We start from the raw sequence: 114089 nt of genomic DNA, 5'->3' as shown, positions 1-114089 counted from the left end.
TTACAGGTTTTGGTGCTCTGCCCAATACATCCTTCCTTTTTAGTTCCCGCTCATCCATTTTACTTTCTGCATTTTGTTCTTCCTGTAGGAATACGCGCCGGTAGTGCGGAGCCTCGGTCGTTTTTACTCCATAAGGCATTGTTTGTTGTATTTGATACAACCATTTCATCACCTTCTCATGTTCATCAGCACTGATCATATCTTTTTCTTGGCCTCGGCCTGTCGGTACGAGGAAAAATGTACTCCAAAGAACAGCTCCCATATCTTTCACTTTTTCGGCAATTGCTTCGAGATCATGAAGATTGTAATTAGAGATTGTTGTATTCACTTGTATCGGGATATTCAGTTCTTTTAAATACTCGATTCCTTTCATCGTCCGATCAAAGGAACCTTTTGTTCCCCGGAAATGATCATGGATCTCTGCGCAGGAGCCGTCCAAACTGAAAGCCCAGCGCGATAATCCGACCTCCTTCGCTTTACGAATTGCTTCACGTGTCACTTTTGGTGTGGCGCTAGGCGTCATCGATACTGGAAGGTTTTTTTCTTCGATTGCATACTTGGCGAGTTCAAACAAGTCAGGTCTCATTAAAGGATCGCCGCCAGTAAACACAAATAACGGATTATCCATTAATGCGATTTCATCAATCAGCTTTTTCCCCTCTTCAAACGACAATTGCCATGGATTTGGTTTGTATTGTGCTTCAGCACGGCAATGCAAGCATTTTAAGGCGCAAGCACGAGTCACTTCCCAAATGACGATGAAAGGATACTTATTATAGTCCCTTCCATGTTGAATTTTTCGATCCTTGAATAAAAGGTTCATAAATAGCACTCCTATTTTATAGTTGTGACTTTTTGATTCATAAGATGAGAAGGATTTCTTTCCCCACCATCATAAGAGAAGGGAACACGGCTTGCTGTGATATTCGTCACATCTAGTTAGTCAAAACGGGATCTTCAAAAAATAATCGGATTTTGTTATGTACAATGTATAACAGTGGTGTTATACTTAGTGTATAACAAAGGGAGAGGTTGTGACATTCATGTCTGAGCTTGAAAACATACCTTGGAATCTTATTTTGCCGATACTTGTACTTCAATTGATCTTGATGGTTGTCGCTCTAGTTGATGTCATAAGGCATCGGCGGACGAATGGACCGTTCATCATGTGGATTTTCATTATATTGCTAGGGAACATTATCGGATCAATTTTGTACTTCATTTTTGGGAGGCGGCAAGAATGACGCAATTGCTGCAAGTGAATGATCTAACAAAGATATATGGAAGTCATAAAGCTGCAGAATCGATTTCATTCGAATTGGAGGCAGGAACTTCAACAGCATTGATCGGTCCGAATGGGGCGGGAAAGACGACGACGCTTTCCATGCTTGCTGGACTTGTTACGCCAACAAGTGGTTCGATTTTATTCAGGGGGCAGACGAAGTCGGATATACGGTCTTCCATCGGCTACCTACCTCAATATCCAAAGTTCTTTCCTTGGTTGACTGCCCTGGAATTCACGGAGATGGCTGCCGTGTTGAGCGGAGTTGAAAAAAGGCAAGCATTGGCGGAAGCGAAGAAGACGCTCGAGTTTGTCGGCCTTGGAGATGCTATGAAGAAAAGAACTGGAACGTTTTCTGGAGGGATGAAGCAACGGCTTGGATTGGCACAGGCGATTGTCCATGGACCTGAGCTGCTCCTGTTAGATGAGCCAGTATCAGCTCTTGACCCTGTTGGACGAAGGCAAGTGATGAACTTGTTGAAGGAACTCCAACAGAAAACGACAATTTTATACTCAACCCATATTTTGAACGATGCAGAAGAAATGACAGACCAGCTGCTATTCCTTCGGAAAGGTGTCCTTGTCGAAAATGGATCGCTGGATTCCATCCGAGAGAAATACGCCAACCCACGTATTCTTATCGAGTTTGGATCAGTCGAAGAAGCAGAACGGTTTACTGCATTGTCACCATGGAAAGTTAAAGCGGAAAAGAAGCAAGTGTCCATTGATGCTTTGAAGGAAGAGATAGGTACGTCTGAAGTTATCGCATTACTGCATGCAGAAACCCTTCATATTCGGAAGGTGGAATTGCAAACGGCAAGCTTGGAAGAAATCTTCATGAAAGTGGTGATGGGGGAATGAGCAGCTTCAATGTATTGCTACGCAAGGAATGGCGTGAAAATGTCCGTAATTTCAAGCTGTATTGGATTCCAATCGTGTTTGTCATCTTTGGAGTGCTCGAGCCGATCACGAATCATTTCCTTCCTGAAATTATGAAGAGTGTCGGCAACTTGCCGGAAGGGACAAATTTTGCATGGCCGGAATTCCGAGGGGAAGATATTTTCGTCTCATTGATGAGCCAATACCAGACGATCGGCATCCTTGTTATCATCCTCGCTTTCATGGGTTCCATTTCAGGTGAGCGAAAATCCGGTACGGCAACGCTTCTATACGTGCGTCCAATGTCGTTTGGACAATATTTCCTTAGTAAATGGGTAGTCGTCAATGCAATTGTATTAGCTAGCGTTTGGTTAGGTTTTTTCGCGGCGTGGTACTATATTCAAATTTTATTCAATTCAGTGTCGGCAGGGGAAGTCTTTACGTTTTTAGGGACATATAGTTTGTGGTTGGTTTTCGCTGTGACAGTCGTTCTTGCATTCAGTGCTTGGACGTCTACGGGAGGGGTTGCCGGGCTATCTATCTTAGTCCTGCTCGTTTTCCAAATCATCGACGGAGTCGTCGGCGCATATTGGACAGTGACTCCTTGGAAGTTGAGCACATATGCATCATATGCATTCAGCGCATCTGGAGATCAATCAGCCTATTGGATGAGTGTAGGGTTGACGGTTGCCCTTATCATTTTGTTGATCCTTTTTGGGATGTATATGTCGAAAAAGAATGCAGCAAAGACATTAGTATAACAGGAATTAGACAGGGTATAATTGAAGTTTACTGACATTTCCCGGGGAATATCGACAGGTGACGACAAAAGTAGAGGATTGGAATTTCACAGATTCCACCTCTACTTTTTGTGTTTATTTATATTTTTCTTCGCTGGACGAACTGCTTTTTGTTTTATGGTGATGTTCTTCCTCATATTCTTCCAATCTTACATCCTCTAATGGAATTGGATCGACATTTTGCATATCCTCGTGCATATCGTAGATGCTTTCCTTGTCAGTCGGCAAGTTTTCCGGATTGTCCATGAATGAGCCTTTGGCGTCTTTCCGATCCTCTGAAGTAAAAGGTTTTTTCTTATCCAATGAAAGCACTTCCTTTCTGTTCTTATTCTATTCACGCGATTCATTGAGACTAAACATGGCGCATATTTCATAGAAAGGTGTTTCCCGTGGATTCTAAGGGTAGAGTAATGAAAACAAAGGAAAAAAGGAGTGTTTAATTTGGAGAAAAGATACGTTGGTACGTTGAACAAAATTGACGCGGCATTGTATAAGATTACAGAACTGACCTCTCAAGGCTATTCAGAAGACCAAATACACGCCGTCGCAAATACGGATGACGATTTAGCACAATTGCGCAGGCAAACGTTTGTCGCCTTGGACGGGAGGGAAGAAGAGAACTTTCTTGATCGGTTCAAGGGGATGTTTATTGACGATCAGCCGAAGCAGCAAAGATTATTCGAAGAGATGGGCTTCTCTAAACAGGAAGCAGAAACCATTTATAATGAAATGAAAGATGGAGGCATCGCGATTTTTGTCGATAATGTCGAACCAGATGTATCGATTGAGGGACGTGGAAGTGGAGAAGTCAAGGACACAGAAAGAGATATAAGAGCAACAATGATCGATAGGGAAACTATGGTGCCCGCTGATGATATAGTAGAGCCGAAAGATGAGTATGGAGACTCTGTTCCACGAATCAACACCGACAATTTATAATGAAGGAAGGCTGTCTTCCAGATTAGGAAGGCAGCCTCCATGATACCTTTTAACGCTTCTGATTCTTGTAATTGCCAAAACGATCCTTGAATTCGCCGACTTCTTGTTGTGCTTCACCTTTCAATTTGTCCAATTTGCCTTCCGCCTGCAGCATTGCATCATCCGTCGCATTACCATATTGGTCTTTTACTTCACCTTTGACCTTATTGACAGTACCTTTGATCTTGTCTGAATAGTTGTTGTCTTTCATAATAAAAACCTCCTTAAAGAGTAGTAGTTTTTAAATACCCGATAGGGAAAAAGGCAAACGTAAAGAGAGGAATGACACGAAATTTTAACCTGACAAGAGTGTAAAGTCCTTGTGAATTATGTCGAAAATTTGGTTAAACTTACCTGTCCCCATATTTCCTGGCTTTATATAATAGAGGCATACATAGCATTTCTTGGAGGAGATGGAATGATAAGAAAAGGTCGTTTTGCGGTTTGGAACGGTAAAGAATATCCCATCGTATCCCAACGACGCACATATTATTTGCAATCCGATAATCCGAAAGATAAGGAAATAGGGTTTGTCGAAATGGATGCGAACGGACATTTTTTCAAGGAAGTTAGCACTGATGAATTGGCAGACGCTTATGAAGTGTTTCCCTATGCGATCCTATCAGGTTATCGCTTTGCTTTGGAGAGTTATGAGCAGGAGAGCGGCATGGCGATGCTTGTGACGAATAATCCGTTTGCTCAAAAGAAAGTTGCAGTCAGCCCTTATGGCAAAAATGAATTTCGAATTGATCTTCCGATAGAAGAAGTCACCATCTTGGAAGACTGCGTTCCTATTTTAGGATTTGAGAAGTGAAGAACAGGCTGTCTGAAAGTTGAAGTTTCTTATCGGACAGCCTGTTACGAGTGTTTCAGCAGCTGAAGGACGGATTGAGCCTGTTGCATATGCAAGGAGAGGATATACTGGCTAGCTTGCAGAAGAATATTTGCTTTCGTCAGCGCCATCATTTCTTTAGCGATATCAACATCCCTAATTCGTGACTCGGCAGCAGTCAGATTTTCTTCCATTGTAAGTGCATTATTATAGCTGTGTTCCAACCGATTCACATAAGCGCCCATTTTGGAACGTTCGGATGAGACGGTCTGAATGGCTTTATCCACTGAAGCTATTGCTTTGTCGGCATCCTCCCGGGTGGCGATAGAAGCATTCGTCAGTGAAAGAGCGTCAATACCCATATTACCAATAGAAAATTCGATCGATTGTCCAGCATTCGCTCCTGCTTGTGTTTTGAATGAAGAACTCGACCCATCAAGCAACTTTCTCGTATTGAATTCCGTATCTGTCGATGTGCGTTGAATCTCTTTTTTAAGCTCCTGGAATTCCTGATTGAGCAACTCACGATCAGCTTCCGTCAATGTGTCGTTTGCTGCCTGAACACTTAGTTCCCGCATGCGTTGAAGCATAGCGTGAGATTCATTCAACGCGCCTTCCGCCGTCTGAAACAATGAAATACTATCTTGGATATTACGCTGTGCCACTTGCAGTCCGCGAATTTGAGCGCGCATCTTTTCAGAAATAGCCAAACCAGCGGGATCATCTGCGGCTCTGTTGATGCGCATACCGGAAGAGAGCCTTTCCATCGACCGCATAACTTGATTATTATGCATAGTCATATTGCGAAGGATATTCAACCCCATCGCATTCCAATTACCGAGCAATTATATCCTCCTTTCTTCTTATTATTTATATCGGAATATTTCAGAAAAATTTAAGAACTATTTACGCTTATTCTAAAATAACCGTCATCTCGTGCGAGCCGATTTTATAGAAAATGTCATCCGATTCGGTTGGATTCCCACGGCCATCCGTGTTATTTGTAATGAAGAACAGCGATTCACCGTCGGAATAGATGTCTCGAATCCGACCGTATCCATCGATTTTGTCTATAATTTCCATACGATCGGGATCGATCACCAATATTGCTTTCCCCCGTAGCGCAGCGACATAAAGCAAACCGTCGTGAAATGTCATCCCTGATGGGGCCCAAGTTTCGTTCGCCCCCGAAGTAAGCAGAGGGGAATACATGCCTTCCTTACTTTCATTTCCTTCAATTTCCGGCCAACCATAATTCCCGCCTTGCACAATCTTGTTTATCTCATCATTTGCTGATTGTCCATGCTCTGAGGAATAAAGTTCACCTTCCGAATTCCAGGCGAGTCCTTGTGGATTCCGATGCCCCATGCTAACAATGTTGAAACTACCATCTTTTTGTATTTTTACAATTTTTCCGTTGGGTAATTCGGGATTTTGTGCATTTTCAGGAGTTGCTCCGTCACCAATCGTGGCAAATAAAGTTCCTTCCGGTGACATGGCAAGTCTCCCTCCATGATGGACTGGTCCCGACTCGATTCCGTCCAAGAGGATGTCCGTCTCCCTCCACTCCCCTTCCTCATACTGCAACCTGACAATCCGATTGATAGGAGCTCCCGCAGAGTCGTACGTGTAGTACGCATAGGCGAGTCCAGATTCATCAAAATCATCCTGAAGAACAAAACCGAGCAACCCAGCCTCTGCGGCATCCGAAAGCGGTTCGGAGAGATGCACTTCTTCACGTATCATACTGCCATCCGCCTCAACCTTCACAATCGTCCCATTCCGTTCTGTAATGAAAAAACGATCGCCGTCTGAATCAATGGACCAAGGGGATTCTAATTTTGTAGCAAGTTGCTGTGTAAGAGTGGTAGAGGTAGTCGTTTGTTTGTTCATTGAACACCCCGCCAATATGATCAACATGAAAACAAATAATAAACGCTTCATTAGAAAAACCTCCTTCCAAAAGATTTGTTTTAAACAATATATCGTAATTGGATAATTATTGCTCAACTTGTATGAAACACATAAGAAGACGGACATGCTAGATGACATATACAGGGAGGAGGAAACAATATGGCTGAAGAACAAAAAGGTTTGTCGAGACGCGATTTCCTAAAAACGACAGGAATCGCCACTGGAGCATTGGTAGGGGGAGGATTGATTGGAGGTCTTGTTGGTTACAACGTCAATAAAGACGGCGCAAAAACGAAAAGCGGAACGCAGAATGCGGAAAATCACGATGTAACATCGGTCAAAGGCTTAATGTTCTTTACGAATCATGCTGATTTCAATGTGCTTTCCCAGGCTGTTGAGCGAATATTCCCGGAGGATGATCTCGGACCGGGAGCTATCGGACTTGGCGTGCCCTATTTCATAGACAACCAATTGGCAGGAAGTTATGGCAACAATACACGGGAATATATGCAAGGCCCGTTTTTTGCTGGAGAAGCGACACAAGGCTACCAGAGCAGGCTGACGCGTGCCGAGATGTTCAGACAAGGAATTGCCAAGTTTGAGGAAGAGGCACAAAAACGCTATCAAAAGCCGTTTGTTGAGCTGGATGGAGGTCAAATGGATGAGATCCTCACTGCATTCCAAAAAAATGAAGTGGAGATGAAGGGCGTTTCATCTGAATTCTTTTTCCGTGTTCTTCGGCAAGCGACATTGGAAGGGGCATATGCTGACCCGATCTACAACGGAAACAACAATATGGACGGCTGGAGGATGAAAGGATTCCCAGGCCACCAATTTGCGTATATCAATATGATTGAAGATGAAAAGTTTCAAAAGATCGAACCAAAATCAATTAGTACGATGCAACACTGACGGAGGGATAACAAGTGGCAAAAACATTGGATAAAGTGAATGTCGTAACAGTCGGAGTCGGTTGGATGGGAGGCATCATCGCAGCTGAATGTGCGAAGGCGGGAATGAAAGTACGCGGTTTGGAAAGAGGGAAACCGCGGAGCACGGCTGATTATCAAATGATACATGACGAATATCGTTATGCAATCCGCTATGAGTTGATGCAAGATTTGTCGAAGGAGACCATCACATTCCGTAATCACCGCAAAATGCGCGCGCTCCCGATGCGGCAGTTGGGTTCATTCCTCCTTGGTGAAAATCTCGGTGGTGCTGGAACGCACTGGAATGGCCATACGTTTCGCTTCTTGCCGTACGATTTTCAAATTAAGACAATGACCGAGCAAAAATACGGGAAAAACAAACTTTCATCAGATTACTTGCTGCAGGATTGGGGCGTCACATACGACGAATTGGAGCCATATTTCGATAAATTTGAAAAGACGGCAGGCATATCGGGAGAAAATACAAATCCTTTTGCGGGTAAACGTTCGAATGAATTTCCGACCCCTCCGATGAAAAAGACTCCGATTCTGAAAAAGTTTGAAACTGCCGCTTCATCCTTGGGCTATCATCCATACATGCTGCCTTCAGCAAACCTCTCAGAGGCATACGAAAACCCGGACGGCGAGACAATTGCTGCTTGCCAATATTGTGGGTTTTGTGAACGGTTCGGCTGTGAATATGGGGCAAAAACATCACCTGAAATTACTGTAGTACCGACAGCAATGAAAACAGGAAACTTCGATGTGACATTCCACGCCAACGTCGTTGAAGTCCTGAAATCTGGCAATAAAGTGACTGGAGTCAGGTATGTGGATACGCAATCCGGTGAGGAGTTCATCCAACCTGCTGATGTCGTCGTCTTGACAAGCTATGTGATGAATAATGCAAAATTGCTTATGGTATCAAAAATTGGTGAACAATATAATCCCGAGACGGGAAGAGGAACTTTAGGCAAAAACTATGGCTATCAAATTTTGCCGGGCGTGACTGGATTTTTCGATGAACAGATGAATGTGTTCATGGGTGCAGGAGCTTTGGGCATGACGATTGATGACTTCAATGGCGACAGCTTTGACCATTCGGATCTTGATTTTATCCATGGGGCGAGCATTTCACTTACGCAAACAGGTTATAGACCGATTCAGACAAACCCTGTTCCGCCGGACGTACCAGCTTGGGGAGCTGAATTTAAAAAGGCTTCAATTGAGAATTTTACTCGCATGTTATCGATTGGCGGCCAAGGAGCTTCCATGCCACATAAAGAAAACTACATGTCGCTTGACCCTGACTATAAGGATGCATACGGTGTGCCGCTATTGCAGCTGACGTACAATTTCACCGAGCAGGATCGGAATATGCATAAGTACCTTACAGACAGGATTGCGGAAATTATGAAAGAGATGGGTGCGAAAACTGTAGTTCCTGGAAACCCGATTTCTGACTATGACATAGTTCCTTACCAAACGACACATAATACGGGTGGAACAATTATGGGTTCGGATCCCGCAAACAGTGTTGTTAACACATATTTGCAACATTGGGATGCGGAAAATCTGTTTGTCGTCGGAGCGGGGAACTTCCCGCATAATGGCGGTTATAACCCGACAGGCACAATCGGAGCATTAGCATATCGCACAGCAGAAGCCATACAGAAATACAGCAAAACGGGAGGCTCTCTCGTTTAAGAAAGGGAGAATTTCGCTATGAGTTTAGCGAGTATCGGCGTACCGGGGTTAATTATCATCTTAGTCATTGTCCTCATCCTATTCGGACCGCGCAAACTACCGGAAGTCGGGTCAGCAGTAGGCAAGACGTTGGCAGAGTTCAAAAAGTCCGCACGCGACATTTTGGATGATGAGGAAGTCAAAAAGGAACCTTCGAATAAAACGGATCATTCATAAGTAGGTGGAGACATGGATCCTTATGGTGATCACCAGCGGAAAATTCTTAGCCCGCTTGATAAAAAGAATAGGACGGAACAAAATCAGTTAGTTGGTGAAGGAGAAACGGAGAAAGTGGTTGTGGTCGAAGCCGAGACTACAAAAGAGATGGCGGCAATGAAAGCAGAGGAAACGATAAGTGGAGATCCTCCGCTAGTCGAACATCTCACTGATTTGCGCAAACAGCTCATTAAAAGTGCAGTCATATTTGCAACTTTTTTTATCGGTGTATTCGCGACAGTCAATCTATGGTTTCCTATTGTTACAAGAGGGCATGAGTTGATAGTCCTTGGACCGATGGAAGTTGTCGTCTTTTACATGTCCATCTCGACCGCATTAGCATTTGGTCTGTCGCTGCCGTTTCTTTGCCACTTTTTGTGGCAATTCGTTAAGCCGGGTCTTAACCCGAAGGAGACACAGTTTTTAAGTCTCTATTCACCCATCATGTTCTTCTTGTTTCTAGGTGGTTTGGCGTTCGGCTACTTTGTCGTCAATCCGTTGAGCTATAGCTTCCTCATATCACTAGGAGCGATGAACTTCAATGTGATGGTGTCAGCCCAGGAATACGCCAAATTTCTGCTAATGACAACGATGCCGATCGGCCTCTTGTTCGAGCTGCCGATCGTCGCCATGTTTTTAGCCGCAATCGGTGTATTGACAGCTGATACTTTGCGAAAAGTGAGGAAGTGGTCATACTTGACCTTGGCCGTCGTCTCCGCGCTGATTACACCGCCCGACTTCGTCAGCCAACTTATCGTCCTCATTCCGATGATCTTGTTGTATGAGGCTAGCATTTTCATCGTTCTCTACATGGAAAGACGTCATGTCGCAGTTAATGAATAATTATTTTCGGCAAAAAGGAGAGGCCGCACTCGTAAATGCGCCCTCTCCTTTTAGTGTTTTACTCGATTTAGCTGAAAAGACCGCCCAGTAATCCTTTGTTCCGACCATTGGAAGTGGTCGTGGAAGTGCGGGAGCTTTTATCGCCTCTCATCGGTGTAGATCCGAATGACTCAAATTGCTTAGATAGTTTGCTTCTCGCATCCTTGTTTCTCATTAAATACGCTGCACCTAAACCGAGAGCGGCGATTGCCATTTTATTTTTCATAATCGTTACCTCCTAATTTTTTGCTTATAGTCTACTTTCCCGATTTGAAAGAGCCTAAACTACGAGTTTTTTAGCTCCATTATCAGTATTAAAAAAACGACATCCAAAAGGATGCCGATTTTCCCGTGAGAAAGATTTTTATGAACGCATTGATCCATTTTTTGAGGTGAATGGTTCTGCGAGCGATTCGAACTGCTTCATCAGCTTTCCTCGGACATTTTTATTCCTCATGAGAAACGCCGCTCCAATTCCTAATGCCGCTATTGCCATCTTATTCATAAAAACGTCACCTTCCTCACATTGGTTTTTGGATCATAGTTAAGATTCCCTACTTCGTGATTTCTATCCACTTAAAAGGAATTCAGTAGATCTCTTCTTGTTTGAAAAATAAATTACGTTGAAGAGTAATTTATTGTTGCTTTAGGGTGTAAAATAAATTACTATACAAAGTAAGGGGTGAAAAATATGGAAAGAGACAATCTTCGATTAAATGTTTCATTATTGAGGAGAAAAGTGCCGAACTTGACGAGCGCCGCCAAAGCAGTCGGTCTTCGGCCAGCAACCGTTTCGAATTTGTGTACAGGGAAGATTTCTGTGGGGAAGTCGGAAGTAAGAACGCTTGTGGCACTTGCGGATTTGGCGGAGTGCAGTTTGGATGAATTGATAATTCGGGGGGAGAAGATTGAAATGATTGAAACGAAAATTAAAGCATTGGATTTATTTGCACCATTAGCGAAAGGCGGGACAGTCGGACTGGTTGCACGGAAACAAATGGGTCAACTTGTTGTAATGAGTGAATTATTTTATCGGCTAAAGAGCGAGGGCTATACGACATTCCTGTTAATGCCCGAGGGGAATTATCCTGAGTTGGAAGATATATTGGAGAATGTAGACGTGACGACGAAAACTATTGACGAAACGTATGAGAGAATGGCAGCTCTCGGCCTTGAAAAGGAAATTGCGTTTGCAGCAGACAAAAGTCATGTAGTAGCTGGTGGAATTTATGAGTTGCAAGAGCGCTTGCAGCAAATCGGAATGGAAGCTGTCACTACGTTCCTATTGGATTTAACGGGAGAGGCAGTGGACGAGGAGCTTCCATACGGCCCACTTGAAACGCTTTGGCAGTTCGACGCCGATTTGGCGGCAAGGCACCGATATCCGGCAGTGAACCCGATTGCTTCCACTTCATCTGTACTGGAAGGCTCACATATGGATCAAAACCATTTCTTCATTCAACAGAGAGCACAAAAGCTTTTACGGCGTTACCGGGAATTGCGTTCACTTGTTGCTGTAGGCGGGGAAGAGAAGCTGCCGGCTTCCGAAGCGCAAACGTATAAAAGAGGAGAACGTTTGGAATCGTATTTGACTCAGCCGTTCTATGTAGCGGAAGAGTTCACGGGGCAAAAGGGAAAATCCGTTAGTCTTCAGGATACTTTGAAAGATGTGCAGGCTATATTGGATGGGGCATTTGATTCCCAAGATGTTGAAAGTTTAAGCTTTATCGGGAAATTGTAAAAATAGTTTGAAATAATATCGGTGTTCAGATAAAATGAGGTTTACGAGGAGTGACTGTGTCGCTCCTTTTTTCGCGTTAATTTATGAGGGGGATGAAAATGTTGCGCTCATGTCGAAAAGTAGCAGAGTGGATGAGTGGCTATAAACGTCCTTGGGGAATTGCGGGCGGTTGGGCAATTGATCTGTTTGTGGGGGGCCAAACCCGAGACCATTCCGATATCGAAATTGCCATCCTTCGGGAAGATCAACATGAGATGCGTGGGGCATTAGCCGATTGGTCCTTTCAAAAAGCGGTGAAAGGGAAGCTCTTGGAGTGGGGATCGGAGACATTGAAACTGCCGATCCATGAATTGCACGGCGTTAACCGAACAGGGGAGCACTTGGAAGTACTATTGAACGAAGTAGAAAATGACCAATGGATATTTAGACGAAATCCGGCAATTGCTTTCCCCAGCTCAACACTATTGTTAACTTCCAAGGAAGGCATTCCTTATTTGCATCCGGCAGTCGTTCTTCTATATAAATCGAAAAATCCGCAAGAGAAGGATCACGCTGATTTTCATGCTGTGAAGGACTTGCTAAGTGAAGAAGATCAGCAATGGTTACAGCATTCACTGAAGATTCATGTCCCAGACAATGAATGGGTATCCCAATTGCGAGGAATGGTGGAATGAACCGAGTCATGGTCATTGGCGTTTCAGCAGGAGTAGGAAAGTCTACGTTCGCACGCGCGTTAGGGAAGTTGACCAAAATTGGGGTCACTCATCTTGACCGATTGTATTGGAAATCTGGCTGGGTCGAAGCGCCGGCTGAAGAATTTTCATCGGCACAACGGGAAATTGTCAAACGGGATCAATGGATAATCGAAGGCAATTACACATCTACTATTGATATTAGGGAACCGCATGCTGACACGGTCATCTACTTGGAACTTCCATTGCGAGTCTGTCTTTATCGGGTCGTCAAACGACGGATTCAATATCACGGAAAAACTCGAGAAGATCTGACGGAAGGTTGCCCTGAAAAAATAGATTGGGCATTCATCAAATTCATCTTAACTACGTACGGTAGGCGAAAGAGGAAAATGCTTGAACGAATGCAGCGTTACGCAAATGAAGGAAAAACGGTCCATTATTTGAAATCATCTGCACAAATTCAAGGATTCTTATCAACCTTTTCTAAAGGAGAAGTAAGATGAAATTGGCGGGGCGTCCAAAACAAGTCGTTTCGCGACCAAAGTAGTCATCTATGCGTCCAAAGCAGCTATCTATGCGTCCAAAGGGAATCCCCCTGCGACCAAAGTTCGCATGAAGACGTCCAAAGCTGCCCTTCCCACGTCCAATGTAAGCTCTCAAGCGCCCAAAGCATACGGTTTCCCGCAAGTATCTTATAAGAACAAATCTTTTTATTAAGGCGGGAAGCTGATGCGTTGGGTTGATGTTTCTATCAGTAAACACGAATTAAAGCTGTATGAAGGAAAGAAACTACTGAAAAAGTATCCGATCGCCGTAGGGAAGATGTTGACGTCTACACCACAGGGGACATTTAGGATTATTAATAAACAGCTGAATCCAGGAGGACCGTTCGGTGCATTTTGGATGGGGCTATCTAAACCTCATTATGGAATCCATGGGACCAATAATCCTTCATCCATCGGGAAAAATGTGTCGCATGGATGCATCCGAATGCATAACAAAGATGTCTTTGAGCTGTCATCCCTCGTGTTGCTAGGAACTACGGTAAAAATCCATAGATGAATAGCCGGTTGCTCAGTTCAGTTGAGCAACCGCTTTTCGTTGAAAATTATCCTATTCCTCGATTGTAACCCATTCCTTCGACCACTCTTCAATCTCTTTCATGATCGGCGTCAATGATTTCCCTTTCTCCGTCAAAGAGTACTCAATACGGACTGGCGTTTCAGGGAATACTTCACGAACGACGAAGCCACGCTGCTCCAAATCCTTTAACCGTTCTGTCAATGTTTTCCCGCTCACTCCCAATTTTTCAGTCATCGTGCAGAAACGCTGTGGACCGGACATGAGCTGATATAAAATCAAAGCGGTCCACCTTTGGCTCAATATAGACACGGCTTTTTCGAAGCGAGGACAAAGCTCGAATTCATTCATATGCCAAAATCCTTTCGTATAAAAATCAATAGTTGTTGACAAAGTATAGTATAACATATAAAGTTAGTTACATAAAGTAATTTACTTACCAGGAGGTATAAATATGAAATTTCATCAACCACCACATATATATACAGGGGAAGTCGTTTTGAAAGTGACGGACCTAGACAAACTAACAAGTTTTTATACGGAAACTATCGGATTCCGCATACTCGAAAAAGGGGATAACCGAGTTGTATTAACAGCAGATGGTCAAAAACCATTGCTTGTCCTCGAACAACCGGAGCATATTTTTTCGAAAGAGGCAAGACGTACAGGTCTTTACCATTTTGCCCTATTGCTGCCGACGCGTGCAGATCTCGGAAAAGCAATCAAACATTTTTCAAGGAACGAAGTGCGTCTTGGAGCTTCCGATCACCTCGTGAGCGAAGCGCTATACTTATCAGATCCTGATGGAAACGGAATTGAAATTTACCGCGACCGGGAACCGGAAGCATGGACATGGCAGGACGGTTTTGTTGGAATGAGCACAGACCCGCTTGATGCAAGAGCGGTTGTTGAAGCAAGTGGAAATGAAGAATGGGATGGTCTGCCTGTGGGCACAGTCATGGGACACGTCCATTTGCACGTTGCGAATCTCGCTGAATCGCAAGCTTACTACGAAGCGCTTGGATTTGAAGTAGTTACTCCTTATCCACAAGCATTGTTCATGTCTACAGGTAAATACCATCATCATATTGGAATGAATACTTGGAACGGGGCAGGCGCGCCTCGTCCGTCCAAAGAAAGTGCCGGACTCGAAGCGTTCACACTTGTATATCCTGAGCAATCGACATTAGATGCGGCGATCGAGAGGATCAAAGAGCTTGGTGCAACTGTTGAATCAGCAGCAGAACATTTTGTGACAGAAGATCCGGCAGGAAATGGAGTTTTCTTGCGCATTCACCAATAACATTTGAGGATTACTATGAAATAAAACAATAAAAGAAATCGATTCCCACGCTACAGGGAATCGATTTTTTATATATAAACTAGAAAAAAGTAATGTGCATATGAGAGATAAAATTTTTTGGCTCGTTGTATAGGGTGTAAAAGCTTTTACAACAAATAAGGGGAACTGCAAATGAAATCTACTAGTGAAAATTTTATACGTCGGTTGCAGAAACATAAAGAAGATGCATTGGAATTCATCATCGATACATACTTGCCATTGATAAAAGGCATTACGCACAAAGTGCTATCGCCACTTGGAAATGAAGGATTAGTGGATGAATGTGTCAACGATATCTTTCTGTCGATCTGGGACAATGCGGACAAATTCCGCGGGGATTCAACAGATTTTAGGAAATGGATTTGCGCGATTTCAAAATACAAATCAATTGATTATTATCGCAGGGCAACGAAGCGAATGGAAGTTACCTCCGAACATATGGACATGAATGTCGAAATGTCGGTGGAAGACGAATTAATCAGAGTGGAAGACAAAACTGAACTGATTAAGCTAATCAACCGACTGGAACCGCTCGATCGAGACATCTTTTTAATGAAATTTTTCTTAGGTTACAAGACGGCGGATATATCCCGAAAAACCGGCTTAAGCATAACGGCGATTGATAACCGGGTGTTCAGAGGAAAAAAGAAACTGTTTAAAGAGGCACAAAGTTTGAGTGCGGGAGGCTTTGTATTATGAAAGAAAAAGATATTTATCAACTGCTAAATGAACTGGATATTGATGAAAAAGATGTTGAGGAAATAGAAGTTAGCGATTTTGATAAGGCAAAAGTGAAAAAGGAAATAAAAATGGCACTACGTAAAAAGAGGAAGAGGCATAGTTGGAAAATGAAAGTCGCTGCAGCTGTCGCTGTAGGTGGTTTATCAGTATCCGCGCTTGGCATTGCCTTTCCGGCCTATGCGGGGAATGTACCTGTTATCGGCGATATTTTCAGGTTTCTGGACAATGGGAGAACAGGAATCTACGATAATTATCAGGAATATTCAAGTACGGTTAATATGATGAAGGGAAGTAACGGCGTTAAAATCACAATTAATGATGCGATTTATGATGGGAAAACCGTTTTATTGACCTATTCAATCGAAAGCGAGCGGGATTTGGGCGATCAACCGCTTATCGACGGCTATTTGGATATAAAAGAAACGAGTGGGGGTTCGGGAAGCGACCAGATTACAAAAGTTGGAGAACATCAATATGTGGGCTTAATTACGGGCAGCAGATTGGACGAGAAGGACTTGGATACTGTGAGAGTGAAATGGAAAGTGGATAGCATTTCAATTGACGGCACAGGAGAAAAGGTCAAAGGGAACTGGAACTTCTCTCTTTCTTTACAAGCATCCGAAAATGAAGTTCAGCTTGTTGATCAAGGGACAGAAAAAAATGGTGTTACTGTATCCGTTGATAAAATAACAGTTACACCGATGTCTTTCATTGTGTATTACGATCAATTGGTCTCCAAAGAAGTCCTCGATAAATGGCATGGGATCGATGTGGAAATCGAAATTAAAGATAACTTGGGCAACCATTACGCGGGCGATGGAAATGGCGGCTTCGGTCAGGAAAATCATATGCGCTGGAGCAAGACGTTTAAAAAGCTTGATCCCGATGCGACGAAGCTTATTATTACGCCTTCAGCCAGATTATTTGAATATACATCTGAGAATCATGGCGGCGTCGAGATTACGAAGAACGGAGAAACGAAGGTCATCGCCACACCAACGAAAGAAGGAAAAGGTAGTGAAGAGTTTCAAATGGATGATATTGTTGTTGATTTGGTAAAATGAAATTCGGGAATACAACATACGGAAAAAATGGACCGTTGGCTTCACAGCCTTGGTCCATTTTTCTATTCTTCAAATGATAGGTTCACTGGTTCATCCAGTAACTCGGGCATTACTTCCAAATTTGTGGTGGATGAAGATTCCGGGGCTTCTTCGAATTGAAATTGATTCACCCATAGCTTTCCTTTCCCTTGCAAAAGCACTCCAAACGAGATGGTCTTGCTTTCGGATGGAACGTCAAGGACAAGTGAATAATAATTCCAATCGAGCGTCCCTTGGAGAGGGCGATTGCTCATATTATCGAATTGCAGCACATCTCCTAATTGATTGTCGATGCGCATCCATGCGCCAGCGAATTGTTCTACGTCTTCACATTTGAGAAAACAAGATAACTTCACCCGTTTGCCAATATACTTGTCTGCTTTAAATTGCTGCATCATCGTTGCAAATTCTTCATGTCCCGTCACAAATTCTGACTGGATGTATCCAGAAGCTTTTCCTGTATGTACAACCTGCCGATCAATCCCCATCTTGAAATGATTCGGGTGACTTCCGCTTAAAAACCAGCCTTTCATTACTTGCATAAAAAATTCCTCCTCTTGTTTGATTGTAACGCTCCTCATAATCCTTCGATATTCACCTGGTGCTAAATGGTATGTTTTCTTAAACGCTCGGCTGAATGCTTCTTGGGAGCTGAATAAAGCGTTAAGGGCAATATCAAGGATCCGATCATCCGAGTGGATTAATAAAACAGCTGATGCTGCCAGTCTTCGTGTGCGAATGTATTGATCCACACTCATATGCAAAACAGATTGAAACATCCGGTGAAAATGAAACTTTGAATAGCCGGAAAAACTAGCTACATCCGCCAGTTGGATGTCCTTGTGTAGATTTTCTTCAATCCATTCAACAGTTCTTTGGATTATCTGTTCGCCTTCCATGAACTCATCCCCCTTTAGCACAAGTATAGCGCGGGTAAGTATACGCGTTTTGATAAAAATTGCGATTCTCCCAATTCCAAACCGCAATTTCAAATCAAAATAAACATCATGATTGTTGGTATCGTTATGGAAAGACAAATGAGGAGGAATACTTATGTGAAACGTCAACATCGTGATTGGAAGTTTATTAATGGCTTTACTTGTCGTAGGAATGCATAATCTCGTCCAATTTGTGTTCACGAAAGAAATGCCAAGTTTATTGGAGACGAGAAAAATAATTTTATTTGTAATCGTATTTATTAGCTGCATCGGATTATCAAAGAAAGAGGCTAGCAATAAGTAGTATTACTAACAAAATGATTGTAGATAAATGAAACTTCTTTTCGACACCGAACGTAATTAACCGTATACGTGAACTACCCACCACTTAACGCTTTGCGGTTGAAGTGTAGGCTTCTCGACTTATCGCCGCTTTTACTAGCCAACGAAAACTGACCGAGCTAACCCTCTTGTTCCAAAAGTTTGGTTTTTGTTTTGACTTCATGGTAATGCTAACATCAATTCCCCTTCATTTCTGATATTGATAGCGGCATTCCAATCCCGATCGATAACGAATCCGCAATCGCAATTGAACGTTCGTTCGGAAAGGTGTAAGGCAGCATTTACATGACCACAGGCCGAACAGGTCTTGGATGAGGGGAACCATTTGTCGATCTTGATGAGGTGCTTGCCTTGTTCATCTAGTTTATAACGTAGGAATGTTGTGAACATCCCCCATCCATTGTCGGTAACGCTTTTGCCGAAACGGAAGGCCTTCGACATTCCCTTCATATCAAGATCTTCGATGACGATACAATCGTATCTATTCACCAATTTCCTTGATGCTTGGTGAAGAAAATTTTTTCGTTGGTTTGCCACTTTTTCGTGGAGTTTGGCGACTTTGACTCGTTGCTTTTTCCAGCGGGAGGAGCCTTTCATCATGTTGGACAATTTTCTTTGCTCTTTTGCCAGTTTTTCTTCTGCCTGTCGATAGAACCGTGGATAATTGGCTTTCTTACCCTCTTCGCTCTCGACAAAAAGTCCATTCATGGCAAAATCCAATCCGATGACATGGTTGATTTCTTTTTTGCCCGGATTGTGTTCGTACTTTGTGAGTATGGAAATATGGTACTTTCCAGTGGCTGAACGGGAAATGGTGCATGACTTGATGACATGATGAGATGGGATTTCGCGATGCTGTTTCATTCTAAGGGGTGTGAGTTTCGGTAGTTTGATGTGGCCATCCAGAATCTTGATATTTCCGTTGACCATGTTGGTCGTGTAGGATTGTTTCGACTTGCGATGCTTGAATTTTGGATACTTCGACTTGCCTGAGAGGAAATTGGAGAACGCCGTTTGCAGATTCAACTGGGCGTTGGCCAGTGCCAGGCTGTCAACCTCCTTGAGCCACTCAAATTCTATTTTGTATTTGGCGGGCGTCGGAAGCTTCTGCTTCCTCAGTAATGCCTTGTTGTCTTTGAATTTTTCATAGGTTTCCTTGCGTTCTGCCAGCATTTTATTGTAGACAAATCGAACACATCCAAATGTCCTGACCAAAAAATCTTCCTGCTCCTTTGTCGGGTAGATTCGAAATTTGTATGCTTTATTTGCCACTCCAATCACCTCATTTCAGATTGGGAATACCTGTTCCTATTATATCGATCAAAAGAGGTGTTGGCTAGGGCCAACCGAAATTCATCTCGCTCTTACGTTGGGATTCACCCTTCACACGCTCGAAGAGGGAGACTTCTTTCGGAAATCTGTTAAACTATTAGTAACTGAACGGTAAAGGACGTGGGAAATTGACGAAGAAGTTATGGTTCCAAGTTGGCGTAGGGATCTTGTTATCAATATTAATCATTAAATATTTCATGGAAATCAGCTTCATATTCGCGCCGATTGTCATCATTATTAAAGCAATAATCTTACCTTTGCTACTTGGCGGGGTGCTCTATTACATGACCGAACCGATACAACGTTTTTTGGAAAAACGGAAAATTCCTCGTTGGGGAAGCATTTTGATCATCTTGGCGGGTCTCATCGTTGTCATTGCAATCTTCATCTCCATCATAGGTCCACATGTGTCAAAACAGGTAAATACTCTCGTTGAAAATGCACCGACGTTGGGTAAGGAATTTGAGAATATGAAAGATATATTGCCTCAAAAAGAAGACTTGCCTGAAAGTCTGCAAAAATCACTCGACAGTGCTGCGGATTCGCTTCAAACAATTGCAGTGAATTTTGGAAAATGGGTCGTTCAGTTTTTGCAATCCTTCTTCCAAGCTGTATTTCTGCTCGTGTTGGTGCCATTCTTCTTCATTTTCATGCTGAAGGACCATGAGAAATTTGCACCGATCATCTATAACCTGTTCAGCGGCGAGCGCCGTGATTGGGTGAAGAAGACTTTGAGTGACATCAACAATGTTCTTCGTTCTTATATCCAAGGCCAGTTTCTGATCAGTGCTATCCTTGCGTCACTCATATTGATTGGATACATGTTTCTAAAATTAGAATATGCATTGTTACTTGCGATTTTTGCGCTATTCATGAACTTGGTGCCGTTCATCGGACCATGGATTGCTGTGACACCGGCATTGATCATCGCCTATATACAAGACCCTAAGCTTGTCATTGGCGTTGCAATCGTTACACTTATTGCCCAGCAGATTGACAGCAATCTCATCACACCGAACGTCATGGGCAAATCGCTCGACATTCACCCGCTCACCGTCATTACTATCATTCTGGCAGCGGGCAACATCGCAGGCTTCGTCGGCATCATCGTCGGAGTGCCTGTGTACGCGGTCTTGAAGGTGATTGTGCGGAATATTTATGAGCAGCGCAGGAGTATCAAAGACGCTGCTACGAAGAATGTGTAGGGATATGTAAAGCAGATGGAGGAGTTCCTTCATCTGCTTTTTTCATGGTGAATTATTGGGCGGTTGCAACAGGACAACTTATTCCTTTTAAGGGTAAGGAACCTTCAAAACTAGTATTTACACAACTGTAAGCAACAGATTTCGAATGGTATAATGAGAGCAAATAGGCTGACGACTGGATGTGGGAAGATGCAACCTGATGGCTACACAATAAGAGATCTTCAATTTTGGAAAATCGTGCTCGGCTTAGGGTTTGCCTCGGTTTTCATCTTTGCATCGATGTATTCAATGCAACCACTCCTTCCTTTATTTACAACAGAATTCGGCATTTCGGTTTCGTATGCAAGTATGGCCATGTCGATGACGACGATTGGGCTTATTGTTGGGCTCATTGTTCTAGGTTTCTTCTCAGATCGAAATGGCCGTAAGGTATACGTATACCTATCCCTGATTGGATCAGTCATTCCGTTTCTCATTATCGCAAACACGGAATCCTTCCTTCTTATTGTTATCCTGCGTTTCGTGCAAGGTTTTGCGCTCGCCGGCGTACCGGCTGCGGCACTCGCGTATATTAGCGAGGAAGTACATAAGAATTTTACAAACATCGCAACTGCGCTCTACATATCTTTCAACAGTTTGGGAGGCATGGTCGGTCGATTCATGACGGGTTTCATAGCTGAACAGGCTTCGTGGCAAATGTCTTTATACATCCTCTCGATTTTCGGAATGGTGCTATTTATCGTCCTACTGCTAGCTTTGCCGAAATCAAGGAATTTTGTGCCAACTGATACGACCTTCTTAAAAGATATTGAGGGGATTGTATTTCATCTAAAAAATCCAAGCCTGCTCGTCGTCTTCGGCTTAGGCATCATCCTTCAATTATCATTCACAGGAGTATGGACGTATTTACCGTTTCATCTGATCGATCCACCGTATTCACTATCTCTTGAAACAATTTCATACTTATATTTGGCGTATGGATTCGGGGTCGTCGGTGCTCCGCTTGCAGGGTGGCTCTCCGGCAAGTTCGGTCTTCGTAATGTCAGGTTTGTAGGAATCGTTTTACTCGTTTTGGGCATAGGAGTGACAGCATTTTCGTCTCTTATCGTCACTATTATTGGCCTTTGTATCGTCTGTTTAGGGTTCTTCACTGCTCATTCCTTGACGGCTGCATCTGTCAGCAAGGAAGCGACGCATCATAAAGGCAGTGCAGCAAGCCTTTACTTAGTTTCTTATTATATTGGTGTAGCAATGGGCAGTACGTTGCTCAGCCCACTGTATGGGTCGTTCGGATGGGGTGGACTCGTTGCATTTACTGCAATACTGCCGATTGTTTATGTGGGGATGATCCGTTTAAAGCGAATGAAAAAGGCATAGTGAATAAAAACAGGGCAGTCAGTGATTGAGGCATGTCCTGTTTATTCATTTACTTTAGACAAAGACCAACTTATACGGATCGGTTGAGTAGACAGCAATTCTATAACACCGAAAACGAAAGATTTCAGAGGGTATATTCAGCAAAAGTATGGGGCGGGTAGATTCATGGAGTGATATTATGTAAATTATATATAAGAGGATGGAGGCGCTGCTATGCATCCAACAGAATTTTTGAATGTCCGATTGTTAAAGGAAATTGCTGAGTTTATAAATGAAGAAACTGAAATAGAAGCGATGTTATCCGGCGCCCTTCGAAAATTCATAAATGGAACAAACTTCGAAACAGGTTGGATATTTTTCATTTCTGACAACGGTAAGCAACAGCTAATTGTCAATGAAAATCTGCCTGAAGCTCTTGCTCAAAATAGATGCAGCCAATTGAAAAATGGGGGCTGTTGGTGTGTATCCAAATATCGTGAAGGCAAGTTGGAGAAAGCGTCAAATATTATTGAGTGCCAACGTATTGAAAACGTGATTGCTGCAAAGATCGGGGATAATGGAGGGATTACACACCATGCAACGGTCCCGCTCCAATCAGGTCAAGAACGCTTTGGGTTGGTGAATGTCGCTGCATCGAATACGGTTATTTATTCTAAAGGAGAGCTCGCATTGCTCGAATCACTTGCATTCCAATTAGGATCAGCGATTAAACGGATTCTCTTAACGAAACAAGAGCAGGAGATGGCCTTATTACAAGAGCGAAATCGTTTAGCGAAGGACTTGCATGATTCAGTTAACCAGCTTTTATTTTCCGTGACATTGACGGCAAGAGGCGGAGCAGAGATGACTGCCCAAGCTGAAATCAAAGAGACATTCAAGGAAATCCAGAACTTGTCGCAGGAAGCATTAAACGAAATGAGGGCTTTAATATGGCAGCTCCGTCCAAGTGGACTTGAAAGCGGGTTGCTAGAAGCAATCAAAGGATACGGGGAAATGTTAGGTTTATCCGTACAGGCTGCTGTATCCGGTGTCATTAACATACCGTCACATGTTGAAGAGGCGTTATTTCGTATTTCACAGGAAGCGTTGAATAATATCCGAAAGCATGCTGGTGTCCCTGTCGCCGAAATATTTTTGAATGTAACAAAAACCGATGTATTGCTCGTCATCAAAGACGATGGTCATGGATTTTTACTCAATGACGGAATCCGGCTTTCTTCAATGGGTTTACAAAGCATGAAAGATCGTGCGAAGAATGCAGGGGGTTCGATAGAATGGGACAGCGAAATTGGGAGAGGGACAGAAATATTAGTCCGGATACCATACTGAGAGGTGAACGGAATGATAAAGGTATTAATCGCGGATGATCATCACGTTGTTCGAAGAGGGTTGCTATTTTTCTTGAAAACGCAGAAAGACATCCAAGTGGTTGGTGAAGCGAAAAACGGAAAAGAAGCGATTGAATTAACGGCCGAACTTCGACCTGATATTGTACTTATGGATTTAATGATGCCTGTAATGGACGGGATTCAAGCAACAAAGCATATAAAAGATAGTTTTCCGCGAGTTGAAGTACTCATATTAACAAGTTTTTCCGATCGAGATCATGTCATCCCGGCTATCGAAGCAGGAGCAGCGGGCTATCAGTTAAAGGACATTGAGCCAGACGAGCTTGTTATGTGTATTCGACAAATTATGCGAGGAGAAAACACAATTCATCCGCATGCAACAACGCATCTAATGAAGTTAAGGGCACAAAAGGAAGTACCGCCTCATGTGCTTAACCCACTGCCCCCCCGTGAACAGGATGTGCTAGCAGAGCTAACGAAAGGTAAAAGCAATCGGGAAATAGCATCTTCATTATTCGTGTCCGAAAAAACGGTGAAAACGCATATATCCAATATTTTTCCAAAGTTATTCGTTCAGGATCGAACGCAAGCAGTGCTGTATGCAGTAAAATATGGTTTGACTGAATCGAGTGGTGACTAAATAGGAAAGAGCTTTCGTTGAGTGTAAATCGAAAGCTCTTTTTTGTTGGAAGAGAGGTGTTACTTCATTCAAAAGTCGTATACATATCTCCTCTTTTTTTAGTAGGAGTTTTCAGTCGTCCTTCCGATGCCTCTAGTGCCCTTTCTCCCTACAATAAATGCAAGAACAAAAAAGAAAGCGGGAGATTGTATGAATACAAAACCGGTAGTTATGATTACAGGAGCTTCTAAAGGTCTTGGTAGGGCATTGACTATAGCATTTGCAAAACAAGGAGCACGACTTGCCATTTATGCAAGGGGAGAAGAACTGCTGCGCAAGGTGGAACTAGAAGCACGGGTCCTTGGGGCGGAAGTGGTCGCAATAAATGCTGATGTTTCCAATGCGAGGGATGTCGAACGTTTCGTATCAATTGCGCAAGAAGCGTATGGAAGGGTTGATGTATTAATAAATAATGCATCCTTATTTGGGCCAGGTCCTACACTGTTAGCGGATTATCCGGACCATAATTTTGAGGAAGTGCTTCTGGTGAATACGATGAATCCATTCCTTGTCACGAAACGTGTATTACCAGGCATGTTAACTAGGAATAAAGGGAGAATCATTAATATAACTTCAGAAGCGGGAAAAACGGGATTTGCGGAGTGGGGGGCTTACGGTATTTCCAAGTTCGCAGTAGAGGGATTAACACAAACATGGGCTGATGAACTGCATGAGACGGGGGTTAGTGTCTGCATGGTTGACCCTGGAGAAATGGATACGGAGATGCATGAGATAGCCGTTCCGGATTGTGATTATGAATTAGTGGACCCGAATGATGTAGCGAGCGTCTTTGTATCTATTGCGCTGAATGAATCCATAGAAGTAAATGGAATGAGATTCGAGGCACAATCCTTTTTAAATGAAAAGAGGGACATTTGATGATGACAGATACTCGTCCCTTCCAAGTGCCCGCATATTTAAATGCGAATACCCCTGCAGAATATAGAGGAAGTGGGCGGGACGATGTCCGTTTATTGGCTCTCGATAGAATTACAGGGGAAAGTTTTCATCACCATTTTTCCGAACTGAAATCCATTTTGCGTGAGGGAGACTTGCTTGTGTTAAATAATAGTCGCACCCTTCCGGCAGTGTTAAAGGGAAGAAAGGGAGAGCGACCGATTGAAATTCGACTATCCCGTAAAGTTACCGACCAAGAATGGGAAGCACTCATTATAGGAGATGTATGTCTGATAGGGGAAACGATATATCTTCCCGGAGAATTAACAGCGACTATTATAGGGAAAGGAAACGAGTCCCCTTTAGTCATTCTTTCTTTTTCGAAGAGTGGGTTGGATTTATATGACGCAATTTATCAATACGGGGAGCCGCTGCACTATGAATATATTAAAACCCCATGGCCGTTAGAGATGTACCAGACTGTGTATGCTTCGGTGCCGGGTTCCGTGGAGATGGCATCAGCAGGAAGAGCCATTTCCCATAAGTTGCTATATACATTAAAGCAAAAGGGAGTCGAAATCGCTTATCTGCAGCTGCACGCCGGATTAAGTTATTACGGGAATGACCGCTGGCCGAATCCAACGAACCATGTTGAAGCATTTTGCATTCCGGAAAAGACCGCAGAATTAGTAAACAAAACGAAAAGAAATAACGGACGTGTCATCGCCGTCGGAACAACAGTCGTTCGAGCACTTGAAACTGCGGTTACTAGCGATGGCATGGTTGAAGCGCAGGAAGGGGCAACATGTCTTTATATTCAAAAAGGATATACCCTAAGAGCTGTGGATGGGCTGTTAACAGGTTTTCATGAACCGGAGGCAAGCCATCTGGATATGCTTAGTGCTTTTATTGAAGAGGATATTCTTATGAAGGCTTATAAGGAAGTATTGGCAGATGGATATCTTTGGCATGAGTTTGGTGACATGAATTTGATCCTGCCGATGGGAGAAAAATGATGAAGTGGCATCACGGCGGAATTGAAGTTGGAAGTTTACAAGACTCCATTCATTTTTATGAAAGTATGTTTGATTTGAAAATGGAACAACGCTTGATGTTGAACGGCGAAAAAATTGCCTTTCTGAAAAATGAACATATAAGAATCGAATTAATCGAATCAGAGAACATTTCGGTTTTAGCCAATGTCGTCCATTTGGCATGGCAAGTCGATGACATTGAGGAATGGATGAAGAGATTGGACGGGAAAGGGCTATTTCCTTCAGAGGGCCCTTACAAGCTTAAAAATGGCTGGATAGCGGTTTTTTATGAGGGGCCTGATGGTGAGGTGATCGAGCTGGTACAGGTGTGAAGACATTTACTTAAATGTGTGCAGAAATGATTGAGGAATGTATACGCAAATCGTATACATTCCGTAAACCTTGAATTTACACTTCAAAATACAATCTCTTATGTAACCCGCAACCAGGATTAAATTTTGAGTTGCAAGATGGACATTTGTAAAGACATGATAGATACTCATTTATCGTCAATTCATGTCCACAACAACCACATAAAATGGCTTTTTCGTCAAACTTCTTTTTCGGCCAAACTTTTGGGCTTCTACACCCGGACTCTTCATGACATTGGAAGCACGGATAATAAGTTTTACAGCAATAAAACTTGATTGCGATAATATCGAGCTTGGAATGATAATGTGTACACCGCGTCTCGCTATCTATAACATTACCTGACACATGTATCATTGATTCCCCTCCTCAAAAATGAATAAATAAGATGCTCACGGAAATCCTTTATAAAAAAGGACTGATTCCATGTTTACCGAATATCCGACCATCCATACAAACATGTGGGATGCAATTTGGGCAGTACCGGTTGTTATATTGATTGTATTAGTGGCTAAATGGCTGTTTCGTGTAAAGTCGAGCTGGTTGTCTACTGTTGCAACAATAGCTGCTTTGATATTATCCGTGTTCATCAGCCACCGTGGTAATTTGGCAGCAGGCATATTTATGGGGGTTTTCTATTCAGGCGCTGCAATTGGTGTCATTTATTCAGTAAAGCAGAGTTATTTGGCATATCGCGCAGGTTAGTTTTTGAGCGGACAAAATCCGCATTGCATTAACCCCGGAACGTCTTTCGAAAAACAGCAGGTCGTCCGGATTGTCGTATTCAGCAGTTCGGATGGCTCGCTTCCTTTTAAATATTTTGCGAATAAAGAGTGACGTGCAATCTCTTTCCATGTTTCGTCATTTTTTAATATATCCAGATCGTTTCGTGCTTCTTCAGCTGTGCTCGGGTCGCACAGCATGACATGATACTGCCATAGTAAAAAGCCAAAAATGTTCTCCCAAAGAGTCAGTGGAGAGACAGAGGTGACGGTTCGGATTTGGCGTATGACTTTGTCAGCTAACAGTAGAATTTTTCGGATGACATCCCGATGTTCGTTCTCATGCACCTCTTGCCAGTCTCTTTCTTCGACAAATGTACTCACTGTTCGATTTCCATACTCCTCAATTGCTCCGAAGCTCATCTCCGTTGTTTCGCCATTCCATATTTCGTCATAGGTAGCCAAGTTATACAACTGCATGTTGATAAACATTCCAACACGTCGCATGAAGAAAGAAGCCGCGACTGTCAAATTCGGGCTTCCGCTCACAGTTAGTACAGCTCGAATGCAATCTTCTGTTTTCTCATTATCGAGCAGGTCTTGTAAAGTGAATAGAGGGTGTTTCGGGTAATTTATGTAAACACTATAACTATTCAATTGTCTAATTTGATCGTTTGTTAATTTTGTCATGCCTTTATTATAATTATTCTCGCACTTTTCAACAAGTTGAGCAGACTCTTCGTCTATACTATACTGATGTCAATACATCAACAGGGAAGTGTGACATATGACAAAGCGTTTAGATCCGACTGAATTTATTGGATTGATTGAAAAGGATGCAGATATCATTATTCCTCTTTCAAATGGCGAGCCGCATCGTTTGTTGGATTTGCTTGAGGCGTATTATGAGAAATTGCATAATGTCAAAGTGCATCAAATGTTAGCACTACGTGAACGAGATTATATAAACGGAAAAATGAAAGGTCACCTTTCACATATTTCTTACTTCCTAAGCGGGGCGACGAGGAAAGCTTATTGGGAAGGGCATGTCGAGTTAATCCCAAATGTGTTTCAGGAAATGTATAGATTGCTGCAGAAAACGGCGAAGAAGCCAATGGTGATGGCAGCCGCTTCGCCGATGGACGAGCATGGCTATTTTTCGCTTGGCACAAATGCGGATTATGCAGCAGAATTTATCGGGGAAGCTCCTTTTGTCTTAGAAGTGAATAAGCATATGCCGCGCACTTTTGGGGCAAATCAAATTCATATTAGTCAAATTGCCGGTTTTATTGAAAATGATGTGCCATTGACTGAAGGGATTTCGCCGATAATAACGGAGAAGGATCAGAAGATAGCTGAGTATATTACTAAGGATATCCAAGATGGAGATACGCTGCAAATCGGCATTGGGGCGATTCCGAATGCCGTCATGAAAATGCTAAAGGACCGGAAGCATTTAGGCATCCATACGGAAATGCTGACGGACGGCATTGTTGATCTCGTTGAGACAGGCGCAGTGGATGGAATGAAAAAGTTGTCTCATAAAGGGAAAATCATTGCGACATTTGCTTTCGGCTCTCAACGTTTATATGACTTCCTGAACAATAACCCTTCGGTAGAGTTCTTGCCGGTAAGTGTTGTCAATGATGCATACGAAATTGCAAAAGAAGATCATATGGTGTCGATTAATGCGACGACAGAAGTCGATTTATATGGTCAATGTGCTTCCGAAACCGTCGCTGGCCGTTATTATTCATCTAGTGGCGGTCAGGCAGATTTTGCAAGAGGGGTTCGCTTGTCGAAATACGGCAAAGGGTATGTGTGTATGCATTCGACAGCAAAAAACGACATGATTTCGAGAATCAAGCTGAATTTGTCACCAGGCTCTGTAGTAACAACATCGAAAAACTATGTGGACAATGTGGTAACGGAATACGGGATTGCCAGATTGCATGGGAAGTCGTTGTCTGAGCGGGCAGAAGCATTGATTAGCATCGCACATCCGAAGTTTAGGGAAGAATTAATGCAAGAAGCGAAGGAATTTGGATTAATTAAGTAGGGGAGGAGCTGAATATGGCTTCTCTTTTTTGTTTCGTGCCCATAGGGGGGGAATTCTGGTTGAATTGTCGTTAATCGGCGATTATTGGTTAAGTGGTGATAAAATCTTTCTCAATGATGATAAAAGCTGCATGGGTGGTGATAATCTTTATTTAAGTGGTGATAAACCTCTTCTAAGCAGTGATAAACAAAATTGTTGCATTCCGTATACCCCCGGTGGTATATTGGATTCATATCAAAAATACATGGAGGGGTATAAATGTATTTCAAATCATTTACAGATGAAAAGTTAGCGCAAAATGCTTATTTAATTGGATGTCAACGGACGGGTGAATCCATCATTATCGATGCCCCCCGCCATTTCGATCATATATTGGAAGCGGCTGAAAAAGAAGGTCTGCGTGTTACTGCGGCGGCAGATACACATATCCATGCCGACTATGTCTCCGGCGCACGGCAGTTGGCTGTTCAGCATGGAGTGAAGCTATATTTATCGGACGAAGGCGATGAAAATTGGAAATATCGATTTACTGATGGAATCGATGTTGAACTCGTAAAGGAAGGCACAAAGTTCTCAATTGGAAATATCGATTTTGAAGTGTGGCATACACCGGGACATACGCCTGAAAGCATATCCTTCTTATTGACAGACAGGGGTGGCGGTGCGACTGTTCCAATGGGTATCTTTACTGGGGACTTCGTTTTCGTCGGTGATGTCGGTCGACCGGACTTGCTTGAAAAAGCGGCTGGCATCGGAGGAACTGCTGACAGCGGCGCGAGGGATATGTACCGATCCATTCAGCGCTTTATAAATCTGCCCGATCATCTTGTCGTTTGGCCAGGACACGGTGCAGGTTCGGCTTGCGGGAAATCACTTGGAGCGGTTCCGATTTCAACGGTCGGCTACGAAAAGCAATCTAACTGGGCGCTGCAAATAAACGATGAAGAAAAATTTGTCGAAGAACTTTTGAAAGAACAACCGGAGGCACCGGTTTATTTCGCGGAAATGAAGAAGTTAAATAAGGAAGGCCCGGCAATTTTGAATGATGAAAAAGTGAGGATTCTTAAAACGAGCGAGGAACTTGTAAAACTTACAGCAGAAGCACAAGTTTTTGTCTTGGATACGCGGCCTGCCAAAGTTGTTGCGGAAAAAGGCCTCCTCAAAGGGGCTATCAATATTCCGTTCAATAAATCATTTACCAACTGGGCTGGTTGGTTGGTGAAATACGATGAAAAAATTGTCGTCATCGCGGAGAATGGTGAACAGGAAGAAGTGCAAAAAACATTACAATCCATCGGGCTCGATACGATCATCGCATTCGCCGATCCAGCTCTGCTCGAGGGCGAGGACCTCGTGACATATGAAACGTTGCCCGTTTCAACTTTCATTAAAGAAATGGGAGATGAAGATGCGTTTGTCATCGATGTGCGTAATGATAGCGAATGGAATAATGGTCATTTGAACGAAGCGGAGCATTTATTCCTCGGCAAATTGCGTGAAGTCGACATTCTGGCAAACAAGAAATTGCTCGTTCATTGCCAAAGTGGGGCGCGATCAGCAATCGCTTCCAGTATTTTGAAAGCGCGCGGCTTTGAAACAGTAAAACATATGGAGGGTGGGTATAATGCCTACTCTGCTGCACAATCCACAAACTGAAGGGGAGAGCATCCATGGAATGGATCATCATCATAGCAATTGTCGCGTTTTTCACATGGCGCATGATGCCGTCAAAAGGCGTCAAAACAATATCGACTGAACAATTGAAAGATGTTTTGAAAGACAAATCAAAGCAATTTATCGATGTCCGAACACCGGCAGAATATAAAGGACGTCATATTCATGAATTTAAGAATATACCTTTAAACTTGTTGAAGTCCAAGTTGGATAAACTCGATAAGGATAAAGAAGTGGTCGTCATTTGTCAAAGCGGCATGCGCAGTTCACAAGCTGCAAATATGCTGAAAAAATCAGGCTTCACGAATGTTAGTAACGTCAGAGGCGGAATGAGCGCTTGGCGCGGTTAATTGAATAAAGCAAGAAAGCATCTAGCTGTCAGAAATGGCGGTGGGATGCTTTTTTTGTTGTGTTTATATACTCGCGCTAACATGCGCCGATCTTAGTTCATTCGCTAAAATCCTCCTCATCTGCCCAACCAAACCTATAGGCATACACATACTATTGTTATGAAGAGGTGGTGAACGTTGAAAAAAGAGAAGGCGACTATTGGACGCGATCCGTATGAGATTGAGCAGCGGGAATGGAAGCAAAGACAATCGAAGGAACGATATAAGCAGCTATTGACGATCGCTTCGCCAATCTTCCTTTTGCTGTTGTGGGAAGTGATGTCGAGGACAGGGATAATGGATATCCGGTTTTTCCCGCCGCCATCAGCCATCTTAGGCACATTTGTCAAAATGATCGCGAATGGGGTAATGGTGGATCATATTGGGGTTTCCTTATATCGGATCTTTGCAGGATTCCTTGCGGGCGTCATACCGGGCGTAATCATCGGTTTGCTGATGGGGCTGTATTCGCCGATCCGGCATTTCGTTCAGCCGATCGTCATGGCGCTTATGCCAATTCCAACGCTTGCATTGTTGCCGATCATCATCATCCTATTTGGAATTGGTGACTTGTCGAAAGTTGTCACGATTGCGGGAAGCGTGTTTTTCCCTGTTGTCATTAATACGGCGGCTGGTGTCTTGAATATCGATCGAATTTATTTGGACGTTGCAAATAACTATGGTGCCGGTAAGATGCAGTTCTTCTTCAAGATCGCATTGCCTGGCGCGTTGCCGGTCATGCTGGAAGGGATCCAGATGGGGCAGGCGATCGCTTTGCTTACGATCGTTGCCGCAGAAATGATGGGAGCGACTTCAGGAATCGGGTATTTGATCTGGACGTCGTATAAGGCATTTCTGTTGCAGGAAATGTACGTCGGACTCATCCTCATTTCATTTTTTGGCTATCTCTTCTCCTTGATGCTTCGCGGTCTTCAGAAAAAGTTGTTACCTTGGAGGTGATTGGGTGAGGAAGAAGGCGAAAATTGAAATCAGGAATTTGACGAAAGCATTTTATAAAAAACAATCGAGTGTAACAGCTCTCGACGACATTTCCCTCTCGATTGGAGAAGGGGAATTTGTCTGCATTGTCGGACCGAGCGGTTGCGGTAAGACGACCTTATTGCGTATATTGGCGGGGCTTGAACAGCCTAGCGTCGGTGAATTCGAAATCCGGTCGGAGCAGGAAGGACGCCCTCTCCAATCGATGGTATTCCAAGAACGTGGAGTCATCCCTTGGCTAACTGTGAAGGATAATGTTTCCTTTGGGCTGAAAATGCGAAAATTGCCGAAGGACGTCATTGAGGAGAGGACGGAGTATTACTTACAAAAGACGGGGCTTGACCGGTTTGCACATCTCTACCCGAAAGAATTATCAGGGGGGATGAAACAGCGGGTGAGCATTGCCCGTGCATTCGCGAATGACCCTGAAATCCTCCTTATGGATGAACCGTTCGCCGCGTTGGATGAACAAAATAAATTCATCCTCCAGGAAGAATTGCTCTCCATATGGTCGGAAACGAAAAAGACAGTGATTTTCATAACACATAGCATTGACGAAGCATTGTTGCTGAGTGATCGGATTTTGCTTATGAGTGCGCAGCCCGGGAAAATCATTCAGCAAATTAGAATCGACACACCGCGACCGAGGACGATGGAAGATATCCGGAAAGATCCAAAGCTTGCGGAGCAGTTTGTCGATATTTGGAAGCATTTGCAAGATGAAGTGCAACGGTCAAGGAAAGAGAATAGATGAAATGGGGAGAAAAGGTGAAAGGGTTCAAGTATGGTTGGATGATGATTTTGGCTGCCGTGCTCTTACTTGTCGGAGCATGCGCCAAACAAGAGCCCGCTCCAGAAACAAAAGTGGAAACACCACCTGGTGATACAGTCGTTGAGACGCCGTCCGGGGATTTGGCGCCACTTGATAAGCGGGTGAAGGTGTTGATTGCCGAAGACGGTGCAGCTTCTGGGGCAGGATTCTATATCGCAAAGGAAAAAGGATATTTTGAGGATTACAATATTGAAGTGGAATTTGCTGATTTTGCGAATAGCGATGACATGCTGCCTGCACTTGCAGCCGGTGAAGTCGATATTGCGGGCGGCGTCTCGACCGCATCATTTTTTAACGCCATTGCACAAGGCATCGACGTTCGAATCATTGCGGATAAAGGACATAATATGCCGGGCAAATCGTATTTCACCTTCGTCATCGGCAACCATATGGTAGATGAAATTAAAGATTATCCTGATTTCCGCGGGAAGAAGATTGCCGTGTCTTCCAGAAACTCGATTGATGGATATATTTACGAGGAAATGTTGAAACATGCAGGATTAACTGAGGAAGACGTAGAGTATGTCCATATCGCGGATTTCGGTTCGATGCTTGGCGCGATTGACTCCGGGACAATTGATGCTGCGCTGAATATCGAACCGCTTATTGCACAAGGGGTAGCAAAAGGCTTCCATGTCCGCTTCAAAGATGCAACCGACTATGCGCCTGAATCACAGATTGCGATGGTTCTCGCTTCGCCAAAATTCATGGGTGAGGAAGAAATTTCATTGCGCTTCATGGCAGCATATTTGAAGGGTGTCCGGGATTACAACGACGCGTTCTTTAAAGGAGAAGGCAAGGAAGAAATCGTCGACATCATGGTGAAGCATACGGCGTTGAAAGATCCTGAGCTATGGGATAAAGTGAATGTCACCGGCCTCGATCCGGACGGAAAGATGTTCGTGGATGATATTAAGAAGCAATATGAAACGTATAAAGCAAACGGAGCGATATTAGGTGATATTGATTTTGATAAAGCCGTCGATACTTCATTAGCAGAGGAAGCTGTGGAGATTATTGGGGAGTATGAATGAGTCAAAGATAGGTAATTCCGCTATCAAAAGAAAAAAATAATAACTGGCGATGGCGTCGGGTTTCCAAGAGTCTGTAAACTTGGAAACCTTTTTGTGTTGTGAGGCGTATGATTAGTAGTGGAGAATATATAGAATTGGAAAAAACCATTATTGAGTTTTGCAGTCAATAATACTAATTAAGCATTTGGGGGAGTTCATTATATGCCCTTAACGTTCGCTCACCCGGCAGCAGTCTTGCCTTTTTCGAGAAACAGCAAGTATGTTAATTTCTTAGCATTGGTTTTAGGAAGTATGTCGCCTGACTTTGAGTACTTTCTCAGAGGAAAACCATCTGGTGAGATTGGTCACACATTTATAGGATTTGTAACTTTTAATCTTCCAGTTGTCGCGGTTGTTTATATAATTTATCAAGCATACATACATAGAACTTTGTTTAGTCATTTGCCATTTTTCCTACAAGACACCTGTACTGAAAAGCCAAGTTCTTCTAAAGCGTTAAAGGCTGTAGTTTTTCTCTACTCAGCTCTTTTTGGCATGCTGACTCATATAGTCTGGGATTCGTTTACGCACATAAATGGTTTTATGGTGAATAAATTAGCGGTGCTTACATATACCCTTCAAGTTTTCGATAGGAATATCCCTGTTTACAAATTCCTGCAACACGGAAGCACGTTCGTCGGCATATGTGCCATTGTTCTATATATGTGCTATCGAACGGCGAAGTATAATGGTAATAAGGGTAGGGGGATAAAACCTGTGCAAAAAGCTTTATATTGGGGCTGTATTACTTTATTGTCATTATTATTTTTCAGTTTATGGTATTCCATTGATCCAGTCACTATTGAATTGTACGGTATTATCGTTGTCCGAGTTATAGATTCGGTGTTAGTCAACTTGTTAATTGTTTCGTTGTACTTCAAATATTTTTACAGACGAAAAAACGCTCTAATTTGAGCGTTTTTTAATCTCTAAACGACAGGTATTTTACTCTTCGCAACTGACGTCTGATAGCTATGCAATCCCATCCCAATAATAATCACCAATATCCCAATCAAAGAAAGTGTACCGGGCAGCGCAATATGTAAAATGATCATTTCACCGATCATCGCGAAAATGAGCTCGGTCGATTGCGTCGCTTCCACAGCAGCGAGCTTGCCTTGGTCATGTTGGACTAGGTCGGTCGCCATGAAGAACAGCGTCGTTGCGATAACGCCTGAGCTAACCGCAACTATCAACGACTGAATGACTTGGTTCATGGAAGGCGGTCCGACAGTGAACATCGCATAAACAGCAAAACCGATCCAAACCGGAATGGTCATCAACGTCATCGCCAGCACTCTCTGAAAGGTATCAAGCCTTCCTTGCAATAAATCCATCATCTTTCGGTTGCCTAACGGGTAGGCGAACGCCGCCACGACAACGGGAAGGATACCTAGCCATAAAGTGCGTGTATCGACACTGTTGGCGTTCGGAATTTGAATTAAAATGACACCAGCAAAAATGATTAAAGTAATGAGCAACGAAACTAAGGGGATTCTCTGCCGAATCTTCTTTTCCCCTTCTTTAGTCTTCACAATAATGACGAATAACGGCGCCAACAGAACGCCGGCAACAATCGTCAATTGCCATGTCCCCGCAAGGAGCCAACCTGGGCTATATGCCGCGGAAAACGTGAGGGGTGCATAAAAAAGGACGAAAGCAACGACGCTCCAACCAAAAAAGGGAAGTGGCTTCGAGGCCATAGCCTTGCCTGTATCCCGAAGCCCTTTACGATAAGCGACGATGGCAATCAAAAACGGAACCATGAAGAAATAACGGAGGGAGGCGCTCCATAACCAGCTGCCTCCCGAAATTTCCATCGACCGATTCAATACAAACGTCACCGCGAAAAACAAAGATGACAGTATACCTATCCAAATAGCTTTCACAGTGAGGCCCCCTTATGCGCGTTCTTCGAAGAGCTTTACAGCCTCGATGATGACATTCGTCGCCTTTTCCATATTGTCGACGGAGATGTATTCATATTTACCGTGGTAATTCTCGCCGCCCGTAAAAATATTCGGCGTCGGCATGCCCATGTAGGATAGTTGCGCCCCGTCCGTACCGCCGCGCACTGGCACGATATCCGGCTTGATGTCGAGTGTTTTGAATGCATCCGAAATAATATCTACGATTTCCATGACAGGCTCAATCTTGTCACCCATATTGTAATATTGATCATTCAGTTCAAGCTCTACAGCATTCTCGCCGTGCTCTTTTTTCAATTGTGCCGCCGTGTCGACAAACAGCTGTTTACGTGCTTCAAACGTCTCGCGGTCGAAATAGCGGATAATATAATGCAACTCTGTCTTCTCGACTGAACCTGTCATATCCGCCAGATGAACAAATCCTTCATATCCATCCGTCACTTGCGGGATTTCATCCGCAGGCATTGCCGCTTGGAATTGGTTTGCAATCAGGATCGAGTTCACCATTTTGTCCTTCGCAGAGCCTGGATGCACGTTCGTACCGTGGAATGTCACTTTTGCTCCTGCTGCATTGAAGGTTTCATATTGCAGTTCGCCAAGAGGTCCGCCGTCCATTGTATACGCATATTTCGCACCGAATGTCTTCACATCAAATTTATGTGGTCCGGAGCCGATCTCTTCATCAGGCGTGAAGGCGACACGCAGTTTGCCATGTTTAATTTCAGGATGTTGTATTAAAAATTCCATCGCCGTCATGATTTCTGCAATTCCGGCTTTATTGTCAGCGCCTAACAACGTCGTGCCATCCGTTGTGATGAGAGTATGGCCAACATAATTTTTCAACTCGGGGAATGTGGAGACGGACATTATTGTCTTTTCATTCAACTGGATGTCATTGCCGTCATAATTGTCGACTCGCTGAGGATTGACGTTTTTACCCGTATAATCGGGCGCAGTGTCGACGTGCGCCAAAAAGCCGATTGTCGGGATATCCTTATCCGTATTAGCAGGAAGTGTGGCAAATAGATAGCCGTTTTCGTCTAGAGTGATTTCTTCCATGCCGATTTCAGCAAGCTCTTTTTCAAGCACATGCAGCAAATCCCACTGGCCCGCTGTAGATGGAGTGGATGTGCTATTCTCGTCTGATTGTGTATCGATTTTTGCATAACGTGTTAGACGTTCAATCAATTTTTCTTTCATTCCAATGACCTCCAGTTAGTGTAAAGCGTTATTTCCCTTATCTTATCAGATTGTTTCGATTCACGGAATACTTGACGACCCGACTGCCGATGCTTGCTGCAATGAAGACTTGCGCTGCATAGTACGTCACCATGACAAATGCGTCCCTGTAGGGAATATCTACGACAAATCGGTCGATCGCCAGCACCGAATCGGAAAATATAAATAGCAGCGCTCCGGAAATAGCAAGCTTCAACTGGGTACGAATCGCCATCCAGCCCATCGTCAAAATGACTGCGATATAAGCGAGGATAGCCACCCCAAGAATTGATTCGCCATTAGCAAATTGTGAGCCGGCAATCCAGATGGCCATGCCCACACCGTATAGCAACAGCAAACTTGCCGCCCATTTCGGTATATGTTTGCGGCTTGCAGAATTGAAAGCAAAGATGTAAAAAAGATGTCCAATGAAAAATGTAATTAGACCTGCCATGAACCAGTAGATAACCCCATCTGCAATCATGCAAATGAATAACCCCGCAATAATGATTCTTTTATAGGTATGTGAAATAAGTGACGGCGTCATCGCAGCGAATATGATAATGAGTGCCATAGGAATTAGCTTCATGAAAATCTTGAAACCGACCGGATCGGGTGGAATTAAAAATATATAAAGGGCGCCCATTATGATAATAGCTGTCAATACGATATTCCTCACTGCTTATACAGCTCCTCTCCTCCTTTTCACTTCGATAGGGGGACGTGGAAATCCTTCTGTTAAAGCGTCGTTAATAATTTTTTGGTCCGCAAGATATCAATGAAAACTTCAAGCGCCTTTGTTTGGAAAGGGGTGCTTGTCACAATGGAAAATTTGCGGCGGTAGGGGAGCCCTTTGACATCCAGCATTCGTAAATCGCCGTTTTTCAATTCTTTCTTAATCGACCAATGAGAAAGCAGACTTATACCGAGGCCTGCCTCTACAGATTCTTTGATTGGTTGAGTGCTGCTGAAATTCATTAGTTTACTCGGTGAAATCCCTTGCTGCTCAAATAAATTATCCATCGCTTCCCGTGTGCCGGATCCATGCTCACGGACAATCCAAGTTTCTTGCTCCAAGTCCGTCATTTCGAGAGATTTTCCTTTTGTTGAAAGCGGGTGGTCAACTGCACAGACGATTACCATAGCGTCCTCAGCAAAATCCTCTACGATGAGTCTTGCAGTATTGAATTTTCCTTCAACGATGCCGATATCGAGTTGATGGCTTGCGACTAAATCAGCGACAGTTGCTGTATTGCCGATTGTCACTGTCGGTTGGATATCGGGATAAGTCTGCTTCAAATTGGCAATAATGCGTGGCAGCACGTATTCGCCGAACGTATAACTCGCGCCGATCGACAAAGGACCGCTTGCCTTATTCGCTAGATCATCGACAAGATTTTGCATTTTCGAATACAGAGCAAGGATTTCCTTTGCGTGGTGATAGACGATTTCCCCTGCTTTGTTCAGCCGGACGTACTTATTCGTACGCTCTAGCAGTCTTGTCCCGATTTGTTCCTCGAACTGCCGGATATATTGGCTTACTGCCGGCTGGGTCATATGATGCTCTTCGGCGGCGCGTGAAAAGCTTTCTTTTTCCGCTACCGTTACAAATACTTGAAGTTGCTGGTCCATCTTCATCACTCCTTGCAATTAATCATATCATTTTACTTATCATAAACATTATTATAATTTATTTTACTTATGAAGTTCTGCATATTACGCTTACATAGGAGGTGGTATAGATGAATCAAAAGAACAGCAAATGGTTTGCGGGAATCGCTTTCACATTTTTTATTGCATTATTAGGTTTTTTATTAGCGAAAGTACCCGGATTTAACCATATCGGACAATTGGCAAGCGCAATCATAATTGCTGTCGCATACCGGCAATTATTCGGATACCCGGAAATGCTTCGCGCTGGCATTACATTTTCATCGAAAAAGTTGCTAAGGCTAGCGATCATTTTATACGGATTGAAATTAAATATAGATGTCGTTTTCCGCGACGGACTCGGCTTGCTGGCACGTGATGTGCTCGTCATTGCATTTGCCATCGGGCTTATGGTCCTTCTTGCCAAGTGGCTGAAGGCGGATAAAGATATTTCCTTACTGCTTGGAGTAGGGACGGGGGTATGCGGAGCTGCGGCCATCGCAACGGTTGCGCCGATCATCAAGGCGAAGGATGAAGATACCGCAATCGGGGTCGGTATCATCGCCATGCTTGGGACCGTGTTTGCAATTGGCTATACAGTATTGCGACCGATTGTACCATTGCTCCCAACTGAGTATGGCATCTGGTCGGGCATGAGCCTCCATGAATTGGCGCATGTCGCAATCGCCGCGGCTCCTGCGGGAGAAGATGCGCTTGCCATTGCATTGCTAGCGAAACTCGGAAGGGTATTCTTATTAGTCCCGTTATGCTTCATTTTCATTTATTTTATGAAGCGCAAAAGCAAAGGCGAAGAAGAAGGGCAGAACAAAATCGAGTTCCCATGGTTCCTTATTGGGTTCATTCTGTTAAGCGTATTTGGAAGTTATGTTTTAGGTCATTCAATACCTGTGTCTGATGAAGTGATGACAGGAATTAGTACAGTGACAACATGGCTATTAACTGCTGCCATGGTCGGTCTAGGCTTAAATGTCAGCTTGAAGGATCTGCGTGAACGCGCGATGAGGCCATTGATAGCGGTGACTATCACATCAGTCTGCTTGTCTGTTTTGGTGTATTTTATTCTATAAAATTATGGGCGTCTTTTCCGGAATAGGAATAGGCGCCTTATTTGATGTGAATTCCTTACATGCATAAATTAGATGAAATAAGGGAAAGTATTGATAATGCCTACTGTAGAAAGGTGAGATTAGGATGGGTGTACATCAATATTTTAAAAGCTTATCTGATTTAGAACAAATTATTCGTTGTCCAGGCAAGTTCAAATATCAGCATCATTCCGTTGCCAGCCATTCATTTAAGGTGACAAAAATTGCTCAATTTCTTGGAACGGTTGAAGAAAAGGCTGGGCAGAAAGTTGATTGGAGAATCCTATATGAAAAGGCATTGAACCATGACTACGCGGAACTTTTTACTGGAGATATAAAGACACCGGTAAAATATGCTTCAAAGGAGTTAAAGCAACTGTTCAGTGAAGTAGAGGAAGAAATGACAAGAAAGTTTGTAGAAAAGGAACTTCCATCTGAGTTTCAAAATATTTACTTAGAGCGATTTAAGGAAGGTAAAGATGAAACATTGGAGGGTCGCATTTTATCTGTAGCTGATAAAATTGATTTACTTTATGAAGCTTTTGGTGAAATTCAAAAAGGTAATCCAGAACCATTGTTTATAGAGATATACGAAGAAGCATTAAGAACAATATTGTTGTTTCAAAATATGAACTGCGTAAAATACTTCCTCGACCATATACTGACGGATATGCTCAGCGAACGTTTTACTGAACATGGGGAGTTATCGGGCATTGCAATGCGGATAATTAAAGAATGTAATAGTTGAAAGACTTACATAAAAGTCGTCATTTCTAAAGAAATTCCAAAAGAAAAAGGGCACTCCCTGGTAGAGATGCCCGTCTTTTACGTATAGATTAGACTACGGAGTAGTTCTTGTGGGAAACAACGGTGAGATTGGATGCGACACCGATTCGGTCTGCATCTTCCTCCGAAATCTTAACGATGACTGAGTTCTCAAGAATTTTTTGTATCGTTCCATTCACCTCATAATCATTGCGAACGAACGAAATTTCCTCATCGATATGACGAGCTGCGACAAAATCTGAAACAGGTTTTTCACTGCGTGGAAAAGCCAATCTGATCACTCCTACTGTTCATTCTCATCATTATTCTTAATAAAAAAATGCTTGGGCATGCCCAAAGCAATCGAATCGTGATGGAAAACAACTAGTTGAAAACGATCTCTATTAAGTTGTCTATTATTATTGTATCATAAATTGTCGCACTTTGCAGAAAGCATGATTTGCTTGGGTATATCGCTTGCAGCAACTTTACGGTGTGCGAGTCGACGATCCTGATATGAGCATAACTCCGGGAAATCGCGCCATAACCTGTTTGAACTCAAGCATAACCTGCGCCAGAAATCATAAACACTTGACATTATACCTGCAGGGGTATACAATCAGTCTTGTAATCAACGAGAAAGGAGCTGAACGCAGTTGGAATACGATGATAAAGTCATTAATCGATTAAAAAGAATCGAAGGCCAGATTAAAGGGATTTTGCGGATGATCGAAGAAGGAAAAGACTGCAAAGAAGTCGTTACACAATTGTCTGCTTCCCGTTCTGCGATTGACCGTACAATCGGCGTCATTGTCAGCTCAAATATCATTGCATGTATGCAGAATATTGATGAAAGCAATTCGATGTCCCAAGAGGATATTGTGAAAGAGGCGGTTGATCTTCTCGTAAAGAGTCGCTAAACAGTTGACTCTTTTCTTTTAAAGGTTTATTATACCCCTACGGGTAATGGTAATTTAGAAAGAAAGGATGATTGTGTTGTCAGAAACGAAAAAGACGACCATTGTTTTGTTCAGTGGAGACTACGACAAAGCAATGGCTGCTTATATTATTGCAAATGGAGCTGCGGCTTACGATCATGAAGTGACAATCTTCCATACGTTTTGGGGATTGAATGCACTCCGTAAAGAAGAACAGGTTCCTGTGAAGAAAGGGTTCCTTGAAAAGATGTTCGGGAAAATGATGCCTCGTGGTGCTAATAAAATGGGCATCTCGAAAATGAATATGGCTGGAATGGGACCAAAAATGATTAAGCACGTCATTGAAAAACATAATGCGATGACGCTTCCCCAATTGATTGAACTGGCGCAAGAACAGGATATTAAACTTGTCGCTTGTACGATGACAATGGATTTGTTAGGTCTTCATCAAGATGAATTGCTAGATGGGATTAACTATGCAGGGGTAGCTGCTTATTTAGCTGATGCACAAGATGGCAATGTAAATTTATTTATCTAAATAGGAGGAAACAATATGAATGAATTGACAGCAATAGAAATCGAAACAAAATTATCCGCTGGGCAAACGCTGAATATTATTGATGTTCGTGAAGTCGACGAAGTAGCTGAAGGTGAAATTCCTGGTGCGATCAATATCCCTCTAGGATTGTTGGAGTTCCGCATGAATGAACTAGATAAAGCAAAGGAATATATTATGGTTTGTCGCTCCGGCGGACGCAGCGGGCAGGCAACGAAGTTCTTGGAAAGCTACGGATACCGAGTAGTAAATATGACTGGCGGTATGTTGGCTTGGGAAGGTCCTACTGAGTAATTTTTTTATGCAGAAAAATATACCCCCATCGGTATTAGGAGTGACGGAAAATGATAAAAGCGGATCACATAATCGATGCAAAAGGATTGGCATGCCCTATGCCAATCGTCAAGACGAGAAAAGCGATGAAAGAATTGGAACTCGGGAGTGTTCTTGAGGTCCAGGCAACCGATAAAGGTTCTACCGCCGACCTCAAAGCTTGGTCGGAAAGTTCAGGACATCAATTCTTAGGTACAACTGAAAAAGATGGAGTGCTTACCCATTATTTACGAAAAACTGAAGGACAGGAAAAAGAGGAAATGAGTTATCCTCATGTTATTTCTAATGAAGAATTGGAAACTGCACTTTCGAACCGAAAGGAGATTGTTTTATTGGATGTCCGTGAAACTGCGGAATTTGCTTTCGGCCATATTCCAGGCGCCCAATCGCTTCCGCTTGGTGATCTAGAAAAATCTTTTAACGAATTAGATAAAGAAGCTTCTATCTGCATTGTTTGCCGATCAGGCAATCGAAGCGACATGGCTGCACAAAAACTTGCTGCAGCAGGATTCAAGAACGTAAAAAATGTTGTACCCGGCATGAGTGGATGGAAAGGTCCCATTGAAAAATCTGTTCAATAACGCACTTACCTAGATAGGAGGAGATAGTATGTCAGTTACACCGATGACGGCTGCAGAGGTTGCAAAAAAGGTGATCAATAAAGAGAACTTCTTTATTTTGGACGTCCGTAATGAAGATGCATTCGCCGATTGGAAAATTGAAGGGGAAAATATTCAACATTTGAATATCCCGTATTTCAATCTATTGGACGGTGTGGAAGAGAGTCTACATCAAATCCCGAACGATCAAGACGTCATCGTCGTCTGTGCGAAGGAAGGCTCTTCAGTTTTCGTCGCGGAAATGCTTGCTGAAGAGGGACGTGATGTTTCCTACTTACAAGGCGGCATGAAGGCGTGGAGCGAATATTTGGAACCGGTGAAGGTGGGAGACTTGAAGGACGGCGGCGCGATCTATCAATTCGTGCGCATCGGAAAAGGATGCCTTTCTTACATGATTGTGTCGAACGGTGAAGCTGTCATTGTAGATGCGACAAGAATGACGAATGTCTTCCTAGATTTCGCAAAACAATTAGACGTGAAGATTACGCATGTGCTCGACACACATTTACACGCCGATCATATTTCTGGCGGACGTAAGCTTGCCGAAGCCGTGAATGGAACATACTGGCTGCCGCCTAAAGACGCGACAGAAGTTATGTTTGCATACGAACCGTTAGAAGATGGCCAAGTCATAAAAGTCGGGAAATCGAAAATCGATATCCAAGCACTATATTCACCGGGCCATACAATCGGCTCCACTTCGTTTATTGTCGATGAAGCTTATTTATTGTCAGGAGATATATTATTTATCGATTCAATCGGGAGGCCAGACCTTGCAGGGTTGGCGGAAGATTGGGTCGGCGATCTGCGGGAAACTTTGTATAGCCGCTACCGCGAGTTGGCGGAGGATCTTCTTGTTCTTCCAGCGCATTTCATGATTATCGAAGAATTGAATGACGACGGAAGTGTGTCCAAGAAGTTAGGGAAGCTTTTTGCGGATAACCACGGTTTGAATATTGAGGATGAACAGGAATTCCGTCAATTAGTGACAGGAAACTTGCCGCCTCAACCGAACGCATACCAAGAAATTCGACAAACGAACATGGGCAAAATTGCTCCTGATGAAGAAACACAGCGTGAAATGGAAATTGGACCGAACCGTTGCGCGGTACGGTGACAAATTAATTATAAGGAGAAGATGACAAAATGGACGTAAAAAAAGTATTAGACGCAAAAGGGTTGGCATGCCCAATGCCGGTAGTACGTGCAAGGAAGACAATGAAAGAAATGGAAGTAGGAGAAATTATAGAAATTCAAGCGACTGACAAAGGCTCGGTTGCTGATTTGACAGCATGGGCAAAATCAAGCGGCCATAAAATGATTGACCAAAAAGAAGAAGCAGGCGTCTTCATGTTCTGGATTAAGAAAGCTGAATAAAGGGTGGGGGTATCTAAACAGATACCCTTTTCCTAATTAGGGAGAGTGATTTTATGGATATGGCATTTATTGTTACAATTTTTCTCATTGGATTTATAGGGTCCTTCATTTCCGGCATGGTCGGAATTGGTGGATCAATCATCAAATATCCGATGTTATTATACATTCCGCCATTGCTCGGAATTGCCGCATTCTCTGCACACGAAGTGTCAGGAATCAGTGCAATCCAAGTGTTCTTCGCGACGATATCCGGAGTGTGGGCGTACCGGAAAGGCGGATATCTCAACAAGACATTGATCATTTATATGGGAAGCGCGATTTTAGTCGGAAGCTTTATCGGAGGGTATGGTTCCAATTTGATATCGGAAGGAATCATCAATCTTGTGTATGGCATTTTGGCGACGATTGCGGCCATCATGATGTTCATTCCGAAAAAAGGTTTGGATGATATCCCTGCCGATAAAGTCGTTTTCAATAAATGGCTTGCAGCTGTACTTGCTTTCGTTGTTGGGATTGCTGCCGGCATCGTCGGAGCTGCCGGTGCTTTTATTCTAGTTCCGATCATGCTCGTCGTCTTAAAAATCCCGACACGCATGACAATTGCAACGTCACTCGCCATCACATTCATCTCATCGATTGGCTCGACGGTAGGGAAGATCGTGACCGATCAAGTTCTTTACGGACCAGCCGCCGTTATGATTGTAGCGAGCATCCTCGCCGCTCCACTAGGGGCAAAAGCGGGACAGAAGATGAATACGAAAGTATTGCAGGGCATATTAGCGGTATTGATTTTAGGGACGGCTGTGAAGATTTGGTTGGATTTTTGATGGTATGAGGATTTTAGCTTCATGGGCAGTGTTTTACTCACATAACAACCTCACAAAGAGATAGAGGAAATCTCTCCGTGAGGTTGTTGCAATTTAGATGAGTTAGACTTCCAATACGTTTACAACAACTTCTCCGAATAATTTATCGCCAATATAAACTTCTAACTTCCATAGACCCGGTGTTGGAAACTCCATATTTGATGGAACGTGTGTAGTAGCTCCATTGTTAGGGCTTATTCCAACTTCCGGATATTCCCAAACCTTTTCACTATGAGACGTACCTGCATCTCTAATAAGGATTTTGTGTTCTTCTCCTTTTTCGTTAATACCGATAACTTTTAATTTCCCACTGAATTCTTCTTTCTCCCCCCAAAAATGCCACATATATTTATTACCCTTTTCTGCAATAATTGGTTGGGCTTCGGCTTCTCCAACTTTTCCTGAACCAATTAAAAAACCTAATTTCTCTTCCTCTCCGATTAAGATATACGTGCCTTTAGTGTCATCACCGAAAGTAACCGGAATTTCAAAAGTTGGACTAACATCCCATTTCTCTTCAACAGCTTTTGTTTCTTCTGAACATCCTACTAACATTGTTGTCAGTAATAATCCTAAAATAACTTTCTTCATAATGGCCTCCTTTTGTCGCTGGAACATGATTACATATATATTAACATGTTATTCTGATAAGTATAAAAATAAGACGATAGACCAAAAAGACGAATTCCTAATAGGATTCGCCTCTTAAAATACCTTTTATTTCACTATGTTATCCTTCTGAATAGAATTACGTGCTCATTCATTCCAAATTCTATTTTTTCTTGAATGATGCGCGTATTCGCGTCTCTGTACCTTCACGGATCCGTTTGAAGTTTTCAATATGCTTCCAGATCGCCATTAAGAAAAGCAAAACAGCGACGAGGATCGCCCACATGTTACCTACTATAATTGACATTGTTAAAAGAGTGATATAAAGCATGATGACTCCGAAAACAAGTACATCCGTTATGAGTGCCACAAGAATGAACAGGATAAACCCGGCGAGCCCAAACCGCCAATCAATCGCAAATAGTACGCCGATTACAGTTGCAGTGCCTTTCCCGCCGTTGAATTTCATATGGAAAGGGAAGTTATGGCCGAAAATAACTGATGCACCGGTAATAAATAATAGCAATGTGATTTGTTCCGCGGAAAGACCAAAATGATCGGCAAGTAATCGAATTGCGATGACCGCAAAAATCCCTTTTCCGATATCAATCAATGCAACGAGTGCGCCATACCGTTTTCCGAGAACAATCATCGCATTCGAAGCCCCAGCATTTTTCACACCGGTCTCTTTCAAATTAACCCCAGAAATCCAGCGTGCAACTGTCGAGCCATGCAGGCAACCGACCAAATATCCACAAACTAGGGTAGCTAAAATCCATAACGTCATAAGAATCCCCCAAAATTAGTATATTGATATGAACCAACGTCCAAGGTAGGATGAATCGCGTCCAAAGAAGCCTTCTTCGCGCTCAAGAATCCACGCATGCGCTCAAAGAGTCTGCACCTGCGCTCAAGAATCCTCACATGCGCTCAAAGAGTCCGCATCCGCGCTCAAGAATCCACGCATGCGCTCAAAGAGTCCGCATCCGCGCTCAAGAATCCACGCATGCGCTCAAAGAGTCCGCATTTGCGCTCAAGAATCCGAATCCGCGCTCAAAATATCCATCCACACAAACCCATCCGGTGGCCTGACTACTAAAATTATTATAACATCAGAGACAAAGCGCAAGTTTCAGAAAAAAATAAATTCACCCCTTGACTTTTCGAAAAGAGTCTCCTATACTGTTCAACAAGATGAAAAACTGAATACCCAAACTCTTATCAAGAGCGGCGGAGGGACTAGGCCCTGCGATGCCCGGCAACCGGCAAGTGACGAACTTGCAAAGGTGCTACTTCCTACAGATTCGTGCAAACGGTCTGAAAGATAAGAGGAGGAATAAGCGAAAGCGTAACCCTTCTCTTAGCGAAAGGGGTTATTTTTTTTATTCCAAAAACCCCCAACGCCTCCGCATTGCCTTTTCATCTTACAAAAATCCACTGGAGGTAATACAAATGACAAAACTTCAACCTGAAACTCTTCTTTTACACGGTGGCCAAAAGCCGGATCCTATTACAGGTTCTCGTGCTGTGCCGATCCACCGTACTACTGCTTTCGTTTTCCGCGACACTGAACATGCCCAAAACTTATTCGGCTTGCAAGAAGCAGGCAATATTTACACAAGAATCACGAATCCGACCGTTGCTGTCTTTGAAGAAAGAGTTGCACTTTTGGAAGGAGGAACAGCAGCTGTCGCTCTTTCTTCCGGTATGGCGGCTATCGCCTTTTCCATTTTGAACATTGCTGGAGCAGGGGACGAAATCGTAGCTGCGGGCAACCTATACGGTGGTACGTATAATCTATTCGCCGTCACGCTTCCTCGCTACGGCATCAATGTGAAATTCGTCGATGCAGAAGATCCTGAAAACTTCCGTGCTGCGATAACGGACAAAACAAAAGCGGTCTTCGCTGAAACGATCGGGAACCCGAGCCTTCAAGTGCTCGATATCGAAGCGGTCGCAAACATTGCGCATGAGAATGAAATCCCATTCATCATCGATAACACATTTGCATCTCCATACGGATCGAATCCAATCGAGTTCGGGGCGGACGTTGTCATTCATTCCGCGACGAAATGGATCGGCGGTCACGGAACGACAATCGGCGGTGTCGTTGTAGACGCGGGGAAATTCGACTGGACGCGAGGCAAGTTCCCGGGCTTCACTGAGCCGGATCAAACATACAACGGACTCCGCTACGGCATTGACACTGCGGCGGCTGCATTTGCGACGAAGCTACGTGTCCAATTACTGCGCGATTTCGGACCTTGCCTAGATCCAGACAGTGCATTCAACTTCCTGCAAGGACTTGAGACACTTCATTTGCGCGTAACACGCCATAATGAAAATGCAGTTAAAGTGGCTGAGTTCCTGAAATCTCATCCATCCGTCGAGTGGGTGACATACGCCGGTTTGGAAGATCATCCGACGTACGAAAATGCTAAGAAATACTTGAAAAATGGCTTCGGTTCGATCATCGTCTTTGGAATTAAAGGCGGCCGTGAAGCCGGTCGCAGAGTAATCGACAATATTACGTTATGGTCACACGTAGCGAATGTAGGGGATGCAAAATCTCTAATCATCCACCCAGCTTCGACGACACATCAGCAATTGTCTGCTGAAGATTTGAAAAAGACAGGAACGCCGGAGGAACTGATCCGTCTATCTGTCGGACTTGAGTCTACGGAAGATACGATTGCAGACCTCAAGCAAGCAATCGAAAAAGCTGCGCCTGTCGGAGTTCGATAATAGAGCGTCATTGATTGTTACAATAATAAACCAAAGTTAAGGAGGGTGGTATAATGCCGTCAATTAAAGTGGCCATACTCGGTTTTGGTACGGTCGGTGAAGGTGTGTATAGAATCCTGCAGGAGAAGCGGGAGGAGATTAAAGAGAGCACTGGTTTCACAGTTGATGTCGTATCCATCCTTGTGAAAGACAAGGCGAAAAGACGCAAGCCGATTCAAGGAGCAAAATTCACAGACGACATTCAGGAAATATGGAGTAATCCAGAAATCGATGTTGTCTTCGAAGCAATTGTCGGGGAAGAGCCTGCCTATACGTTTTTGTCGGAAGCGATTGAGAAGGGCTGCCACATTATTACTGCGAATAAAAAGATGTTCGCCAAACACGGACCTGCTTTACTGAAACATGCAGGGTTCCGCAATGTGCAAGTCGGATTCGAAGCGACAACAGCTGGAGGCGTCCCGATTATTCGGACAGTGACAAATCTTGTTGCAGGCGACCGCATTAAACGGATTCAAGGTATTTTAAACGGGACGTCAAATTTCATTTTGACGAAAATGCGTAAAGAAGGTTCTTCGTTCCAAGCAGCTCTCTTGCATGCCCAGAAAAACGGGTACGCGGAAGCGGATCCTGCGGATGACGTGGATGGTACGGACGCGTTCCGCAAGCTGATGATTTTAAGCTCGCTCGCTTTCGGCAGACAGCCCGATTGGGAGGACGTACCAGTTATCGGAATTGATCATTTGGAGTCAATCGATATTATCGATGCATCCAAAGGTGATCTTCGCTATCGTCATGTAGCTGATATTTGGAAGGACGAAAAAGGGAAGCTGCAAGCAACGGTAGGGCCAGTTTTAATCGGGGCTGATCATCCGCTATTCAGTATAGACGGTGTCGACAACGCAATCATCGTAGATACCGAATATCTAGGACCATTAACTTTGGTAGGTCCTGGTGCCGGCATGTATCCAACAGGAAGTGCAATGATTGCAGACTTGTTGCATATCATTCGTCAACATGAATCGGTCCTAGTACTAAACTAAAAAGTGGAGGAGGAATCTTAGATTCCACCCTCCACTTTTTGTATTTATTACACAATGTCATTTACTTTCTTTTTCCTTGGCCGCTCACTTTTTGGCCGTTCACTTTGCAATGCTTTGATCAAGGAAACGATCATCAGCAGCATAATAAATGAGAACGGCAAGGCGGCAATGATGATGGTGTTCTGCAATGCTGTCAATCCATTTACAGAGAGCAAAATGACCGCAATGGCAGATTGGATAACACCCCAAATGATCTTCACGTTATTCGGCGGGGTCAAAGAACCATACGTGGACTGCATGCCTAATACAAACGTTGCTGAGTCTGCGGACGTGATGAAGAACGAAGCAATTAGAAGAACCGCGACGACTGATATGAAGAATGACCATGGCATCGAATGGAACATTTCAAAAATCGTTAATTCGGTATCTGCTTTCGCTAAGTCTGCAATCCCTTCACGCTGCATATTGATGGCGGTTGTTCCGAAAGCTGAGAACCAGAAAGCGCTCAAAATGGTTGGCGCCAACATGACTACAACCATGAATTCTCGGATTGTTCTTCCTTTCGATACACGCGCGATGAACATGCTGACGAACGGTGCCCAAGAAATCCACCAAGCCCAATAGAAGATAGTCCAATCTTCTAGCCATTCGCGATGAGCATCGTTCAACGGTGCCGTACGGAAACTCATCGAAACGAGGTTGGCAAGATAGCCTCCAATTGAATCAGTGAACACATTGAAAATAAGTAAAGTCGGTCCAACGATGAGGACGAAGCCTAATATGGCAAGGGCAAGAACCAGATTTGTATTCGACAAGTACTTAATCCCTTTGCCAAGCCCCGACCAAGCCGACATGACAAAGAGTACTGTGACGACTGCAATTATAATCAGTTGTGAAGAGAATCCGATAGTAAAGCCGAAAAGATAATCCAGCCCTGCGTTAATTTGAACAGCACCGAAGCCGAGAGAAGTGGCAACGCCAAAAGCTGTTGCAAATACGGCAAGAACATCGACGAGGACACCCCATGGTCCCTCCATTTTTTTACCGAAAATCGGCTTCAATGTTGCTGAAATTAACCCCGGTTCTCCTTTGCGGAATTGGAAATAGGCAAGTGCAAGACCGACAATTCCGTACATCGCCCATACATGCAATCCCCAATGGAAGAATGTGTAGCGCATCGCTTCTTTGAAGGCTGCGTCTGAATTTGGTTCGGCCGTCGCTGGATTAATGGCGTAATGGGATAATGGTTCAGCTGCCCCGTAAAAGACTAAACCGATACCCATACCTGCGGAGAATAGCATTGCAATCCAGGTGATTGTCGTAAACGATGGACGGTCCGTGTCTTGGCCTAAACGCACTTTTCCAAATGGACTAAAGATGAAGAATAGGCTAAGCACAAGAAGAAATGATAGCAGTAGCATGTAATACCATCCGAATGAAGATGAAACGAAGGATTTTATGGAAGTTGTGACGGCTTCAAAACTTTCCGCCGCAGTCACTCCGTAGCCGACCGCCAAGATGATCAGGCCAATTGTTATATAAAATACATTTGATATTTTTCGCATGTTTCCCCCTATGGATCATGAATTTTTGAAACGACTACATACTATACCAATCATATAGCAGGAAAGCAAAAGGGGTGAAAAAGTAAACACGTACACAAATAGCTTGTTTTATTTTTTTATAAATACGTATAAGGTGCATCCTATAGGTGTCCAGTAGGAGTAAATCGAAAATTGCGGATTGTGAATCCGGTTTGGGCTGAATGAAAAAATTGTGTCTTTCTGACTAGAACACATCCCTGTTTTCATTTTACCCTTGTTACCGACTTTTAATCCTCGTCTTTAATATCAAGATCTGGAGGCAACGGTTCACTCAAATAGTCTTCAATCTGCCTTTTTAACGTTTCGAGCTGATTAAAATAAGTGCCAAACTGACTTTGATTAATAAGGTATTGATCGCCGTCGTGCACGGATCGTATGCGTCCTGCCCAAACGTACTTCCGAACTTGCTCAATTGGCATCCCTAAATATTCTGCAGTTTCTTCAATTGTCATATACATACCAAAACTCTCCTTCTGTTTTCTTTACATTATAAACGAATGATACTTTGCATGTATTTGGGCAGTTTAAAAAGTAATAGACGAATGGAGGTATTGATCATTTTGAACGAAGAATCTAACGTGAACCATGGAAGATCTATTTTAATAAAAGCAATATTGATTTTCCCGATTTTATGGATTGTTTTAACATTGTTTAACGGTGTTTCTTTTTGGCACTCAACCATTTTAGGAATCGCTTTATTAGTCATTTCCTATTTAGGCGATATGATGTTACTCCCGAAAATAGGCAATATGGCTGCGACAATTGGAGATGTGTTGTTAGGGTTTATCGTTTTATGGGGGGATTACATTTGCTTGGATATACGGATTCTATGGGAGAAGCATTTTTTGCAGGGGTACTCGTAAGTATAGGGGAATACTTTTTTCATTCTTGGCTTTTGAAAACGCATTTCGGCAGCACATATTTAGATGAAGCGTAAGAAAAAAACGAGGGTGGCATTATGTAATGCCATCCTCGTTTTTTATATGAGTTTGCTGAAATTGAGCCGTTTATCCAAAGCGACCATAACAGGAATGCCAACTGCCATGACGACGAATTCGCCAACAGCGACAAAGAGCCATGTTAGTAAGAAAGGAAACTCCAATGCGATGTTCAATTCCCAAGCTATGAGGAACATCGTAAACGTGAAGACAATTGTATTGAAAAACATCCGTCGGTATAACCCGTCGATGAACTTGGCGGATAGGATTGTAATCGACAGGGCGAGTACGGATTGCCCGACCCCGAATACAAGATCAATCGGTCCAAGTTCGGAAAAGAACATGTTGGCGATAAATACGCCTAGAACGACACCGACGATATATTTTTTATTGAACACAACGAGATGATTGAACATCTCAGACAAGCGGAACTGGATGTTTGTGAATCCGAACGGGGCAATCAAAAACGTCACAGCAACATACAACGCAGCGATAATACCGCTCGTTGCCATCATTTTTACTTTCATATTCATTTCTCCTTAGTTTTTTTTCGTGGGAGGTTCGCGAACCACGTGGCAAAAAGCCTGCCTTTCAGTCTATCATAGGACTATTGAACGTTCAAGAGCCGTTTTATATGGCAAGCTGATTTCCCTTGAAAACGGGTATGCTATTTTCAAATGAATGATTGTTGAAAGAGGGAGCGATATGCGAAAGAGCTGGTCCATTTTCATGACTGACGTTAAGAATATTAGCCATAACTGGGTCGCGGCTGTGTTGATTGGCGGACTCATTTTTCTTCCATCCTTGTATGCATGGTTCAATATTTATGCGACATGGGATCCTTATGGTAAAACAAGTCAACTGCCGGTCGCCGTCGTCAATGAAGATGTCGGAGCGGACGTACGAGGTGAGCATATCGATGTCGGCGTGCAGCTTGTTGATACGTTAAAAGGAAATCGGGATATGGATTGGCAATTCACCACTCGTTCAAAGGCGATGGAACGGATTGAGTACGGGGATTATTTTGCGGTGTTAATTATCCCGCAGGATTTTTCGGTGAAGCTCAGTTCCGTCATTTCCGATCATCCCGAGAAAGCGGAGATCGATTATTATGTGAATGAAAAAATCAATTCCATTGCCCCAAAAATTACTGAAAAAGGTGCAAGCGTCATTGTCGATAGAGTGAGCAGGCAATTCATTTCGACGGTGAACGGCGTCATTTTTGATCAGTTTAATCGGCTAGGCATTGAGCTTCAACACGATATGCCGGATATCGAAAAATTCGAGAACTATATTTTTAATATGGAAGAGCAACTGCCCCAAATTCATGATTTGCTGAAAAACACAACACGAGATGCAGTGTCAGCACAAGACTTGATTCATAAAGCGCAATTGAAAATGCCGACAGCAAAACAATCGATTGCAGATGGATTGACGACGGTGAACCGTACATTGACCTTTTTGGATAGTGCGGAAGCTAGGCTGAATGAAATTGCACCTAAGGTGAATAGTGATTTGCAACGCGCGTCTGCAATTTCGAAGGAAACGAACGAGTTTTTAGGAAAAGTGAGTAACGTCAAATTGGATTTTACAGAAATTGACCGTGTGAAAGAACAGCTAGATACTAAAATGACGGAGACAATCCAGAATATTGGATCGGTGGAAGCGGATCTCCGGTGGTTGCAAGATGTAGCAAGCAACGAAGAACAGCCAAATGTGGAGCGGCAAGAGAGATTGCAAAATGCGCTCGACAAGACGACGGACTTACAAAATTTGCTGGAAGAAGTGCAAACGAATGCTAACTCGCTTAATGGATTAGTTGAAGGTAGGCAACAGCAATTGAAGCAAACATTGGTAGATTTAGAAAGGTTATCAGAGAATGCAACCGTACGACTTGATCAGTTTCTTGATGAATATAAAAATACAATCGAGCCAACCGTCATCGCAGAAACAGCACGCGCCAAAAAAACGCTCCAACAGGCTAAATCGTTGCTGACGTCAATACAATCGACTGTCCCTGAGGTGGAGCGCATTCTGGCAAGTACCTCTAAGCATATAACTGAGGGAACCGAGTTGTCGGAAAAAGCATTGAACGAGTACCCTTACATCTCGGATAGAGTGGGAAATCTTGCTGACAAAATTCGTACCATCCAAGGTGAAACGGACATTAATGAAATTATCCAGTTGCTTCGGAATGATCCGCAAGCGGAGCGCAGCTTTTTTGAGGAACCGATATTGTTAAATGAAAATAAATTATTCCCTATCGAAAATTACGGAACAGGCATGACGCCATTTTACACTGTGCTTGCTATTTGGGTTGGCTGCCTACTTCTCATCTCCCTTCTTGCTACGGATGCTGAAAATGTGGATGGGATGAGCAGCAGACATATTTACGCAGGGCGTCTATTTACATTCCTCGCTATCGGTCTGCTCCAAACTCTTATCGTTACAGTCGGCGATCTCGTAATCCTTGGTGTTCATGCAAAGGATCCAGTCTGGTTCATCGTTTTCGGACTATTCATCAGTACGGTGTTCATGATATTCGTCTACACGCTCGTCTCTTTATTCGGAGATGTCGGAAAGGCGCTTGCGATCATCATGCTCGTTCTGCAAATTGCCGGTTCCGGCGGCACATATCCAGTTGCGCTCTTGCCGAGCTTTTTCCAATGGATCAATCCCGGCCTCCCGTTCACATATGCGATTGATTTAATGAGAGAAGCAGTCGGCGGCATTGTTTGGCAACGGGTCATAACGGACATCGCATTTCTGTTCATTACAGGAATCGTCTTTTTTTTAGTAGGCATCTTCCTGAAAAAGATCGTGAACCGGAAAACCCATCAATTGTTAAAAAAATCACGGGAATCGGGGCTGTTTCATTGAAGGGGGACATCACATCAGTTGATTTCCAACTATTGAAACAAATTAGTCGTTAAGAACGTACCAATAAAGGAAGTGTCGTATTGATAAATATAGGGGGATTGGGAATGAGGAGGCTATTGCTAGGAAGTGTATGCTTGGTCGGTATACTGAGCGGGTGCACGGACCAGACAAACGCAGATCAGACAACTGAAATTAATGAACTGAAAAAGCAAATCGAGCAAATATCATCAGAAAAAGATTCTCTTATTAATACGTTAGAGAAGGAAAAGAGAGCGCTCGAGCTAGACTTGAATCAACAAGTGAGTAATGATTACTCGATGATTGAAGCAAAAGATATTGAAAAATATCCACAAACGCTTTATAAGTCAGCTACTTTGGACATGGATGGGGATGGCGAGGAGGAAGTAATCGAATTATACGTGAATGCAGGCAAAACGGAAAATGGGGTCTTTGCTTGGGATGATGGACAGACCTGGTTGTTAGTAGTGAAAGACGGCGATAAAACCTACCCGCTTTTTGATGACTTTGTTCAGCTCGGTTCGATTGATTTCAGTACGACAAGACTTGATAGGAAACCGGGAATCGTGATGATTATGAGGTCACATTCTGATAGAATAGTACAGAAATTCTCATACGACAAAAATGAAAATGGATATCAGAAGGAAACCTTTTATAAGAAAGAAAATATAAATGATCAGTATAACCAGCCAGCCTCCTATGCCTTTTTCAACGATGCATATGAATTAATGGACATGGCATTTACAACTAAAATGTTGCCGGTTCTAGAAGCTAGTGAGAATACTCTTCAGGACAATGAGGAGAGAAGGGCGATCATGGAGCCGATTTTAGAAGATGCTTTTAATGCTGAGCGATTGCTGGAGATGGCCTCGGAGTTGAATCGGGAGCTGAATGTTTCTTTAGATGACACGATAAACATGTTGAACCAACTAATCAACAAGCCGCCGACAGCTGAGCAAATGAATCAATTACAATCAATTCACGATGTGTTCAAAGATATCGAAACAGAAGATATAATAATGAAGGAAGAGAATCAGATTCATCCTGAGATTCGAGAGTTGTTTCAAAGGATTGATTTCATTCGTTAAATTAAGGAGAGAACCCAATGTCTACAACAGAAATTAGAAAAAACATCATTATCAATGCACCAATCGAAACGGTTTGGCCGTACGTCTCAACAGCAGAAGGAATCGGCGCTTGGTTCATGCCCAGTGATATGGAACCAGTAGAAGGGAAGGAGTTCACTTTGCAAGCGGGTCCATGGGGAGAATCACTATGTAAAGTAACTGAAGTCCAACCGCCAAATCGTCTCTCATTCGACTGGGGAAAAGACTGGCAAGTTCACTTTGAATTGAAGGACATCAATGACCAAACTGAATTGACCTTCATTCATGCCGGTTGGGAGGATGGCAAGCAAACGGAGTTCGGCGAATCGCATGATGTCGTTCGGCCGCGCATGTCCGGAGGCTGGGATGGGCTATTGGCGAAGCTGAAAAAAACGATAGAGTCAAACAACTAAATAATTGTGAGAATTCATACACCCTCCTTCAATATCATGATATATTCAATATATTGGGGGAGGGGATTTCTTTGTCACAACGCATAGCATTCATAGTTGTCCTACTAGGGGCGGTGCTCTGGGGGACGACCGGCACTGCGCAAACTTTCATGCCGCAAACGGTCCATCCATTGGCGGTAGGAGCCTCGAGGCTTGCGGTCGGCGGCTTCACATTGCTCGTCATTATGCTTATTCTCCGGAAAATCGATTTTCGAGACTGGCCGTGGAAAGCAACGATTCTTTCAGCATTGGCAATGGCGGTTTTCCAATACTGCTTTTTCACGTCAATCCGGCTGACGGGGATTGCTATCGGAACGGTAGTTGCAATCGGAAGTGCACCGATGTTTTCCGGGCTCATTGAATTGTTGTTCCTAAAAAAGCGTCCGACAAAAATATGGCTGACGGCAACATCCCTTGCCATTATCGGTTGCGTCTTATTGTTTTCGAATAAAGAAGGGCTCGTCGTCAATCCAATCGGCGTCTCGCTATCTTTATTCGCAGGACTTTTATTTGCATATTATACTTTATTCAACAAGGAAGTGTTGGAGAAAGCGGATGCAATCCCTTCTGTCGCCGTCATATTCTCGGTGAGCGCAATCATGCTTATGCCATTCCTTTTCATCTTCGAAACGGAAGGATTGCTCACTATTCCCGGCATATCTACAATGATTTACCTCGGAATTGCGACAACAAGTGTAGCATATATCCTGTTTTCCACCGGATTGCGGCATATCCCTTCGTCATCCGCCGTGACACTTTCTTTGGCCGAACCGTTAACCGCCGCTATTTTAAGCGTAATCGTCGTAGGGGAAAGGCTGGATCTTGTTTCATGGAGCGGAATCGCCCTACTATTAGGCGGAATCCTCGTTTTGACGTTTAGTGGGCGAAAAGAGAAGGCTGCCATTCAATAGGCAGCCTTCAGGTTTACTCCGCTTTCATCTTCACATACATCCTCGTCGCGAAATACCCAAGAATAATAAGCAACGTTGCCAAAAGGCCGCCTTCCAATCCGAACGCGCCGCCAGTCAGCCAAGCATTCCCATCTTCCACCGACACATTATAAATCCCATGTGGCGCAGTTCCGCTCACTGCAAATCCAAAAACATTCCCTTGAAAGTAATTCCACGTAATATGATAGCCGATTGGCAGCCACAAGCTCTTTGTCGCGTCAAACATATAGGCGAATAAAAGGCCGACCAATGCGATATTGACCAAGCCCAATACGCTGACATTCGGATTTGTACCGTGCACCAAACTGAAAACGACAGCAGAGACAACATACACCAGCCATTTCGGATTCCCGCGGCTCTCCATCGTCGACATGACGTACCCTCTAAAAAACATTTCCTCAAAAAAGCCGACGAGAATGAATAGAACAAGAAACGATAATGCATACACTGAAAACTCGGGATCCGTGAATGAGTTAAGCATTATCACATTACCGGAAACCAATAGAATAAAGAAAATGATAGCGATGGACACAGCTCCGAGCAAGAGGCCGAAACCTAAATCTTTCAGCGACCCTCTGAAGCCCAACTCTTTCAACGTTCCTTTATTGACAAAACGCCATAGCAACACCGTTGCAAGCATTCCGCCAACTGTCCCGCCGCCTTGGGTTAATAGAAAAATCCAAGGATGTCTGTTAAAGGCGGCCATGATATCCATATCGTAATTACCGTCTTGAAACGGGAAATCGACAATTGCGAGCAAAACTCCTCCAGGCAGCGCGAAAATTTGCTGTGCGATGAACATCGACGCGAACGCCAAAAAGATCAGCCATCCCGCGCGAACTTGGTTTGAATTGTTTTTGAACAAATGATAACCTCCATTCTAATCAAATATATGCTAAATAGAATAATCGATTCGATGATCTTTAGGTGAAACGCGTCGAATAGCACCGATCAATAGTAAAAACAGAATATCCATGATAAGAACACCGATTGTTGAAATTAAGGATAAAGCGATCCACCCATCGCCTGCTATATTCATTGAAAACGATAGGAGTGCCAAGGTGAAAAGATGAATAGTAATGTAAAATTTATAAGTGTTTTTCGTCCGATGCTGCAGCGCATGATTGCCAACCATTTTCGCTGCGTCAATTAATATATTGAATAAATAATAGGTAATCACCAATTTAAGTACTAATAGAAGGGTCCCATAAGCGGTCCATCCGGTAGGCAACGTGGTATCGGATAGATTCACAAATACAGAAGGCAAGGATATGAACATTCCTAACAATCCAATAGTCATCGCCTTTTTCGCTTTCGGAAAAGCATCCACTAGCCTAGAGCAGCCCGCGTAGATTAAATAATATCCGAGAGGATCCATCAGTAGGTCAATCATGACATGAAGCCGGAAGAAAATGAGAAGGTAACCCCAAAACATATAGCGCAATGCTTTATTCACCTAAACCCCTCCCAGTCTTCTCCTCGATGATTCGATTGACGTCGTCCTGTGTTAAATACGGAAACAAATTGTAGTGAGTGTAGTTCGTGAATGGTTTTCCTTCCGTAGTTGTTCCAGATATACGGATGGCGAAAGCAAAAGGGTTCACGAAACTTTTTTCTTTAAAATTGACTCTCAATGTCACAGATTTATCTTTTTCCAAATGAATTGGAAGCTTAAGGGAATCCAGCGATTGCTCTGTTTGTTTTCCGCTGATCGTGAAGTTGAATCGGTCTTCGATCGGTTCATTGAAAGGGAAGTCGATCTTCTCGATTGCCAACGTCTCTGTTGCTCGGAATGTATCCCAACTCGAACCGTCATTGCTGCTTCCGCTAGATGGTTGCTCCAACGCTCTAGTATCGTCATTCTCATAGTACTGCTGTGGATGGACGATCACTTCCCCGATGGACGCGGTTGATGATCTTCCGTCTGAATAAAACACAGCCATTTCATTGAATGACTGTATCTCTGTATTATCGCTGAACGACCGTAATTTGACGTTTATGCTTCTCAGCTCTTGATGTCTATAAGTGTCGATTGCATGAGGAGCGGTGGTGCTCGTAAAGAAATAGTCGCCTTGCGGAAAGCCTTCGACATCACCTAATCTTATGTAATTGATATGCGAGTGATCGTTTTTATTCGCTAAGTAAAAGAAGGTGACATAGTTATGGTCTTGTTCATCTGTTGTCGTTTCCAAATAATGATCCAGAAAAATGGGCTCTTCCAATTGTTTCGAATGTGCATATAATGAATTCACAATCCAGCTGATTGCAATAAGTCCAAGTGCCGCCCAGAAATAACGTTCTTTCACAGCCATCCCCCTTCCAGCCTTTTCCTTTGTCTGTTTATTGTCTCAAATCAAGTGGAGGAATGCACTTGTTTATTGAAAATTGTGGAGGAGGGGAGTTTATCACTACTCAGCTTATCTTTATCAACGTTCAACCATTTAGTAGGCAATCAAAAGCCCTCTCAAAATATGAGAAGGCCATAAATCATACCTGTTTTGAAGATTGCTCCTTCAGCCGCTCCAATTCAACATCGATTTGCCCAACATCAATTCGTTCAAACAGCGGCTTCACATATGCCAATGTCAATTCTCCGAGTTCGATTTCCTTCCATTCGGGTTTTCGCAGTTTAAGCATCGTTTGCACATCCTCACTTGAAAACGGTAGGAAAGGGGAGAGGAGCTGGGCTAAGTTTGCAATAATATATACACATGTTGCCATCGTCCGTGCACATGCCGCTTCATCCTCATTGATCTGAATCCAGGGCTTTTCATCGTCGAAGTATTTATTAGCTCGTCGAATGAAATCGAAAATCGTTTCGATCGCTTCTTTAAAATGCCCCGTCTCGATGCGCTCGCCGACAATGCGGTAAAGCTGCACAACGGTCTTTTTAATTTCTCCATTAATCACTGCAACGGGCACAACCCCGTCAAACGACTTATCGATAAATTTCAACGTCCGGTTCACGAAATTCCCGTATGCACCTAGCAGCTCCGAGTTATGGCTATAAATGAACTCCCGCCACGAGAAGTCGGCATCCCGGTTTTCCGGTGCATTCGCGGTCAAAAAATACCGTAATGAATCGGGATGATAACGTTCCAAAATATCCGGCACCCAAACTGCCCAGTTTTGACTCGTCGACAATTTTCGCTTCTCCAAAGTCAAATATTCATTGGAAATGACATGCGTCGGCAATGCGTCCTCTTTGCCAATCCCCATTAGAATGGCTGGCCAAATAATCGTGTGGAAGGGGATGTTGTCTTTGCCGTGCACATAGTAGGAGACTGTATCTTCATTCCAAAACTCTTCAAAATTGGTGCGGTTCAATGCGGCCCACTCCTGGCTCGCGGAATAATAGCCCGTCACCGCCTCGATCCACACATACACTTTCTTATCCTCATAGCCTCTGACAGGAATGCCGACACCGTTCGCCAAATCCCTTGAAGCGGCACGGTCACGAAGGCCTTCCCGTAAGTAACGCTCAGATTGATGGATCGCGTTTTCCCGCCATCTTCCTTCAGCTTTCGCATCCGTAACATATTGTTCAAGTTCATCTTGAAAAGCGCTTAATTCGAAATAAAAATGCTCTGTCTTCCGAACGGTAGGTTCATTCCCACAAAGCTTGCATGTGCGCTCCGTTAAATCAAGCGGATCTAAAATGGAACCACAATTGTCGCATTGATCGCCACGCGCTCGGCTTCCGCAATATGGGCAAATCCCTTCGACAAATCGGTCGGGAAGAAAACGCTCGTCAAACTCACAATATGTTTGTTCCACTTCCTTTTTGAAAATAAAACCGCGGTCCAATAACGTTAAAAATACATTCCGGACAACTTGATGATGAAACCTTCCGTCTGTCCGCGTGTATATGTCGTACGAGAATCCCAATCTCGAAAAACAAACTATAAATTCCGTATGGTAACGGTCCGCAATTTCCTTAACAGACACTCCTTCGGCATTCGCCCGTATCGAAATAGGAGTCCCATTGCAATCACTTCCCGAAGCGTAAAGAACCTTCTCACCTTTCAACCGGTAATACCTCGCCAAAATATCCCCCGGCAGCAATGCTGCAATATGTCCAAGATGCAGCGACCCATTCGCATACGGCCAAGCCCCTCCAATGAATACACTCATGTAATTTCCTCCTCTGAATAAAATAAAAAACCCCGTCCCTATCGATAAAAACCGATAAGGACGGGGTTTATAACCCGTGGTACCACCTTACTTCACAACTAGCTAACGCTAATTGCCTTCAAAAGTACACGCCAAAAAAGCGTTATACTTTGACGTGGATAACAAGCGCCAACTCTCGTCGCATCCTACTAGTCCAAAGACGTTCAGTGCGCGGCTCAAGGATCATGTTCAAAAGATTTGTCCGCTTCATTTCCACCGTCAGAAGCTCTCTAGGCGACATCCTCTTTTTACTTTTCCCTCTCATTGCCTTTAGTAAGATGTAGTTGAAATGATTATAGTCGTTTGATTCGGAGAAATCAATAAGTATTTACCAATTCGTAGGCGGGCGCTTTTGGTCGGTTCGGTCTTCTTCCGTCTTGTTGTTTTTATTTTTCACGTTGTCGTTCTTCCCGATGACGTCCATATCATCAGGACTAATATCGAATCCATACCCAAATTCCTCACGATCCAGCGTATTGCCTTTTTTGATTTTCTTTTCTTTTGCCAAGTCAGTTCACCTCCCGTATATGCAAAGCTTGTTCAACTGGGAGATGATTATTCATTCGCTTACTCCTCTTTCACCGACAATAAAAACGCATAAACCGCTTCACCTTTCACATCGTCACTCCATATCGCTTTGACGGACATGAAATACCTTCCTTCGACCGTGGGCACTTTTGCTGTGTCGCCGTTCACTTCCACAGTTGTTGTTTCGCCGTCTTTATGGATGAGCACTTCATATGCATTAGGTTGTGGGAAATCCTTTAACTCAGGAGTCACAGAGAGTCGAAATCTAATTTCCTCCCCAGGCTTAACTTGATTGGCGCGTTCATGTTCTAACATTTCCTGTGCAGGCGTCGGCTTCAATGAACACTTTTTATCCGCAGATTCCCAGCAATGCTTGTCATAAGACATCCAAACACTGTCATTGTCGTAGTATGCTTGAAGGTCGGGTTTAAAAGTGATTTCAGCCTCCTCCTCATTCTCCACCTCGGTCGTTTGAGGCGAAGGAGCCACTATTTCTTCTTCATCTTTTTCATCATCGCAAATGGTTGCGTCCCCTTGGGCGCCTTACCAGCCATTCCAATACTTCGCCGTTCCGAAAATAGTGTCCAATGAACTTGCAGTCATTACAAAAAACTTTGCATTCTCCTTTTCGAATGGATTGATAGTGTTGGGGGTGGCAAGTGCGGTCGTTTGGGCAGCGATTGCTGTTGTATCGGTTGTGCAATATCGATTTGCTCGGTAGGGAATATGCGTTGCTGCTCATCAGGGGATACTGATGAGCAGCTTTTTTACGTGGAGGAGAGTTTATCTCGGGTGTGCAAGACGTTATCACCGACTTGACAGAGTTTATCACCGACTCTCAGGCAGTTATCACCGACTTTCATCGGTTTATCACCGCTCAGGGCTAGTTTATCACCACTCATACCGACTTTATCACCACTAAACCATTTACCAGACACAATCTTAAGCCTAACAACAGCCATCTTAAGAATTTCTTCATAATTCCCATCATGAATTGTTAAGATTTAACCATTACAATTGGTATCATAGAGGAAAGCGAGGTGCGGATGATGGCTAAGTTCACAGTGCTCGTGGCGGATGATGATAAAGAGATCCGCGATGGGATTGAGATCTATTTGAAAAATGAAGGTTATAGCGTGTTAAAAGCGGCGGATGGGAAAGAGGCGCTTGATTTGCTCCAAACGAATGAAGTTCATCTGCTTATCCTCGACATTATGATGCCGAACATGGATGGGATTACGGCGACATTTAAAATCCGTGAGATGCAAAATATTCCGATCATCATGCTTAGCGCGAAGGCGGAGGATACGGATAAAATCCATGGATTGTCTGTTGGCGCGGATGATTATGTGACGAAACCGTTCCATCCGCTTGAGTTGATGGCTCGCGTCAAGTCGCAACTGCGGCGGTATGTCCAGTTCGGTACATACGAGGGCCAGAAAAAGATTGAGATTGATGGATTGGCGCTCGATGAAGATGCAAAAGAGTTATCGGTCGATGGGAAACCGGTAAAGCTGACGCCAATCGAATACAAGATTACAGAATTGCTTATGAAAAACGCGGGGCGTGTGTTTTCAATAAATGAAATTTACGAGCGTGTATGGAATGAAGAAGCGTATAATGCGGAAAATATTGTGGCGGTCCATATCCGTAAAATTCGCGAGAAAATCGAAGCGGACCCAAAAAATCCGAGATATGTAAAGGTGGTGTGGGGCATTGGATACAAAATCGAGAAGTGATTGGAGTATAGTTTTTTCAGTTTTCTCCATTTGCATTGCAGTCGTCACTATTGGATATTGTTTCCCTCACATTCTCGACATGATTGAAAGCGGCTGGGAACGTTCTTCGCGGGCAATCGCTTATTTCACGCGCATCATTAGAGGGGGCACAGCCTGATGAAAAATAAAGTACTTCTACTCATATGGGCTACGCTTGTTACGATTGTGCTGCTCGCCAGTCTTTCATTTGCAAGACAAGGAACGGGGTTATTCGGAAAGGGCTTTTCCGATTCTGATGATATGAAGTGGCGGTTAGACGAGTTTTATGATGTGATTGGTCCTTCTGTTCTAAATCCAATCAACATAGAAGAGGCGAAGAAGAAAATTACAGTATCCGATAGCGAAATTGAAGAGCATCAGACTCGTTATGGCACATTGGCAGACCAGCTCGCTAATATCCATGATCAATACGCACAAAGAATTTTCGATGCAAAAGAAGCTAACAATGACTTATTAAGGCAGACGTTGATTGAAGAACGGGATATGAAATTGGAAGATATCCGAAAGAACTTTGAGGAAGATGGCCATGTAGAGGCGAAAATCCGTAAAGAGAAAGAAAAGGTTTTAGAAAATTATTTAAAGGAAATAAAAAACAAATCCTATTCATTACATGTCGCCTATGAATTAAAGAATGTAGATACTGGTGAGACGTTTTCTTATGGTGATATTTCGAAGCCTGCTGTTTATAAAAAGAGCTTCAATGAAAATAGTCACTACTTCAAGGCGAACTCATTACCGGGACGCTATTCAGAATGGACAACGCCTTATATTAATTATTACGAAGATGCTCATGTTTCCGATGAAGAAATAACTGCCATGGCAAATCCCGTGCAGTCTTTTGAAGGAGTTGTCATCGTTCCGAAGGCGGCCTTTGAAAAAGGCGGTGCTTTATATGCCCAATATAAGGATTTCAACAGGGGCAAATATGGCATGTATGCTTTTTGGGTCCTTGGCTTGCTGGCGCTCATCTCCTTATTAACAGGCATGAGATTTCAGAAGGAATGGGTAACCGGAACACCGATTGCAGATTGGTATTCTGACGTAAAGATCGATGTAAAAGTAGCGGCGTTTTTCATGTCAGCGTTGATTTTATTGGAATTCATCAATGGCGAGTCCTACAATCTGCTGAACTTCTTTACGCAACAAAGGCTGGAAAGCTGGGTTATTTGGCTCGGCACCTTCTTTATTGCCGGTGTCCTCATGACAGCGTTGCTTGCATTTCAGCTTGTGAACAGTGTGGAACGATGGAAGCGGGAAGGTGTATTGGCGAAGGACATAAAAAACAGTTTCACGCTCCAATTCTTTAGAGCAATCCGTGAGATGTTCCTGAAAAAGTCGATCGGCGTTCAGTCGTTCATCCTGCTTATCGGATTTTTCTTGGCGGGAATCGGATTTGTTGGTATGTTCATGTATGGGGTTTTCTTCATCATTTATATTTTTTGTGTCCTGTTCCTTGGCTTGCCAGCGCTTTATATTTTTATCCGACGTTCTGCTTACTTGAATCGGATTATCATTGATACAGAAAAAATGGCTTCGGGGCGTCTGAATGAAGACATTAAAATCGAAGGCCGCTCACCACTTGCCGATCACGCCAAAAATTTGAACAATCTTCGAGAAGGCGTGCGGGTGTCCATGACGGAGCAGGCGAAAAGCGAGCGGCTGAAAACGGAATTGATCACGAATGTGAGCCACGATCTGCGTACACCGTTGACATCGATTATCACGTACACCGATCTTTTGAAAGATGAAACAATTACACCGGAAGATCGTGCGAAATATGTCGACATTTTAGATAAGAAATCGCAAAGGCTGAAGACGCTCATCGAGGATTTATTCGAAGTGTCGAAAATGGCGAGCGGCAATCTGGAACTGCATAAGCAGCGTGTCGATTTGACGCAATTGCTCCAACAAGCACTTGCTGAGCATGCGGAAGACATTGCTGAGTCGGGACTCGATTTCCGGACGACGCTTCCGGACGATATGCTCGTTGCTTATGTGGACGGCCAAAGATGGTGGCGTGTTCTCGATAATCTGATTGTGAATGCGATTAAATATGCATTGCCGGGCACCCGCGTTTACTTGACGCTCAGAAAAGTAGGAGAGTCAGCAGAGTTCATCGTAAAAAACATTACGAAATATGAACTCGGTGAAAATGTCGATGAACTGTTCGAACGCTTCAAACGTGCAGATACATCGCGTCATACTGACGGCTCTGGCCTTGGTTTAGCCATCGCGCAATCAATCGTCGACATGCACGGCGGGACAATGAAAATCGACTTGGACGGGGATCTGTTCAAGGTGACTGTAACTGTGCCGGTAAAATAAAGAATCCGCATGCAATGCCAAGAAATTGGTGTGCATGCGGATTTTTCATTAATAATCATGGATAGGTTTACAACCGACCAAGCAAAGGAATAGAAATAGAAAAACTTTTATACGGAGGTGGCCGGTTTGTATAGCCGATGGATGGATTTGGATAGGCGATATAAGCGGGTCATTTTTTTGATCAGCATAACGGCGCTTTTGCTCGTTGTGGCGACAGTCGGATTCATGTTTCTTGAAGATTTATCTCCTTTCAATGCCTTTTGGATGACGATTATTTCCGTAATGACAATCGGTTATGGAGATATTTATCCGACAACGCAGGAAGGCCGTTGGTTTGCGCTCTTTCTTGTGCCGCTAGGAGCAGGAATTGTGACGTACGCATTAGGCGTGGGGGCTTCCTATTTTATTGAACAGCAATTATCGAATAGAGTGTGGGTGAGAAGGATGGAAAAACAAATTGCTAATGTAAATGATCATATAATCGTTTGTGGGTTTGGGCGCGTCGGGAGGCAAGTGTATAAGCAACTGAAGGAGGAAGGTGTTCAGATTTTATTCATCCATGACAATGAAAGTGATCTCATGGAAGTTGTCGAACCGGGCACTTTACGAATCATCGGTGATCCGACTGACAAAGCCATATTGCTGCAAGCGCGCGTCGGTCAAGCGCGTGCCCTTATTACCGCGCTCTCCAATGACGCAGATAATGTGTTCATCACATTGACTGCTAAAAGCATCAATGAGGATATCGTCATTGCAGCACGTGCTGAACGGGATGACTCGCAAGATATATTGGAAAAAGCGGGTGCGACAAGTGTCATCAACCCTTCCATCATCGGGGGAAGGGAGTTGGCGATGTCCATCATCAAACCGAACGGAACCGACTACATTAACGATCTGATCCGCTCGGAGAAAAAAGACTTCATGGTAGGGGAAGTAGTTCTAGAAAATACGGAACCGTGTATCGGAATGACAATCGAGGACGCGAACCTGCAGAAGCATTTTGAAATCACCCTCGTCGCGATTTTACGAAATGAAGAACTGCTAAGCAACCCGGATCTGAGTGAGAAGTTCCAGAAGGGAGATACGCTGATCGTCATCGGCAACCCGAAAAAAATAGAGCATTTCCGTGTCAATAAAAATAAAGGATATACACCCCGATAAGTAATATGCCGACATCTGCAAACATATGTATGATCCAAGACGGCAGGATTGTACGGCATTTTTCATTCACCAACTGAAAGATCAGACCGCCTGCCCAAAGACCTCCGACGGCGAGCATTAAAATAGGAAGCGTAAACCAAGGCAGGAAAATCGCGATATGGTAAATAGCGAAAAAGAACGACGGCAGGATGAACCGCGTTTTGGACTGGCCAAATAAGTTTGGCAACAATCCTCGAAAAAAGAATTCCTCAATGACCGAGTTTCCGATCAAAATATAAAGCGCGATGAACGGGAATACTGTAGGTGTGATTCCGGATTGCAGTAAATCGTCCCGCAAGGAAGCAATGTCGATATGCTTTTGCAATAAAAGGAAAACACCGATGATGAGCACCATGATCGATATTCCTAAAATGAAAGCAAGTCGTAAGCTCTTTCGATCCGCATTTTGAAACCGGAGAAACGGAAACTTAGTCGCACGGAAAAGCAGCAAAGGGATTGCGAGAAATAGTATGACCTTCGCTACAGTTTTAACACCATATGATACACCAACACTTTGCTCAATCCATAATAAAAGCAAAATGCTCAAAATAGGAAAGACTGCCCCGAACCATTTTTGCATACAATCACCCCGCGCAAAATTCTCGATTGTTTTCTATGTAACTTTGACGAAATTAATAGGCTGATGTTCCCTTTGTAAATTTATTTCGAAAAAAGAGGTTTGTGCATAAGCGGTGAAGGGTATAGATAAAAACCACCTCTCGCCACGCGCGGGATTTCCGTGTTTGATGAGAGAAAAAGGAGGAATCCATATGACAATCGTTGATGGTAAATATCCGAATAAAAAGGACTTGGAACCGAAGATCCTGCATCCTGGAAAAGGAGTAGGACCGACACATGAACTGCCTTTAGCGGATCCTGCCGACTCGAATTGGACAATTGAATTTCGCAAAAACGCGCAAGACCGAACGGGCATGGACGACCCATCCGCTTATAATGAAAATAAGCCACTTGTCAATGAATTCCGGTTGATGGATGCACGGGAATTCAATAATGAGACCCGTGAAAAGTGGAACAGCCAAAAGAGGAATGACAAACCAATAGATTTAACGTAATAGCGGACTCCTAACTTAGGATGTCCGTTTTCCTTTTTCTTTAGTAATATGGAGAAAAGGGGGAATGGGATTTGGAAACGATTGAACAATTAAAAATGGCAAGAATGTACACGATAGGGCGATTATCGCAGACGAAGGAAGATGCGTGGGATCAGCAACCTAACGGGTTCAATAATACGGTCCATTGGAATGCCGGTCATATTTATATTACGTTGGAGCAATTCACTGCAAAAGCTTTACCATCCTACGAACCACAACATGGTGAATGGGGCACATTTTTTGGAATCGGTACTAGCCCTGCCAATTGGGAAGGGCAAGTCCCTTCGAAGGAAGAATTGCTTGCCGCTCTACAGGAACAGTTGCCGCGTGTAGTTGAAGCGTTGGAAGGCAAGCTCGGAGAAGTCCTGCCTGAACCGCTTAAAATTGGAAACATGTTGACGATGGGGACAGTCGATGCTGTCATTCAATTCTCATTATGGCATGAAGGTGTGCATGCCGGCGTCATTCATGGCTTGAATCGGGCGATTGGGAAATAAATAAATTGAAACGCTTTGCCAGCTGTAATAGCTGACAAAGCGTTTTTTTTTAATTCATTGCAAAATGCTTTCGCAGTAAATAAGCGGCCCATTTGCAATGCGGATGGTCTTGGATGTTGCCCAATAACCCCTTAATGATTGCCGGGTGCAGCGTTGGTTCTGACAGTTCCTGCCTCAATAGAAGTAACGACTCTTTTTCAATCGAATCTTCCATCTCTTCGATATTCTTATCCACAATCTCAATAATTTGCTCTAAAGAAGGCTCTTCATTTAAAGGTTGATCAATCACCTGTATCAATTCATCGGTAATGAAGAAAACCGTCATGTTTTTTGCAAGTAAATTAGTTTTTTCGACAAGTGATCGGACGAGCGATTCCATGTCGATCGGTAATTTATAAATCATGAACAGCTCTGAATAAGTGCTCATGAAACCTTTGATGCAAAACAGTAAATCATATTTCAGGTCATTGGACCGTTCTCCATATAAACGCTCAATCATTGATAAAATCACTTTTTCAAGAGATTTATTATAATGATGAAGTTTGGAAAAAAGCTCTTCATTGAAAGGTTGTACCGGTTCCTTCATAAGGAGTTTGGCAAAATCAGAGTGTTTATTGAAAGATTGAAACGTTGTGTAATAGAAATTGTATAATAAATTCTCTTCGCCTTCTTCACTGACCACCAAGTCAATATCGGCGGTAAACTGTCTCATAAAATGATCAATCAAACCAACGATCAACTCGTCTTTCGACTTGAATGATAAATAGAAAGCACCTTTAGAAATGCCGCAATGATCAGTTATCTGTTGAACGGATGTCGCTTCGAATCCTTGTTTTGCAAATAGCTCCAAAGCTTTCTCCATAATAAGTTGTTTTTTTGCCATATATACGAATCGCTCCTAGTATTTCATTTGACAATTGACCGACCAGTCATTAGTATAAATAATTGAGTCGAAACTGTCAATTAAGGGGAAGGTGTAAGGGTGAAAGGCTTAGTCAATTTTGTTTTAAAGAATAAATTAGCAGTATGGTTACTCACCATTATTATAACGGTGTCAGGTGTTTATTCGGCAACACAAATGAAAACAGAGACATTGCCGGATATTTCGATACCATACTTAATGGTCATGGGTGTCTATCCAGGTGCAACTCCGGAACAGGTTATGGAAGAAGTCTCGGTCCCTATCGAGAGGGCAGTAGAGAACTTAGATCATGTGAAATCTGTCTACTCCAATTCATTTTCCAATATGTCTAGCATTCAAGTGGAATATGATTACGGCATAGATATGGACGAGGCGAAGCGTGCATTGGCGTCTGCGATGGATTCGTTGACTTTGCCAGAAGGCGCGCAGGAACCAGTCATTACTGCAATTAGCATGAATATGATGCCGGTCGTTGCGTTAAGCGTGAGCAGTACGTCGGAAGATATCGTTGAATTGACTTCAACAGTTGAGGATATATTGCTTCCTAAAATCGAAAAAATTGATGGCGTTGCGTCTGCAACGATTTCTGGTCAGCATATTGAAGAAGTAGAGCTAACGTACAATGAAGAAAAAATGGCTCAATTTGGTTTGCAGGAAGACTCTGTAAAGCAAATGATTCAAGCGAGCAATATGGAAGTGTCGCTCGGCCTTTTTGAATTTGAGGAAGGCGAGGAAGCTGTCGCTGTCGATGGGAAGTTCATGACGATTGATGAGTTGAAGGGCATGCTTATCCCTGTCACACCGTCAGAAGCGAATCCATCGCCATTTGTGAAGCTTGGCGAAATCGCATCAATTGAAAAAGTCGGCAAAGTGAAGTCCGTTTCACGTACAAACGGTAAAAATGCGATCGCGATTCAAATTGTCAAAGGACAACGCGCAAATACGGTCGATGTCGTAAACGACGTGAAGAAGTTAATGGAAGATGAAGAAAAAGCGATAGATGGCTTAGTTATCGACGTATCACTTGACCAAGGAGAACCGATTGAGAAATCCGTTTCGACGATGGTTGAAAAAGCGCTTTTCGGTGGTTTGATAGCAGTATTAATCATCTTACTTTTCTTGCGTGATTTCAAATCGACGATCATTTCCATCATTTCAATCCCGGTTTCCGTCTTCATGGCGCTTATGATTCTCCATTGGATGGATATTACGCTTAATATTATGACGCTCGGCGCGATTACAGTCGCAATCGGCCGTGTTATCGATGACTCCATTGTCGTCGTGGAAAATATTTATCGGCGACTTCATTTGAAAACGGAAAAACTTTCGGGTCGCGCGTTAATTCGCGAAGCGACGATTGAAATGTTTAAGCCGATCATGTCTTCGACGCTCGTCACAGTTGCGGTATTTGCGCCGCTTATCTTTGTGGGTGGTATGGTCGGAGAGTTGTTCATGCCGTTCGCATTGACGATGTCGTTTGCACTCGGTGCTTCATTGCTCGTCGCAATTACAATCGTCCCGGCATTGTCCCATTTCCTGTTTAAGAAAAAATTATATGGCGAAAAAACGGAAAGCCGCCATAAAGAAGCCGGCAAAATGGCGAACTGGTATAAAGGCGTTTTAAGTTGGTCGCTGAATCATAAAATCATTACGTCGATCATTTCTGTCGTTCTATTGGCTGGCAGCTTAGGGTTAATGCCATTAATCGGCTTTAGTTTCTTAGGCAGTGATGAAGAAAAAGTCATGTATATTACGTATACACCTGCCACGGGCGAACTTCAGGATGAAACGTTAGAAAACGTTGAAGTCGTTGAAAAGGAAATGTTGAAACGTAAAGATATAGACATCGTTCAATTATCTATTATGGACAGTGCCGACCCGATGACTGCGATGATGGGCGGCGGCTCGAATGGTGCGCTCATGTATCTTATCTTTGATCCGGATATGGAGGATTTCCAAGGGGCTCGTGCAGAGGTTGAAGATTATGTATTCAACATCGGCCAGTCCGGAGAATGGAAAAGCCAAGATTTCAGTTCTATGGGTATGTCCACAAATGAAATCAGCTACACGTTTTATAGTGAAGATTTAAGCAGCCTGAAGGAAGCAGTTCAGCAAGTTGAGGAAGTCATGGGAGAGAATAAAGGCATTGAGGATGTCTCTTCAAGTGCTGAAGATGCATACGTTCAGTACACATTGAAAGCAACACAAGACGAATTGCTGCAGTATGGATTGACGACTGGGCAGATCATCATGATGCTTAACCCGTCCAGAACACAGGAAGTTGTCACGACGGTCGGAAAAGATCGCGATGAATTGGAAGTTGTCGTGAAACAGAAGGAAGCTGAACAGCCGAAATCGATTGATGAAATGCTGGAACAGGAAATTCCTACGGCAATGGGCACGACAATGAAGCTTTCCGACTTAGTGAAGGTCGAAGAAGGATCTACATTTAATACATTATCCCGAAGCAAAGGACAATATTATGCCACTGTTTCAGGGAAACTCGTAGACGCGGATATTTCGAAAGCTACTTCCGAAGTCGACAAAGCAATTGCCGAATTGGATCTGCCGAAAGGTGTGGCAGTAGATACGGCCGGTGTCGCAGCTGACATGGAAGAAGCATTTACGCAGCTTGGTATTGCGATGCTTGCAGCGATTGCGATTGTTTACTTCATCCTCGTTGTAACGTTCCGTGAAGGTGTCGCACCGTTTGCGATTCTCTTCTCGTTGCCATTTGCAGTTATCGGTTCATTCGTCGGCTTGCTAATCGCAGGCGAAACGATTTCCGTTCCGGTCATGATGGGTCTGTTGATGTTAATCGGTATCGTTGTAACGAATGCCATCGTACTCGTAGACCGTATTATCCGGATGGAACGTAGCGGATTGAAAATGCGTGAAGCAGTACTCGAAGCGGGCGCTACGCGTTTACGCCCGATCCTTATGACAGCAATCGCTACAATCGGTGCTCTCGTTCCATTGGCGATCGGTAATGGGGCAGGGGGCGGATTGATTTCGAAAGGTCTCGGCATCACTGTTATCGGCGGTTTGGTCAGCTCCACATTATTGACGCTGATCGTCGTGCCGATCGTGTACGAAATCCTATCGAAAATGTTCAAGAAAAACCGTTTAGATTTGGAAGAGGATTAATAAGAGCAGAAGAAGGAGCAGAATCTTGTTCCTTCTTCTGTTTTTTTGTATGTAAATCTTACGTTTTCTTCCAAGGGTAATAGACTTATAGGTTTAGACGTCCACGTTTATAGGAATAGTCCTAAATAGACTATCTAATTGAATGGAGGACACGGAATGTTTAGAGATATGTATTTTGCCAATATGCTAAGCTGGCTGCCCGAATTGATTCTTGGGTTGCTCGTCTTGCTGATCGGCTTTTTCATTGCAAAAGCAGTGGAAAATGCGGTGCACAAACGTTTGAAAAAATCTAGAGTCAACGAAAGGCTCGATGTCAAAGAAGGAAAATGGAATGTGGAAAAGATCATCAGCAAAGTCTTCTTCTTCGGAATCCTTCTATTAGCATTCCTTCTCTTCTTTAACATCATGAATGCATCGATGATCGCTACACCGTTCATGACGATGTATTCAGGAATCGGCGGAGCGATCCTGAGCATCTTGAAAGCGGGGCTCATCCTGCTGTTGGCTTGGGTTCTTGCACTGATTGTCAAAAAAGTGATTTTGGCAGTCGGCGGCAAGATGAAGCTCAATAAGTACGTGGCGAAAGTGGGGGGATCCCCAGATGAAATCGACAAGTCGAAATGGGTTGAGACGGCTGCGAATATTGCGTTTTATGTCGTCTTGCTCTTATTCGTCCCGGCCATTCTTCATGCGCTCGGCCTAAGTGGAATTAGCGGCCCATTTGAAGGAATGCTTGCGAGCTTCATGCATTTCATTCCGAAGCTAGTCGGGGCGGCATTGATATTTGCAGTTGGATGGGTTGTCGCGAAAATCGTCCGTACGATTGTGACGAAGCTGCTTGAATCGGTTGGCGTCGACCGATTTTCGCATAAGCTGAAATCAGGCTCGAATGGGACAAGTATTTCGGGCATTATCGGCACGATCGTTTTCGTTCTGATCATGCTGCCGGTGACAATTTCTGCCTTGGAAGTTTTAGATCTCGAAGGGATTTCGCAGCCAGCAATCGCTATGTTGAACGACATTATGACGATGCTGCCGAAAATCGCAGTAGCCGTATTACTCGTACTAGTAGGCATCTACTTGGCGAAATGGGTTAGGAAAATTGTTGTTTCCTTATTGGATAACCTTGGTGTCAATTCGATTTTTGGAAAGATCGGTGTGCGTTCGAACGCGTCCATGCCTACTTTCTCGCAAATTATCGGCGCAATTGTCCAAGTCGTGATCATTTTGCTATTCGTCGTTGAAGCGCTTCAAATTCTGAATTTGAACTTCATGGTGACGCTTGCTACAGGCATCTTTGCATACTTGCCGATGGTCGTCGCAGCTGTCGTTATTTTGGCGATCGGCTTCTGGCTCGCAAACCTTGCCGAAAAATTCGTCGGCAGCATCATGACGACACAATCAGGTGCTCCACACGTATTGCGCTACGTAGCAAAATACGCGATTCTGGCGTTCGCATTCTTCATGGCGTTAAGCCAGCTCGGCATTGCTCCAGCAATCATCAATGCAGCATTTATCCTCATTCTAGGAGGAGTTGCATTGGCGTTTGGACTTGCATTTGGTTTAGGTGGACGTGAGCATGCTTCCCGCTATTTGACGAAGATGGAAAGCAGTTTGCAAAATGCGGATGTTTCCAAAGAGAAGTGGGAGCAGGAGAAGAACGAGATGAAGCGGGAAGCGAAGCAATCCGTGAATAAAGCTCAACAAGCTGTAGACAAAACATCGAAGGAAGATCATATACCATCAGTCGGCAATGGCAGCGACTATCCGACCGGCAAGGATTATGAACCGCGGACAGGCAACACACCATCTGATGAACTGCCATTATCCGATCCGGCAGATTCGAATATGACAGATGCGTTCGACGAAAACGATCCAACGAGAACGAACGAAGCAAACAGAGACGGTTACAATACGACGGATCCGGGCGAAGACTACCCATTCGATCCGAACCGCGGAAATAAATAAACGTAAAACCTGCCCCATCTATCGGAAATCCGGTGGTGGGGCAGGTTTTTCTTGCTTGTATGGAAGTTATGGCGCAATCTCCGCAAGTTATGCTAATCTTGTTACTTAGTACCTATAGTCAGCTTTCTCCTTTCAATCGAAGTTTTCCATTTCGGATAAAAATTAAAGTGTAAATAAAAAACCGCACGCCATTTCCGGGCACGCGGCGCTTCCTTCAATCAACAAGATCGTTTTTAAACGCATAAATGACGGCCTGCGTTCGATCTTGCACTTCGAGCTTCGACAACAGATTGCTTACATGTGTTTTCACCGTTTTCAAGGCGATGAACAAATCATCTGCGATCTCCTGGTTCGTTTTTCCTTTCGCCAATAAAAGAAGGATCTCCAATTCCCGCTCCGTCAGATCATCATGGAGACGGTGACCGTTGCCGGATCGCATCTTTTGCATCATTTTCGACGTCACTTCCGGTTCCAGCACAGTTTGGCCCTTCAGCGTTTCACGTATGGCTTCTGCAATCCGCTTGGCATTCGATGTTTTCAATATGTAGCTGATTGCGCCGGCTTCAAGAGCCGGATATACTTTGTCATCATCAAGGAAGCTAGTAACAATGACAATTTTCGCTTCCGGCCATTGTTTGATGATTTCAGCAGTCGCCTCCGCGCCGTTCATTTCCGGCATGACCATGTCCATCAAAATGATATCTGGCCGCAAGGAGAGCGCCTTTTCGACAGCTTCCTTCCCGTTGACCGCTTCATCGACAACCTCCATATCGGGTTGTGTCTGCAAATATGCCGACACGCCGATCCGCACCATTTCATGATCATCAACCAATAGAATCCGAATCATCGAGTTCATCCCCCTTTTTTGTCGGCAATTTCACTTCCACAATCGTACCTTGCGAAGGGACTGATACGATCTTGCACGTGCCGCCGATCTCGATCGCCCGTTCCTTCACGTTTTGCAATCCATACGAACCGCCTTTGCCGTCCGACTCCTCGAAGCCGACCCCGTTATCTTGTACACGGAAAATGGCGAGACCATCACGTTCGACAAACAAGACATCGACTTCAGTTGCTTGCGCATGGCGGAGTGTATTTGACAACGTTTCTTGCGCAATCCGGAATAGATGGTCCTCCGCACCTTTAGATAGAGATACTTCTTCCAAACGATACCGGATGTTGAACGAAACCTTCTCTTTCAATTCGACCAATAAATCTTCAAGACCTTCTGCCAGTGATTTATCATTCAAAGCAGCTGGCCGCAAATGAAGCAGTAATGCCCGCATTTCGAGCTGAGCCTGCTGCACCATTTTCTCTACTTGTAAAAGCGGCTTTTGCACTTCCTTTTCGTGCTCCCGCTCGTTTATGGCGGACATGAGCATCGAAGCGGCGAACAACTGCTGGGAAACGGAATCATGCAGCTCTCGGGCAAGACGCTGCCGTTCTTGTATGATCTGCTCCTGTATTAATTTATCTTGCGCCTCCGCGCGTTCATCTGTAATTCGCTGTAAACTTTTCCGCTGTGTCGTCAAAATATTGGACACGTCTTCAAGTGTTCTATCAATCTTAGGGGAAAACGATTTAGTGATTTTTACAACCTCATCGTGTTGAATCAACCCTGTCAGCTGCTCTTCGATCGCTTTCTCCTTAGAACGGCCGATACCGCTCATCCAGCCTGCAATGATCGAACCGAGCGCAATGCAAGTGAAAATGATCCAGGCGCCTAACGGAACGCTCGCATATTGGATTGCATAGAAGAATAGCCAACTTTCATTCAACGGAACATCGACAAGGGAATAGAAGTATAATGCCGCAATTCCGATGAAAATGAACGATAAGAAGAGGCTGCGGCCGAAAAAGTTTTTCATTTCCGCACCACCTCAATATCTCCGATCCACGTAGAGAGGGAGATGATCAGCTCCGCTCGGTCTCCGATGTCGGTATCATAGCCATCTTTATAATGAAGCGTTTCATTGATCATCCGCTTTGGACTAATATCGAGAATCCGCGCTTCGCCGAACAGTGTATTGTAATGGATGCGTACAGGGATTTCATAAGGAAGGTCAATTTTAATGCGCCCAAAACCTTGTCGGATGGCGATGAAAGACGTCCCTTTCGGAAGAACCGTGTCGGTCACATCGACATGGATATCCCCGAAAAAACCTTGAATTTGCACATCCTCCCATTCATATGAGGAAAAGGGGGATGCCTGCACGGAAAACCATTTATTTTTCCAAATGCCGTTTGGCGTCTCCTTTTGAAACTCCCTCAGCGGGCGCATCATCTGCTCCGCGGGCATTCCTTTCCACAAGTGGAATAACACATAGACGAACCCGGCAAGCAATAGCGTGCGTAAGCTCCATAATGTCATCAGCGCCATGATAATGAAGAAAACCCCTAAAAAAGTCATCCATTTTGAGCGCCTTTTAAAACCGAAATACGTAAATCCGGCACCGAGAAGGAGGAAGATGATGTTCCCATTCGATAGGAAAGTAGCCTCTATGAAGACAAGCGAAAGAAACGCCACAATCCAGAAAGTCATCTTATTCGTATCCATTTGTTTCATTGTAATGCCCCCTTCTTGATGTCAGATGTAAGAGGGAAGGCGGATGCCTTCCCTGTTTAGCAAGTGATCATAAAACTCTGTGGGTGATCATAAATCCTTGCGAGTGATCATAAATCCTTGCGAGTGATCATAAATCCTTGCGAGTGATCATAAATCCTTGTGAGTGATCATAAATCCCTGTGAGTGATCATAAAACTCTGTGAGTGATCATAAAACTCTGCGAGTGATCATAATCCCCAATGAGTGATCATAAACCCCTGTGAGTGATCATAAAACTCGGCAAGTTTTCATAAATTCCCGCAAATGATATACATGCACTTCTATATTACACAATTTCCGTTTTGTTTGCGGTACTTTTTTCAAGCAATTCCAATCTTCTTTCCATTGATGATACTTCATACTCGCGGTTGATCTTGCCGCCGAGATTTTCGATATACGCATTCATTTCCTCGACGCTTGAAACTTGCTTGTCGCCATTTTCAGGCGAGATGAATTGATCCATGCGGCGATGGGCGCGTGTGACGTTTTCTTTTCCCATCAATTGCAGCTGGCGGACTTTCATATCTTTCACTTTATGTTTCATTTCCTCAAATTTCCGTTCCAACGCGAACATTTCCTCAGAGGATTGCGTAATGCTTGCTGCTAAATCCGTTGCCCGAGTTTCGTATGCATGGATTTCATCTTCGGCGAATGCGACCAAATCCTCTTCACCAGTCGAGCGGGCAAGCTCAGCTTGACGACGTCGTTTCTCTAGCATCGCCTCAGCTTCCGAGAATTCCTTTTCAAGAGCGACTTTCAATTTCCCTTGGCGCTCCAACAGCTTGCCGACCGATTCAGTCTGCTTTTCCGCTTCCTTAATATATTGGTTCAACATCGCAATCGGATTTTTCGCTTCCTTTTTATCAAGCACGGAATGCAAATCCGCTTGCACCGTATATTTCAATCTGTTCCATAAACTCATTGTAGTTTCCTCCTTATTTTGTAATTTCATCCCATTGACGTTCGAAGTTGACGAATGGATCATCGGAATACTTAGCTTCAATTACATTGTCATCTTTACGGTCATTCCATTTACGCCATACATAGTAGACACCGAGCAAAGCAATGATGCCGATGAATGCAGGGACGTTTGAAACGGCTGTCACCAATCCGATGAGCAAAACAACTCCCCAGAACAGTTTCAGGAATGTGGAGTCACTCTTCCTGTAATAATGGAAGCCTGCAAAAGCAATCGCGCCGGAAATAGCTAGTGCCAAAATCGATCCTAAGTTTGCGAGAACAACGATTGCTGCCACTATGCCGAGTGTCGCTAAACCAATTTTTTTCATATTGTTGTTCCTCCTTTCGTTGTATCTACATCTTACAATGGGAATCGTCTCGTCCAAACGGGCGCAATGCGGATATTCATCTACGACTTGAGACTGATTCCGTCCTAGGGACCTTGAAAATGCTATGGATATTGATAGCGCTTTCCTGTAAGCTATAACTATATGAACTATCAATCAATTCAGAGAACGGGGTGTCGATATGAGAGAAGTGGTCATTGTCGAAGGGGTGCGGACAGCTGTCGCAAGGCGGAAAGGCGGCTTTTCGGAATATCGTCCGGATGAGCTCGCGGCAGTCGTACTTGAAGAACTGGTGGCACGCGCGGGAATCGACAAAAGCGAAATAGAAGATGTCATTTTAGGCTGCGTCACGCAGTCGGGTGAACAAGGGGGCAATATTGCGAGGACTGCCGCTTTAATTGCAGGCTTTCCCGTCCACGTGCCGGGTGTCACAATCGATCGGCAATGCGGATCGAGCCAACAAGCCGTCCATTTCGCCTCACAAGCGATTGCTTCAGGGGATATGGACATCGTCATTGCAGGAGGAGTCGAAAGCATGACGAGGACGCCGATGTTTTCGAATATGGGGGACGCCAAACCGAGTCCGAAGCTGACGGAGAAGCATGAAATCATCAACCAAGGATTATCCGCGGAACGCATTGCGAAACAATGGGGACTGTCACGTGAAGAGCTCGACCGTTTCGCATACGAAAGCCATCAGAAAGCGATCCGGTCCATTGAAGAAGGCAAATTTGATGACGAAATCGTGCCGGTTGCTGTGAATCACGTCGATGGTGAAGTGGAAACCGTTGCAAGAGATGAAGGCCCGCGTCCAGATTCAACGCCCGAAGCATTAGCCGGCCTGAAAACGGTATTTGATGAAGATGGCGTCATCACCGCCGGCAATGCGAGTCAAATGAGCGACGGTGCGTCCGCTGTCTTGCTTATGTCCAAGAAGAAGGCGGAGGAGCTCGGGTTGAAGCCGCTTGCGCGGATTGTCGCGCGGACGGTTGTCGGTTCTGATCCGACATTGATGTTGACTGGTCCGATTGAGGCGACAAAGAAGGTATTAGTGAAGGCGGGACTTTCAATTGAGGACATGGATATATATGAAGTGAATGAAGCATTTGCCCCAGTGCCGCTTGCATGGTTGAAGGAAACAGGCGCGGATCCTGAAAGGTTGAATCCGAACGGAGGAGCGATTGCGCTCGGTCATCCGCTTGGCGCTACAGGAACGAAATTGCTCGTGTCGATGGTGAAGGAACTGCAGCGTACGGGTGGGCGATACGGACTGCTCGCCATTTGCGAAGGGATGGGAATGGCGAACGCAACAATTATTGAACGTTTGTAGCTTTCAAAAGCGAAGGTGACTGTTTAGCCCCGACAATTAGGGCGAAGATGTGCTCGTAACGCTTTGCTATTACTCGCAAACGCCGTTCTTCGTAACAGCGTTCGCTGGAAGGCTTGATCACAAGGCGCTCTTGCCCTTGTGCGGAAGGCAGTCTAAAACCGTCGCATCCTGCGACAACGACTGCATGACCCGCGTCGTGCGGGCCTAAGCGACTCGAGGGGCTGGTCACCGTAGTCTGGATGGAATCGATCTAAAGGGGGATGAACGAATGGAAATGCATGAAATCATAGCGATTGTCACAGGGGGAGCTTCCGGTTTAGGGGAGGCGACGACTCGGCGGATTGTATCGGCAGGTGGGAAGGTCGCCATTTTCGATATGAATGAAGAACGTGGAAAGGCGTTAGTCGACGAGTTGGGAGACAATGTTTTATTCCTAAAGACGGATGTGACGAGTCCGGACAATGTTGAAGCGAATGTGGCGGAAGCTGTGTCCGTATTCGGAAAGGTGACTGCCGTCGTCAACTGTGCTGGCATCGCGACACCAGGGAAAGTTGTGTCCAAAGGCGGTCCGATGGTACTTGACCGTTTTGAACAAGTGATTCGTGTCAATTTGACAGGAACCTTTAATGTAATCCGGGTGGCGGCTTCCGCCATGATGGGCAATGAACCAAACTCGGACGGTGAGCGGGGAGTCATCGTAAACACTGCATCCGTGGCGGCATTCGAAGGGCAGATCGGACAGGCGGCTTATAGCGCATCGAAAGGCGGAGTCGTCGGAATGACTTTGCCGATTGCCCGAGAATTCGCTGGATACGGCATCCGTGTCATGACAATTGCACCTGGACTAGTTGAAACGCCACTCTTCGCGGGACTACCGGAGCCTGCACGCAATGCGCTTGAGGAGTTGACGTTATTCCCGAAACGGCTTGGTCGTCCCGAAGAATACGCGCGGCTCGTTGAAAGCATATTCACGAATCCACTATTAAACGGGGAGACGATCAGGCTGGACGGAGCAATCCGGATGCAGCCGAAGTGAGGGGGTAGTTTGATGGCGCGTTATCGATTTGAAACAGATGAACATGTCCTATTCAGGGAGACGCTTCGGAAATTCCTGTCGAAGGAAGCGGTTCCCCATTATGAGGAATGGGAAAAGAACCGGCTCATTCCTGTCAGTTTTTGGCGGGAGCTCGGGGAAATGGGGTTTCTATGTCCGCAAGTGGAGGAGCAGTATGGCGGTCTTGGCCTTGATTTCAGCTTTGGGGTTATCATCGGGGAAGAGATGGAGCGGGTCGGCGCGGGCTTGACGGGGGTAGGCCTGCATAATGACATCGTCGTTCCGTACATCGAATCGTACGGGATGGAAGAACAGAAGAAGCGTTGGCTTCCGGGGTGCATCACCGCTGATTTTATTACAGGCGTAGCAATGACGGAGCCTGGAACCGGTTCGGATCTCGCTAACATTCGGACGACTGCCATCAAAGACGGCGATCATTATGTCGTAAATGGGCAAAAGACGTTCATTACAAACGGTGTGAACGGGAATTTGTTCCTCGTTGTCGTTAAGACGGATCCACAAGCTGAGCCGAAGCACCGAGGCATCAGCCTGCTCATGATTGAGGAAGGGTTGCCCGGGTTTACGAAAGGGCGGAAGCTTGATAAGGTCGGCATGCACTCGCAAGATACCGCGGAGCTTTACTTTGAGGATTGCCGAGTGCCCGTCGGCAATTTGATTGGCGGAGAAGGGAAGGGCTTCGGCTGCTTGATGGAGAAGCTCCAGCAGGAAAGGCTGCTTGTTGCGTTGTCTGCACAGACCGCTTCGGAAGATATGCTAGAAATGACGCTCGACTATGTGAAATCTCGGGAGGCGTTTGGCAAGCCGATTGGTTCATTCCAAAATACGCAGTTCAAACTTGCGGAAATCGCGACGAAAGTGGAGCTCGGAAAAGCGTTTCTTGAATCGCTCATCGAAGATCACCTGGCCGGTAAGGACGTTGTGACGAAAGTGTCTATGGCGAAATATTGGATTACCGAAACAGCGCGCGAGATTTCCGGGGAATGCATGCAGCTGCATGGGGGATACGGCTATATGGAGGAATATAAAATCGCACGAAGGTATCGCGATATTCCGGTCGCTTCGATTTACGCCGGGACGAATGAAATTATGAAGATGATTATCGCGAAGAATATGGGGCTTTAGGAGGGAATAGCAGAAAGCCTGTCCGCATATGATTGGGTGGACACAGCGACTGCAGGGAATGGTTGTACATGTTTCACACTATAAAAGCGCAAAAGGGGAGCGATTCAAATGATGCAAACACCATTATTACTGTCATCGTTCATTAAAAGAGCTGAGCAATTTTTTCCGAACAAATTGATCATCTCTCGTACGGGACCGGATACGATTCATCGTATTCCATACAGTGAATTTGCGAAGCGGACGAGGAAGCTGTCGAACGCCTTGACGAAACTCGGGATGAAGCACGGAACGAAAGTTGGAACCTTCGGTTGGAACCATCATCGCCATTTGGAAGCGTACTTCGGTGTACCGAGTACAGGCGCGATCCTTCATATGGTGAATATTCGCCTGGCGCCGGAGCATTTGGCGTATGTCATCAACCATGCAGAAGATGAGATCATGCTTGTGGATGATAATCTTTTTCCTCACTTCGAAAAGCTCGCACCGCTTCTAAAGACGGTGAAGCATATCGTCATCATGGGCGATAGCACGGATGTGCCGGAAACGACGCTTGAAAATGTTCATTCCTATGAAGCGCTGCTAGCGGAGGCATCGGATCAGTATGACTATCCGGAAGACTTGGATGAAAACACACCTGCCGGAATGTGCTATACGTCAGCAACGACGGGCAATCCGAAAGGGGTCGTGTACACACATCGGGGTATCGTCCTTCATAGTTTTGCACTCGGATTGGCGGATGCGATGGGACTGCGTGAAAGCGATGTCATCATGCCAGTCGTGCCGATGTTCCACGTCAATGCATGGGGGATGCCGTTTGCCGCAGTTTTCTACGGTTCGACGCAAGTGCTTCCTGGGCCAGGCTTTAATCCGCAGCTATTGCTAGATTTGATTGAGCAGGAGAAAGTGACGTTAACGGCAGGGGTGCCGACGATTTGGCTTGCAGTTTTGAAAGAGCAAGAGCAAAATCCGCGTAATCTTTCAACGCTACGTGGAATTGTCAGCGGCGGTTCAGCATCGCCGAAAGGCTTGATTCGTGCATTTGAAGAGAAGCTCGGTGTACCGTTCTACGTCGGATACGGGATGACTGAAACGTCGCCACTCGTCAGTTTGTCGGTCTACACATCCGGCATGGAGGACTTGCCGATGGATGAACGGATTGATATCCGGGCGTTGCAAGGATTGATCATGCCTGGGCTTGAAGTGAAGGTTGTTAATGAAGACGGCGAAGTGCCGTGGGACGGCAAGACGATGGGCGAACTTGCGGTACGCGGTCCTTGGATTGCGAGCGAATATTACAAGGACGACCGGACGGCGGAGGCGTTTAAGGACGGATGGCTCTACACGGGTGATATCGCCGTCATGACAGATATCGGTTATTTGAAGTTGATGGATCGGACGAAGGATTTGATTAAGAGCGGAGGAGAATGGATTTCGTCCGTAGATTTGGAAAATGCTCTAATGACGCACGAAGCCGTGTTCGAGGCGGCTGTAATCGCGGTTCCACACGAAAAATGGGTGGAACGGCCGCTTGCCTGTGTCGTCTTAAAAGAGGGCAAATCGGGGGACGACTCGATGAAAGCTGAGTTGCTTTCCTATTTGGAAGGACAATTCGCGAAGCTGTGGGTTCCAGATGATGTCGTATTTTTGGATGAAATTCCGAAAACATCCGTCGGCAAGTTCTTGAAAGCGTCCTTGCGCGATCAATTGAAAGGCCATGTGTTGGAAGTGTGAAATGAGGCCATCCGCTTTTTCTGAGCGGATGGTTTTTTGATGGCGTGGTGATAAAGTGCCGAGAGTCGGTGATGAATTTCCTCAAGGCGGTGTTAAACTTTATTCCACTCCGCCGCATTAATTCCACGAGAAAAGGGAATAGCGTATAGGGAGCATATGCAATGGAAAGTGGAAACGAATGTTCAAACAAATAGGAGGTTTTACTATGCTGAACCGAATTCCGAAATCCCAGACGACTGCCTGTTCCCTTACCGTTTACAATGATGGCTTTGCGCTAGTGAAAGATACACGTTCCATTCCACAATGTGACGAAAATGATTCCGTCCATTTTGTTGGAGTGTCGAGGAAGTTGAAGCCCGACTCCATCATTGTCGAGGGTTTGGATGTATCGGAGCTTGTTTATGAATATGATTTAATGGATGAATTAAGGATCTTTGAAAGGTACTTAGGCCATGAGCTGACAATTAGAGATCCGTATGCCAAACAGGATCGGAAGTATACATTGCTGCGCGGAAATGGTCCGATCGTCTTGCAGGATGTGGAGACGAAAGAGCTTATTATCAATCCGAAAGGCGAGCTGCGATTCCCGGAACTGGAAGGCGGGAATCATGTGGAGCCGACGCTCGTTTGGAAAGTTGCCGAGCAGCGAAGCGACGAAGTTTGTGTATCGTATTTGACGGGCGGTGTTTCGTGGGAAGCGGATTATGTCATTTCCATGCATGGAGATCGTTTCGACTTGTCGGGTTGGCTGACGATGAAAAATTATTCGGGTGTCTCTTTTAATGATGCGACGCTTCGTCTCATTTCTGGTAAACTAAGCAAGGCTGGCAATGAAAACGAAGAGAAAAGTGCTGAACTGTCGAGACGCGAACAACACAAAACGGAAGCTTTTTCTGATTTCCATACGTACACGTTTCCGCGGGAAATCGATTTGGAAGATCGGCAACAAAAGCAGCTCCGCCTACTGTCATCCGCCAATTCAAAAGCACGTGTCATTTATGAAATTAACGAACAGACATCGAATCCAGACATCTTCATTGAATTTGATAATACGGCAGAGAATGGACTCGGTTTTCCATTGCCGGCAGGCGTTTTTAAGATGTACCGGACAAATCCGGATGATGGCAGTGCGGAGTTCATCGGTGAATATGCGATTAAGCATACAGAAGTTGGTGAAAAAGTCCGTTTGAAATCAGGAGAAGCGTGTGACATCGAAGTGACTGCCAAGAAGTCGGGCAAGTATAAGGAAGGTGGATACGAGTACACCGAATACGAATATAGCATTTGCAATACGAAAGGTACACCGGTCGAAGCGGTCATCCGTCAACAAGTTCCAGGTCACTTATGGACGGTGGCTGAATCGACGCATGAATGGCAGAAGAAGCGAGATAAGATTTTGCTGCCTGTCGAGGTGCCGGTCGGGGTCGAGGAAAAAGTGAAGTTCACAATCCGTCACGATCGAGCTGCAAGGAGGACAATTGGTTTTTAACGAATAATATTTCAAGTCATGCATATATCAAGAAAATGTGGAAAACACCTGTAGTTGGGGATAAAACCGGCGTTCAGGTGTTTTTTTATTCACATGTGGATAATATTCAATCAAAACACTTCATTTTTCAGAAATTATAAACATATAAACAGTTTTACCCACAGTTTTCAGTGCATAAGTCCACTTCGCCATACTTATCCACCACCATTCCATTCATATTCTTCTATTTTCACACGTACAATCCAACAGGAAAGATTGAAACTTCCAAGTCGATATCGACGTCTCATAAAGACGTCTGATAGAATGGACATGTAATTGAATTTTTTCAGCAGGCAAGGAGAGTGCAATGGAAAACTGGATAACGGAATTCATTGGAGAGCACGGATATTTCGCAGTTTTATCTCTGCTTTTAATAGAAAACTTATTTCCTCCAATTCCATCGGAAATCATTTTAACCTTTAGTGGATATGCAACAGGTTTTACAACGATGACGAGGATGGGTGTCATCATCGCTGCCACAATTGGTGCAGTCGTCGGTGCGATGATTCTATATAGTGTCGGCTTGCTCGTTGATGTAGCTAGACTTGAGAAGTTTGTTGACCGATGGGGTCGTTGGCTGCGGCTATCGAGAAAAGATTTACGCAGAGCCGAAAAATGGTTTGAAAAGTATGGTCCTTGGACAGTGTTCTTTTGCCGTCTCGTTCCGCTCTTGCGTAGTCTGATTTCCGTTCCTGCTGGGATGGCACATATGAATTTCCTGCTGTTTATCACATTGACAACGATCGGAAGCTTAATTTGGAATACGATTCTTGTTACAATAGGTTTTGCGGTCGGTGAAAATTGGGAATCGATCGTTCATTATATGGACGTCTATTCTAATATTGTTTACGCACTATTAGTAATTGGCGGAATCGCGGTTTGTATCGGGTATATCCGATTCCGTAGAAAGAGGGCATAGTGGATGGATTTATTTGAATTAGTAAAGGCGTTGATCCTTGGATTTGTTGAGGGGATGACGGAGTTTGCGCCGGTTTCCTCGACAGGACATTTAATTATCGTCGATGATATGTGGTTGAAGTCGGAGGAGTTTCTCGGCAAATATCCGGCAATCACATTTAAGATCGTTATTCAACTAGGATCAATTTTAGCTGTAGTCGTTGTATTTTGGAAGAGGTTGCTAAGCCTCGTCGGACTCTATCAGGTGGACGACAAAAAGATGGGCAATCGATTTAACTTGCTGCATGTTATTGTAGGTATGCTTCCTGCAGTCATTTTTGGATTTGCGTTCAAGGACTTGATTGATGATTATTTATTCGGCGTCGAGACGGTCATTTTCGCACTTGTCGCTGGGGCACTTCTGATGCTTGCGGCAGACAAGTTCGGACCGAAACGACCGAAAGTGCAAACATTGGACCAGATTACATATCGGCAGGCATTCACTGTAGGGCTTGTCCAATGTTTATCGTTATGGCCAGGATTTTCACGGTCAGGTGCGACAATTTCCGGAGGCGTCCTGTTTGGAATGAACCATAAAACCGCAGCGGACTTCACGTTCATCATGGCGGTTCCCATTATGGCGGGTGCAAGTCTCGTATCGGTCTTGAAAAACTGGGAGTATATGTCGATGGATCATCTTTCATTTTACATCGTCGGTTTTCTGAGCGCATTTGTATTCTCGCTCATTTCAATCCGCTTCTTCTTGAAGCTTATTTCGAAAATTAAGCTAGTGCCGTTCGCGTTATACAGAATTTTTCTAGCAATCATCTTAGCGGCAATCGTATTTTTATAATGCTTAGTAAGGCAAGTAGCAATAGCTAGGAATTTCCACAGCCTGATTGAAAACGCTTGCCAGCCTAGGCGCGAAGTGGAGCGAATACGCGAATAGAACTAAAGTTCATGAGCGGACGAGCGAGACGAGCAACAACGGATGCGAGCGTTTGTCAACAGGCTGTACGACTCTTTAATGGGTCGTTTTTTTATTATCAGAACAATTTTCTGCTACACTAAAGGAAAAAGTGGTGGTGATGAACTTGAGTGAGCATATTTTGATTGTTGAAGATGAAGAAGCAATCGCGCGCGTTCTTCAATTGGAGCTTGAGTTTGAAGGTTATTCGGTCGGCGTCGCTCATACGGGCACAGATGGCCTTATTAAATTCAGAGAGCAGGAGTGGGATCTTGTGCTACTGGATCTCATGCTGCCCGGCATGAACGGGTTGGACGTGCTGCGGCGAATTCGAGCGGCGGAAGACGGTACGCCTGTTATTTTATTGACAGCGAAAAGCGATGTGGAAGATAAAGTGACGGGGCTCGACTTAGGAGCGAATGATTATGTCACGAAGCCATTTGAAATCGATGAATTGCTCGCTCGTATACGTTCAGCTCTACGGATATCCCAAAAGAGAACGATTGTGAAAGATGAATTTCTTCATGAGTTTGCAGGATTGTCAATCCATGAGCAGTCCCGTGAAGTGAAGCGGAATGGCGAATTGATCGATTTGACGCCGAGGGAATATGATTTATTACTTCATTTGATAAGACATCCGAAACAGGTACTTTCGCGGGAACAGTTGCTAGATGCGGTTTGGGGCTTTGACTATTACGGCGACACGAACGTAGTTGACGTCTATATCCGGTATGTCCGAAAGAAAATCGATCAACAGAATGAGCCTTCTCTCATTCAAACGGTCCGGGGTGTCGGGTATGCATTAAAGGAACCGGTCCATGAAACTTAAAAAGAAGATATATGTCTTTTCGACTCTTTTAATGTTTATCCTTCTCGTGCTCGCGAACATTCTAATCTATTTTCTTTTCGAAAGGATGTCCCATAACACGGAATATGAGCAGTTGATTGGCAGGGCTAAGGAACTGACCTCGGCATTGAGCAAATTGGAAACTGAGATGGATGCTGACATTCTATTACGTGCATTCATTCCTGCTAATGGTGCCATTTCTATCGTAGACAGCAATAATAAGCCGCTCATTAATGTTCAGTCTTTAGCTGGACTCGGAAAAGTCGGCGGCGATGTGAGTCCAAGCAATTCATATACGATTGACCGATTCGAAGGTACGGAAGCGCTATCCATTTCGATGCCGATCATATGGCCGACAGGTGAAGTTGTCACAATGAGAATGACACAGTTGCTGACAGACGTTGAGAAAAATATGCAGGTTCTGAAATATGTTTTGATTGGTGTTACAACATTTGCAATGATCCCGATCACCCTTTCTAGCATGACACTCGGCAGGATTGTAACACAGCCTATCGAGAATCTAATAAGGGCGATGGATAGAAGCAGGCAATCGGGTACGTATGAAAAATTGACCGGCGTAGTAAATGGGAATGACGAGCTGGCGAAAATGGAAAGAACGTTCAACGAGATGATGGAGCAATTGGAACAAAACTATATGAAGCAGGAGCAATTCGTCTCGAACGCTTCCCATGAATTAAAAACGCCGTTGACCGTAATTGAAAGTTACTCCCGTTTATTGGCAAGGAGGGGTTTCGAGAATCGGGAAGTCGTCGATGAAGCGCTAAATGCAATTATTTCTGAAACAGGCAGGATGAAAGAGATGATTGCACAGATGCTCGAGTTGGCGAAAAGTAGTGGTTCCGAGTTGTTTGAATTTGCTGAGGTTGACTTGACGCAATTGTTGGAGGCTGCAGTTAAGCCGTTAAGACAGGCATATGGAAGAGACATTGTGATTGAGGCGGCAGGACCCGCAATCGTCGAAACGGATGGGAAGTTCGTGAAGCAGCTGCTGTTCATACTCCTTGACAATGCGCGGAAATATAGCGATCGAGAAATTTTCACTTCTATCGTTGACAAGGAGTCTGAAGTGGAAGTTACCGTTAAGGATTTTGGAAAAGGAATTCCCCAAGCGGATTTGCCGCATATTTTTGATCGTTTTTATCGAGTGGAATCGGATCGTAGCCGTAAGACGGGCGGAACAGGGTTGGGACTTTCCATTGCGAAGGAAATTGCTGACGGACTTGGTGCTGCACTAACAATTGAAAGCGTCGTAGACATGGGGACGGTTATTCGGGTTTTGATTCCGAAAAGGTGAGGCTCTCAGTGAATTTTAATGTTAGGACGGTAAGATGAAAGAAAGGAGGGTTTTCTGCATGAACATATGGAAAAAGCCTTGGTTCATCCCGATCGTTTTGACAATCCTCATAGTCGTTGCGGGGCAGTTGTATACGGCGGGTAAGCTGACGAAGGCTGAGACCTTGCCGGAACAGGAAATACGATCCCAATTATCGATGATTTACGGTGGGAAAGTGCAAGAGCTTATGTTGGATGGATCTATATATAAAGCGAAAGTATCAAAAGCAGGGGCTGAATATGATGTGGAAGTCGATGCCGGAACGGGCAAAGTCCTTTCACTTATTCAAACGAAAGAGTCAACGAATACCGATATCGTGATGGAGACAGATGAAGGGGGAAAAGCCCAAACTGTTGAGGTATCGCCTGATGAAAAAGGCAATGCGGATAGCGAGATAACGAATGAAGCGGATAATAAAGCTGCAGACAGCAAAGTGACGGATAAGGCAGAAGGTAAGACGGAAGTGCCGAAGCAAAATACAAATGAGGCACCTAAGCAATCTAAGCCGGCAAATCAGGAAAAGCCGCAGAAAACGGTTTTCATCTCTGAGCATGATGCGGAAAAGATAGGATTGTCCCAATTACCGGCTGGTATGATCGGCGAAGTCGATGACGTGGACTTTGTAAATTCAACTGATGGCGGCTATTACTTAGTACAAATCGAGATTGACACGGAAGATGACATGGATGAAGTAACGTATCAAATCCATGCGATTTCCGGCAAAGTAATAACGGTCACTTGGGATGAGTGATTCTCATCGAATTCTAATAATCCTCTCAATGTCCTCTCATCTTCGCGGGGTACTATGAAGATAGAAGGAAATAGGAGGAGAACAAACATGAAAAAGTGGATGCTGATTCCAGCGATGGCTGGAGTTGTAGCAATCGGTGGCGTTGCGTTGGCAGATGACTCGGTGCCAAGCGTTTCAAAGCAGGCAGATAAGATGATTTCATTGCAGGATGCGAAACAGATCGCCACTGACAGAGTGAAAGGCGGCGTCGTGACAGAAATCGAGTTGGATAAAGACGATGGCTGGTACCATTTTGATGTGGACTTGAAAGATGAAAAATACGAATACGATTTAGAAGTGGACGCATTCACGGGAGAAATCACCAAGTTTGAAAAAGAAGTAGAAAAGAACAGCAAGCAAGCAGGGTCCGGCAAGGTGATGACGAAAGAGGAAGCAATCGCTCTTGTGAAAAAGAAAGTAGTTGGGACAGTCAAGGAGATTGAGCTTGATACAGATGACGGTCGTAAAGAATATGACATTGAAATGAAAGACGATCATTTCAAATACGAAATTGAAATAGATGCAGAAACAGGAGAGTTCTTGAAATTCGAAAAAGAACGGTACCGGAGCGCGAAACTAGCACAGCCACAAAACAAAGTAAAAGCGCAAACTGAAAAGGTAGCGGCTTCTACACTACAAGTTGTTGAACCAACAAAAGAAAAGCAAGCTGTGAAACAAGCTGACAAAAAGACATTGCTGACGAAGGAGCAAGCAATCTCCATCGCCAAGCAACATGCAAGTGGTGTCGTAACTGATTTCGAGTTGGATGACAATGTCTATGAAATCGAGATGGAAGACGGCGACATTGAATACGACCTGGAAATCCATGCCTACACAGGCGCAATCCTTTCATTTGAACGGGATGATGATTAAGTAACTGAAGCAATTCGTCAAAAAACATAAAAACAGAGCCGGTAGCTGCCATACTACCGGCTCTTTTGTTGCATTTCTACTATTCCCGTTAGATTTCTTTATTAAATTCGGAAATCTGTTCCGGTTCTTTGTTTGTCACATCGAGGATGTCCAGCAGGAAAACAAATACCGGTATCCCGATAATTAGTCCCCAAACGCCAAAGAAGTTCTGTGAAAAAATAAGAACGATGAACGTATAAAACACCGGTAAATCCGTTTTGGAAGACATAAGCTTCGGATTTAAAATATATGCCTCGATAGCATGAATGACCATGATTGCAATGAGCAAGTAGACGACAGTTAAATATCCGCCGATTGTAAATCCGATAAGTGAAAGCGGTATTAGTGAAATAATGACGCCCGCAACAGGAATGAGCCCTAGGAAGAAAATCATGATGGCCAATCCGATAATTTGCGGGAAGCCAAGCACCATTAATACGATGACAGTCAAAATAGTATTAATAAACGCGATAATGAACTGCGCTTCGATTACTTTACCGAATGTACGGGAAAATTTCTTGCCGAAAAATTCAATTTCAAAATAGAATGGGGCAATCTTACTGTTCTTAAATTTATTCGTGAATTCTATTAAACGTGGTTTTTCAAGAAGGAAAAACAAGCTCAAAATGATGGCGATAAGTACTTGAACGCTCGTTTTACTAATATCCGTAAACGATTTTAGTAAAAACGAAAATCCGTTTTCCACATAACCTTTAATTTGTTCGCTGGAAATAATAGATTCGAGAAAAACAAGCAATGGATTGTCATGCGATTGTATGGAGAAGCTCGTAATTTGTTTAATAAGCTGGCTAATTTCCATTGTGATAATAGGTAAATATTTGACGAGGCTAATAGACAAAATACCGACTATCAAAGTATAGAGGAGTATCACGGTCAACTTATGATTTAACCGCAGACGTTTACCTGTAAAATCGACAAGACGATTCATTAAAAACGAGAAAATAAAGGTGAGCAAGATTAAATTCATCATACTCCGTACACTGTAGAGAATTAAAATGATCAAAGCGAAAATAATGATCCGCTTCACTTCTTTTTTTCGGAATAAAGCCGATATCGAATCCATATAAGCAAGTACCTCTCATATCCAATTAATATGCAAAATTTGAACCTTTACTAATAGTATCCACTTGTCATAAAAAGATTACAAGTAGGAAACCTCTCATTTTTACTAGTATACGTGACTTTTTGTCATTCTATAAGTCAATTGGAAAAAATCCTTTGCTTTATGGTTAAAATTCCTTTGAATTTATGCAAAACGTTCCTATTAAACTTCGTATTCCTTCCCGACGACTGCCAATTCAGCATGTCCTTCATATACTCCTTTTGCCGCATCTAAAATATCTTCAGGATTTCCGTGCAAAGGTAGATGTGTCAGCACCAATCGTTTCGCACCCGTCATTTTGGCAAGTCGTCCCGCCTCGCTTCCCGCCATATGCCCCGGTGCTTTCCCGAGATGCTCCTCGTACAAGTTCGCCTCGCTAATTAAAAGGTCTGTTCCGCTCGCAAATTTGACGAGTTTGTCACTCCATTCCGTATCAGCTGTCAATGTGACGGAACGGCCGTCTACCTTGAACTTCATTGCTAAACAATAGACGGGGTGGATTGTCTCGCAGAATGAAACTTCAAAAGGCCCGATATGTACAATATCCGTTTCTTGTATAGCAACGCCGATTGTCTGTTCCTTATGCGATAGCTGTGCAAAATGCTCTTCGTCTCGATCATGTGCGTAAATCGGCAATACAGTAGACGGTTTTCCGAGATAGTAGTTAATGAGCCTACTATATTGCAGGCTGCCGATGTCCGCGATATGATCCGCGTGATAATGGCTTATAACAACTGCATTTAACTTTTCCAACGGTACATAATTTTGCAAGGAAGCAAGAACGCCGCTGCCGCAGTCGACGAGGCAATGAAACCTGTCATGTTCAATCAAAAAAGAGGATGTGGCCCCGTTCGCTTTCGGATAGCCGCCCCAAATCCCAACTGGAATTACTTTCATTTTTACCGCACCTCCGTGAAATCCATTTGTTTGCTTTCATACCGGCTAGGGTATATTATGCTAAGTGTAATCAAAAAATAAAGGAGAGATGAAAATGTCGAATTCACCTATAGCTACAGTGTACACTACGAGTACTTGCCCATACTGCACAATGATGAAAAATTATTTGGATGAACAAAATATCCCATATCGTGAAGTGAACGTGCAAGCGGACGAGGAAGCTGGCCGCAAGCTTGTAGAAACGACAGGCCAAATGGGAGTTCCACAAACTGAACTAAACGGTAAATGGATCCTAGGCTTTGACACAGAAGCTGTCCAAGCAGCTTTGAAAGGGTAAGTGATTTGAAAAAGCCCTTTCTTGCTATCAAATCATGCTCAATCAAAACTTCTGAAACATGTTATCCGAAAATATGTGTCGGCCATATTGCGCTCTTCCTCACAGGAGTTTTTCTTGTAATTATGGAGCTAATGAACTGAAAAAACCCTCATCGACCTGAAAACGTCGATGAGGGTTTTTACATGTAAATGGGAATCCTATACATGAGAACTGTAAAATTCCCTTTTTAATCACTCCGCACTAGCAAAGCAACTTGGAATAGGACTGCATCGCGGAATCGGGTAGGGTCCAATGATGTCAGCTCCTTCACTTTCCGCAACCGATAGGCCAGTGTATGACGGTGGATGCCAAGAGCGTAAGCCGTTTCACCGATTGCTTGATCATGCTCGAAAAATGTTTCCAACGTTTCTATGAGCTGCTTGTTCACTCCGGCTAAAATTCGGTCGGCAAAGCTTTCCTTCAATTGGGACGGGCAGCTTTTCAAAAGGGTGATCAGTTCGATGTCATCATAGTAGTAATGGATTAGCTCATTCGAATGCCCGTACTGGATTGCGTATTTTGCTGTTTCATACGAATGGGAGATGCCTTCCAAGTTTTTTACAGGCAACCCGACGCCGATTTCGACGGAGGAATTCTTTTGGAATAAAGCAAGGATTTTCTGCAGCTTCAATTCAAGCAAGGACATTTTCACGTCGGACAGAACGATGAACAACTCATTCAATTGTGAATGTCCGATCAGGGCCGTATTTCTCTCGAACTGCTCTTCCATCGTTTCAATTAATCGTTGAGGAGATTCAGGCAAATTATTTGTTTGCACTAAGAGCGTCAAATAAGGTTCGGTCATATTGAATTCCAATAAGGCAAGCCGGTCGATGACAATCGGTGAAAGGGGGCCGCTGTCGATCAGCTCTTCAAAAACGAGTTCCTTGATCTTCCGCTTCCATTCCGACTCCGATGTAATGAGTGCTTGGTGGACCATCATTTCGGTCGTCAATTGAACGAGCGTCGCAATGTCGTTTAATTCTTTCGGATTGCCGGTAATACCGATGACGCCGATCAATCGGTCCTTATAATAGATGGGCATGTTTACGCCAGGCTTTGCTCCATGCCAATCCAATATATTCTCATCATCTATCCAAAGCGGTCGTCTCGTTTTAGCGACATGTGCGGCCCCTTCATGGATGCGGTCGATGCGCTCTTTTTCGCCGGAAGCCAAAATCATTCCATTCGTATCCATCACATTTAAATTCCTGTCCAACCTGAACATCGTTTGTTCCACTATTTCTTCTGCTAGCTTCTTCGTAATCAAGAAACCACCCCCATGTATAAAAAACAACTTTATTTCCACGTGAAACTTATACACCAAGTATAATGTATTTTTGTTTTCAAAACATATAATTAAATGAAAGCGTTTTATTAATTTGTAGGAGGTGCTTTGCATGAAGGTGATTGTAGCACCTGATTCATTCAAAGGAAGTTTAACGGCTATTGAGGCAGCCGAGGCGATGGCTGCAGGTATACATGATGTCGATCAGGACATAAGAACGGTACTATTGCCGGCAGCTGATGGAGGAGAAGGCACGATGAGGAGTTTGGTCGATGCGACAAAAGGGACATACGTGTCTGTAACTGTGGAAGACCCCCTCGGCAGACCAGTTCCCGCGACATATGGCATTCTTGGTGACGGCGTGACGTGCGCGATTGAAATTGCCGAGGCTTCTGGACTTATGAGACTGCAAGAAAATGAAAAGAATCCGCTAATCGCATCAACTTACGGAACCGGTGAATTGATCGGCCATGCATTGGACAACGGCTATCGAAAATTCATCATCGGCCTAGGAGGCAGCGCGACGAATGATGGAGGGGCAGGAATCCTCCAGGCGCTTGGCATGCGTTTGTTGAATAAAGAAGGAATTGAACTGCCGAAAGGGGGAAGCGGACTCAAGCATATTTGCTCAATAGACAATGAGAACTGGGATGAACGGATTGCGGAAAGTAAATTTTTAATTGCGAGTGATGTGAAAAATCCATTTGTCGGTAGTGAAGGTGCATCTGCTGTTTTTGGACCGCAGAAGGGGGCCTCTCCGACGGACGTGGACGAACTTGACCGGAATTTGCGGAAATTTGCGGACGCGATTGAAAAAGAAACGGGAATTGTCCTTCATACAAAGGAAGGAGCAGGTGCTGCCGGAGGAGCAGGAGGCGCGTTCCAAGCGTTCTTCAATTGTGAAATGCGGCAAGGAATCGATGTTGTACTCGAAGCGATCGATTTTGAGCACCACGTGAAAGATGCGGATATGATTATTACCGGCGAAGGGAAAACCGATTTGCAGACACTTTCCGGAAAAACACCGTTTGGCATTGCAAAAGTGGCGCACCGTGAAGGAAAGCCTGTCATTCTTATTTCAGGGGCTGTGGATGAAGAAAGCCGCGATGTATTGACGCCGTTGTTCACTGAGGTCCATGCGATCATGGATGAGAGTATGACTGTGGAAGACGCCATTGCGAATGCTTACGACCATTTGCGAAGAAAAACAAAAAAGGTAATGGAGTTCATTACTGAAAAAGGGGTGTAGGGAATGTTAATTACAATGATTGTGTTAAGTGTTGTCCTTATTGTAGTACTGACAGCTGTTTTTAAGGTTCATCCGTTTTTATCATTATTAGCTGGTGCATTTTTTGTCGGAATTACAACAGGCATGCCGCTGTTGACGGTCGTTGAAAATGTGAACGAGGGCTTCGGAGGATTGATGAAGGGAATCGGACTTGTCATTGTTGCGGGTACGATCATCGGCGTTATTTTAGAGAAATCGGGCGCCGCGTTCAGGATGGCGGAAGTCGTGCTGCGCTTGATCGGGGAGAAGCGCCCGCAATTGGCGATGTCCGTTATCGGATATATCGTTTCGATTCCGGTTTTCTGTGATTCAGGTTTTATTATTTTATCCAGCTTAAAGAAAGCATTGGCGAAACGGGCGAAAGTTGCAATTGCATCAATGGCTGTTGCGCTCGCGACGGGGCTCTATGCAACGCATACATTGGTACCGCCGACACCTGGGCCGATTGCTGCCGCTGGTAATATCGGCGCGGAAGGCTATTTGGGTACTATAATTTTAATTGGCCTTTTCGTTGCCATCCCGGCGGTCGTTGTCGGTTATTTATGGGCAGTGAAGGTCGGATCGAAAATTTCGGTTCCGGAAGATGTAGAGGATAACGGTTTAGACTATGATGAAATCGTCAAGTCATTCGGCCAAATGCCGTCGACGTTCAAAGCATTCCTGCCGATTGTTTTGCCTATCGTTCTGATCGGAGTTGGGTCTGTCGCGAAGTTGACGATGGAAGAAGGCGGTTTTAACAACTTCCTTCAATTTCTAGGGGCACCTTCAGTAGCACTGTTATTTGGAGTCTTGGCAGCATTCCTACTGTTGCCGAAATGGAATGAAGAGACATTGACGAAGTGGATCGGGGAAGGTTTGAAGGAAGCGGCTCCGATTTTGCTTATCACAGGTGCGGGCGGCGCATTCGGGAAAGTCATTTCGAATTCGGGTGTCGCTGATTTAATCGGTGGGATGAACTTCGATGCATTGGCAGGTGGTGCATTCTTCCTACTCGTTCCATTCATCATCGCGGCGGCGTTAAAAACAGCACAAGGTTCGTCAACTGCTGCCTTGGTCATCACTTCTACTTTAGTTGCTCCGTTGCTTCCGGCGATGGGGATTGAAGGAGCAGTTCCATTTGCTCTTGTCGTTATGGCAGTTGGCGCAGGCGCAATGACAGTAAGTCACGTGAACGACAGCTTCTTTTGGGTCGTCACGGAGTTCAGCGGAATGAAAGTGACGGACGCCTACAAAGCGCAAACGATGGCTACTTTGCTGCAAGGCGTAACTACGATTGTCGTTACGATGATTCTTTGGATGATATTAGTGTAATGAAAGCGCTGATTCCTTTCGGGGAATCGGCGTTTTTGCATGGGTCGGTGATAAAGTGCCGAGAGTCGGTGATAACCTCGCCTGAGTCGGTGATAAAGTGCTAAGAGTCGGTGATAAACTCCCGAGAGTCGGTGATAACCCCGTTCAGCATATGCCGTGCATTCCTATGCATATAGTAAATGCAAGAGTTGTCCATTTGTGAAAATGATTATTATAAAAACAACTGGAAAGGAGATGAACAGATGGGAGAATCGTTGATAGATATACGGGAGCTGCGCAATTGCTTTGGACGGTTTGCGACAGGAGTGACCGTCGTGACATGTACGCATGATCAAGGGAAGCATGGGTTGACAGCGAATTCCTTCACGTCGGTTTCGCTTGATCCGCCGCTTGTGCTTGTGTCGGTGGATCGACGGACGAAAGCGTTGCCGTATTTAAAAAACAATCGTTTCACAATCAATATTCTACGGGAGAACCAGCAAAATACGGCATTGCATTTTGCAGGCAGGCCACAAACTCCCGAACCGTTCGAATGGGATGGCATGCAGATCCAAGGTTCGCTCGCATATTTGGAATGTGAGCCATGGGCGGAGTATGACGGTGGCGATCATGTTTTATTTGTTGGGAAGGTTGTGCGATTTGATTATGAGGATGGAAATCCGCTTGCCTTTTACAGCGGGAAGTTCACGAAAGTGGCACCTCAACAATAAAGTGGAAGGCTTGTTTGTCGGCAAAAGATACTGCCGGGAAGCGAGCCATTTTTTTTTCGCTGAGGCAGGGGAACTATATTCTTTTCATTCACATCGGCATTTTTCCCATGAGATAGGCATACGTATAGGTGTAATGGGACAAGAAGGAGTGAATACATGCCAGTTGAACAGGAAAAGAAGACGGTATTACCATTGACCGGCAAGGAGTATTTGGAAAGCTTGAAAGATGGCCGGGAAATATGGCTGAATGGCGAGAGGGTAAAGGATGTGACGACGCATCCGGCTTTCCGGAACGCTGCGAGGTCGATTGCGAGGCTGTACGATGCGCTGCATGACGAAAAGACGAAAGAAGTACTGACAGTCGAGACGGATACGGGGAATGGCGGCTTCACACAGAAATATTTCCGTGTGGACAAGAGTACGCAGGACTTGTTGGAGTCGCGCGACGCGATTGCGCAATGGGCGCGCCTGACGTACGGGCAGATGGGAAGGTCGCCGGATTACAAGGCGGCATTTCTAGCGACGCTCGGTGCAGATCCGGATTACTACGGGAAGTATGCGGACAATGCACGCCGATGGTACAAAGAAGCACAGGAGCGGAATTGGTATTTCAACCACGCGATCATCAATCCGCCGGTGGACAGGCATAAGCCGCTTGAGGCGGTGTCCGATATTTTTGTCCGGGCGGTAGGGGAGACGGAGCAAGGGGTCATCGTCAGCGGAGCGAAAATGGTCGCGACCGGATCTGCATTGACGAACTACAATTTCGTCGCCCATTACGGCGCTGCCCCGATCACAAAAGAGGAGTTTGCACTCGTCTTCGTGGCGGCGATGGATACGCCTGGCGTAAAGCTTGTGAGCCGTGCATCGTATGAAATGAATGCAGCAGTCATGGGAAGTCCGTTTGACTACCCATTGAGCAGCAGGTTCGATGAAAACGACTCGGTCCTCATTTTCGACAACGCGCTCATCCCTTGGGAAAACATCATCATTTATAAAGATGTAGAGAAAGTGAACAGTTTTTTCGCGGATAGCGGATTCCTGCATAGATTTACATTCCATGGTGTAACGAGGCTCGCTGTTAAACTTGATTTCATGTCAGGTTTATTGCTGAAAGCTGTCAAGATGAACGGTTCCGACCAATTCCGCGGCGTCCAAGTAAACGTCGGCGAAGTGATTGCTTGGAAAAACATGTTCTGGGCATTGAGCGATGCGATGGCGTTGAACCCGGATGAAGGGCGAAACGGGACGAAGCTGCCGAATTTGAATTACGGGCTTGCATACCGGATGTTCATGTCCGAAGGGTGGCCACGGGTGAAGGAAATCATCGAAAATGTTGTCGCAGGCAGCCTGATTGCACAGCCATCAAGTTCAAAAGACTTCCAAAATCCAGAGCTCCGTCCATTGTTGGAAAAACTGTACCGCGGTTCATATGGCGTAGGAGCCGAGGAGAAAATCAAACTCATCAAATTGCTGTGGGATGCGATCGGAACGGAATATGGCGGCAGGCACGAACTATATGAGCGCAATTACTCCGGCAACCACGAAAATATCAGACTGGAAAGCCTTGTCGTCGCCAATATGAGCGGGCAGGCAGACAAGTTCGAGAAGTTCGTTGAGGAATGCATGAGCGACTACGATTTGAACGGCTGGACGAATGATACATGGATTAATCCGGATGATGTGAGCTATTTAAAGAAATGACAAAGAAAATGTACAAAGTAGAACTAGAAGGGCGCCATCTACAAATCGTCGATTATCCAGGCGAAAAGGGGACGATCATCGCGCTTCACGGATTGACCGGAACCCATAAGAACATGCTTCATTACGCACAAAGCCTACGTGGAGACTATCGGTTCATCGCATGCGATCTAAGGGGAAGAGGAGATAGTTCGGGGATGGATGACGTCCCCTCCATCTTCTCCCACGCTGAAGACGTTGAAAAATTGATCGGCGTTTTGGGAATAAAAAACCCGATTTTGCTTGGCCATTCAATGGGAGCATTTGTCTCTGCAATTGTGGCAAGCGAAATGCCGACCGTAAAAGGACTCATCTTGCTGGATGGCGCAGCACGGATGTCAGGACGCCAACATGATATTGTCAGGCCATCGCTTGGAAGGCTCCGCAAGACGTATGAATCGAAGCGGGCATATGTCGAAGAGCTGAAGCAGTTGTATAAACGGCTCGGTATCAAATGGACCGATGCAGTCCAGGAAATTGTGGAATACGAAATCCATGGGACGGGCAACGGATGGATGCACAAGTCTGCTTATGAAAACATCGAAGAGGACTTTGCAAGCTTCGATTTTTTTAACCCGATCGAAGTGATGGGGAAAATCACTTGCGAAACATTGCTTATTCAAGCGGACGGAGACATTGGACCGTTTCTGCCGTTCTTCATGGATGTTGATTATGAAGAGACGAAAAAGTATACATCAAAACTGTCAACATTCCGTTCGGATTCGAATCATTACACAATGGTCTTTGAGAAACGGGATGATATTTTGGCTGCAATCCGGGATTTCTTGGATGGGGTGATGTTGGATGAGTGACGGATTAACTTATTTCAAGGAAGTGTATGGTGCGGTTCCAGGATGGGTCGAAAAAATGCATACCTATCGGCCGGACGCGCTTGATCATTACACAAACTTGCGAAGCTCCATTATGGGGGACGGGCTTTTAACCAGTAAGGAAAAGGACCTCCTTCTTGTTGGGATCAATGCAGCAAGATGCTACGAGCGAAGCATGATCTATCATACGAAAGGTGCCATCGATGGAGGCGCCACCATTTCGGAGCTGGTCGAATACTTGCTTGTCGCGTACAGATATGGCGGACTCGAGTCGATGCAAACAGGCATCCAGTCCGTGAAGTATGCATGCTCTTTGAAAGGTTTGCCAGTGGGCCAGATGCCTTATGGAGTTTGCAATGAGCATATGTTAAGTTATTTCAATTCGATCCTAGATGAAGAGGATGCATGGTTTGTTTCGAACATTTTAAAAGCGCCGGAGGAACTTCGGAATGACTTGCTTCTCGTAAGAGGAGTCGTCAGTTCGAAGATGAAATCCCTCTTAATGGTTGGAATCCATAGTACGAGCCTTCAAGGAACTGAAGCCGGGAAATGGATGGAGCAAGCTCGAAAGAATGGGGCGACTGAAGGAGAATTGGCCGAAGTTGGTCTCATCTGCCTGTTGACCGCCGGAATTCCTGCATGGTTCGAAGCGAGCGATTCCTTGCGTGAAGGGGGCGGCTAATATGGCCATCGTCTATGAACGGGTTGAAAATGCTCTATCTCCAATTAAAAGCGGGATGACGATCATGGTAGGAGGCTTTGGCCTCGTCGGTGCGCCGCTTACTTTGATTGATGGCCTAACGAGGAAAGACGTCGATGGGCTGACAATCATAAGCAATAACCTCGGCGAAGCGGGTGAAGGGCTAGGGGTCTTACTCCGTCAACGAAAAATCCAAAAAGCGATCGGCTCCTACTTTACAAGCAACCGGGAAGTCGGTGAAGCGTATCAGCGTGGGGAAATCGACTTGCAGCTGTTGCCCCAAGGGACGCTTGCGGAAGTGATGCGTGCAGGTGGTGCCGGAATCGGGGGCTTCTATACGAAAACCGGTGTCGGGACAGAGCTCGCGCGAGGGAAAGAGGTTCGGGAAATCAATGGGGAACCGTATGTTTTCGAGCAGGCATTGAAAGCGGATGTGGCGCTGATCCGCGCACATAAGGCGGACACGCTCGGCAATCTCATCTATTATAAGACCGCCCGGAATTTCAATCCGGTCATGGCGACTGCCGCTGACCTCGTCATTGTTGAAGTGGATGAAATTGTCGCGGTCGGTGATCTGTCCCCGGAAGAAATCGTCACACCCCATCTATTTGTCGATCGGCTCCTTGTTGCGCACAAAATCCTGACGAAGGAAGGTGTCGTCCATCGCTAATGTTCAAGAATTGATTGCAAAGCGTGCCGCCCGTGAATTGATCGGTCCTTCCGTCGTGAACTTAGGTATCGGCATTCCAACACTCGTTGCGAAGTACATCGATGATGAACTCATCCATTTTCATACGGAAAACGGTCTGTTAGGTGTAACGGATGTTGAGGAAGAGGATCCGAACTTAGTGAACGCAGGGAAATTGCCGGTCGGCGAACGGGCAGGTGCTTCGTTTTTCAGTAGTGCAGAATCGTTCGGGATGATTCGCGGCGGGCATATCGATGTTGCGATTCTCGGCGCCCTTCAAGTTGATGAAAATGGACGAATCGCCAACTGGGCTATCCCGGGAAAAAACATTATCGGAGTCGGCGGCGCGATGGATTTGCTTGTAGGCGCAAAGAAAGTGATCGTGACGACTTCTCATTTGACGAAGGACGGCAAAAGCAAGCTGATGAAATCATGCACATTCCCGCTCACGTCAACTCGCAGCGTCGATATGATCATTACGGAATTGGCCGTTTTCACAGTCGTGAATGAACAGCTGATCATGACTGAGCTCATGCCGGGCGCTACGCTCGAGCAAGTGCGGGAAAGTACGGACGCGCTTTTTGTGGAAGGGGATTCCGCATATGAACATTCAAACGCTTGATGTCCTCATTGTCGACCTTCCGACGATCCGGCCGCACCAGCTTGCGATGCATACGATTGTCATGCAGACGATCATTCTCGTCCGTGTGACAGGAGAGGGTGGGCAGGAAGGCTGGGGGGAAGTCGCGACGATCGGCGGCGCTTCGTATTGTGCGGAAACACCGGAAGCGATCAAGATGAATATCGAAAAGTATATAAAGCCTCTCGTCATCGGGCGGAATGCAGTCCATTTCGATGCGATTTCATATGGTGTCAACAAGCATGTCGTCGGCAATATGTTTGCGAAGGCGGCGGTGGAAGCGGCGGTCGTTGAGCTTGCGGCGAAAGCCAGGGGGATTCCTGTCCACGAATTGTTCGGCGGGCAGATCCATGCGTCTTTGCCGGTCGCATGGACGCTCGCGAGCGGGGATACGCGAAGGGATATTGAAGAAGCGAAGGAAAGTTTGCATGCAAAACGGCATAATATCTTTAAGCTGAAAATCGGCATGGGTGATCCGAAACGGAATGTAGCCCATGTTCTGAAGATCAAGGAAGCTGTCGGTGACGAAGCGAGCGTTCGGGTCGATGTCAATCAAGCATGGGACGAGACGACAGCGATGTATTGCATCGAAGCGTTGGAGGATGGCGGCATTGATTTAATCGAACAGCCGTTGCCCGCCTGGAATAAGGAAGGGATGGCACGCCTAACGTCGAGGTTCCGTGTGCCGATCATGGCGGACGAGTCGCTTAGTTCGTTGGAAGAGGCTTATCAAGTAGCGAAGCATCGGGCGGGGAATGTGTTTTCCATCAAGCCCGCTAACGTGGGAGGTCTTACTGCGACGAAAAAGGTGGCAGCCATTGCGGAAGCGGGGGGCATTTCGCTATACGGTGGAACGATGATCGAATCGTCACTCGGCACTGCCGTATGTGCTCATCTTTATTCGACAATCCCTGAAATGAAGTACGGCACGGAGTTGTTTGGTCCGCTTTTATTCACAGACACGATTACAACAAATGCGATTACCTATGAAGATTTTCAATTGATAGTCCCGAGTTCTCCAGGCTATGGGATGGAGATGGATGTGGAGAAAATCTTCCATTACGCAAGGGATCTATAATAAAACAACGAATGAAAGGATGAAGAGATGAATCAAAAAGTGGTAGATGTTTACAATGGATTGGTCGTTAAATTCAAGGAATTAATACGGGAGCATGAGCTCGATCATAATGATTATCAAGCGCTCGTCAACTGGGCGGACGAACTTGGACGTGCTGGTGAAATACCGCTTTTCATGGACGTGTTCTTTGAAACACACGCCCTTCAGGAAATGTATAAAAATGTAGAGGGGACAGAGCCAACGATCCTCGGACCTTTCTATCTTGAAAATGCGAAGGAAATCGAAAATCCGGGCGTCATGCCGATGCGCGATGAAGAAAAGGGCGACGTGTTTTTCTTTAGTGGCACCGTCACCGACGTAGACGGCAACCCGCTGGCGAATACGAAAGTGGACGTTTGGCAGGCGGATGCGAATGGAGAGTACTCAGGTTTTGCTGAAGGGATTCCAGCCGAAAACTTGCGTGCGGTGCTCTTCACAGACGAGAACGGAAGATTCGAAGTGCAGACGGTCGTGCCAGGCGACTATTCGATTCCAACGAATGGCCCGACAGGCAAGTTCCTGACGTGGATCGACTCCCATCCATTCCGGCCAGCCCATCTCCACTTCTTGTTTAAGCCGCAAAATGGAGATCCGTTGATTTCCCAAGTATTCTTCGAAGGGAATCAATACTTGGACAACGATGTCGCAAATGGCGTGCGCGGAACGCTCATCACAAAATTGGAGAAGCATGGCGGAGCGGAAAAAGGGTTGGCGGTGGATTACTATACCGCTCATTTGGATTTCAAGCTGCGCTTACAGGATAAGCCTGTTTATAGTTGATAGATTAGTTGGCGATGCACACGGCGGGGGCTGTGTGCATTGTTTTTTTGTTGATTGACTGGTCCTTTAGTCAGGAGACAGGCAAACAGGTTCGATTTTGCGCAAAACAATCGCAGGTAGTCTCGCTGACAAACGATTTTTGGTCGAGTCGGTGATAAAGTGTATAGAGTCGGTGATAATGCCTCGAAAGTCGGTGATAAACCAGTTCAAGTCGGTGATAACACGCCGAGAGTCGGTGATAAACTCGATCGAAGCGGTAATAATCCATTCCTGCACTCATACTTTTCATTCCCCCTCAACAGCCACATCCCCAACATCAACTTTTTCCCCTGAAACTTTCTGAACATCCCGTAGATCCGGGTCGAACAAGAAAAAGAGTGAGAGGAGTAACACCCATATGCCTGCACCGATGAATAAATGGTTGACTGAGATTCCCCATTCGGCAATAAGGCCACCGGCAATGGCGAACCCAGGCATGAGGAACGTTGCAATAGCGCTATTCAACGTATAGACCCGCCCCCTCGTAAATGTATCCGAATTGGTGGAGGAGGTCCCGAGGGAAGAGTTGCAGCGGTTGATGAAGAGAGTGCTTGAATTGTGGGGGCAAGAAGGATGGCGGCCGATCGCGGAAGCAGAACAGCTGCTCAGACCTATTCTGAAAAAGAACATAACGGGCTATGAAGCAGCGAGAATGCATGAAATCTATGCCCGGATTTTGTACTATCTCTATCTTTTTGCAATCGACCTCTATAAAGAGATCGAGGATAATGATTGGAATGCATTCATAGAGAATGCGATGGAGCGCTATCGGGCATTGCAGATGGAATGGCGGATTGTCCGGTGCTATATCTTCTTGGCGGAAATTAAATTCGATCGGGCGGACTACCACGCGTCCATTGATCTTTTCGACAGGGGAATGGAAGAGTTGAACGTGATGGACAGCATCGAAACGAAATCGATGTATATTCAGCTTTTATCCGCTAAAGCATTTACTTTTGAGGCTTTGGGACAACATCATCAGGCGCATGAAATGCTCGATCAGGCAATTGATTTTGCACGTGCTCATATGGTGTTGGATAACTATTATCAGCTACTTAATGCCAAAGTATGGTTGCATTACGACCGGATGGAGATGGATAAAGCACGTGATTATGCGGAAGAAAGCTATCTATTTGCCAAACTGCTCAAAGAGGAAACGCTCCTATTCGAGTTTCGGCTGACACAAGTGTCCAGGGAAGAGTTTTTTGAGAAGAATTACGAAAAGGCTTTGCATGATGCTGAGCAGCTCATTCAGGACATCGAGGCATCGGGAAAATATCCAAAAGATTATAAGGGCGAATTCATCGTCTTGGCAAACAATATGTTAGCGAGGGTGCTGACGAAAGTGGGACGGTACGAAGAAGCGTTGTCTTTATTCAAAAAATACCCAATCAGCCTGCCGGAACGTGTGCAGCTAAGTCCTATAGACACTGCATTGCGTGTACTCTCTTCAAGCTACGAAGCGATCTGCCACTACCATCTTGGCGATTCGGACAAAGCGGAAAAGCTGGCGAGATCAACCGTCGACCGTCTGCACGCCATGCCTCATACGTCTCTTTACCACTTTGCGCGGGAGGTATTGGAGGAAGTCACGTCGAAGTAAACAGGAAGGGGAGGGGTTCGTATGAAGTTTGTCATTCATTTCACTACAGGTAAAGCATGGAAAGAAGGGAAACCACATTGGGAGCAGGGGCTTGTTCCTCATAGAGAATATGTGAGGAAAGCATTGGCGCAAGGTATTTTGATTGCAGGCGGACCGTTTATGGATCACACGGGCGGATTGATCATACTTGAAGTGGATAACTTGGAAGAGGCTAAGCACTTTGCTGACAATGATCCCGCGGTGATTGAGGAGAAATTTGAAGCGGCAATTTATCCATGGGAGCCTTTGGAAGGGATTTTTAATCAATAGTCTGATTTTTATTGACAATTGGATGTGTGGTTTACTATATTCTATATATAACCAAATGGCTATATGACATGGAGGCATAGACATGACGGATATTTATCGGGCAATTGCAGATCCGACACGAAGAAAAATACTAACTTTATTGTCGTTGCATGAATATACGCAGTCTGAATTGGTTGAGCGTTTTACCATTTCGCAGCCTGCCTTGAAAAAGCATCTTGCGATTTTAGTAGAAGAAGATTTAGTAGCGGAAAGGAAAGAGGGGAGGTATCGAGTTTACAGTTTAAAAAGGGAGAATTTCAAGAACCAGTATGAAAAGCTTCAACAGGAAATCGGAAGTATATTGGACAGCAAGTTGATGAAATTGAAAACGTATTTGGAGGGAGAAAGCGATGGAGAAAGTCATTGAATCAGTGAAAAGGGAGATTTTTGTAAAGGCCTCTCCTGAAAAGGTATGGAAGGCATTAACGGTTCCTGAAGAACGGAATCGTTGGGAAACGCGAAATTGTAAGCTGGATATCCGTATTGGCGGAACGGTTAGTCTCGATTACGGATGGGGTGTCAGCTATGTCGGTGCGATCGTTGAGCTTGAGGAAAACAGGAAGCTCACACTTGAAGGGGAAGATAAGGACCTTACCATTTGGACGATTACGCCGCAAGATGATGGATCTGTCGTGGAGATTGAATATACGGGCATCTGGTCGGGCGATTTCGAAATGATGCAAGCGGATAATATGGCATTCGGCACGTATCAGTTCATGAGAAATTTAAAAAGCATCTATGAAGGAAATGAAGATTTACGCTCGCACTTTTGGAGAAGTTGGATTGGCATTTTGCATCGGACGAATCCAAGCGGCAGTCCTGGGGCTAAAGTGGTGGAAATCCAACCGACTGCTCCTGCAGACGGATTAGTTGAGGTTGGTGATGTTATAACTCATGTTAACAGCCTCGAAACTGCTTCTTATGACGATGTGGAAATCATCGTTTCGGAAACAGAGCCTAACAAAAAGATTATGCTTACCGTAATGAGGGATGGCCGACAACTTGAAGTGGAGCTGATGACTGTTCCTTATGGGCAGACGGTGCAGTGATGGAAGTTATATGAAAGGGCGTGCCAAGTGGATAAGTTGCAGGCAGTTTTTATCGATCGAGATGGAACAATAGGCGGAACCGGACACTTCATTCACCCTAATGATTTCACACCCTATCCTTTTAGCAAAGAAGCTCTTGAACTTTTGAGGGATAACGGAATTAAGACAATCGCTTGTACAAACCAGCACCGAATTAGTAAAGGACAGGCGCACATCGAAGATTTTTACGATGAATTCATGGCATTTGGTTTTGATGATGCATTCATCTGTCCGCACGGCTCCTCGGAAGGATGCGAATGCCGCAAACCAAGTCCCGGTCTACTTCGGGAAGCTGCGAAAAAACATAGTGTAGATCTTTCGAAAACGGCTTTCATCGGCGATGTCGGGTCGACAGACATGTTGGCCGCTCACACAGTCGGCGCATTAAAAATTCTAGTTTTGACTGGGTGGGGCGAAGGTTCTTTAACGCAATACAGATATTCATGGTCTGACATTGAGCCGGATTATATCGCTGAAAACTTGTTGGATGCGGTGAAGTGGCTTACAAATATAGGAAATATTAAAAACGCCTAGGCATAGGCGTTTTTGTGTGGGTTAATGGTATTGAAACCAGACAAACCATCCTTTTTCCTTACTTTTAGCTAAAAAGATTTGCCCTTGAGCTAAGTCAGCTCCAGGAGCTTTTGGGAAATCAAGACGTACAAGCCATGACTTTTCAGCAATTTCATTACCACAAAAGTTTTTTGCCATTGCAAAGTAATCTTCTTCACTTTCAATGCCGACAGTACTAGGAAAGGGTTTGGCCGTCACAACATTCCATTTCGTATACATGTCGGGAAAATCATCTAATCCAGTTCCATAAGTTTTTGGTATCAACGTATGTAAAGCTACAATTACTTCTTTTCTATCCTTGATTGATGTTTGCATTAATTCGCTTAACACAGGACATTCTTTTGGTTGCGCGTATCCCTGAGTAGATAGAAAAAACAAAAAAGAAATAGCGATAACTAATGTAATTGTCATTTTCATTTGACTAAACCACCTCATCATTATCCTTCCCAACTATAATAAGAAAATCAGTTATTGGTCGAAAATTTCAGTGGAGAGGTTCATTGTATACTTTTGCTCCTTTTAGCAAACCTAATCTGAACAGAGGAGGGAATGATACAATGATCAAAAAACGTTATCTTTTGATACCAGCCGTCGTCGTAATCTTTCTTGCGAGCAAAGGAATCTATGCTGCTGAACAAAATTCACCACCTTCTTTCGATGATTTATATAAAGAATTCGGATATACATCCATTGAAGAGGCAGTTAACGAATTTGAAAACCATTTCCACTGCAAGGTGGAGTTACCCGAAATGGCACCACCGATTTCATTCACGCATCAATTCGGAAGGTTTTATGAAGATAAACGCTACAAGGCGAATGACAATCTTGGAATTATGTTTGTAAATGAAGACCGGAGAAGAAACGTATTCAAAATTGATATTCGGCCAGTTCATAATAAATTGATATTCGATGGCAGAGAGTATGTGCTTCAATATGGCGGCAAAGGCCTCTACATTGATTCCCACGATTTTCATTTTTATGTTTTTGAAAAAAACAACTTGCAATACTTGCTAGGCGTCCATCAAGAGACGGCTGACGTGGAGATGTCTGACACGCTGGCGCGGATCGCTGATTCTGTTAAAGAAATTCAGAGTGAAAATGAATGTGCGATTTATTGAAAGGCTGAATGTCAAGGGTTTTCGTCAAGTTCATCCTGTCCCACAACCACAAAAAAAGCGCGAATCCACGATGTTGATTTGCGCCAGTTATTTAAAGTCATATTCAGTTTCTCTCAATAAACATTTGGATTTCATCAGATACGATCGACGTATCCCATGGGCTCCAATAATAAGTTTCACCATCGAACTGCAAATAATATTTATAGGCAATTGGCTCATCAGTATAAAAAATCATTTCATAAAAAATTGGATCTCCGCTTCCTCTGTTTGGCTGGAAATTGGGATTCTCTTCGCTATTCACTAATAGTTGAAGAAAGCTATTAATTTTTACGCTCTTTGTCAATTTAGAAATCAATTTATTATTTGTCGTAGGATCAGTTTGGTAAATCTCGATCGTCTTGACTTTTTCTATTAGCATATCCTTAAAATGCCATTGGTAATCACTATCATCTCTTGAAAAGTAAACACTGTATCCATTTACAGAATGAGTATCCTTGACGGCTATTAAATGCGGATGATCCTTTATTTGAAAAATCTCGGTTCCCTTCTCATGGAAGGCGGCATCACCGTCTCTGATTTTATAACTTGGATTTTTCACATTGTCTGCCACTTTAAATTTTACCGTGCCAATCTTGTCTCCGATAAAACTTTTGTCGGCTAAAACTCCGGAATGAATTCCGTTGTATTCTTTTCCGTCAAAATGAATAAAATCAACCCAATCAATTACAATTTGACCACCAAAAGCTGATGGCCGGCAACCCGTTAAAAGTAGTACAATTAAAATAAAAACAAACAGACTCCGTTTCTTCATTGACACCAACCCCTTTTCCATTGACGAAAATTCAGGCGAGAAAGCGCTGTTTGCTTTTCATCCGATGTTGGAATGACAGAGTCGCCAAAAACACAGTTACTCCCCATAAGAACAATCCACCGTATGTAATAACATACACCCAGATGGCCATTCCTTCAGAGTATCCTTTTGGAAGCACTCCTAAAAATTGAAGAGCTGTCAAGAAGCTTATTAGAATCGTCAACACGCCAACTGACCATCCTGGTATGATCAAAAACCATTTTGGCAGTTTTTCTCCCCAGGAAGTAACAAATGCTAATGCAAATAAAGAGGCTAATACCGCCAAGATAGCTGTGAAGTCTATTCCATTGGAGTATAACGTATAAAGAAAAGCTGATCCTTGCTTTAATGAATCACCCATCTCTGCTATATCCTGTATAGCTTGTTCTGTAGCAAGTCCTATCGTCGATCCCCATGCCCAAAGCGATTTTATAATCGCATATGGCAACAGTGCTAGCGCTGCAACATAACCCCAACCTTTAGAATATATGTTATTAGATTTTTCTGATCCCACATATTGCCCATGTTTTAAACTCATACGACATGATCCTTTCTTGTGTAAGAAATAAATCTGACGTTTTCGCCAACTTCCCATTTGCTCGAATAGTAACATATGAATTTGAATCTTTCAATAACTTGAATAGAATTCTATTAACGATATGCCGCCAATAGTAAAAAGGTGCAAATCCATGTTATGAAGATGCACCTGTTAATTGAATTAAATAATGCCGCTATATAAATGAAACACCACTGACTATTTAGTTAAATGTGGTCAACTCTTCCGAAACTGCATTTAAAAATTCTTTCTCATATTTAATATAGTAAATCTCATCTATACTTGTATTTATCATTCCATCGATTAAAGATACCAATTGGATCGAGGGAAGTTCCATTTTATCGTCTACTAATTGTTCAACCGGGAAGTTTCCTTCTATTCTAATAAGTTGTTTTAATTGTGTTGGTGGCAGTACATTTATTGTTTGATTTATAAATGCATTCATAAGGTGTAATTGGTCTTCTTCGCTCAAGTTACTTCCCACTGTAGCATCCATCAGTAATGCCGCCATCTCTTCTCCATTTAAACGACGGGTTCCTTTTTCGAATTCAAATGCCACGGTAGATAGAGCTCTAACTCGAATATCTTCTTGTATGTCGAACTCTATACCATTCACAGAATCAACAATTGAAGAAAGGGTTTCCAAGTCAATAACAGCATGATAGTCAATTGGCAAATCAAATAGGGTAGAGACTGTTGTTCTCACATCTTCAGCACCACCGGAACTGTTAACATAAGCATGTGACAATTTATCATATGGAGTAGTTCTTTCATTATCCGAGATAAGAGCATAAGTATCGCGAGGGATAGATAGAACTTTCATCATTTTTTTATCTTTGCTATACGTAAGTAATAGGTTAATAGGGATTCTATTATCATCATCTTTCACAGTTAGTAAAGTGGTTACAATCTTATCTTCTTGAACTACTGATTCGTTTGCATTTGCATTACTTGCCGTACTTTCGTTGCTTTCATTAGCAATGTTTACAGAAGGGTTTGATGGAATAAACAAAAATACACACAAGCCGAGCGCTAATAAAGAAACTGTAAGGGGGGCGAGTTTTAACGAAGAAGGAACTAGAAACTTTTTTTGTGCATCATTCTTCTCCAGTCTATGAATTTGTTCAAATACTTCATTGCGGTCTTCTTTCGTAAATTTTAGATCTTGAACAGATGTATTATATAACTTATCTCTTAATCGTTTATCTTTCATTAAATCTTACCTCCTTTATCATCGGCTCTAATCTTTGTTTTGCTCTTCTTAATCGGGTTTTCACTGTATTGACCGGGATATCTAAAACTCCGGCAATTTCCTCTGTCTTTAACGTCTCATAGTAGTAGAGATAAACAACTTCCCGATACACTTTTGGTAGGGAAAAGATAGTATCTTTTATTTCTGCATTCTTGTATTTATTGATAACTGTTCTTTCTGTCGATGGTAATACTGACTTTGCTGTTTCATTTATAAAACTTTTGACTTGTACCATTTTGTAATTCCAGCTTTTTAAGTAGTCTTTGCATTCATTGATAGTTATACGGTAGAGCCATGTTTTTATTTGTGCGTCATGCCGAAACGACTCCAAGTTTTTATAGCATTTGATAAACGTATTTTGAACGATATCCTTAGAACTCTCCGTATCTTTCACATAAGAAAATGCCAATCGTACCAACTCATTACCGTATTCAATCATCACTTTTTCTAATATCAAATCTTTTTCTTTTCTATCCAATCGACTATCCTCCCCTTCAACCTACTTCATTTTTTGCTATTAGACGATTACCAAACCATAATAGGTTCAAAATTGTTTTTTTAAAAATTCATGGAATTAATATATAGGGACAATTATAGCTGAAATAAAAGGCCTGTATCTTAGATTACAAAGTAATCATACATACAGGCCTTTTAGTTATTCTAATTTCTCTACAAGATAATCGTTTACCGTTTCTTTCTACATTTAATAATCAACGTCGTCGGGATCATCTGCGCCTTCTCAAACGAATACCACCGATTTGCATGTCTTTCCCGATCTTCTTCCGTTAATGAAACGTCCTCGACGACCTTTTCAATTTCAAATCCACACTCGATTAATGTATTGATATATGTACTCACTTTATATTGCTGCATGATTGCAGGAGCGTGCCAAGCTTCGTGATTATAGGCACCTTCTTCATGATAGGA

The 114089-nt window shown here is 44.2% G+C and carries 128 protein-coding genes, 2 riboswitches and 1 other annotated feature (2 of these 131 cut by a window edge); of the genes, 83 read left to right on the top strand and 45 right to left on the bottom strand.

Going from position 1 to position 114089, the window contains the following annotated elements:
* Positions 1-823 carry the 5' portion of a TIGR04053 family radical SAM/SPASM domain-containing protein gene (locus ACR65H_RS02885; RefSeq protein WP_440498553.1) on the bottom strand. 314 nt of this gene lie to the left of the window's left edge, so the window shows 823 of its 1137 coding nt (coding positions 1-823); its start codon is at positions 821-823; the stop codon falls past the left edge of the window.
* 220 nt (positions 824-1043) lie between these two features.
* Here ACR65H_RS02885 and ACR65H_RS02880 point away from each other — a divergent pair, with 220 nt between their 5' ends.
* From ACR65H_RS02880 to ACR65H_RS02870, 3 genes are read left to right on the top strand one after another with little or no spacing between them, the layout of a single operon-like run.
* Entirely contained in the window at positions 1044-1244 is a 201-nt protein-coding gene (locus ACR65H_RS02880) for a PLD nuclease N-terminal domain-containing protein (RefSeq protein ID WP_440498552.1), read from the top strand.
* The gene (locus ACR65H_RS02875; RefSeq protein WP_440498551.1) at positions 1241-2143 is read left to right on the top strand and encodes an ABC transporter ATP-binding protein; all 903 of its coding nucleotides are present in this window, start codon (positions 1241-1243) and stop codon (positions 2141-2143) included. Before ACR65H_RS02880 ends, ACR65H_RS02875 begins: the two co-directional genes overlap by 4 nt.
* Positions 2140-2922: an ABC transporter permease gene (locus ACR65H_RS02870; RefSeq protein WP_440498550.1), complete on the top strand. Its 783-nt coding sequence runs from the start codon at positions 2140-2142 to the stop codon at positions 2920-2922. The genes ACR65H_RS02875 and ACR65H_RS02870 overlap by 4 nt, the downstream gene beginning before the upstream one ends.
* Positions 2923-3036: 114 nt before the next feature.
* On the opposite strand, the gene ACR65H_RS02865 is transcribed toward ACR65H_RS02870, so the two are convergent.
* Positions 3037-3264 carry a YczO family protein gene (locus tag ACR65H_RS02865; RefSeq protein WP_440498549.1) on the bottom strand — a complete coding sequence of 76 codons (228 nt, stop codon included), beginning with the start codon at positions 3262-3264 and terminating at the stop codon, positions 3037-3039.
* Between the two features lie 138 nt (positions 3265-3402).
* On the opposite strand from ACR65H_RS02865, the gene ACR65H_RS02860 reads away from it, so the two are divergent.
* Positions 3403-3900, top strand: a complete 498-nt coding sequence (locus ACR65H_RS02860) for a general stress protein (protein WP_440498548.1) — start codon at positions 3403-3405, stop codon at positions 3898-3900.
* A 49-nt stretch (positions 3901-3949) separates the two neighbouring features.
* Here the strand turns inward: ACR65H_RS02860 and ACR65H_RS02855 are convergent, their stop codons facing one another.
* On the bottom strand, positions 3950-4150 hold the full coding sequence (locus ACR65H_RS02855; RefSeq protein WP_440498547.1) for a CsbD family protein: 201 nt from the start codon (positions 4148-4150) through the stop codon (positions 3950-3952).
* A 207-nt stretch (positions 4151-4357) separates the two neighbouring features.
* Between ACR65H_RS02855 and ACR65H_RS02850 the strand changes: the two genes are divergently transcribed.
* On the top strand, positions 4358-4753 hold the full coding sequence (locus ACR65H_RS02850; protein WP_440498546.1) for a UCP033725 family protein: 396 nt from the start codon (positions 4358-4360) through the stop codon (positions 4751-4753).
* A 44-nt stretch (positions 4754-4797) separates the two neighbouring features.
* Here ACR65H_RS02850 and ACR65H_RS02845 read toward each other — a convergent pair whose 3' ends face one another.
* Together ACR65H_RS02845 and ACR65H_RS02840 are read right to left on the bottom strand one after the other, a co-directional pair.
* Positions 4798-5616: a flagellin N-terminal helical domain-containing protein gene (locus ACR65H_RS02845; RefSeq protein ID WP_440498545.1), complete on the bottom strand. Its 819-nt coding sequence runs from the start codon at positions 5614-5616 to the stop codon at positions 4798-4800.
* A 67-nt stretch (positions 5617-5683) separates the two neighbouring features.
* Positions 5684-6715, bottom strand: coding sequence for a PQQ-dependent sugar dehydrogenase (locus ACR65H_RS02840; protein WP_440498544.1), 1032 nt, complete (start codon positions 6713-6715; stop codon positions 5684-5686).
* 129 nt (positions 6716-6844) lie between these two features.
* On the opposite strand from ACR65H_RS02840, the gene ACR65H_RS02835 reads away from it, so the two are divergent.
* From ACR65H_RS02835 to tatC, 4 genes are read left to right on the top strand one after another with little or no spacing between them, the layout of a single operon-like run.
* Positions 6845-7597: a gluconate 2-dehydrogenase subunit 3 family protein gene (locus ACR65H_RS02835; protein ID WP_440498543.1), complete on the top strand. Its 753-nt coding sequence runs from the start codon at positions 6845-6847 to the stop codon at positions 7595-7597.
* A gap of 14 nt (positions 7598-7611) precedes the next feature.
* The gene (locus ACR65H_RS02830; protein WP_440498542.1) at positions 7612-9324 is read left to right on the top strand and encodes a GMC family oxidoreductase; all 1713 of its coding nucleotides are present in this window, start codon (positions 7612-7614) and stop codon (positions 9322-9324) included.
* Positions 9325-9342: 18 nt separating this feature from the next.
* Complete coding sequence (gene tatA, locus ACR65H_RS02825) at positions 9343-9540, top strand: twin-arginine translocase TatA/TatE family subunit (protein ID WP_060205402.1); 198 nt, start codon at positions 9343-9345, stop codon at positions 9538-9540.
* A gap of 12 nt (positions 9541-9552) precedes the next feature.
* A complete protein-coding gene (tatC, locus tag ACR65H_RS02820; RefSeq protein WP_440498541.1) occupies positions 9553-10422 on the top strand; it encodes a twin-arginine translocase subunit TatC in 870 nt (289 codons plus the stop codon).
* A 67-nt stretch (positions 10423-10489) separates the two neighbouring features.
* On the opposite strand, the gene ACR65H_RS02815 is transcribed toward tatC, so the two are convergent.
* Both ACR65H_RS02815 and ACR65H_RS02810 read right to left on the bottom strand, forming a co-directional pair.
* Complete coding sequence (locus tag ACR65H_RS02815) at positions 10490-10687, bottom strand: hypothetical protein (protein ID WP_440498540.1); 198 nt, start codon at positions 10685-10687, stop codon at positions 10490-10492.
* A 138-nt stretch (positions 10688-10825) separates the two neighbouring features.
* The gene (locus ACR65H_RS02810; protein WP_440498539.1) at positions 10826-10966 is read right to left on the bottom strand and encodes a hypothetical protein; all 141 of its coding nucleotides are present in this window, start codon (positions 10964-10966) and stop codon (positions 10826-10828) included.
* A gap of 186 nt (positions 10967-11152) precedes the next feature.
* Here ACR65H_RS02810 and ACR65H_RS02805 point away from each other — a divergent pair, with 186 nt between their 5' ends.
* The 4 genes from ACR65H_RS02805 (at position 11153) to ACR65H_RS02790 (ending at position 13959) form a co-directional block, all read left to right on the top strand.
* Positions 11153-12202 carry an ATP synthase beta subunit C-terminal domain-containing protein gene (locus ACR65H_RS02805; protein WP_440498538.1) on the top strand — a complete coding sequence of 350 codons (1050 nt, stop codon included), beginning with the start codon at positions 11153-11155 and terminating at the stop codon, positions 12200-12202.
* A 98-nt stretch (positions 12203-12300) separates the two neighbouring features.
* The gene (locus tag ACR65H_RS02800) at positions 12301-12876 is read left to right on the top strand and encodes a nucleotidyltransferase domain-containing protein (protein WP_440498537.1); all 576 of its coding nucleotides are present in this window, start codon (positions 12301-12303) and stop codon (positions 12874-12876) included.
* Positions 12873-13400, top strand: coding sequence for a P-loop NTPase family protein (locus ACR65H_RS02795; RefSeq protein WP_440498536.1), 528 nt, complete (start codon positions 12873-12875; stop codon positions 13398-13400). The genes ACR65H_RS02800 and ACR65H_RS02795 overlap by 4 nt, the downstream gene beginning before the upstream one ends.
* A gap of 223 nt (positions 13401-13623) precedes the next feature.
* On the top strand, positions 13624-13959 hold the full coding sequence (locus tag ACR65H_RS02790; protein ID WP_440498589.1) for a L,D-transpeptidase: 336 nt from the start codon (positions 13624-13626) through the stop codon (positions 13957-13959).
* Between the two features lie 51 nt (positions 13960-14010).
* Here the strand turns inward: ACR65H_RS02790 and ACR65H_RS02785 are convergent, their stop codons facing one another.
* Positions 14011-14328 (bottom strand): winged helix-turn-helix transcriptional regulator, encoded by a 318-nt coding sequence (locus tag ACR65H_RS02785; RefSeq protein WP_440498535.1) that lies wholly within the window; start codon positions 14326-14328, stop codon positions 14011-14013.
* Positions 14329-14431: 103 nt separating this feature from the next.
* Between ACR65H_RS02785 and ACR65H_RS02780 the strand changes: the two genes are divergently transcribed.
* The 3 genes from ACR65H_RS02780 (at position 14432) to ACR65H_RS02770 (ending at position 17124) form a co-directional block, all read left to right on the top strand.
* Complete coding sequence (locus ACR65H_RS02780; RefSeq protein ID WP_440498534.1) at positions 14432-15280, top strand: VOC family protein; 849 nt, start codon at positions 14432-14434, stop codon at positions 15278-15280.
* 171 nt (positions 15281-15451) lie between these two features.
* On the top strand, positions 15452-16018 hold the full coding sequence (locus tag ACR65H_RS02775) for a sigma-70 family RNA polymerase sigma factor (protein WP_440498533.1): 567 nt from the start codon (positions 15452-15454) through the stop codon (positions 16016-16018).
* Positions 16015-17124 (top strand): DUF4179 domain-containing protein, encoded by a 1110-nt coding sequence (locus ACR65H_RS02770; protein ID WP_440498532.1) that lies wholly within the window; start codon positions 16015-16017, stop codon positions 17122-17124. Before ACR65H_RS02775 ends, ACR65H_RS02770 begins: the two co-directional genes overlap by 4 nt.
* Before the next feature lie 62 nt (positions 17125-17186).
* On the opposite strand, the gene ACR65H_RS02765 is transcribed toward ACR65H_RS02770, so the two are convergent.
* Positions 17187-18062 (bottom strand): helix-turn-helix domain-containing protein, encoded by an 876-nt coding sequence (locus ACR65H_RS02765; protein ID WP_440498531.1) that lies wholly within the window; start codon positions 18060-18062, stop codon positions 17187-17189.
* 190 nt (positions 18063-18252) lie between these two features.
* Between ACR65H_RS02765 and ACR65H_RS02760 the strand changes: the two genes are divergently transcribed.
* On the top strand, positions 18253-18405 hold the full coding sequence (locus ACR65H_RS02760) for a hypothetical protein (RefSeq protein ID WP_440498530.1): 153 nt from the start codon (positions 18253-18255) through the stop codon (positions 18403-18405).
* A gap of 197 nt (positions 18406-18602) precedes the next feature.
* On the opposite strand, the gene ACR65H_RS02755 is transcribed toward ACR65H_RS02760, so the two are convergent.
* The gene (locus ACR65H_RS02755; protein WP_440498588.1) at positions 18603-19721 is read right to left on the bottom strand and encodes an RNA-guided endonuclease TnpB family protein; all 1119 of its coding nucleotides are present in this window, start codon (positions 19719-19721) and stop codon (positions 18603-18605) included.
* 182 nt (positions 19722-19903) lie between these two features.
* Here ACR65H_RS02755 and ACR65H_RS02750 point away from each other — a divergent pair, with 182 nt between their 5' ends.
* From ACR65H_RS02750 to ACR65H_RS02720, 7 genes are all read left to right on the top strand, one after another.
* Positions 19904-20980, top strand: coding sequence for an AI-2E family transporter (locus ACR65H_RS02750; RefSeq protein ID WP_440498529.1), 1077 nt, complete (start codon positions 19904-19906; stop codon positions 20978-20980).
* A 189-nt stretch (positions 20981-21169) separates the two neighbouring features.
* The gene (locus tag ACR65H_RS02745) at positions 21170-22357 is read left to right on the top strand and encodes an MFS transporter (RefSeq protein WP_440498528.1); all 1188 of its coding nucleotides are present in this window, start codon (positions 21170-21172) and stop codon (positions 22355-22357) included.
* A gap of 213 nt (positions 22358-22570) precedes the next feature.
* Complete coding sequence (locus ACR65H_RS02740) at positions 22571-23686, top strand: GAF domain-containing sensor histidine kinase (RefSeq protein ID WP_440498527.1); 1116 nt, start codon at positions 22571-22573, stop codon at positions 23684-23686.
* 12 nt (positions 23687-23698) lie between these two features.
* On the top strand, positions 23699-24346 hold the full coding sequence (locus tag ACR65H_RS02735) for a response regulator transcription factor (RefSeq protein WP_440498526.1): 648 nt from the start codon (positions 23699-23701) through the stop codon (positions 24344-24346).
* A 189-nt stretch (positions 24347-24535) separates the two neighbouring features.
* Entirely contained in the window at positions 24536-25264 is a 729-nt protein-coding gene (locus ACR65H_RS02730) for an SDR family NAD(P)-dependent oxidoreductase (protein ID WP_440498525.1), read from the top strand.
* Positions 25264-26298, top strand: coding sequence for an S-adenosylmethionine:tRNA ribosyltransferase-isomerase (locus tag ACR65H_RS02725; protein WP_440498524.1), 1035 nt, complete (start codon positions 25264-25266; stop codon positions 26296-26298). Before ACR65H_RS02730 ends, ACR65H_RS02725 begins: the two co-directional genes overlap by 1 nt.
* Positions 26298-26648, top strand: coding sequence for a VOC family protein (locus tag ACR65H_RS02720; RefSeq protein ID WP_440498523.1), 351 nt, complete (start codon positions 26298-26300; stop codon positions 26646-26648). Before ACR65H_RS02725 ends, ACR65H_RS02720 begins: the two co-directional genes overlap by 1 nt.
* A gap of 76 nt (positions 26649-26724) precedes the next feature.
* Here the strand turns inward: ACR65H_RS02720 and ACR65H_RS02715 are convergent, their stop codons facing one another.
* Complete coding sequence (locus ACR65H_RS02715; protein ID WP_440498522.1) at positions 26725-27042, bottom strand: CHY zinc finger protein; 318 nt, start codon at positions 27040-27042, stop codon at positions 26725-26727.
* A 69-nt stretch (positions 27043-27111) separates the two neighbouring features.
* Between ACR65H_RS02715 and ACR65H_RS02710 the strand changes: the two genes are divergently transcribed.
* Positions 27112-27390 carry a hypothetical protein gene (locus ACR65H_RS02710; protein ID WP_440498521.1) on the top strand — a complete coding sequence of 93 codons (279 nt, stop codon included), beginning with the start codon at positions 27112-27114 and terminating at the stop codon, positions 27388-27390.
* On the opposite strand, the gene ACR65H_RS02705 is transcribed toward ACR65H_RS02710, so the two are convergent.
* Positions 27387-28097: a hypothetical protein gene (locus ACR65H_RS02705; protein WP_440498520.1), complete on the bottom strand. Its 711-nt coding sequence runs from the start codon at positions 28095-28097 to the stop codon at positions 27387-27389. The genes ACR65H_RS02710 and ACR65H_RS02705 overlap by 4 nt on opposite strands.
* A 97-nt stretch (positions 28098-28194) precedes the next feature.
* Between ACR65H_RS02705 and ACR65H_RS02700 the strand changes: the two genes are divergently transcribed.
* The 7 genes from ACR65H_RS02700 to ACR65H_RS02670 all read left to right on the top strand — a co-directional run bounded on the left by ACR65H_RS02700 (position 28195) and on the right by ACR65H_RS02670 (position 35348).
* Complete coding sequence (locus ACR65H_RS02700; RefSeq protein ID WP_440498519.1) at positions 28195-29466, top strand: acetyl-CoA hydrolase/transferase family protein; 1272 nt, start codon at positions 28195-28197, stop codon at positions 29464-29466.
* A gap of 258 nt (positions 29467-29724) precedes the next feature.
* A complete protein-coding gene (locus ACR65H_RS02695) occupies positions 29725-31122 on the top strand; it encodes an MBL fold metallo-hydrolase (protein ID WP_440498518.1) in 1398 nt (465 codons plus the stop codon).
* Between the two features lie 14 nt (positions 31123-31136).
* Complete coding sequence (locus ACR65H_RS02690) at positions 31137-31490, top strand: rhodanese-like domain-containing protein (RefSeq protein ID WP_440498517.1); 354 nt, start codon at positions 31137-31139, stop codon at positions 31488-31490.
* 177 nt (positions 31491-31667) lie between these two features.
* Positions 31668-32489 carry an ABC transporter permease gene (locus ACR65H_RS02685; RefSeq protein WP_440498516.1) on the top strand — a complete coding sequence of 274 codons (822 nt, stop codon included), beginning with the start codon at positions 31668-31670 and terminating at the stop codon, positions 32487-32489.
* A 4-nt stretch (positions 32490-32493) separates the two neighbouring features.
* Entirely contained in the window at positions 32494-33282 is a 789-nt protein-coding gene (locus ACR65H_RS02680; RefSeq protein ID WP_440498515.1) for an ABC transporter ATP-binding protein, read from the top strand.
* 38 nt (positions 33283-33320) lie between these two features.
* Positions 33321-34394: an ABC transporter substrate-binding protein gene (locus tag ACR65H_RS02675; RefSeq protein WP_440498587.1), complete on the top strand. Its 1074-nt coding sequence runs from the start codon at positions 33321-33323 to the stop codon at positions 34392-34394.
* A gap of 201 nt (positions 34395-34595) precedes the next feature.
* A complete protein-coding gene (locus ACR65H_RS02670) occupies positions 34596-35348 on the top strand; it encodes a DUF4184 family protein (RefSeq protein ID WP_440498514.1) in 753 nt (250 codons plus the stop codon).
* Between the two features lie 14 nt (positions 35349-35362).
* Here the strand turns inward: ACR65H_RS02670 and ACR65H_RS02665 are convergent, their stop codons facing one another.
* From ACR65H_RS02665 to ACR65H_RS02650, 4 genes are read right to left on the bottom strand one after another with little or no spacing between them, the layout of a single operon-like run.
* The gene (locus tag ACR65H_RS02665) at positions 35363-36322 is read right to left on the bottom strand and encodes a DMT family transporter (RefSeq protein ID WP_440498513.1); all 960 of its coding nucleotides are present in this window, start codon (positions 36320-36322) and stop codon (positions 35363-35365) included.
* A gap of 12 nt (positions 36323-36334) precedes the next feature.
* Positions 36335-37561, bottom strand: coding sequence for a peptidase T (pepT, locus tag ACR65H_RS02660; protein ID WP_440498512.1), 1227 nt, complete (start codon positions 37559-37561; stop codon positions 36335-36337).
* Between the two features lie 37 nt (positions 37562-37598).
* A complete protein-coding gene (locus ACR65H_RS02655; RefSeq protein WP_440498511.1) occupies positions 37599-38258 on the bottom strand; it encodes a lysoplasmalogenase in 660 nt (219 codons plus the stop codon).
* 59 nt (positions 38259-38317) lie between these two features.
* Entirely contained in the window at positions 38318-39211 is an 894-nt protein-coding gene (locus ACR65H_RS02650) for a LysR family transcriptional regulator (protein ID WP_440498510.1), read from the bottom strand.
* A gap of 110 nt (positions 39212-39321) precedes the next feature.
* Here ACR65H_RS02650 and ACR65H_RS02645 point away from each other — a divergent pair, with 110 nt between their 5' ends.
* Together ACR65H_RS02645 and ACR65H_RS02640 are read left to right on the top strand one after the other, a co-directional pair.
* Positions 39322-40317: a YeiH family protein gene (locus ACR65H_RS02645; RefSeq protein WP_440498509.1), complete on the top strand. Its 996-nt coding sequence runs from the start codon at positions 39322-39324 to the stop codon at positions 40315-40317.
* Between the two features lie 124 nt (positions 40318-40441).
* Positions 40442-41083: an HD domain-containing protein gene (locus ACR65H_RS02640; RefSeq protein WP_440498508.1), complete on the top strand. Its 642-nt coding sequence runs from the start codon at positions 40442-40444 to the stop codon at positions 41081-41083.
* 88 nt (positions 41084-41171) lie between these two features.
* Here ACR65H_RS02640 and ACR65H_RS02635 read toward each other — a convergent pair whose 3' ends face one another.
* Entirely contained in the window at positions 41172-41402 is a 231-nt protein-coding gene (locus ACR65H_RS02635) for a DUF2187 family protein (RefSeq protein WP_440498507.1), read from the bottom strand.
* A gap of 354 nt (positions 41403-41756) precedes the next feature.
* Here ACR65H_RS02635 and ACR65H_RS02630 point away from each other — a divergent pair, with 354 nt between their 5' ends.
* The 7 genes from ACR65H_RS02630 to ACR65H_RS02600 all read left to right on the top strand — a co-directional run bounded on the left by ACR65H_RS02630 (position 41757) and on the right by ACR65H_RS02600 (position 45751).
* Positions 41757-42020: a metal-sensitive transcriptional regulator gene (locus ACR65H_RS02630; protein ID WP_440498506.1), complete on the top strand. Its 264-nt coding sequence runs from the start codon at positions 41757-41759 to the stop codon at positions 42018-42020.
* Positions 42021-42096: 76 nt separating this feature from the next.
* Positions 42097-42576, top strand: a complete 480-nt coding sequence (locus ACR65H_RS02625; protein ID WP_440498505.1) for a DsrE/DsrF/DrsH-like family protein — start codon at positions 42097-42099, stop codon at positions 42574-42576.
* A gap of 15 nt (positions 42577-42591) precedes the next feature.
* Positions 42592-42888 (top strand): rhodanese-like domain-containing protein, encoded by a 297-nt coding sequence (locus tag ACR65H_RS02620; protein WP_440498504.1) that lies wholly within the window; start codon positions 42592-42594, stop codon positions 42886-42888.
* Between the two features lie 50 nt (positions 42889-42938).
* Positions 42939-43508, top strand: coding sequence for a sulfurtransferase TusA family protein (locus tag ACR65H_RS02615; protein WP_440498503.1), 570 nt, complete (start codon positions 42939-42941; stop codon positions 43506-43508).
* Between the two features lie 28 nt (positions 43509-43536).
* Positions 43537-44664, top strand: a complete 1128-nt coding sequence (locus tag ACR65H_RS02610) for an MBL fold metallo-hydrolase (RefSeq protein WP_440498502.1) — start codon at positions 43537-43539, stop codon at positions 44662-44664.
* Between the two features lie 29 nt (positions 44665-44693).
* The gene (locus tag ACR65H_RS02605; protein ID WP_440498501.1) at positions 44694-44924 is read left to right on the top strand and encodes a sulfurtransferase TusA family protein; all 231 of its coding nucleotides are present in this window, start codon (positions 44694-44696) and stop codon (positions 44922-44924) included.
* A gap of 53 nt (positions 44925-44977) precedes the next feature.
* Entirely contained in the window at positions 44978-45751 is a 774-nt protein-coding gene (locus ACR65H_RS02600) for a sulfite exporter TauE/SafE family protein (protein WP_440498500.1), read from the top strand.
* 102 nt (positions 45752-45853) lie between these two features.
* Here the strand turns inward: ACR65H_RS02600 and ACR65H_RS02595 are convergent, their stop codons facing one another.
* Positions 45854-46381 (bottom strand): DUF4871 domain-containing protein, encoded by a 528-nt coding sequence (locus ACR65H_RS02595; RefSeq protein ID WP_440498499.1) that lies wholly within the window; start codon positions 46379-46381, stop codon positions 45854-45856.
* Positions 46382-46562: 181 nt separating this feature from the next.
* Entirely contained in the window at positions 46563-47186 is a 624-nt protein-coding gene (locus ACR65H_RS02590; RefSeq protein WP_440498498.1) for a glycerol-3-phosphate acyltransferase, read from the bottom strand.
* Between the two features lie 428 nt (positions 47187-47614).
* Positions 47615-47730, top strand: a riboswitch (SAM riboswitch).
* A 121-nt stretch (positions 47731-47851) separates the two neighbouring features.
* Between ACR65H_RS02590 and ACR65H_RS02585 the strand changes: the two genes are divergently transcribed.
* Complete coding sequence (locus ACR65H_RS02585; protein WP_440498497.1) at positions 47852-49144, top strand: O-acetylhomoserine aminocarboxypropyltransferase/cysteine synthase family protein; 1293 nt, start codon at positions 47852-47854, stop codon at positions 49142-49144.
* A 53-nt stretch (positions 49145-49197) separates the two neighbouring features.
* Positions 49198-50184 (top strand): homoserine dehydrogenase, encoded by a 987-nt coding sequence (locus ACR65H_RS02580; protein ID WP_440498496.1) that lies wholly within the window; start codon positions 49198-49200, stop codon positions 50182-50184.
* Positions 50185-50231: 47 nt separating this feature from the next.
* On the opposite strand, the gene ACR65H_RS02575 is transcribed toward ACR65H_RS02580, so the two are convergent.
* On the bottom strand, positions 50232-51749 hold the full coding sequence (locus ACR65H_RS02575) for a BCCT family transporter (RefSeq protein ID WP_440498495.1): 1518 nt from the start codon (positions 51747-51749) through the stop codon (positions 50232-50234).
* A gap of 266 nt (positions 51750-52015) precedes the next feature.
* Positions 52016-52246 carry a helix-turn-helix domain-containing protein gene (locus tag ACR65H_RS02570; protein WP_440498494.1) on the bottom strand — a complete coding sequence of 77 codons (231 nt, stop codon included), beginning with the start codon at positions 52244-52246 and terminating at the stop codon, positions 52016-52018.
* 102 nt (positions 52247-52348) lie between these two features.
* On the opposite strand from ACR65H_RS02570, the gene ACR65H_RS02565 reads away from it, so the two are divergent.
* Positions 52349-52651 carry a DUF2512 family protein gene (locus tag ACR65H_RS02565; protein WP_440498493.1) on the top strand — a complete coding sequence of 101 codons (303 nt, stop codon included), beginning with the start codon at positions 52349-52351 and terminating at the stop codon, positions 52649-52651.
* Positions 52652-52767: 116 nt separating this feature from the next.
* Here the strand turns inward: ACR65H_RS02565 and ACR65H_RS02560 are convergent, their stop codons facing one another.
* The gene (locus ACR65H_RS02560) at positions 52768-53253 is read right to left on the bottom strand and encodes a QueT transporter family protein (RefSeq protein ID WP_440498492.1); all 486 of its coding nucleotides are present in this window, start codon (positions 53251-53253) and stop codon (positions 52768-52770) included.
* Between the two features lie 6 nt (positions 53254-53259).
* Positions 53260-53304: riboswitch (PreQ1 riboswitch) on the bottom strand.
* Positions 53305-53431: 127 nt separating this feature from the next.
* Between ACR65H_RS02560 and ACR65H_RS02555 the strand changes: the two genes are divergently transcribed.
* From ACR65H_RS02555 to ACR65H_RS02540, 4 genes are all read left to right on the top strand, one after another.
* Positions 53432-55606, top strand: coding sequence for a YhgE/Pip family protein (locus ACR65H_RS02555; protein ID WP_440498491.1), 2175 nt, complete (start codon positions 53432-53434; stop codon positions 55604-55606).
* 104 nt (positions 55607-55710) lie between these two features.
* Positions 55711-56712, top strand: coding sequence for a hypothetical protein (locus tag ACR65H_RS02550; protein ID WP_440498490.1), 1002 nt, complete (start codon positions 55711-55713; stop codon positions 56710-56712).
* Positions 56713-56729: 17 nt separating this feature from the next.
* Positions 56730-57143: an SRPBCC family protein gene (locus ACR65H_RS02545; RefSeq protein ID WP_440498489.1), complete on the top strand. Its 414-nt coding sequence runs from the start codon at positions 56730-56732 to the stop codon at positions 57141-57143.
* A gap of 71 nt (positions 57144-57214) precedes the next feature.
* The gene (locus tag ACR65H_RS02540) at positions 57215-58093 is read left to right on the top strand and encodes a DMT family transporter (protein WP_440498488.1); all 879 of its coding nucleotides are present in this window, start codon (positions 57215-57217) and stop codon (positions 58091-58093) included.
* A gap of 13 nt (positions 58094-58106) precedes the next feature.
* Here ACR65H_RS02540 and ACR65H_RS02535 read toward each other — a convergent pair whose 3' ends face one another.
* The 6 genes from ACR65H_RS02535 to ACR65H_RS02510 form a co-directional block, all read right to left on the bottom strand.
* Complete coding sequence (locus tag ACR65H_RS02535) at positions 58107-58997, bottom strand: CPBP family intramembrane glutamic endopeptidase (protein ID WP_440498487.1); 891 nt, start codon at positions 58995-58997, stop codon at positions 58107-58109.
* A gap of 30 nt (positions 58998-59027) precedes the next feature.
* Positions 59028-59588 (bottom strand): hypothetical protein, encoded by a 561-nt coding sequence (locus ACR65H_RS02530; protein ID WP_440498486.1) that lies wholly within the window; start codon positions 59586-59588, stop codon positions 59028-59030.
* Entirely contained in the window at positions 59581-60438 is an 858-nt protein-coding gene (locus ACR65H_RS02525; RefSeq protein ID WP_440498485.1) for a hypothetical protein, read from the bottom strand. The genes ACR65H_RS02530 and ACR65H_RS02525 overlap by 8 nt, the downstream gene beginning before the upstream one ends.
* Positions 60439-60619: 181 nt before the next feature.
* Positions 60620-62266 carry a methionine--tRNA ligase gene (metG, locus tag ACR65H_RS02520; RefSeq protein WP_440498484.1) on the bottom strand — a complete coding sequence of 549 codons (1647 nt, stop codon included), beginning with the start codon at positions 62264-62266 and terminating at the stop codon, positions 60620-60622.
* Between the two features lie 53 nt (positions 62267-62319).
* Positions 62320-62579 (bottom strand) — a binding site (T-box leader).
* Between the two features lie 54 nt (positions 62580-62633).
* Entirely contained in the window at positions 62634-62813 is a 180-nt protein-coding gene (locus tag ACR65H_RS02515) for a hypothetical protein (protein ID WP_440498483.1), read from the bottom strand.
* Positions 62814-62872: 59 nt separating this feature from the next.
* On the bottom strand, positions 62873-63322 hold the full coding sequence (locus tag ACR65H_RS02510) for a hypothetical protein (RefSeq protein WP_440498482.1): 450 nt from the start codon (positions 63320-63322) through the stop codon (positions 62873-62875).
* Positions 63323-63882: 560 nt separating this feature from the next.
* Here ACR65H_RS02510 and ACR65H_RS02505 point away from each other — a divergent pair.
* The 3 genes from ACR65H_RS02505 to ACR65H_RS02495 all read left to right on the top strand — a co-directional run bounded on the left by ACR65H_RS02505 (position 63883) and on the right by ACR65H_RS02495 (position 68097).
* Positions 63883-64572 carry a response regulator transcription factor gene (locus ACR65H_RS02505; protein WP_440498481.1) on the top strand — a complete coding sequence of 230 codons (690 nt, stop codon included), beginning with the start codon at positions 63883-63885 and terminating at the stop codon, positions 64570-64572.
* A gap of 156 nt (positions 64573-64728) precedes the next feature.
* Positions 64729-66936, top strand: a complete 2208-nt coding sequence (locus tag ACR65H_RS02500) for a sensor histidine kinase (protein WP_440498480.1) — start codon at positions 64729-64731, stop codon at positions 66934-66936.
* Positions 66937-67062: 126 nt separating this feature from the next.
* Complete coding sequence (locus tag ACR65H_RS02495; protein ID WP_440498479.1) at positions 67063-68097, top strand: potassium channel family protein; 1035 nt, start codon at positions 67063-67065, stop codon at positions 68095-68097.
* Here ACR65H_RS02495 and ACR65H_RS02490 read toward each other — a convergent pair.
* Positions 68066-68716: a CPBP family intramembrane glutamic endopeptidase gene (locus ACR65H_RS02490; protein ID WP_440498478.1), complete on the bottom strand. Its 651-nt coding sequence runs from the start codon at positions 68714-68716 to the stop codon at positions 68066-68068. The two genes, ACR65H_RS02495 and ACR65H_RS02490, sit on opposite strands and share 32 nt — an antisense overlap.
* Before the next feature lie 190 nt (positions 68717-68906).
* On the opposite strand from ACR65H_RS02490, the gene ACR65H_RS02485 reads away from it, so the two are divergent.
* Together ACR65H_RS02485 and ACR65H_RS02480 are read left to right on the top strand one after the other, a co-directional pair.
* Entirely contained in the window at positions 68907-69209 is a 303-nt protein-coding gene (locus ACR65H_RS02485; RefSeq protein WP_440498477.1) for a hypothetical protein, read from the top strand.
* 71 nt (positions 69210-69280) lie between these two features.
* Entirely contained in the window at positions 69281-69745 is a 465-nt protein-coding gene (locus ACR65H_RS02480; RefSeq protein ID WP_440498476.1) for a DinB family protein, read from the top strand.
* A 49-nt stretch (positions 69746-69794) separates the two neighbouring features.
* Here the strand turns inward: ACR65H_RS02480 and ACR65H_RS02475 are convergent, their stop codons facing one another.
* On the bottom strand, positions 69795-70628 hold the full coding sequence (locus tag ACR65H_RS02475; protein ID WP_440498475.1) for a TetR/AcrR family transcriptional regulator: 834 nt from the start codon (positions 70626-70628) through the stop codon (positions 69795-69797).
* Positions 70629-70727: 99 nt separating this feature from the next.
* Between ACR65H_RS02475 and ACR65H_RS02470 the strand changes: the two genes are divergently transcribed.
* Together ACR65H_RS02470 and ACR65H_RS02465 are read left to right on the top strand one after the other, a co-directional pair.
* Entirely contained in the window at positions 70728-73814 is a 3087-nt protein-coding gene (locus ACR65H_RS02470) for an efflux RND transporter permease subunit (protein ID WP_440498474.1), read from the top strand.
* Between the two features lie 156 nt (positions 73815-73970).
* Complete coding sequence (locus ACR65H_RS02465; protein WP_440498473.1) at positions 73971-75782, top strand: mechanosensitive ion channel; 1812 nt, start codon at positions 73971-73973, stop codon at positions 75780-75782.
* Between the two features lie 214 nt (positions 75783-75996).
* Here the strand turns inward: ACR65H_RS02465 and ACR65H_RS02460 are convergent, their stop codons facing one another.
* The 5 genes from ACR65H_RS02460 to ACR65H_RS02440 all read right to left on the bottom strand — a co-directional run bounded on the left by ACR65H_RS02460 (position 75997) and on the right by ACR65H_RS02440 (position 79676).
* Positions 75997-76629 carry a response regulator transcription factor gene (locus tag ACR65H_RS02460; RefSeq protein WP_440498472.1) on the bottom strand — a complete coding sequence of 211 codons (633 nt, stop codon included), beginning with the start codon at positions 76627-76629 and terminating at the stop codon, positions 75997-75999.
* Complete coding sequence (locus tag ACR65H_RS02455; protein ID WP_440498471.1) at positions 76607-77650, bottom strand: sensor histidine kinase; 1044 nt, start codon at positions 77648-77650, stop codon at positions 76607-76609. The genes ACR65H_RS02460 and ACR65H_RS02455 overlap by 23 nt, the downstream gene beginning before the upstream one ends.
* Positions 77647-78348 (bottom strand): cell wall-active antibiotics response protein LiaF, encoded by a 702-nt coding sequence (liaF, locus tag ACR65H_RS02450; protein WP_440498470.1) that lies wholly within the window; start codon positions 78346-78348, stop codon positions 77647-77649. Before liaF ends, ACR65H_RS02455 begins: the two co-directional genes overlap by 4 nt.
* A gap of 325 nt (positions 78349-78673) precedes the next feature.
* Positions 78674-79309: a PspA/IM30 family protein gene (locus ACR65H_RS02445; protein ID WP_440498469.1), complete on the bottom strand. Its 636-nt coding sequence runs from the start codon at positions 79307-79309 to the stop codon at positions 78674-78676.
* A gap of 13 nt (positions 79310-79322) precedes the next feature.
* On the bottom strand, positions 79323-79676 hold the full coding sequence (locus ACR65H_RS02440; protein WP_440498468.1) for a lmo0954 family membrane protein: 354 nt from the start codon (positions 79674-79676) through the stop codon (positions 79323-79325).
* Between the two features lie 199 nt (positions 79677-79875).
* Between ACR65H_RS02440 and ACR65H_RS02435 the strand changes: the two genes are divergently transcribed.
* From ACR65H_RS02435 to ACR65H_RS02385, 11 genes are all read left to right on the top strand, one after another.
* Positions 79876-81024 (top strand): thiolase family protein, encoded by a 1149-nt coding sequence (locus ACR65H_RS02435; RefSeq protein WP_440498467.1) that lies wholly within the window; start codon positions 79876-79878, stop codon positions 81022-81024.
* A gap of 268 nt (positions 81025-81292) precedes the next feature.
* Positions 81293-82060: a 3-hydroxyacyl-CoA dehydrogenase gene (locus ACR65H_RS02430; protein WP_440498466.1), complete on the top strand. Its 768-nt coding sequence runs from the start codon at positions 81293-81295 to the stop codon at positions 82058-82060.
* 12 nt (positions 82061-82072) lie between these two features.
* A complete protein-coding gene (locus tag ACR65H_RS02425) occupies positions 82073-83221 on the top strand; it encodes an acyl-CoA dehydrogenase family protein (RefSeq protein ID WP_440498465.1) in 1149 nt (382 codons plus the stop codon).
* Between the two features lie 108 nt (positions 83222-83329).
* The gene (locus ACR65H_RS02420) at positions 83330-84952 is read left to right on the top strand and encodes a long-chain fatty acid--CoA ligase (RefSeq protein ID WP_440498464.1); all 1623 of its coding nucleotides are present in this window, start codon (positions 83330-83332) and stop codon (positions 84950-84952) included.
* 205 nt (positions 84953-85157) lie between these two features.
* Entirely contained in the window at positions 85158-86441 is a 1284-nt protein-coding gene (locus ACR65H_RS02415; protein ID WP_440498463.1) for a DUF4139 domain-containing protein, read from the top strand.
* A gap of 346 nt (positions 86442-86787) precedes the next feature.
* A complete protein-coding gene (locus ACR65H_RS02410; protein ID WP_440498462.1) occupies positions 86788-87399 on the top strand; it encodes a DedA family protein in 612 nt (203 codons plus the stop codon).
* A gap of 3 nt (positions 87400-87402) precedes the next feature.
* On the top strand, positions 87403-88230 hold the full coding sequence (locus ACR65H_RS02405) for an undecaprenyl-diphosphate phosphatase (RefSeq protein WP_440498461.1): 828 nt from the start codon (positions 87403-87405) through the stop codon (positions 88228-88230).
* A 241-nt stretch (positions 88231-88471) separates the two neighbouring features.
* Positions 88472-89173 carry a response regulator transcription factor gene (locus ACR65H_RS02400; RefSeq protein WP_440498460.1) on the top strand — a complete coding sequence of 234 codons (702 nt, stop codon included), beginning with the start codon at positions 88472-88474 and terminating at the stop codon, positions 89171-89173.
* Entirely contained in the window at positions 89163-90506 is a 1344-nt protein-coding gene (locus ACR65H_RS02395) for a sensor histidine kinase (RefSeq protein ID WP_440498459.1), read from the top strand. Before ACR65H_RS02400 ends, ACR65H_RS02395 begins: the two co-directional genes overlap by 11 nt.
* A 58-nt stretch (positions 90507-90564) precedes the next feature.
* Positions 90565-91296 (top strand): PepSY domain-containing protein, encoded by a 732-nt coding sequence (locus tag ACR65H_RS02390; RefSeq protein WP_440498458.1) that lies wholly within the window; start codon positions 90565-90567, stop codon positions 91294-91296.
* 87 nt (positions 91297-91383) lie between these two features.
* Positions 91384-92208: a PepSY domain-containing protein gene (locus ACR65H_RS02385; protein ID WP_440498457.1), complete on the top strand. Its 825-nt coding sequence runs from the start codon at positions 91384-91386 to the stop codon at positions 92206-92208.
* Between the two features lie 88 nt (positions 92209-92296).
* Here the strand turns inward: ACR65H_RS02385 and ACR65H_RS02380 are convergent, their stop codons facing one another.
* Positions 92297-93331 (bottom strand): AI-2E family transporter, encoded by a 1035-nt coding sequence (locus tag ACR65H_RS02380; protein ID WP_440498456.1) that lies wholly within the window; start codon positions 93329-93331, stop codon positions 92297-92299.
* Positions 93332-93532: 201 nt separating this feature from the next.
* On the bottom strand, positions 93533-94267 hold the full coding sequence (locus ACR65H_RS02375) for an MBL fold metallo-hydrolase (RefSeq protein ID WP_440498455.1): 735 nt from the start codon (positions 94265-94267) through the stop codon (positions 93533-93535).
* Positions 94268-94361: 94 nt separating this feature from the next.
* Here ACR65H_RS02375 and ACR65H_RS02370 point away from each other — a divergent pair, with 94 nt between their 5' ends.
* A complete protein-coding gene (locus ACR65H_RS02370; protein WP_440498454.1) occupies positions 94362-94604 on the top strand; it encodes a glutaredoxin family protein in 243 nt (80 codons plus the stop codon).
* A 226-nt stretch (positions 94605-94830) separates the two neighbouring features.
* Here ACR65H_RS02370 and ACR65H_RS02365 read toward each other — a convergent pair whose 3' ends face one another.
* On the bottom strand, positions 94831-95913 hold the full coding sequence (locus ACR65H_RS02365) for a CdaR family transcriptional regulator (RefSeq protein ID WP_440498453.1): 1083 nt from the start codon (positions 95911-95913) through the stop codon (positions 94831-94833).
* 130 nt (positions 95914-96043) lie between these two features.
* Between ACR65H_RS02365 and ACR65H_RS02360 the strand changes: the two genes are divergently transcribed.
* The 10 genes from ACR65H_RS02360 to ACR65H_RS02315 all read left to right on the top strand — a co-directional run bounded on the left by ACR65H_RS02360 (position 96044) and on the right by ACR65H_RS02315 (position 105735).
* On the top strand, positions 96044-97180 hold the full coding sequence (locus ACR65H_RS02360) for a glycerate kinase (protein WP_440498452.1): 1137 nt from the start codon (positions 96044-96046) through the stop codon (positions 97178-97180).
* Between the two features lie 3 nt (positions 97181-97183).
* Complete coding sequence (locus tag ACR65H_RS02355) at positions 97184-98530, top strand: GntP family permease (protein WP_440498451.1); 1347 nt, start codon at positions 97184-97186, stop codon at positions 98528-98530.
* A gap of 242 nt (positions 98531-98772) precedes the next feature.
* Entirely contained in the window at positions 98773-99240 is a 468-nt protein-coding gene (locus tag ACR65H_RS02350; RefSeq protein WP_440498450.1) for a flavin reductase family protein, read from the top strand.
* A 156-nt stretch (positions 99241-99396) separates the two neighbouring features.
* Complete coding sequence (locus ACR65H_RS02345) at positions 99397-100944, top strand: 4-hydroxyphenylacetate 3-hydroxylase family protein (RefSeq protein ID WP_440498449.1); 1548 nt, start codon at positions 99397-99399, stop codon at positions 100942-100944.
* Entirely contained in the window at positions 100941-101792 is an 852-nt protein-coding gene (locus ACR65H_RS02340) for an alpha/beta fold hydrolase (RefSeq protein ID WP_440498448.1), read from the top strand. Before ACR65H_RS02345 ends, ACR65H_RS02340 begins: the two co-directional genes overlap by 4 nt.
* On the top strand, positions 101785-102492 hold the full coding sequence (locus ACR65H_RS02335) for a carboxymuconolactone decarboxylase family protein (RefSeq protein ID WP_440498447.1): 708 nt from the start codon (positions 101785-101787) through the stop codon (positions 102490-102492). The genes ACR65H_RS02340 and ACR65H_RS02335 overlap by 8 nt, the downstream gene beginning before the upstream one ends.
* Position 102493: 1 nt before the next feature.
* On the top strand, positions 102494-103180 hold the full coding sequence (locus ACR65H_RS02330; RefSeq protein ID WP_440498446.1) for a CoA transferase subunit A: 687 nt from the start codon (positions 102494-102496) through the stop codon (positions 103178-103180).
* Positions 103164-103820 (top strand): 3-oxoacid CoA-transferase subunit B, encoded by a 657-nt coding sequence (locus ACR65H_RS02325; RefSeq protein ID WP_440498445.1) that lies wholly within the window; start codon positions 103164-103166, stop codon positions 103818-103820. The genes ACR65H_RS02330 and ACR65H_RS02325 overlap by 17 nt, the downstream gene beginning before the upstream one ends.
* Positions 103801-104916, top strand: coding sequence for a muconate/chloromuconate family cycloisomerase (locus ACR65H_RS02320; RefSeq protein WP_440498444.1), 1116 nt, complete (start codon positions 103801-103803; stop codon positions 104914-104916). Before ACR65H_RS02325 ends, ACR65H_RS02320 begins: the two co-directional genes overlap by 20 nt.
* Positions 104917-104943: 27 nt before the next feature.
* A complete protein-coding gene (locus ACR65H_RS02315; RefSeq protein ID WP_440498443.1) occupies positions 104944-105735 on the top strand; it encodes a dioxygenase family protein in 792 nt (263 codons plus the stop codon).
* 285 nt (positions 105736-106020) lie between these two features.
* On the opposite strand, the gene ACR65H_RS02310 is transcribed toward ACR65H_RS02315, so the two are convergent.
* Positions 106021-106239 (bottom strand): hypothetical protein, encoded by a 219-nt coding sequence (locus tag ACR65H_RS02310; RefSeq protein WP_440498442.1) that lies wholly within the window; start codon positions 106237-106239, stop codon positions 106021-106023.
* Positions 106240-106309: 70 nt separating this feature from the next.
* On the opposite strand from ACR65H_RS02310, the gene ACR65H_RS02305 reads away from it, so the two are divergent.
* The 5 genes from ACR65H_RS02305 (at position 106310) to ACR65H_RS02285 (ending at position 109347) form a co-directional block, all read left to right on the top strand.
* Positions 106310-107377 (top strand): tetratricopeptide repeat protein, encoded by a 1068-nt coding sequence (locus tag ACR65H_RS02305; protein ID WP_440498441.1) that lies wholly within the window; start codon positions 106310-106312, stop codon positions 107375-107377.
* 21 nt (positions 107378-107398) lie between these two features.
* Positions 107399-107686, top strand: a complete 288-nt coding sequence (locus ACR65H_RS02300; protein WP_440498440.1) for a YciI family protein — start codon at positions 107399-107401, stop codon at positions 107684-107686.
* 82 nt (positions 107687-107768) lie between these two features.
* The gene (locus tag ACR65H_RS02295) at positions 107769-108092 is read left to right on the top strand and encodes an ArsR/SmtB family transcription factor (RefSeq protein ID WP_440498439.1); all 324 of its coding nucleotides are present in this window, start codon (positions 107769-107771) and stop codon (positions 108090-108092) included.
* On the top strand, positions 108076-108774 hold the full coding sequence (locus tag ACR65H_RS02290) for an SRPBCC family protein (RefSeq protein ID WP_440498438.1): 699 nt from the start codon (positions 108076-108078) through the stop codon (positions 108772-108774). Before ACR65H_RS02295 ends, ACR65H_RS02290 begins: the two co-directional genes overlap by 17 nt.
* Before the next feature lie 27 nt (positions 108775-108801).
* Positions 108802-109347 (top strand): HAD-IIIA family hydrolase, encoded by a 546-nt coding sequence (locus tag ACR65H_RS02285; protein WP_440498437.1) that lies wholly within the window; start codon positions 108802-108804, stop codon positions 109345-109347.
* A gap of 21 nt (positions 109348-109368) precedes the next feature.
* Here the strand turns inward: ACR65H_RS02285 and ACR65H_RS02280 are convergent, their stop codons facing one another.
* On the bottom strand, positions 109369-109803 hold the full coding sequence (locus tag ACR65H_RS02280; protein ID WP_440498436.1) for a hypothetical protein: 435 nt from the start codon (positions 109801-109803) through the stop codon (positions 109369-109371).
* A gap of 140 nt (positions 109804-109943) precedes the next feature.
* On the opposite strand from ACR65H_RS02280, the gene ACR65H_RS02275 reads away from it, so the two are divergent.
* Positions 109944-110504: a carbon monoxide dehydrogenase gene (locus ACR65H_RS02275; RefSeq protein WP_440498435.1), complete on the top strand. Its 561-nt coding sequence runs from the start codon at positions 109944-109946 to the stop codon at positions 110502-110504.
* A gap of 103 nt (positions 110505-110607) precedes the next feature.
* On the opposite strand, the gene ACR65H_RS02270 is transcribed toward ACR65H_RS02275, so the two are convergent.
* The 5 genes from ACR65H_RS02270 to ACR65H_RS02250 all read right to left on the bottom strand — a co-directional run.
* Positions 110608-111315: a hypothetical protein gene (locus tag ACR65H_RS02270; RefSeq protein ID WP_440498434.1), complete on the bottom strand. Its 708-nt coding sequence runs from the start codon at positions 111313-111315 to the stop codon at positions 110608-110610.
* 31 nt (positions 111316-111346) lie between these two features.
* Entirely contained in the window at positions 111347-111892 is a 546-nt protein-coding gene (locus ACR65H_RS02265) for a hypothetical protein (protein ID WP_440498433.1), read from the bottom strand.
* A gap of 220 nt (positions 111893-112112) precedes the next feature.
* On the bottom strand, positions 112113-113123 hold the full coding sequence (locus tag ACR65H_RS02260) for an LCP family protein (protein WP_440498432.1): 1011 nt from the start codon (positions 113121-113123) through the stop codon (positions 112113-112115).
* Positions 113113-113640, bottom strand: a complete 528-nt coding sequence (locus ACR65H_RS02255) for a sigma-70 family RNA polymerase sigma factor (protein WP_440498431.1) — start codon at positions 113638-113640, stop codon at positions 113113-113115. Before ACR65H_RS02255 ends, ACR65H_RS02260 begins: the two co-directional genes overlap by 11 nt.
* Before the next feature lie 206 nt (positions 113641-113846).
* Positions 113847-114089, bottom strand: partial view of a class I SAM-dependent methyltransferase gene (locus tag ACR65H_RS02250; RefSeq protein WP_440498430.1) — the 3' portion only. 507 nt of this gene lie beyond the right edge of the window; only the last 243 of its 750 coding nucleotides appear in the window; the start codon falls outside the window, past its right edge; it ends in the stop codon at positions 113847-113849.

It is taken from the genome of Sporosarcina sp. SAFN-015 (assembly GCF_059415085.1).
Note: the sequence above shows the minus strand (reverse complement) of the source record. Positions and strands in the feature narration are given on the sequence as shown.

Bases quoted from the DNA above. Each gene is read 5' to 3' on its own strand.
- ACR65H_RS02740 (WP_440498527.1), top strand. From the start codon at position 22,571: ATGCATCCAACAGAATTTTTGAATGTCCGATTGTTAAAGGAAATTGCT.
- ACR65H_RS02615 (WP_440498503.1), top strand. From the start codon at position 42,939: ATGATAAAAGCGGATCACATAATCGATGCAAAAGGATTGGCATGCCCT.
- ACR65H_RS02315 (WP_440498443.1), top strand. From the start codon at position 104,944: ATGAATCAAAAAGTGGTAGATGTTTACAATGGATTGGTCGTTAAATTC.
- ACR65H_RS02855 (WP_440498547.1), bottom strand. From the start codon at position 4,150: ATGAAAGACAACAACTATTCAGACAAGATCAAAGGTACTGTCAATAAG.
- ACR65H_RS02765 (WP_440498531.1), bottom strand. From the start codon at position 18,062: ATGGAAGGCGAACAGATAATCCAAAGAACTGTTGAATGGATTGAAGAA.
- tatC (WP_440498541.1), top strand. From the start codon at position 9,553: ATGGATCCTTATGGTGATCACCAGCGGAAAATTCTTAGCCCGCTTGAT.
- ACR65H_RS02875 (WP_440498551.1), top strand. From the start codon at position 1,241: ATGACGCAATTGCTGCAAGTGAATGATCTAACAAAGATATATGGAAGT.
- ACR65H_RS02300 (WP_440498440.1), top strand. From the start codon at position 107,399: ATGAAGTTTGTCATTCATTTCACTACAGGTAAAGCATGGAAAGAAGGG.
- ACR65H_RS02705 (WP_440498520.1), bottom strand. From the start codon at position 28,097: ATGACAAAATTAACAAACGATCAAATTAGACAATTGAATAGTTATAGT.
- ACR65H_RS02835 (WP_440498543.1), top strand. From the start codon at position 6,845: ATGGCTGAAGAACAAAAAGGTTTGTCGAGACGCGATTTCCTAAAAACG.
- ACR65H_RS02580 (WP_440498496.1), top strand. From the start codon at position 49,198: ATGCCGTCAATTAAAGTGGCCATACTCGGTTTTGGTACGGTCGGTGAA.
- ACR65H_RS02575 (WP_440498495.1), bottom strand. From the start codon at position 51,749: ATGCGAAAAATATCAAATGTATTTTATATAACAATTGGCCTGATCATC.
- ACR65H_RS02410 (WP_440498462.1), top strand. From the start codon at position 86,788: ATGGAAAACTGGATAACGGAATTCATTGGAGAGCACGGATATTTCGCA.
- ACR65H_RS02350 (WP_440498450.1), top strand. From the start codon at position 98,773: ATGGGAGAATCGTTGATAGATATACGGGAGCTGCGCAATTGCTTTGGA.
- ACR65H_RS02850 (WP_440498546.1), top strand. From the start codon at position 4,358: ATGATAAGAAAAGGTCGTTTTGCGGTTTGGAACGGTAAAGAATATCCC.
- ACR65H_RS02445 (WP_440498469.1), bottom strand. From the start codon at position 79,309: ATGAGTTTATGGAACAGATTGAAATATACGGTGCAAGCGGATTTGCAT.
- ACR65H_RS02485 (WP_440498477.1), top strand. From the start codon at position 68,907: ATGACAATCGTTGATGGTAAATATCCGAATAAAAAGGACTTGGAACCG.
- ACR65H_RS02440 (WP_440498468.1), bottom strand. From the start codon at position 79,676: ATGAAAAAAATTGGTTTAGCGACACTCGGCATAGTGGCAGCAATCGTT.
- ACR65H_RS02745 (WP_440498528.1), top strand. From the start codon at position 21,170: ATGCAACCTGATGGCTACACAATAAGAGATCTTCAATTTTGGAAAATC.
- ACR65H_RS02275 (WP_440498435.1), top strand. From the start codon at position 109,944: ATGATCAAAAAACGTTATCTTTTGATACCAGCCGTCGTCGTAATCTTT.
- ACR65H_RS02545 (WP_440498489.1), top strand. From the start codon at position 56,730: ATGTCTACAACAGAAATTAGAAAAAACATCATTATCAATGCACCAATC.
- ACR65H_RS02870 (WP_440498550.1), top strand. From the start codon at position 2,140: ATGAGCAGCTTCAATGTATTGCTACGCAAGGAATGGCGTGAAAATGTC.
- ACR65H_RS02690 (WP_440498517.1), top strand. From the start codon at position 31,137: ATGGAATGGATCATCATCATAGCAATTGTCGCGTTTTTCACATGGCGC.
- ACR65H_RS02330 (WP_440498446.1), top strand. From the start codon at position 102,494: ATGGCCATCGTCTATGAACGGGTTGAAAATGCTCTATCTCCAATTAAA.
- ACR65H_RS02270 (WP_440498434.1), bottom strand. From the start codon at position 111,315: ATGAAGAAACGGAGTCTGTTTGTTTTTATTTTAATTGTACTACTTTTA.
- ACR65H_RS02650 (WP_440498510.1), bottom strand. From the start codon at position 39,211: ATGGACCAGCAACTTCAAGTATTTGTAACGGTAGCGGAAAAAGAAAGC.
- ACR65H_RS02320 (WP_440498444.1), top strand. From the start codon at position 103,801: ATGAACATTCAAACGCTTGATGTCCTCATTGTCGACCTTCCGACGATC.
- ACR65H_RS02670 (WP_440498514.1), top strand. From the start codon at position 34,596: ATGCCCTTAACGTTCGCTCACCCGGCAGCAGTCTTGCCTTTTTCGAGA.
- liaF (WP_440498470.1), bottom strand. From the start codon at position 78,348: ATGAAACAAATGGATACGAATAAGATGACTTTCTGGATTGTGGCGTTT.
- ACR65H_RS02735 (WP_440498526.1), top strand. From the start codon at position 23,699: ATGATAAAGGTATTAATCGCGGATGATCATCACGTTGTTCGAAGAGGG.
- ACR65H_RS02700 (WP_440498519.1), top strand. From the start codon at position 28,195: ATGACAAAGCGTTTAGATCCGACTGAATTTATTGGATTGATTGAAAAG.
- ACR65H_RS02675 (WP_440498587.1), top strand. From the start codon at position 33,321: ATGATGATTTTGGCTGCCGTGCTCTTACTTGTCGGAGCATGCGCCAAA.
- ACR65H_RS02360 (WP_440498452.1), top strand. From the start codon at position 96,044: ATGAAGGTGATTGTAGCACCTGATTCATTCAAAGGAAGTTTAACGGCT.
- ACR65H_RS02570 (WP_440498494.1), bottom strand. From the start codon at position 52,246: ATGTATATGACAATTGAAGAAACTGCAGAATATTTAGGGATGCCAATT.
- ACR65H_RS02585 (WP_440498497.1), top strand. From the start codon at position 47,852: ATGACAAAACTTCAACCTGAAACTCTTCTTTTACACGGTGGCCAAAAG.
- ACR65H_RS02595 (WP_440498499.1), bottom strand. From the start codon at position 46,381: ATGAAGAAAGTTATTTTAGGATTATTACTGACAACAATGTTAGTAGGA.
- ACR65H_RS02785 (WP_440498535.1), bottom strand. From the start codon at position 14,328: ATGAATGAATTCGAGCTTTGTCCTCGCTTCGAAAAAGCCGTGTCTATA.
- ACR65H_RS02265 (WP_440498433.1), bottom strand. From the start codon at position 111,892: ATGAGTTTAAAACATGGGCAATATGTGGGATCAGAAAAATCTAATAAC.
- ACR65H_RS02695 (WP_440498518.1), top strand. From the start codon at position 29,725: ATGTATTTCAAATCATTTACAGATGAAAAGTTAGCGCAAAATGCTTAT.
- ACR65H_RS02290 (WP_440498438.1), top strand. From the start codon at position 108,076: ATGGAGAAAGTCATTGAATCAGTGAAAAGGGAGATTTTTGTAAAGGCC.
- ACR65H_RS02340 (WP_440498448.1), top strand. From the start codon at position 100,941: ATGACAAAGAAAATGTACAAAGTAGAACTAGAAGGGCGCCATCTACAA.
- ACR65H_RS02465 (WP_440498473.1), top strand. From the start codon at position 73,971: ATGTTTAGAGATATGTATTTTGCCAATATGCTAAGCTGGCTGCCCGAA.
- ACR65H_RS02430 (WP_440498466.1), top strand. From the start codon at position 81,293: ATGGAAATGCATGAAATCATAGCGATTGTCACAGGGGGAGCTTCCGGT.
- ACR65H_RS02555 (WP_440498491.1), top strand. From the start codon at position 53,432: ATGCGAAAGAGCTGGTCCATTTTCATGACTGACGTTAAGAATATTAGC.
- ACR65H_RS02610 (WP_440498502.1), top strand. From the start codon at position 43,537: ATGTCAGTTACACCGATGACGGCTGCAGAGGTTGCAAAAAAGGTGATC.
- ACR65H_RS02355 (WP_440498451.1), top strand. From the start codon at position 97,184: ATGTTAATTACAATGATTGTGTTAAGTGTTGTCCTTATTGTAGTACTG.
- ACR65H_RS02490 (WP_440498478.1), bottom strand. From the start codon at position 68,716: ATGCAAAAATGGTTCGGGGCAGTCTTTCCTATTTTGAGCATTTTGCTT.
- ACR65H_RS02600 (WP_440498500.1), top strand. From the start codon at position 44,978: ATGGATATGGCATTTATTGTTACAATTTTTCTCATTGGATTTATAGGG.
- ACR65H_RS02730 (WP_440498525.1), top strand. From the start codon at position 24,536: ATGAATACAAAACCGGTAGTTATGATTACAGGAGCTTCTAAAGGTCTT.
- ACR65H_RS02420 (WP_440498464.1), top strand. From the start codon at position 83,330: ATGATGCAAACACCATTATTACTGTCATCGTTCATTAAAAGAGCTGAG.
- ACR65H_RS02500 (WP_440498480.1), top strand. From the start codon at position 64,729: ATGAAAAATAAAGTACTTCTACTCATATGGGCTACGCTTGTTACGATT.
- ACR65H_RS02760 (WP_440498530.1), top strand. From the start codon at position 18,253: ATGGCTTTACTTGTCGTAGGAATGCATAATCTCGTCCAATTTGTGTTC.
- ACR65H_RS02505 (WP_440498481.1), top strand. From the start codon at position 63,883: ATGGCTAAGTTCACAGTGCTCGTGGCGGATGATGATAAAGAGATCCGC.
- ACR65H_RS02840 (WP_440498544.1), bottom strand. From the start codon at position 6,715: ATGAAGCGTTTATTATTTGTTTTCATGTTGATCATATTGGCGGGGTGT.
- ACR65H_RS02880 (WP_440498552.1), top strand. From the start codon at position 1,044: ATGTCTGAGCTTGAAAACATACCTTGGAATCTTATTTTGCCGATACTT.
- ACR65H_RS02645 (WP_440498509.1), top strand. From the start codon at position 39,322: ATGAATCAAAAGAACAGCAAATGGTTTGCGGGAATCGCTTTCACATTT.
- ACR65H_RS02550 (WP_440498490.1), top strand. From the start codon at position 55,711: ATGAGGAGGCTATTGCTAGGAAGTGTATGCTTGGTCGGTATACTGAGC.
- ACR65H_RS02385 (WP_440498457.1), top strand. From the start codon at position 91,384: ATGAAAAAGTGGATGCTGATTCCAGCGATGGCTGGAGTTGTAGCAATC.
- ACR65H_RS02380 (WP_440498456.1), bottom strand. From the start codon at position 93,331: ATGGATTCGATATCGGCTTTATTCCGAAAAAAAGAAGTGAAGCGGATC.
- ACR65H_RS02370 (WP_440498454.1), top strand. From the start codon at position 94,362: ATGTCGAATTCACCTATAGCTACAGTGTACACTACGAGTACTTGCCCA.
- ACR65H_RS02720 (WP_440498523.1), top strand. From the start codon at position 26,298: ATGAAGTGGCATCACGGCGGAATTGAAGTTGGAAGTTTACAAGACTCC.
- ACR65H_RS02390 (WP_440498458.1), top strand. From the start codon at position 90,565: ATGAACATATGGAAAAAGCCTTGGTTCATCCCGATCGTTTTGACAATC.
- ACR65H_RS02375 (WP_440498455.1), bottom strand. From the start codon at position 94,267: ATGAAAGTAATTCCAGTTGGGATTTGGGGCGGCTATCCGAAAGCGAAC.
- ACR65H_RS02810 (WP_440498539.1), bottom strand. From the start codon at position 10,966: ATGAATAAGATGGCAATAGCGGCATTAGGAATTGGAGCGGCGTTTCTC.
- ACR65H_RS02475 (WP_440498475.1), bottom strand. From the start codon at position 70,628: ATGGCAAAAAAACAACTTATTATGGAGAAAGCTTTGGAGCTATTTGCA.
- ACR65H_RS02455 (WP_440498471.1), bottom strand. From the start codon at position 77,650: ATGAAAAACTTTTTCGGCCGCAGCCTCTTCTTATCGTTCATTTTCATC.
- ACR65H_RS02345 (WP_440498449.1), top strand. From the start codon at position 99,397: ATGCCAGTTGAACAGGAAAAGAAGACGGTATTACCATTGACCGGCAAG.
- ACR65H_RS02770 (WP_440498532.1), top strand. From the start codon at position 16,015: ATGAAAGAAAAAGATATTTATCAACTGCTAAATGAACTGGATATTGAT.
- ACR65H_RS02590 (WP_440498498.1), bottom strand. From the start codon at position 47,186: ATGACGTTATGGATTTTAGCTACCCTAGTTTGTGGATATTTGGTCGGT.
- ACR65H_RS02795 (WP_440498536.1), top strand. From the start codon at position 12,873: ATGAACCGAGTCATGGTCATTGGCGTTTCAGCAGGAGTAGGAAAGTCT.
- ACR65H_RS02605 (WP_440498501.1), top strand. From the start codon at position 44,694: ATGGACGTAAAAAAAGTATTAGACGCAAAAGGGTTGGCATGCCCAATG.
- ACR65H_RS02295 (WP_440498439.1), top strand. From the start codon at position 107,769: ATGACGGATATTTATCGGGCAATTGCAGATCCGACACGAAGAAAAATA.
- ACR65H_RS02415 (WP_440498463.1), top strand. From the start codon at position 85,158: ATGCTGAACCGAATTCCGAAATCCCAGACGACTGCCTGTTCCCTTACC.
- ACR65H_RS02425 (WP_440498465.1), top strand. From the start codon at position 82,073: ATGGCGCGTTATCGATTTGAAACAGATGAACATGTCCTATTCAGGGAG.
- ACR65H_RS02335 (WP_440498447.1), top strand. From the start codon at position 101,785: ATGAGTGACGGATTAACTTATTTCAAGGAAGTGTATGGTGCGGTTCCA.
- ACR65H_RS02800 (WP_440498537.1), top strand. From the start codon at position 12,301: ATGTTGCGCTCATGTCGAAAAGTAGCAGAGTGGATGAGTGGCTATAAA.
- ACR65H_RS02815 (WP_440498540.1), bottom strand. From the start codon at position 10,687: ATGAAAAATAAAATGGCAATCGCCGCTCTCGGTTTAGGTGCAGCGTAT.
- ACR65H_RS02435 (WP_440498467.1), top strand. From the start codon at position 79,876: ATGAGAGAAGTGGTCATTGTCGAAGGGGTGCGGACAGCTGTCGCAAGG.
- ACR65H_RS02395 (WP_440498459.1), top strand. From the start codon at position 89,163: ATGAAACTTAAAAAGAAGATATATGTCTTTTCGACTCTTTTAATGTTT.
- ACR65H_RS02460 (WP_440498472.1), bottom strand. From the start codon at position 76,629: ATGATTCGGATTCTATTGGTTGATGATCATGAAATGGTGCGGATCGGC.
- ACR65H_RS02715 (WP_440498522.1), bottom strand. From the start codon at position 27,042: ATGATACATGTGTCAGGTAATGTTATAGATAGCGAGACGCGGTGTACA.
- tatA (WP_060205402.1), top strand. From the start codon at position 9,343: ATGAGTTTAGCGAGTATCGGCGTACCGGGGTTAATTATCATCTTAGTC.
- ACR65H_RS02780 (WP_440498534.1), top strand. From the start codon at position 14,432: ATGAAATTTCATCAACCACCACATATATATACAGGGGAAGTCGTTTTG.
- ACR65H_RS02805 (WP_440498538.1), top strand. From the start codon at position 11,153: ATGGAAAGAGACAATCTTCGATTAAATGTTTCATTATTGAGGAGAAAA.
- ACR65H_RS02725 (WP_440498524.1), top strand. From the start codon at position 25,264: ATGATGACAGATACTCGTCCCTTCCAAGTGCCCGCATATTTAAATGCG.
- ACR65H_RS02775 (WP_440498533.1), top strand. From the start codon at position 15,452: ATGAAATCTACTAGTGAAAATTTTATACGTCGGTTGCAGAAACATAAA.
- ACR65H_RS02640 (WP_440498508.1), top strand. From the start codon at position 40,442: ATGGGTGTACATCAATATTTTAAAAGCTTATCTGATTTAGAACAAATT.
- ACR65H_RS02560 (WP_440498492.1), bottom strand. From the start codon at position 53,253: ATGAAAGTAAAAATGATGGCAACGAGCGGTATTATCGCTGCGTTGTAT.
- ACR65H_RS02260 (WP_440498432.1), bottom strand. From the start codon at position 113,123: ATGAAAGATAAACGATTAAGAGATAAGTTATATAATACATCTGTTCAA.
- ACR65H_RS02405 (WP_440498461.1), top strand. From the start codon at position 87,403: ATGGATTTATTTGAATTAGTAAAGGCGTTGATCCTTGGATTTGTTGAG.
- pepT (WP_440498512.1), bottom strand. From the start codon at position 37,561: ATGAAAGAAAAATTGATTGAACGTCTAACACGTTATGCAAAAATCGAT.
- metG (WP_440498484.1), bottom strand. From the start codon at position 62,266: ATGAGTGTATTCATTGGAGGGGCTTGGCCGTATGCGAATGGGTCGCTG.
- ACR65H_RS02710 (WP_440498521.1), top strand. From the start codon at position 27,112: ATGTTTACCGAATATCCGACCATCCATACAAACATGTGGGATGCAATT.
- ACR65H_RS02620 (WP_440498504.1), top strand. From the start codon at position 42,592: ATGAATGAATTGACAGCAATAGAAATCGAAACAAAATTATCCGCTGGG.
- ACR65H_RS02280 (WP_440498436.1), bottom strand. From the start codon at position 109,803: ATGAAAATGACAATTACATTAGTTATCGCTATTTCTTTTTTGTTTTTT.